General features: G+C 58.2%; 91 protein-coding genes, 4 tRNA genes, 5 pseudogenes and 1 riboswitch. Of the genes and pseudogenes, 40 read left to right on the plus strand and 60 right to left on the minus strand.

What is annotated here, in order from left to right:
- From GFER_RS18770 to GFER_RS15565, 13 genes and pseudogenes are all read right to left on the minus strand, one after another.
- A pseudogene (locus GFER_RS18770) lies at nucleotides 1–1,203 on the minus strand (GTP-binding protein); the annotation flags it as partial.
- A 135-nt stretch (nucleotides 1,204–1,338) separates the two neighbouring features.
- A tRNA-Thr gene (locus GFER_RS15510) sits at nucleotides 1,339–1,414 on the minus strand.
- A gap of 33 nt (nucleotides 1,415–1,447) precedes the next feature.
- Nucleotides 1,448–1,524, minus strand: a tRNA-Gly gene (locus tag GFER_RS15515).
- Nucleotides 1,525–1,648: 124 nt separating this feature from the next.
- A tRNA-Tyr gene (locus GFER_RS15520) sits at nucleotides 1,649–1,733 on the minus strand.
- Between the two features lie 53 nt (nucleotides 1,734–1,786).
- A tRNA-Thr gene (locus GFER_RS15525) sits at nucleotides 1,787–1,862 on the minus strand.
- A gap of 121 nt (nucleotides 1,863–1,983) precedes the next feature.
- Nucleotides 1,984–4,227, minus strand: coding sequence for a bifunctional 23S rRNA (guanine(2069)-N(7))-methyltransferase RlmK/23S rRNA (guanine(2445)-N(2))-methyltransferase RlmL (gene rlmKL, locus GFER_RS15530; RefSeq protein WP_074669453.1), 2,244 nt, complete (start codon nucleotides 4,225–4,227; stop codon nucleotides 1,984–1,986).
- Nucleotides 4,228–4,656: 429 nt separating this feature from the next.
- Nucleotides 4,657–6,855 (minus strand): cytochrome c3 family protein, encoded by a 2,199-nt coding sequence (locus GFER_RS15535; RefSeq protein WP_139171938.1) that lies wholly within the window; start codon nucleotides 6,853–6,855, stop codon nucleotides 4,657–4,659.
- A 696-nt stretch (nucleotides 6,856–7,551) separates the two neighbouring features.
- Entirely contained in the window at nucleotides 7,552–8,418 is an 867-nt protein-coding gene (locus GFER_RS15540) for a chemotaxis protein CheX (RefSeq protein WP_040100891.1), read from the minus strand.
- Nucleotides 8,419–8,477: 59 nt separating this feature from the next.
- Nucleotides 8,478–8,837, minus strand: coding sequence for a response regulator (locus GFER_RS15545; RefSeq protein WP_040100893.1), 360 nt, complete (start codon nucleotides 8,835–8,837; stop codon nucleotides 8,478–8,480).
- Between the two features lie 367 nt (nucleotides 8,838–9,204).
- A complete protein-coding gene (rlmB, locus tag GFER_RS15550; protein WP_040100894.1) occupies nucleotides 9,205–9,945 on the minus strand; it encodes a 23S rRNA (guanosine(2251)-2'-O)-methyltransferase RlmB in 741 nt (246 codons plus the stop codon).
- Between the two features lie 5 nt (nucleotides 9,946–9,950).
- A complete protein-coding gene (gene pyrF / locus GFER_RS15555; protein ID WP_161807421.1) occupies nucleotides 9,951–10,685 on the minus strand; it encodes an orotidine-5'-phosphate decarboxylase in 735 nt (244 codons plus the stop codon).
- Entirely contained in the window at nucleotides 10,682–11,908 is a 1,227-nt protein-coding gene (locus GFER_RS15560) for a DUF4388 domain-containing protein (protein ID WP_040100897.1), read from the minus strand. Before GFER_RS15560 ends, pyrF begins: the two co-directional genes overlap by 4 nt.
- A 45-nt stretch (nucleotides 11,909–11,953) precedes the next feature.
- Nucleotides 11,954–13,672 carry a proline--tRNA ligase gene (locus tag GFER_RS15565; RefSeq protein ID WP_040100898.1) on the minus strand — a complete coding sequence of 573 codons (1,719 nt, stop codon included), beginning with the start codon at nucleotides 13,670–13,672 and terminating at the stop codon, nucleotides 11,954–11,956.
- A 231-nt stretch (nucleotides 13,673–13,903) separates the two neighbouring features.
- Between GFER_RS15565 and GFER_RS15570 the strand changes: the two genes are divergently transcribed.
- A complete protein-coding gene (locus GFER_RS15570) occupies nucleotides 13,904–15,397 on the plus strand; it encodes an AAA family ATPase (protein ID WP_040100899.1) in 1,494 nt (497 codons plus the stop codon).
- 343 nt (nucleotides 15,398–15,740) lie between these two features.
- Nucleotides 15,741–17,423, plus strand: coding sequence for a biosynthetic-type acetolactate synthase large subunit (gene ilvB, locus GFER_RS15575; RefSeq protein WP_040100900.1), 1,683 nt, complete (start codon nucleotides 15,741–15,743; stop codon nucleotides 17,421–17,423).
- A gap of 79 nt (nucleotides 17,424–17,502) precedes the next feature.
- On the opposite strand, the gene ispG is transcribed toward ilvB, so the two are convergent.
- From ispG to GFER_RS15605, 6 genes are all read right to left on the minus strand, one after another.
- Nucleotides 17,503–18,603: a flavodoxin-dependent (E)-4-hydroxy-3-methylbut-2-enyl-diphosphate synthase gene (gene ispG, locus GFER_RS15580; RefSeq protein WP_040100901.1), complete on the minus strand. Its 1,101-nt coding sequence runs from the start codon at nucleotides 18,601–18,603 to the stop codon at nucleotides 17,503–17,505.
- A 98-nt stretch (nucleotides 18,604–18,701) separates the two neighbouring features.
- Nucleotides 18,702–19,289: an isochorismatase family protein gene (locus GFER_RS15585; protein WP_082048128.1), complete on the minus strand. Its 588-nt coding sequence runs from the start codon at nucleotides 19,287–19,289 to the stop codon at nucleotides 18,702–18,704.
- A gap of 60 nt (nucleotides 19,290–19,349) precedes the next feature.
- The gene (locus tag GFER_RS15590) at nucleotides 19,350–21,653 is read right to left on the minus strand and encodes an APC family permease (RefSeq protein WP_052446494.1); all 2,304 of its coding nucleotides are present in this window, start codon (nucleotides 21,651–21,653) and stop codon (nucleotides 19,350–19,352) included.
- A gap of 119 nt (nucleotides 21,654–21,772) precedes the next feature.
- Nucleotides 21,773–22,672 (minus strand): phosphate/phosphite/phosphonate ABC transporter substrate-binding protein, encoded by a 900-nt coding sequence (locus GFER_RS15595; protein WP_040100903.1) that lies wholly within the window; start codon nucleotides 22,670–22,672, stop codon nucleotides 21,773–21,775.
- Nucleotides 22,672–25,170, minus strand: coding sequence for an EAL domain-containing protein (locus tag GFER_RS15600; protein WP_052446495.1), 2,499 nt, complete (start codon nucleotides 25,168–25,170; stop codon nucleotides 22,672–22,674). The genes GFER_RS15595 and GFER_RS15600 overlap by 1 nt, the downstream gene beginning before the upstream one ends.
- A gap of 180 nt (nucleotides 25,171–25,350) precedes the next feature.
- Nucleotides 25,351–25,827 (minus strand): MaoC family dehydratase, encoded by a 477-nt coding sequence (locus GFER_RS15605; protein ID WP_040100904.1) that lies wholly within the window; start codon nucleotides 25,825–25,827, stop codon nucleotides 25,351–25,353.
- 213 nt (nucleotides 25,828–26,040) lie between these two features.
- Here GFER_RS15605 and GFER_RS15610 point away from each other — a divergent pair, with 213 nt between their 5' ends.
- The 3 genes from GFER_RS15610 to GFER_RS15620 all read left to right on the plus strand — a co-directional run bounded on the left by GFER_RS15610 (nucleotide 26,041) and on the right by GFER_RS15620 (nucleotide 30,499).
- Nucleotides 26,041–28,842 carry a hybrid sensor histidine kinase/response regulator gene (locus tag GFER_RS15610; RefSeq protein WP_052446496.1) on the plus strand — a complete coding sequence of 934 codons (2,802 nt, stop codon included), beginning with the start codon at nucleotides 26,041–26,043 and terminating at the stop codon, nucleotides 28,840–28,842.
- Nucleotides 28,843–28,885: 43 nt separating this feature from the next.
- Nucleotides 28,886–29,239, plus strand: coding sequence for a PilZ domain-containing protein (locus GFER_RS15615; RefSeq protein WP_052446497.1), 354 nt, complete (start codon nucleotides 28,886–28,888; stop codon nucleotides 29,237–29,239).
- Nucleotides 29,240–29,428: 189 nt separating this feature from the next.
- The gene (locus GFER_RS15620) at nucleotides 29,429–30,499 is read left to right on the plus strand and encodes a 3-deoxy-7-phosphoheptulonate synthase (protein WP_040100905.1); all 1,071 of its coding nucleotides are present in this window, start codon (nucleotides 29,429–29,431) and stop codon (nucleotides 30,497–30,499) included.
- A 66-nt stretch (nucleotides 30,500–30,565) separates the two neighbouring features.
- Here GFER_RS15620 and lhgO read toward each other — a convergent pair whose 3' ends face one another.
- Nucleotides 30,566–31,771, minus strand: a complete 1,206-nt coding sequence (lhgO, locus tag GFER_RS15625) for an L-2-hydroxyglutarate oxidase (protein ID WP_040100906.1) — start codon at nucleotides 31,769–31,771, stop codon at nucleotides 30,566–30,568.
- 255 nt (nucleotides 31,772–32,026) lie between these two features.
- On the opposite strand from lhgO, the gene GFER_RS15630 reads away from it, so the two are divergent.
- Nucleotides 32,027–32,950, plus strand: coding sequence for a diguanylate cyclase (locus GFER_RS15630; RefSeq protein WP_040100907.1), 924 nt, complete (start codon nucleotides 32,027–32,029; stop codon nucleotides 32,948–32,950).
- A gap of 8 nt (nucleotides 32,951–32,958) precedes the next feature.
- On the opposite strand, the gene GFER_RS15635 is transcribed toward GFER_RS15630, so the two are convergent.
- From GFER_RS15635 to GFER_RS15695, 13 genes are all read right to left on the minus strand, one after another.
- Entirely contained in the window at nucleotides 32,959–33,618 is a 660-nt protein-coding gene (locus GFER_RS15635; RefSeq protein WP_074669447.1) for a DUF3047 domain-containing protein, read from the minus strand.
- A gap of 8 nt (nucleotides 33,619–33,626) precedes the next feature.
- Nucleotides 33,627–33,917 carry a sll1863 family stress response protein gene (locus tag GFER_RS15640; protein WP_040100910.1) on the minus strand — a complete coding sequence of 97 codons (291 nt, stop codon included), beginning with the start codon at nucleotides 33,915–33,917 and terminating at the stop codon, nucleotides 33,627–33,629.
- Nucleotides 33,918–33,945: 28 nt separating this feature from the next.
- Nucleotides 33,946–34,104: a YqaE/Pmp3 family membrane protein gene (locus tag GFER_RS18375; protein WP_040100911.1), complete on the minus strand. Its 159-nt coding sequence runs from the start codon at nucleotides 34,102–34,104 to the stop codon at nucleotides 33,946–33,948.
- A gap of 75 nt (nucleotides 34,105–34,179) precedes the next feature.
- Complete coding sequence (locus tag GFER_RS15650) at nucleotides 34,180–35,718, minus strand: 4Fe-4S binding protein (RefSeq protein ID WP_040100913.1); 1,539 nt, start codon at nucleotides 35,716–35,718, stop codon at nucleotides 34,180–34,182.
- Entirely contained in the window at nucleotides 35,715–36,638 is a 924-nt protein-coding gene (locus GFER_RS15655) for a DUF362 domain-containing protein (RefSeq protein WP_139171936.1), read from the minus strand. Before GFER_RS15655 ends, GFER_RS15650 begins: the two co-directional genes overlap by 4 nt.
- 14 nt (nucleotides 36,639–36,652) lie before the next feature.
- Nucleotides 36,653–37,258 carry a glycine betaine ABC transporter substrate-binding protein gene (locus GFER_RS15660; RefSeq protein WP_040100915.1) on the minus strand — a complete coding sequence of 202 codons (606 nt, stop codon included), beginning with the start codon at nucleotides 37,256–37,258 and terminating at the stop codon, nucleotides 36,653–36,655.
- Between the two features lie 67 nt (nucleotides 37,259–37,325).
- Nucleotides 37,326–38,678 (minus strand): right-handed parallel beta-helix repeat-containing protein, encoded by a 1,353-nt coding sequence (locus GFER_RS15665; protein WP_040100917.1) that lies wholly within the window; start codon nucleotides 38,676–38,678, stop codon nucleotides 37,326–37,328.
- A gap of 35 nt (nucleotides 38,679–38,713) precedes the next feature.
- Entirely contained in the window at nucleotides 38,714–40,552 is a 1,839-nt protein-coding gene (locus GFER_RS15670; protein WP_040100918.1) for an outer membrane protein assembly factor BamB family protein, read from the minus strand.
- Nucleotides 40,549–41,592, minus strand: a complete 1,044-nt coding sequence (locus GFER_RS15675; protein WP_139171934.1) for a carboxypeptidase-like regulatory domain-containing protein — start codon at nucleotides 41,590–41,592, stop codon at nucleotides 40,549–40,551. The genes GFER_RS15670 and GFER_RS15675 overlap by 4 nt, the downstream gene beginning before the upstream one ends.
- Nucleotides 41,593–41,659: 67 nt before the next feature.
- A complete protein-coding gene (locus GFER_RS15680) occupies nucleotides 41,660–42,616 on the minus strand; it encodes a permease (RefSeq protein ID WP_040100921.1) in 957 nt (318 codons plus the stop codon).
- The gene (locus GFER_RS15685; protein ID WP_040100922.1) at nucleotides 42,609–43,118 is read right to left on the minus strand and encodes an FmdE family protein; all 510 of its coding nucleotides are present in this window, start codon (nucleotides 43,116–43,118) and stop codon (nucleotides 42,609–42,611) included. The genes GFER_RS15680 and GFER_RS15685 overlap by 8 nt, the downstream gene beginning before the upstream one ends.
- 11 nt (nucleotides 43,119–43,129) lie before the next feature.
- Nucleotides 43,130–44,011: an AAA family ATPase gene (locus GFER_RS15690; RefSeq protein WP_040100923.1), complete on the minus strand. Its 882-nt coding sequence runs from the start codon at nucleotides 44,009–44,011 to the stop codon at nucleotides 43,130–43,132.
- A gap of 93 nt (nucleotides 44,012–44,104) precedes the next feature.
- Complete coding sequence (locus GFER_RS15695; RefSeq protein ID WP_040100924.1) at nucleotides 44,105–44,428, minus strand: hypothetical protein; 324 nt, start codon at nucleotides 44,426–44,428, stop codon at nucleotides 44,105–44,107.
- Between the two features lie 226 nt (nucleotides 44,429–44,654).
- Nucleotides 44,655–44,766, plus strand: a riboswitch (TPP riboswitch).
- Between the two features lie 61 nt (nucleotides 44,767–44,827).
- On the opposite strand from GFER_RS15695, the gene thiF reads away from it, so the two are divergent.
- The 9 genes from thiF (at nucleotide 44,828) to GFER_RS15740 (ending at nucleotide 53,300) form a co-directional block, all read left to right on the plus strand.
- Nucleotides 44,828–45,634 carry a sulfur carrier protein ThiS adenylyltransferase ThiF gene (thiF, locus tag GFER_RS15700; RefSeq protein ID WP_040100925.1) on the plus strand — a complete coding sequence of 269 codons (807 nt, stop codon included), beginning with the start codon at nucleotides 44,828–44,830 and terminating at the stop codon, nucleotides 45,632–45,634.
- A gap of 34 nt (nucleotides 45,635–45,668) precedes the next feature.
- Nucleotides 45,669–45,869, plus strand: a complete 201-nt coding sequence (gene thiS / locus GFER_RS15705) for a sulfur carrier protein ThiS (protein WP_040100926.1) — start codon at nucleotides 45,669–45,671, stop codon at nucleotides 45,867–45,869.
- A gap of 28 nt (nucleotides 45,870–45,897) precedes the next feature.
- Nucleotides 45,898–46,671 (plus strand): thiazole synthase, encoded by a 774-nt coding sequence (locus GFER_RS15710; RefSeq protein WP_040100927.1) that lies wholly within the window; start codon nucleotides 45,898–45,900, stop codon nucleotides 46,669–46,671.
- A 111-nt stretch (nucleotides 46,672–46,782) separates the two neighbouring features.
- On the plus strand, nucleotides 46,783–47,910 hold the full coding sequence (gene thiH / locus GFER_RS15715) for a 2-iminoacetate synthase ThiH (protein WP_040100928.1): 1,128 nt from the start codon (nucleotides 46,783–46,785) through the stop codon (nucleotides 47,908–47,910).
- Nucleotides 47,911–47,914: 4 nt separating this feature from the next.
- Nucleotides 47,915–48,541: a thiamine phosphate synthase gene (gene thiE, locus GFER_RS15720; protein ID WP_040100930.1), complete on the plus strand. Its 627-nt coding sequence runs from the start codon at nucleotides 47,915–47,917 to the stop codon at nucleotides 48,539–48,541.
- Nucleotides 48,542–48,639: 98 nt separating this feature from the next.
- Entirely contained in the window at nucleotides 48,640–49,188 is a 549-nt protein-coding gene (locus GFER_RS15725; RefSeq protein WP_052446498.1) for a hypothetical protein, read from the plus strand.
- Nucleotides 49,189–49,679: 491 nt separating this feature from the next.
- On the plus strand, nucleotides 49,680–50,069 hold the full coding sequence (locus tag GFER_RS15730) for a hypothetical protein (protein ID WP_139171932.1): 390 nt from the start codon (nucleotides 49,680–49,682) through the stop codon (nucleotides 50,067–50,069).
- 106 nt (nucleotides 50,070–50,175) lie between these two features.
- Nucleotides 50,176–51,942, plus strand: coding sequence for an SLC13 family permease (locus GFER_RS15735; protein ID WP_040100934.1), 1,767 nt, complete (start codon nucleotides 50,176–50,178; stop codon nucleotides 51,940–51,942).
- Between the two features lie 482 nt (nucleotides 51,943–52,424).
- Complete coding sequence (locus tag GFER_RS15740; RefSeq protein ID WP_040100988.1) at nucleotides 52,425–53,300, plus strand: YihY/virulence factor BrkB family protein; 876 nt, start codon at nucleotides 52,425–52,427, stop codon at nucleotides 53,298–53,300.
- Between the two features lie 362 nt (nucleotides 53,301–53,662).
- Here the strand turns inward: GFER_RS15740 and GFER_RS19810 are convergent.
- A pseudogene (locus tag GFER_RS19810) lies at nucleotides 53,663–54,389 on the minus strand (transposase).
- Between the two features lie 203 nt (nucleotides 54,390–54,592).
- Between GFER_RS19810 and GFER_RS15750 the strand changes: the two are divergent.
- The 4 genes from GFER_RS15750 (at nucleotide 54,593) to GFER_RS15760 (ending at nucleotide 55,929) form a co-directional block, all read left to right on the plus strand.
- Nucleotides 54,593–54,868 carry a type II toxin-antitoxin system Phd/YefM family antitoxin gene (locus GFER_RS15750; protein ID WP_040100936.1) on the plus strand — a complete coding sequence of 92 codons (276 nt, stop codon included), beginning with the start codon at nucleotides 54,593–54,595 and terminating at the stop codon, nucleotides 54,866–54,868.
- Nucleotides 54,868–55,194, plus strand: coding sequence for a type II toxin-antitoxin system RelE/ParE family toxin (locus tag GFER_RS15755; protein WP_040100938.1), 327 nt, complete (start codon nucleotides 54,868–54,870; stop codon nucleotides 55,192–55,194). Before GFER_RS15750 ends, GFER_RS15755 begins: the two co-directional genes overlap by 1 nt.
- Before the next feature lie 175 nt (nucleotides 55,195–55,369).
- On the plus strand, nucleotides 55,370–55,654 hold the full coding sequence (locus tag GFER_RS18380) for a type II toxin-antitoxin system TacA family antitoxin (RefSeq protein ID WP_074669445.1): 285 nt from the start codon (nucleotides 55,370–55,372) through the stop codon (nucleotides 55,652–55,654).
- Entirely contained in the window at nucleotides 55,651–55,929 is a 279-nt protein-coding gene (locus tag GFER_RS15760; RefSeq protein ID WP_040100940.1) for a type II toxin-antitoxin system RelE/ParE family toxin, read from the plus strand. Before GFER_RS18380 ends, GFER_RS15760 begins: the two co-directional genes overlap by 4 nt.
- Before the next feature lie 166 nt (nucleotides 55,930–56,095).
- Here GFER_RS15760 and GFER_RS19815 read toward each other — a convergent pair whose 3' ends face one another.
- The 8 genes and pseudogenes from GFER_RS19815 to GFER_RS15795 all read right to left on the minus strand — a co-directional run bounded on the left by GFER_RS19815 (nucleotide 56,096) and on the right by GFER_RS15795 (nucleotide 63,198).
- The gene (locus tag GFER_RS19815; RefSeq protein WP_040100990.1) at nucleotides 56,096–56,800 is read right to left on the minus strand and encodes a hypothetical protein; all 705 of its coding nucleotides are present in this window, start codon (nucleotides 56,798–56,800) and stop codon (nucleotides 56,096–56,098) included.
- Nucleotides 56,801–57,208: 408 nt separating this feature from the next.
- Nucleotides 57,209–57,820 (minus strand): hypothetical protein, encoded by a 612-nt coding sequence (locus GFER_RS15770; protein ID WP_040100941.1) that lies wholly within the window; start codon nucleotides 57,818–57,820, stop codon nucleotides 57,209–57,211.
- Nucleotides 57,821–58,226: 406 nt separating this feature from the next.
- Nucleotides 58,227–59,073 (minus strand): annotated as a pseudogene (locus GFER_RS19420) (transposase).
- Nucleotides 59,074–59,323: 250 nt separating this feature from the next.
- Nucleotides 59,324–59,428, minus strand: a pseudogene (locus GFER_RS19885) (transposase); the annotation flags it as partial.
- A 246-nt stretch (nucleotides 59,429–59,674) separates the two neighbouring features.
- Nucleotides 59,675–61,558: a tetratricopeptide repeat protein gene (locus GFER_RS15780; protein ID WP_040100943.1), complete on the minus strand. Its 1,884-nt coding sequence runs from the start codon at nucleotides 61,556–61,558 to the stop codon at nucleotides 59,675–59,677.
- Nucleotides 61,549–62,367 (minus strand): hypothetical protein, encoded by an 819-nt coding sequence (locus GFER_RS15785; RefSeq protein ID WP_040100944.1) that lies wholly within the window; start codon nucleotides 62,365–62,367, stop codon nucleotides 61,549–61,551. Before GFER_RS15785 ends, GFER_RS15780 begins: the two co-directional genes overlap by 10 nt.
- Nucleotides 62,367–62,732 (minus strand): MerC domain-containing protein, encoded by a 366-nt coding sequence (locus GFER_RS15790; RefSeq protein ID WP_040100945.1) that lies wholly within the window; start codon nucleotides 62,730–62,732, stop codon nucleotides 62,367–62,369. Before GFER_RS15790 ends, GFER_RS15785 begins: the two co-directional genes overlap by 1 nt.
- A gap of 136 nt (nucleotides 62,733–62,868) precedes the next feature.
- Nucleotides 62,869–63,198 carry a hypothetical protein gene (locus GFER_RS15795; protein WP_040100946.1) on the minus strand — a complete coding sequence of 110 codons (330 nt, stop codon included), beginning with the start codon at nucleotides 63,196–63,198 and terminating at the stop codon, nucleotides 62,869–62,871.
- A 199-nt stretch (nucleotides 63,199–63,397) separates the two neighbouring features.
- On the opposite strand from GFER_RS15795, the gene GFER_RS15800 reads away from it, so the two are divergent.
- Both GFER_RS15800 and GFER_RS15805 read left to right on the plus strand, forming a co-directional pair.
- Complete coding sequence (locus GFER_RS15800) at nucleotides 63,398–64,627, plus strand: integron integrase (RefSeq protein WP_082048132.1); 1,230 nt, start codon at nucleotides 63,398–63,400, stop codon at nucleotides 64,625–64,627.
- Nucleotides 64,628–64,953: 326 nt separating this feature from the next.
- Entirely contained in the window at nucleotides 64,954–66,399 is a 1,446-nt protein-coding gene (locus GFER_RS15805) for a glyceraldehyde-3-phosphate dehydrogenase (protein ID WP_040100947.1), read from the plus strand.
- Between the two features lie 153 nt (nucleotides 66,400–66,552).
- Here GFER_RS15805 and rpsU read toward each other — a convergent pair.
- Together rpsU and GFER_RS15815 are read right to left on the minus strand one after the other, a co-directional pair.
- Nucleotides 66,553–66,729 (minus strand): annotated as a pseudogene (gene rpsU / locus GFER_RS15810) (30S ribosomal protein S21); the annotation flags it as partial.
- 114 nt (nucleotides 66,730–66,843) lie between these two features.
- Nucleotides 66,844–67,971 carry a THUMP domain-containing class I SAM-dependent RNA methyltransferase gene (locus GFER_RS15815; protein WP_040100950.1) on the minus strand — a complete coding sequence of 376 codons (1,128 nt, stop codon included), beginning with the start codon at nucleotides 67,969–67,971 and terminating at the stop codon, nucleotides 66,844–66,846.
- A 106-nt stretch (nucleotides 67,972–68,077) separates the two neighbouring features.
- Here GFER_RS15815 and GFER_RS15820 point away from each other — a divergent pair, with 106 nt between their 5' ends.
- The 6 genes from GFER_RS15820 to rdgC all read left to right on the plus strand — a co-directional run bounded on the left by GFER_RS15820 (nucleotide 68,078) and on the right by rdgC (nucleotide 73,156).
- On the plus strand, nucleotides 68,078–68,968 hold the full coding sequence (locus GFER_RS15820) for an ATP-binding protein (protein WP_235264111.1): 891 nt from the start codon (nucleotides 68,078–68,080) through the stop codon (nucleotides 68,966–68,968).
- Between the two features lie 70 nt (nucleotides 68,969–69,038).
- Nucleotides 69,039–69,578, plus strand: coding sequence for a cytochrome c3 family protein (locus GFER_RS15825; RefSeq protein ID WP_052446499.1), 540 nt, complete (start codon nucleotides 69,039–69,041; stop codon nucleotides 69,576–69,578).
- Between the two features lie 211 nt (nucleotides 69,579–69,789).
- Nucleotides 69,790–70,524, plus strand: coding sequence for a PilZ domain-containing protein (locus GFER_RS15830; RefSeq protein ID WP_040100952.1), 735 nt, complete (start codon nucleotides 69,790–69,792; stop codon nucleotides 70,522–70,524).
- 113 nt (nucleotides 70,525–70,637) lie between these two features.
- Nucleotides 70,638–71,396, plus strand: coding sequence for a J domain-containing protein (locus GFER_RS15835; protein WP_052446500.1), 759 nt, complete (start codon nucleotides 70,638–70,640; stop codon nucleotides 71,394–71,396).
- A 24-nt stretch (nucleotides 71,397–71,420) separates the two neighbouring features.
- A complete protein-coding gene (locus GFER_RS15840) occupies nucleotides 71,421–71,888 on the plus strand; it encodes a YqaA family protein (protein ID WP_040100954.1) in 468 nt (155 codons plus the stop codon).
- Between the two features lie 92 nt (nucleotides 71,889–71,980).
- Nucleotides 71,981–73,156: a recombination-associated protein RdgC gene (gene rdgC, locus GFER_RS15845; RefSeq protein WP_040100955.1), complete on the plus strand. Its 1,176-nt coding sequence runs from the start codon at nucleotides 71,981–71,983 to the stop codon at nucleotides 73,154–73,156.
- A 254-nt stretch (nucleotides 73,157–73,410) separates the two neighbouring features.
- Here rdgC and aat read toward each other — a convergent pair whose 3' ends face one another.
- The 3 genes from aat to GFER_RS15860 form a co-directional block, all read right to left on the minus strand.
- Nucleotides 73,411–74,094 (minus strand): leucyl/phenylalanyl-tRNA--protein transferase, encoded by a 684-nt coding sequence (gene aat / locus GFER_RS15850; RefSeq protein ID WP_040100957.1) that lies wholly within the window; start codon nucleotides 74,092–74,094, stop codon nucleotides 73,411–73,413.
- Between the two features lie 72 nt (nucleotides 74,095–74,166).
- Nucleotides 74,167–76,395, minus strand: a complete 2,229-nt coding sequence (clpA, locus tag GFER_RS15855) for an ATP-dependent Clp protease ATP-binding subunit ClpA (RefSeq protein WP_040100959.1) — start codon at nucleotides 76,393–76,395, stop codon at nucleotides 74,167–74,169.
- Between the two features lie 27 nt (nucleotides 76,396–76,422).
- Nucleotides 76,423–76,665 (minus strand): ATP-dependent Clp protease adaptor ClpS, encoded by a 243-nt coding sequence (locus GFER_RS15860; RefSeq protein WP_052446508.1) that lies wholly within the window; start codon nucleotides 76,663–76,665, stop codon nucleotides 76,423–76,425.
- Between the two features lie 303 nt (nucleotides 76,666–76,968).
- Here GFER_RS15860 and GFER_RS15865 point away from each other — a divergent pair, with 303 nt between their 5' ends.
- Complete coding sequence (locus GFER_RS15865; protein WP_040100961.1) at nucleotides 76,969–78,456, plus strand: OmpA family protein; 1,488 nt, start codon at nucleotides 76,969–76,971, stop codon at nucleotides 78,454–78,456.
- A gap of 237 nt (nucleotides 78,457–78,693) precedes the next feature.
- Here GFER_RS15865 and GFER_RS15870 read toward each other — a convergent pair whose 3' ends face one another.
- Nucleotides 78,694–79,968: a tRNA(Met) cytidine acetate ligase gene (locus GFER_RS15870; RefSeq protein ID WP_235264112.1), complete on the minus strand. Its 1,275-nt coding sequence runs from the start codon at nucleotides 79,966–79,968 to the stop codon at nucleotides 78,694–78,696.
- Nucleotides 79,969–79,985: 17 nt separating this feature from the next.
- Nucleotides 79,986–80,105 carry a desulfoferrodoxin FeS4 iron-binding domain-containing protein gene (locus GFER_RS18385; protein WP_074669443.1) on the minus strand — a complete coding sequence of 40 codons (120 nt, stop codon included), beginning with the start codon at nucleotides 80,103–80,105 and terminating at the stop codon, nucleotides 79,986–79,988.
- 230 nt (nucleotides 80,106–80,335) lie between these two features.
- On the opposite strand from GFER_RS18385, the gene GFER_RS15875 reads away from it, so the two are divergent.
- Both GFER_RS15875 and GFER_RS15880 read left to right on the plus strand, forming a co-directional pair.
- Nucleotides 80,336–80,722 carry a ferritin family protein gene (locus tag GFER_RS15875; protein WP_040100962.1) on the plus strand — a complete coding sequence of 129 codons (387 nt, stop codon included), beginning with the start codon at nucleotides 80,336–80,338 and terminating at the stop codon, nucleotides 80,720–80,722.
- A gap of 164 nt (nucleotides 80,723–80,886) precedes the next feature.
- Complete coding sequence (locus tag GFER_RS15880) at nucleotides 80,887–81,702, plus strand: family 1 encapsulin nanocompartment shell protein (protein ID WP_040100963.1); 816 nt, start codon at nucleotides 80,887–80,889, stop codon at nucleotides 81,700–81,702.
- 78 nt (nucleotides 81,703–81,780) lie between these two features.
- On the opposite strand, the gene sfsA is transcribed toward GFER_RS15880, so the two are convergent.
- From sfsA to zupT, 6 genes are all read right to left on the minus strand, one after another.
- Nucleotides 81,781–82,473, minus strand: a complete 693-nt coding sequence (gene sfsA / locus GFER_RS15885; protein ID WP_040100964.1) for a DNA/RNA nuclease SfsA — start codon at nucleotides 82,471–82,473, stop codon at nucleotides 81,781–81,783.
- Nucleotides 82,470–83,666, minus strand: a complete 1,197-nt coding sequence (gene serB / locus GFER_RS15890) for a phosphoserine phosphatase SerB (RefSeq protein WP_040100965.1) — start codon at nucleotides 83,664–83,666, stop codon at nucleotides 82,470–82,472. Before serB ends, sfsA begins: the two co-directional genes overlap by 4 nt.
- Before the next feature lie 155 nt (nucleotides 83,667–83,821).
- Nucleotides 83,822–84,319: a ferritin family protein gene (locus GFER_RS15895; protein WP_040100966.1), complete on the minus strand. Its 498-nt coding sequence runs from the start codon at nucleotides 84,317–84,319 to the stop codon at nucleotides 83,822–83,824.
- 184 nt (nucleotides 84,320–84,503) lie between these two features.
- Nucleotides 84,504–85,310: a nucleoside phosphorylase gene (locus GFER_RS15900; RefSeq protein ID WP_052446501.1), complete on the minus strand. Its 807-nt coding sequence runs from the start codon at nucleotides 85,308–85,310 to the stop codon at nucleotides 84,504–84,506.
- Nucleotides 85,307–85,732, minus strand: a complete 426-nt coding sequence (cdd, locus tag GFER_RS15905) for a cytidine deaminase (RefSeq protein WP_040100967.1) — start codon at nucleotides 85,730–85,732, stop codon at nucleotides 85,307–85,309. The genes GFER_RS15900 and cdd overlap by 4 nt, the downstream gene beginning before the upstream one ends.
- 45 nt (nucleotides 85,733–85,777) lie before the next feature.
- Nucleotides 85,778–86,578 carry a zinc transporter ZupT gene (gene zupT / locus GFER_RS15910; RefSeq protein WP_139171928.1) on the minus strand — a complete coding sequence of 267 codons (801 nt, stop codon included), beginning with the start codon at nucleotides 86,576–86,578 and terminating at the stop codon, nucleotides 85,778–85,780.
- 173 nt (nucleotides 86,579–86,751) lie between these two features.
- Between zupT and GFER_RS15915 the strand changes: the two genes are divergently transcribed.
- The 3 genes from GFER_RS15915 (at nucleotide 86,752) to GFER_RS15935 (ending at nucleotide 87,886) form a co-directional block, all read left to right on the plus strand.
- Nucleotides 86,752–86,955 carry a hypothetical protein gene (locus GFER_RS15915; protein ID WP_040100969.1) on the plus strand — a complete coding sequence of 68 codons (204 nt, stop codon included), beginning with the start codon at nucleotides 86,752–86,754 and terminating at the stop codon, nucleotides 86,953–86,955.
- Between the two features lie 111 nt (nucleotides 86,956–87,066).
- Nucleotides 87,067–87,675 (plus strand): cytochrome c3 family protein, encoded by a 609-nt coding sequence (locus tag GFER_RS17950; protein WP_052446502.1) that lies wholly within the window; start codon nucleotides 87,067–87,069, stop codon nucleotides 87,673–87,675.
- Between the two features lie 31 nt (nucleotides 87,676–87,706).
- Nucleotides 87,707–87,886: a hypothetical protein gene (locus tag GFER_RS15935; protein ID WP_040100970.1), complete on the plus strand. Its 180-nt coding sequence runs from the start codon at nucleotides 87,707–87,709 to the stop codon at nucleotides 87,884–87,886.
- 159 nt (nucleotides 87,887–88,045) lie between these two features.
- Here GFER_RS15935 and GFER_RS15940 read toward each other — a convergent pair whose 3' ends face one another.
- Nucleotides 88,046–88,444 carry a DUF2721 domain-containing protein gene (locus GFER_RS15940; protein ID WP_040101008.1) on the minus strand — a complete coding sequence of 133 codons (399 nt, stop codon included), beginning with the start codon at nucleotides 88,442–88,444 and terminating at the stop codon, nucleotides 88,046–88,048.
- Between the two features lie 87 nt (nucleotides 88,445–88,531).
- On the opposite strand from GFER_RS15940, the gene GFER_RS19425 reads away from it, so the two are divergent.
- On the plus strand, nucleotides 88,532–89,581 hold the full coding sequence (locus tag GFER_RS19425) for a M28 family peptidase (protein ID WP_161807423.1): 1,050 nt from the start codon (nucleotides 88,532–88,534) through the stop codon (nucleotides 89,579–89,581).
- Nucleotides 89,582–89,747: 166 nt separating this feature from the next.
- Nucleotides 89,748–91,367, plus strand: a complete 1,620-nt coding sequence (locus tag GFER_RS15950) for a cation:proton antiporter family protein (RefSeq protein ID WP_040100971.1) — start codon at nucleotides 89,748–89,750, stop codon at nucleotides 91,365–91,367.
- A 24-nt stretch (nucleotides 91,368–91,391) separates the two neighbouring features.
- On the opposite strand, the gene GFER_RS15955 is transcribed toward GFER_RS15950, so the two are convergent.
- Nucleotides 91,392–92,765, minus strand: a complete 1,374-nt coding sequence (locus tag GFER_RS15955) for a peptidoglycan DD-metalloendopeptidase family protein (protein WP_052446503.1) — start codon at nucleotides 92,763–92,765, stop codon at nucleotides 91,392–91,394.
- A gap of 121 nt (nucleotides 92,766–92,886) precedes the next feature.
- Nucleotides 92,887–93,348: a PaaI family thioesterase gene (locus GFER_RS15960; protein ID WP_040100972.1), complete on the minus strand. Its 462-nt coding sequence runs from the start codon at nucleotides 93,346–93,348 to the stop codon at nucleotides 92,887–92,889.
- Nucleotides 93,349–93,555: 207 nt separating this feature from the next.
- On the opposite strand from GFER_RS15960, the gene GFER_RS15965 reads away from it, so the two are divergent.
- Nucleotides 93,556–94,326, plus strand: coding sequence for a small multi-drug export protein (locus GFER_RS15965; RefSeq protein WP_052446504.1), 771 nt, complete (start codon nucleotides 93,556–93,558; stop codon nucleotides 94,324–94,326).
- 6 nt (nucleotides 94,327–94,332) lie between these two features.
- Here the strand turns inward: GFER_RS15965 and GFER_RS15970 are convergent, their stop codons facing one another.
- Complete coding sequence (locus GFER_RS15970; RefSeq protein WP_040100973.1) at nucleotides 94,333–94,878, minus strand: HD domain-containing protein; 546 nt, start codon at nucleotides 94,876–94,878, stop codon at nucleotides 94,333–94,335.
- 41 nt (nucleotides 94,879–94,919) lie between these two features.
- Between GFER_RS15970 and GFER_RS15975 the strand changes: the two genes are divergently transcribed.
- Together GFER_RS15975 and GFER_RS17955 are read left to right on the plus strand one after the other, a co-directional pair.
- Entirely contained in the window at nucleotides 94,920–95,183 is a 264-nt protein-coding gene (locus GFER_RS15975) for a hypothetical protein (RefSeq protein WP_040100975.1), read from the plus strand.
- 187 nt (nucleotides 95,184–95,370) lie between these two features.
- Entirely contained in the window at nucleotides 95,371–96,192 is an 822-nt protein-coding gene (locus GFER_RS17955) for a hypothetical protein (protein WP_052446505.1), read from the plus strand.
- Nucleotides 96,193–96,278: 86 nt separating this feature from the next.
- On the opposite strand, the gene uvrC is transcribed toward GFER_RS17955, so the two are convergent.
- Complete coding sequence (uvrC, locus tag GFER_RS15985; RefSeq protein ID WP_040100976.1) at nucleotides 96,279–98,129, minus strand: excinuclease ABC subunit UvrC; 1,851 nt, start codon at nucleotides 98,127–98,129, stop codon at nucleotides 96,279–96,281.
- Nucleotides 98,130–98,458: 329 nt separating this feature from the next.
- Between uvrC and GFER_RS15990 the strand changes: the two genes are divergently transcribed.
- Nucleotides 98,459–99,040 (plus strand): acetate uptake transporter, encoded by a 582-nt coding sequence (locus tag GFER_RS15990; protein ID WP_052446506.1) that lies wholly within the window; start codon nucleotides 98,459–98,461, stop codon nucleotides 99,038–99,040.
- A 288-nt stretch (nucleotides 99,041–99,328) separates the two neighbouring features.
- A complete protein-coding gene (locus tag GFER_RS18945) occupies nucleotides 99,329–99,724 on the plus strand; it encodes a hypothetical protein (RefSeq protein WP_040100977.1) in 396 nt (131 codons plus the stop codon).
- Nucleotides 99,725–99,978: the final 254 nt, after the last annotated feature.

A 99,978-nucleotide genomic window follows, 5' to 3' on the forward strand; every position in this document is an offset into this window, starting at 1 on the left:
TGATCGAACCGGGCTTGGCCAAAACCTGCCCACGCTCGACGTCCTCGCGCTTGACGCCGCGCAGCAGAATCCCCACATTGTCGCCGGCCTGACCCTGATCGAGCAATTTGCGGAACATCTCGACACCGGTAACCACGGTCTTGACCGTAGGCTTCATGCCGACAATCTCGACCTCCTCGCCGACCTTGACGATACCGCGCTCAACACGTCCGGTCACCACGGTGCCGCGACCAGAGATGGAAAAGACGNGGCTTCATGCCGACAATCTCGACCTCCTCGCCGACCTTGACGATACCGCGCTCAACACGTCCGGTCACCACGGTGCCGCGACCAGAGATGGAAAAGACGTCCTCGATGGGGCACAAAAAGGGACGATCAATGGCGCGCTCGGGCTCGGGAATATAACTGTCGACGGCAGCCATCAGCTCGAGAATGGCACTCTTGCCGATCTCGTCGTCGCGACCTTCAAGAGCCGCCAGCGCCGAACCCTTGACGATGGGAATGTCGTCGCCGGGGAAATCGTAGACGCTCAGAAGCTCGCGAATCTCGAGCTCGACCAGCTCCAGCAATTCCTCGTCGTCGACCATGTCGACCTTGTTGAGAAACACCACCATGGCGGGCACGCCGACCTGACGGGCGAGCAGAATGTGCTCGCGGGTCTGGGGCATGGGACCATCGGCGGCTGAAACCACCAGGATCGCGCCGTCCATCTGCGCCGCTCCGGTAATCATGTTCTTGACGTAGTCGGCATGGCCGGGACAGTCAACGTGGGCATAGTGACGGTTCTCGGTCTGATATTCGACGTGGGCGGTGGCGATGGTGATGNATCATGTTCTTGACGTAGTCGGCATGGCCGGGACAGTCAACGTGGGCATAGTGACGGTTCTCGGTCTGATATTCGACGTGGGCGGTGGCGATGGTGATGCCGCGCTCGCGCTCCTCAGGAGCGTTGTCGATCATGTCAAACGCCCGGAATTCAGCGCCGCCGGACTCCGCCAGCACCTTGGTGATGGCCGCGGTCAGGGTGGTCTTCCCATGGTCGACGTGGCCGATGGTGCCGATATTCACATGCGGTTTGTTTCTTTCGAATTTTGCTTTTGCCATGNTGATGGCCGCGGTCAGGGTGGTCTTCCCATGGTCGACGTGGCCGATGGTGCCGATATTCACATGCGGTTTGTTTCTTTCGAATTTTGCTTTTGCCATGATGTAAACCTCCCGTTACTTTTCGCGCATTCTTGGAGAATTGCTTATTGCCGGCACCAACGTCCGGACTCAAACTCAATAGTTACTCGTCAGCCAGAAATAAAAAAAGAGAAAAGCATCCAAGACCCCCAAAAGTGGAGCCCACAACCGGACTTGAACCGGTGACCTCTTCCTTACCAAGGAAGTGCTCTACCGACTGAGCTATGTGGGCTCATCTCACCAAACGATGGAGATCTTGATAAATTGGAGCGGGAAACGGGACTCGAACCCGCGACCCTCAGCTTGGAAGGCTGACGCTCTAGCCAACTGAGCTATTCCCGCCAAGATCCTAGCATACCTGCCTGAAGCGTTTTGGACTCCGCCCCGGCCATCGCCCCAGTTTACACGGCCCCAAAGGAACCTCCTGAAAAAACGCCGACCGAACTTCATCCGGAATGCAAATTAGTGGTGGAGGGGGGAGGATTCGAACCTCCGAAGTCTACGACGGCAGATTTACAGTCTGCTCCCTTTGGCCACTCGGGAACCCCTCCAGAAGAAGTCTCTCTATATTTAATTGTTCAGGACTTTCGCCCCAACCGCCCTGTGGAGCTGGCGACAGGAATCGAACCCGCAACCTGCTGATTACAAGTCAGCTGCTCTACCAGTTGAGCTACGCCAGCATGGGCAGGGATATATACATCAGCGACACACATAATGCAAGGAATAAATTCCTGCCAGGCGCCCGCATACTCAGCCCCTTGCGGCATGAGTGTGGACATTTACTCCATTTCCAGGGCCGTGTCAAGACCTTTGAGGTTTTTCCGGTCTCTTTCTTTGTCCGGCAGTACCAAGGCGGATGGACGTTTCGGACGGGCCGGACATCTTAAGCAGCCAACATTTATGGATACCGGGCCTGCGACGGAAGTCCCAAGGAATTGTACTTTCGGTGACATCCTCCAGCTCAAGGTCGGCAAGAGCCTCCTTGTCCAGACGAAATCGACGCAGATTTGTGGAGAAAATAAGCACTCCACCCGGTGCCAGCCGTCGCAGGGCCTGACGAATGAGCGTTACGTGGTCGCGTTGCACATCAAAAGTTGCCTCGCGATCCTTTGAATTTGAAAACGTCGGCGGATCGAGAAAAATCAGATCGAAGGACTCTTTGGCGCTTCCCAGCCAGGCAAGCACATCACAACGCTCCAAGCGGTGGGGACCTGCGCCGAAACCATTGATTCGTAAATTTTTCTGCGCCCAGTCGAGATAGGTGCGGGAGGCGTCAACGGTCACCGTGGCAAGCGCCCCGCCCCGTGCGGCAAACACCGTGGCGGTGCCGGTGTAGCCGAAGAGGTTGAGAAAACGGCGCCCCTTTGCCATCTCCAGAATGCGCCTACGAATCGGCCGGTGATCAAGAAACAGGCCCGTGTCGAGATAATCGCTGAGATTGACGAGGAATCGGCAGGGGCCCTCTTCAACCTCGAAAAAATGCCCACTTTGTGCTGTTCGGCCGTATTGGTCAGCCCCCCTCTGCCGCCGGCGCTGCTTGAGAAACACCTGGTCGGCAGCCACGCCCAGGGCCTCGGGCACGACCCGCAGAACATCCTGCAGCCGGCGGCGGGCCTTGCCTGAGTCGACAGTGGCCGGCGCTTGGTACTCCTGCACATGAACTCGTCCCTGATAAAGATCGATAGCCACTGCATATTCGGGAAGGTCGGCATCGTAAACACGGTAACACCGGATACCTTCGCGCTCGGCCCAGCGCTGCGCAGCCTTGAAATTCTTGCGCAGACGATTGGCAAACATCTCGGCGGCCGCATCGCGGGGAGATTGCACAGGAGCCGACGCTGCGTGATCCTGTGTCTCGTGTTTCTGGGCCACAGGCGCACCAGGGTGCAGTTGGTAGTGAAGCAGTTTGGCACGGATGGGACCATTGCGCAGAGAGTGTGTCCGCGTCGCTCGCAAACCAAGGTGACCGGCAAGCTCAGGATTTCCGCTCAACACCGAGAGCCGCCAGTTGCCGTAATAGCGCCGGCAGCAATCTCCCAGGCTGGCATAGACCGCCGCAAGACGGGTGGCATCATCAAGCCGCTCTCCGTAGGGAGGGTTGGTCAGGATCAACCCCCGCTCACCGCACTCGCCGCGCACGGCAGGAAGCCAGTTTGCAAACTCGGCCTGCTCAACGCGCAACTTTCCCGCCAGACCGGCGCCGGCCGCATTGGCCACAGCCGCGGCCACCACGCTCGGATCACGATCACAGCCCAGGATCAGGGGCAGACCCGCCTGCCCGGCACTGCGCCGCTGCGAAGCTTCATCCAGCAAGTTCCCCCAGGCTGCGGCGTCGTGACCTGCCCAATTAAGAAAGCCGAAATGCTCGCGAAAAATACCGGGCGCCACATCCGCGGCCATCAGTGCGCCCTCGATGAGCAGTGTACCCGATCCGCACAGAGGATCGAGTAGCGCCTGCCCTTCACGTGCCGCCGCGGGCCATCCGGCGCGCAGCAGAATGGCGGCGGCGAGATTTTCCTTGAGGGGCGCTTGGCCGCCCTGCGTCCGGTAGCCGCGACGATAGAGTCCCTCTCCGGACAGATCGAGACACAAGGTCACGGCTTCGCCGTCAACCAGAGCGAATATGCGAATCCCCGGCAGATTCACCTCCACCGAGGGACGCTGCCCGCAGCGGTCGCGGAAACGGTCGGCAACGCCATCCTTGACCCTGAGGGCTGCGAAACGCGAATGACTGATTTGCGAACGGTGCAGTGAGCAATCTACGGCAAAGGTGTCGCTGGGCGACATGTGATTTTCCCAGGCAAAATCGCGCGCGCCTGCGTAGAGTTGATCCGCACTGGTTGCCTGGAAACGCACCAGAGGCAGAAAAACACGGCTGGCGACACGCGACCAGAGGCAAATGCGATAGGCGGTCGCCAGGGATCCGAAAAAGGCGGCGCCCGAGCGGATTGAGCTGATGCGCTTTGCGCCCAGAGCATCGATTTCGGCCATCAGCAGATCTTCGGTGCCATGCGGTGCGGTAACAAAAAATTCAAGATCGGTCATGATGCCCCTTCAGCAGCGCAGAGAAGCAAATCTCTGAGAGATACGCAGATTTATTGAAAAACGTGACTTTTCAGCATGGACCGCAGAGTGCGGCGGCACCGTTGAACGTTGCAGCTGAATGGTTACAAAAAAAACAGGATCTCTTTCTACTCCAACTGGAAACCCGGCGTCAACATAGCCGCCCCTGGCTCCTCAACTCCCCTTAAGCACCAAGAGCATCAGTAGCCGAAACGGCAGATGAACTGGGAGGTGAAACGGGGCCACCTACAGGAGTTTTGTTGTTTTTTTCTCTTAGTTTGCAGAAGAAAAAAAGGCCCGCCGACAAGGGCGGGCCTCACATAGGACACACAGCATAAACGACCGGGGCCGACTATGACAGTGCAATACGTGCTCTAAACACTCTCGCTTTGAAATCTCAAGCTGCGCTCCTTAACGACGGGAACCGTGGCGGGAGTCGCCGCCTGAATCGTCGCTATCCTTCGGCTCTTCAGCGCCAAGATCGGGAAAGGCGGGCACCGAGTAATTCTTGCCGTTATGCTCGATAGTGACCATGCTGAAATCCAAGTTTGTCCTTTGCGATCCGCCCCTGCGGCCGCTGAACTGGGAACTGAAAAGGTTGAACAAGCCGCGCCCGGCTCCACCGCCGCTGCGATCACCCCAGCCCCTGGAACGCCCGCTGGAACTACCCGAGGGCATTGCGTGGAAGGGCGTGGTGATATGGCAAGCAGCGCAGGCACCGTAATTCTGAATCGGGCCGCCCTTGTCATGCATGTAACGGCCATGGCACTCGCGACAGGCCGCCTGCTGAGGACGGTCCATGGCCCACTCCGGCACCTGATGACAATAAGCACAATCGCCGGCCTGGGACTGAGCGGAATCATGGTGAGGATTGTCGCTGTGGCAGGACGCACAGGATGTCGCGGAACTAGCGCTCTGGTGGCAAACGGTGCAGTCGCCCGCGACGCCCAGCAAGGGCTCACCATGGTGTATTTCAGGAATAGCTGCGGTATGGCAATCCTGACAACTGTCTCCCGAGGTCACAATTGTGCTATGGCAGGCCGTGCAATCGCCGCTTACCGCCGCGGGCTGCCCATGGTGATCCGGGCTGCCGTGACAAGCCGCGCAACCAATGTTGATCGGCTCAGCGCCGGTGTGACAGAAGACACATTGGCCCAGTTCAAAGAGATTGGTCGCATGATGGCGCTCACCGGCCATAGGCGAGCCCGATTCGAAATGACAGGCAGAACACTCAAGCCCGCCCATGTCGGCACCAACATGGCAGGAAGCACAATCCCCCATCTGGGCCGGGATGGTCATGTGGTGCAGATCGTTGATGGCGGGCTGACCGCCGCCGGTGTGACAACCCTGACAATCCAGAAGGGTATAGTCGGCACCGACGTGACACACCGTGCACTGGCCCTGCAACGCCAAATCGAAGGCATGGTGGCGATCCCCCACACTGCCGTCGCCTGAATCGTGGCAGGCGCTACAGGTCTGCGTGTCCAGAGCGGCCCCGACATGACACAGGGTACAGTTGTCGCTGAAGAAAGCCTCGGTGGTATGATGCGCTTCCACGATGGAGCCACTGTCCACCACCGTCGTGTGACAATGAACGCAGGCCTCAGGAGTGGGCATGCCCAACCTGAAAACCGGTGTGAATTCGTACTGATGGCAGTCGAAGCAATCCAGGCCGTAACCTGTGAGAATCACGCCCTCGTGGTGGCGGTTGCTCTCGAAAGTCGGGAAACTGTGGCAACTGGCGCAACCGCTGGCGGAGGTCATCTGCGTATGGCAACTGGTGCAATCAAAGCCACCGGCGGCGGCGATCTGATGATGCTGGTCACGCGTTGAATCACCGCCGTGGCAGCTCTGGCAGCCCGTCTCAGGTTGCAACAGGGTATGACAACTGGTGCAATCAAGGTTCTGGCCGGCTGCATAAGAGTGGTGAGCGTCTTGCGCCGAGCCCGCTTGATGGCAGCTCTGACAACTGGCGGTGACGACGATATCGCTATGGCAGGAAGAGCAGGACATGCCATCCGTCTCAACCAGGTCATGATGGCGCTCGCGCACCGAACCGGCATGACAGCTCTGACAACTGGTGTCGGCGGACATGGTGGTATGGCAGGCGACACAGGATACGCCGGCTGAGGCGATTTCATGATGGCGGTTCTGGGTTTTTCCCTGATGACAGCTCAGACAATCCCCCAGATCACCAACCCCGGTGTGACAGGCGGCGCAGTTGCCGACCAGGGCATCGGGCACCTCATGATGAACATTTTCCAAGCCGAAGCCGTGGCAGCTCGAGCAGTCTCCCTCGGTGGTAAAGCCATCGTGGCAGCGGAAACACTCTCCTTGAAAATACCAGGGCGTTTCATGGTGGCGCGCGGCCACATCACCGCCATGGCATTCAGAACAATTGATGATAGGCGCAGTACCTCCCGAGCCGCCGCTGCCGCCGGACCCTGAGCCACTATCCCAGGAGCTGTCGTCGCCGCTGGAACTACGGTCGCGGGAACCGCCCCAGGCCCAGCCTCCCGATGCGCTGGACAGCACCAGCATTGCGGCGAACAGGCCACAGACGAGCCAACCTGTGCGCCGCAGAAAAGCTAACCTCCCAAACCTCTCCATATCCCTCATACTCCCGTCTCCTTTCTGCGCAATCCGGCAGAACTGTCCCAAAAACCCCTTACAACATATAAACCTGAAGAATAGCTATGTGCCCGGCGCACCAAGAAAAATTACTCAAATGGCTATTCGGAAGGCATTGAATCCGGGAGGATCTGCGTTATTTCATGGGCAGGCACAGACCGACCGGAAAGAAAAAGACAAAGCACAAGCTACTGAACTTCAACCCGGCAAGTCAACGCAAAACCTCTAATGAACGAGGCTCGCGTGGGGGACAAAAGTCGCCCTGACAGATGATTTCAAGCACAGAAAAAAATGACCCAATGATAAAAAGCAAAACTTCCCTTTAGGCCCTTTTGCTGCGCGCACCGCGACTCCCTGCAGACTATCCGCCCAAATCCCTGGCTCAACCCAAATGAGCAATAAACAGTCCTGTTCAGAAGTAGGCATTTGGCGCTTCCTTATTTTCCAGGAAACAACCTAATCAATACCGACAAAACCTAAGGGATAAACAGCAGTACGCATAAAATTATTTTTTATTTATTTTTCGCCAGTGGTATGGTGGCCTGGCTTTCATTTCGCCGGAGGACGGCGCTTCCGCCATAAATTTCCGGTGAAGGCTGGCGCCCCCCAACACAAAAAGGCCCGCCGGTAAAGGCGGGCCTGGCATGGTGCATAATCATCTAGGAGGGCCTCAGGCTAGGCGGGAATCCACAATGAGAGCTCCGCTTCTTCACCATCGGCCAAATACAAGGGGAAGCACAGAGCACAAAATTCAGCGGGGACGGAATTGTGTTGACGACTTTCCGCAAAGATTACCGGGGGGTTGATCTCGAGGGTGTGTCCGAGTTGGGCGCCCTTAGCGACGATATTGCCGCAGACGATGTTGATGAATTCCATCAGGGTATCCTCGAGTACCTCCTTGGGCTCAGCGGACACGTCAGCTTCCTTGAGAATGGCCCGCGCGATGGCCTGTTGCACCCCGGACGTTACTGAGAGCAGGTAGCGGCCCTGCAGGCTTCCGGAAAAATCCATGGCCGCCGCCACATGCTTGGCATCAAAGCTTTGCGCCAGGACACAGGGCCCGGGCCGGAAAGAAAGATTGGCGACCCGGGTGAGCATTTTGTAGGTCAGATCGGCCGCCATTTCCCAGAATTGCGGATTGCTCACCCCCTCGGGGATCACCAGGCGCGTGGCCAGATAGGGGGCCTGATCGACTTTGAACTCATCCAACAGGGTCGTGACCCGCTCGGCATCCAGGGCACCGATCTTGACCAGTGCCTCGCCGATATAGAGGTGGTTGTTTTTCTGCCGAGTGAGAATCTGCTGCATCTGCTCGGAGGAAAGAATTCCAAGCTTGACCGCCATGTCGCCAAAGCGCAGATCCTCTCCGCGCTGGGCATCATGCACACGCTCCACGTCAGCCTCGTTGATCAATCCCATGTCAAGCGCCATCTCGCCGAACTTGAGATTGGTGCGTTCCTGCAAATCGATAGCCTCCAGAAGCTTCTGGGGGTTGACCACACCCCGTTCCACAAGAAACTGCCCAAAAAATTTAACCGCCATAGATCCACCTCTGGATAAAAAATTCGACTCAGGATCCGCACTGCCCCAAAATGCCGGCGTCAGACCTCACTCAAAATCTGCAGCACGTTATCAGCCTCGAAGGGCTTGGAGATTACATTGAGCGCGCCGAGACGCAGAGCTTCGGTGAACTTGTCGCCGACGCCGCCCAGGGATGTCACCATGACCACCTTGACGTTGCGATTCATGGCGACCAGATTGCGCAATGCGGTCAGGCCGTCCATGACCGGCATATTCATGTCCATGCATACCAGATCGGGGCGATGCACCTGATACATCTTGAGCGCTTCGGCACCGTTTTTGGCATGCCCGACCACTTCGAACCGGCCGCTGCCGGTTACGATCTTTTCAAGCTGCCGGGCGACGGAAATACTGTCGTCCACAATCAGCAAACGCTTCATAACGGGCCTCCTACCTGTACGAGCCGGGAGATTCGCAGGGAACCCTTCCCTGCCATGCACCGGATCATTAAAACACCTACCAGCTTGGATAATTACACGCTATTAATATCCCAAGAAATCACAACTGTCAATAAATTTTTTTAATGACTTAGGCCGGAATCCTTGAGATCCGACCGGCCAAGCACTTAAACTCTTGCCCAGCCGGATCTCAAGGATCCAGGTTAGAGGATGATAGGTGAAAGAGAATTTCGCTTCACACGCCGGCTGCTCAGAACGCCGGCGTCAAGGGCCGGACGAATTCATCACCGGCGTGGCCGGGGTGTGCCGGACGCCGGATAGCCGGATGCACAGTTACGAGCGGGAAAGGTCAGGGAGAAAGGCGGCGCTGCCGCAAAACTTCGAAGAGAGCGATGCCGGTTGCCACGGAGACGTTGAGCGAACCCACGCCACCGCCCATGGGAATGGAGAGCAGCACATCGCAGTGCCGCCGGACATTGGGACGCAGGCCGCTGCCTTCGCTGCCGGCGACCAGTACCAGGGGGCCGCTCAGGTCGGCGCAAAACAGGTCTTGATCACCTTCCCCGGCCAGCCCGTGAACCCAGAATCCCGCCTGTTTGAGCTCATCGAGCGTGCGGGCCAGATTGACCACCCGGCACAGGGGTATATGTTCGAGAGATCCGGCAGCGGCCCGATCGACCACGGCCGTGACGGGACAGGAATTGTCCTTGGGCAGGATCACCCCCTGACACCCGGCAGCGGCAGCCGAGCGGACCAGCGCGCCAAGATTGTGCGGATCGGTGATGCCATCCAGAGCGAGCAAAAAGCCCGGTTTTTCGTCCTTCCGACTGGCTGCAAGCAGGTCTGCGAGTTCCACGTAGGCAAAGGGCTCAAGGCGCAGCGCGGCACCCTGATGCCGAGCACCGCCGGTCAGCCGCTCCAACTCCGCGCGCACGCAGCGTCGCACCGGAACCTCGGCCTGTTCAGCGGCCGCGGCCAACTCCTGCAGACGCGTATTGCCTTCACGCGCCAGAAACAGCTCCAAGGGCCTTCGACGGCGCCCGCTGAGCGCCTCGCGCACCGGATTGATGCCGAAAATCCAGTCAGACATGGCGCTCAGGACTCAAGCGCCGCAGCCATCTCGGCCACAATCGCCGCAGCCGCAGCCACCGGGTCGGAAGCCCGCGCAATGGGTCGCCCAATAACCAGGAAATCGGCGCCCGCGGTGATGGCCGCGCCAGGGGTCATGATCCGCTTCTGGTCATCGAGGGAGGCATCGGCAGGCCGCACACCGGGGGTGACGATGGCGAATTCAGGGCCGCAGGCCGCGCGGATCAAGGCTATCTCCTGAGGCGAGGCGACGACGCCGCCCATGCCTGCATCACGCGCCAGGCGCGCCAGGCGCGGCACCATGTCACTCACCGGGCGCTCGATGCCGATTTCACGCAGGGTTTCGTCGGTGGACGAAGTCAATATGGTCACCGCCAGCAGAAGCGGAAGCGGTGCCCCCGCGGCCGCAGCTTCTTCGCGCACCTTTGTTGCTGCGGCAACCATCATTTCGCGCCCCCCCAGGGCATGCACGTTGCACATCCGTACTCCCAGCCGCAGAGCCTCGGCCGAAGCCATGGCAACGGTGTTGGGGATGTCGTGGTATTTCAGATCAAGGAACACCTCGCCGCCCTCGGCGCGAATCATGTGCACCACATCGGGGCCGCAGCGGGTAAAAAGCTGCTTGCCGACCTTGAACAGGCCGACCTGGTCGTGCAGCAGCCGGACCCAGCGTTGCGCCTCTTCGAAACAATCCACATCCAGTGCGAAAATCAGTTTTTTGCGGGCGATATCCAGCATCAATTTCTCCCTAGAATTGCTTTGGCGCGGCCCGTCGCCGCCTTGACCGCAGCAATGGCTTCGGCGGACTTCTTCTCGCCCAAAACCTGCCGCGCCGTGTGACATTCCATGTAGAGCAGCTCACCAAGGGCGTCGGCGAGCAGCCGCATCTTGTCTCCCTCTTCGAGGCCGGCGAGGTTGGCTAGAATGCGCCGGCTGTCCAAGGTGCCGTCCTCGCGCAGGCGGGCATCGCGCAGAATGTAAGAATAGGGTTGCGGAAGCTCGCGCAGCAGATCCTGAATCTCCTGACGAAAATCAGCTTTAATCCGGCTGACTTCGCGAAAGAGGATGGCCAGGCCGTCATTGAAAGCGTCCAGAATCAGGCCCAGCTCTCCCGGAGAGACCCCTGAAGCAGCCTCTTCGATGACCACCTGGCCGCGTTCAACCAGATGATACAGCACCCGCAGCCCGTCAAATTCGCCAAACCCGCTACGCCGGATGACTTCGCGCACGGACAGATCCCCACTTTGGATCTGTTTGCAAATCTGCGCTTCGCTCTGACTCAGTCCGTCCGTGGCTTGCCCGACGATCCGCGGGAAGGCTTCCAGCGAGGGAACCAGGCGCAAAAAGAGTTGGCGCTCGTCAAGCCGGCGCAATCCTTCCATGAGCAGATTCTGGGTACTCATGGAGAGTTGAAAGGGATCTTTCTGACTGAGGCTTTTTTGCTGAAAGGAGAAGCTACCCTGCTGAAAGGTGAGCAGATCGTAGACGATGATTTCGGCCTGGTGGCGCACCGCCTGCCAGATATCACTGGCGGAGACCAGGTTCTTTTCCAGCAGGAACTTAACCAGGGCATTCTGGTTGTCGGCCCGGCGCCCCAAGCGCTCCAAGACTTCGCGTTCGATGCGTCCGAGACTAAAAAGAATCTCACCGAGATTTTCAGAAGGGAAAGAACTGAGAGCCGCGACGATTTCCCCATCTTGCAAGTACAGATCCTTGCGCCCGCCGGACAGGTCAAAACGCAGCACGCCGCTCTTGCGAAACATGTTGAAGAACGAGAGCAGATCGACCACGGAGATTTCACCCAAAACCCCGGTGACCAGCGTAGGGTGTTCGGCATCTTCGGCGGTCAGCAGCACATGGCCGGCCGAAACCGAAGTGATCTCCAGGCCGCGGGCGCCAAAAAGACGAGCAATAGGGGCCGGCAGGTAGAGCCGGCCCTGTTGATCAAGTGTCGCGGCCGGCATGAGGGTCCTGCCTCTTGAAAAAAACCTTCATAGAAGAAAAACCCTTTATTGCCCGGAGCGCTCAAGGTCAACGCGGCGCGCGACGTCGCCGGCCGCCGATGCCACGGGCAACATTGCGACCGCACCGCCGGCCCGCAATTTAACCTCGACCTGCCCTTCCTTAAGGCCGCGCGCGCCAACCGTCAGACGCACGGGAATACCGAGCAGATCGGCGTCCTTGAATTTTGCACCGGGACGCTCGTCGCGATCATCGAGCAGCACCTCGACGCCCCGTTCCCGCAACTCGCCGTAGAGTTTTTCCGCAGCGGCCTTGACCTCGGCGTCATTGGGGTTGAGCATGACCACCAGGACCTCAAAGGGGGCAATGGGCAAGGGCCAGATAATGCCGTCGGCGTCATGATTCTGCTCGATGGCCGAAGCCAGGGTGCGACCGATGCCGATCCCGTAGCAGCCCATGACCAGCAGCCGTTCGCGACCCTGGTCGTCGAGTACGACGGCACCCAGGGATTCGGAATACTTGGTGCCGAGCTTGAACACATGGCCGACCTCGATACCGCGCCAGACTTCGAGTTTGCCCGCGCAACGCGGGCAGGGATCACCGGCGACCGCCTTGCGCAGGTCGGCGAAGGTCTCCACCTCACAATCGCGGCCTAGATTGACACCGGTATAGTGGGCGTCTTTGTCGTTGGCGCCGGTGATGAAATCAGCCATGGCCTGAACTTCGCGGTCAGCGAAGATGCGCAACTTGAGTCCCACCGGCCCGGCAAAGCCGTTCGGCGCGCCTGTCGCTTTGAGCACCACGTCTTCTCCGGCCATTTCGATCCAGGCACAGTCGAGGAGACGGCAGAGCTTGATATCGTTCAATTCTCGGTCGCCGCGCAGCAGCACCGCCAGGGTTTCGCCCTTGTCGGTCTGAACGATGAGGGTTTTCACCAGGCGCTGGGGAGTGGTCTTGAGGAAGGCCGCGACGTCCTCGACGCTTTTGCGCGCCGGGGTCAATACCTTGGTCAAATCCTCGCTCGGCGCCGGCATCTGACTCTCGGGAACCCGCAACTCGGCCTTTTCCACGTTGGCCGCGTACTCGCAGCTGTCGCAGGAGACGATGGCATCCTCGCCCGATTCGGCGAGCACCATGAACTCGTGGGAACTCGATCCGCCGATGTTGCCGGTGTCGGCCTCCACCGCGCGGAAGTTGAGGCCGCAGCGCTTGAAGATGCGTCGGTAGGCCTGGTACATACGCTCGTAGGCGCCGTCGGCGCCGGCATCATCGAGATCGAAGGAATAAGCATCCTTCATGATGAATTCGCGCCCGCGCATCAGCCCGAAGCGCGGGCGGATTTCGTCGCGAAACTTGGTCTGGATTTGGTAGAGATTGAGCGGCAACTGGCGGTAGGAACGCACCTCGTTGCGCACGATATCGGTGATGACTTCTTCGTGGGTGGGTCCCAGGCAGAAATCGGCCTCCTTGCGATCCTTGAGGCGCAACAGCTCGCGGCCGTACTGCTGCCAGCGCCCCGACTCCTGCCAGAGTTCGGCGGGCACCACCATGGGCATGAGCAGCTCATGAGCACCGGCACGGTTCATTTCCTCGCGCACAATCTGCTCGACCTTGCGCAAGGAGCGCAGCCCCAGGGGCAGATAGTTGTAGATACCGGCGGCGACCTTGCGGATCATGCCGGCGCGCAACATCAGACGATGACTGGCGACTTCGGCATCGGCCGGGGTCTCTTTGAGGGTCGGCAACAGATACTCTGAATAGCGCATTTACCCACCTCGTGGAATCGAACATTAAAAGTGAAGAGGTAACTCTTCAGCACTCAATCGCCGCACCCTGCGGTCCTGTCGGACGTTGCCGCTGATTCGTTACGTGAAGAGAAACTAGCTTATTTGACTGGCGAATGCAAGACGCGCATGACCCCGCGTTGTAAATCCTTGAACAGAACACGCCCCTTACCTATGATACAAGACAGGCCGCAAACAACCCTCGAGGTGCCCATGGACGAGAATCTCAATGATGCCTTCTTCTGCCAGCTGGTTGCCGCACGAACCCCGTTGGTTTTCATCTGCACCGACAACGAAAGCCGTACCGAGGCGCTGGTGACGCGTGCCGCCCTGCAAGGCATCAAAGGCATGCCCGTGCCTCTGGAATGGGACTGCAACGAAGGCTTTGCCGGGCACCCGGAAACGCGCGACCCCCTGACCGCGCTGCGTTGGGCCCTCGCGCGCGAAGGCCACGGCATCTATCTGTTCAAGGATATGACCTGGTTCTGGGGAGACAACCCTTATGTGCAACGCACTCTCAAAGACTTTGCCGCCCTGCGCCGGCCCGAGATAAAAACCCTGGTGTTCATCGGCTCGCAGCCCGACATTCCTGAATCTCTGCGCGAAAATTTTCTGATTCTCGATCACGCCTTGCCCGATCGCGAGGAAATCTATGCCTACCTGCAAGTTCAGCGCGACAAGGATCCGTTTCTCTCCCAGCTTTTGCGTGACGACGAATCCCTGGCGGCCCTCACCCTAGCCGGACAGGGCCTCGATCTCGCGGAACTGGAGCGCGCCTTGCGCCTGGCGCGAGTCACGCGCGGCAAAAACATTCAGCGCGTGGTCGGCGCCCTGCACCAGGCCAAAAGACAACTGCTAAAAAAAAGCGGCATCATGGAGTTCGTCGAAAACGAGGTGCGCCCTGAACAGGTAGGGGGAATGAGTGCCTTGAAAAACTGGATGGAGAAACGCGAAAAAGCCTATGGCGTCGCCGGGTTGAAGAGCGGTCGCAACTTGCCCAAGGGCGTCCTGATGATGGGCATCAGCGGCTGCGGCAAGAGCCTGTTCGTCAAAGCCATCGCCTCCCGCTGGCAACTTCCCCTGATACGCCTCGACATGGCCACCGTCTACTCGCAGGCCTACGGCTCGCCGGAAACCAGCCTGCGGCGCGCGTGCAAGACCGCCGAGGCTCTGGCGCCCTGCGTTTTGTGGATCGACGAAATCGAGGCCGGCATCAGCACCCAGGGTTTCAAGGCCGAAGGGGGCGCTTCTTCGCGGGTCCTGGGTTACTTTCTCACCTGGATGCAGGAGAAACGCCACCCGGTGTTCGTCGCCGCCACCGCCAACGCCATCGAGATGCTTCCCGCCGAAATCCTGCGCAAGGGACGTTTCGATGAAATCTTCTACGTCGCCCTGCCGGGGTTGGCGGAGCGCGAAGAGATTTTCCGCATCCACCTGAACAAGCGCGAAATCGACCCGGGCACCTTTGACTGCCGCATGCTCGCTCATTCGAGCAAGGGCTTTTCCGGCGCCGAAATCGAGCAGGCGGTGATCAGCGCCTCCTTCGAGGCTTTGGCGCAAAACCACGCCCTTAATCAGCGCGACATCACCGAAGCCATCAGCCGCACCGTACCCCTGTCAGTGACCATGGCCGAACAGATCAAGAAAATCGAAGCCTGGGCCTTCAAGCGCGCGGTGCCTGCCAGCGGTACGACGGAGCGTGAGTGAACGCCCTCGCTCAGAGCGCATCCCGATTGCCGGCAACGGCCTTGGGCGAGACAATCCCTCATTTCCCATCTTGACAGCCGTTTTGCCCTCGGCTATAGTCACTTCCCAAAGGAGTTAAAACAGTGTTTCAGAATATCGCTCAACAGTTTCTGGTCGCGGTCCTCGTCGTCGTTTGACGGCCCGCCGCAACCCGGTCACTCCGCACAGGACATCCAGGTAGCGCGGGCGTTTCGTCCCGCGCTCCTTTTTTGCACCAGCTAAAAAGGCCGCGGGACAAGCTCCCCGCGGCCTTCGCTATTTCAGCAGCATCAAAAAAAAAGATACCGAGGAGGACTTAATTTCCATGAAAACCGGAGCCCAAATTCTCGTTGAGTGCCTGAAAAAAGAAGGGGTGGACGTCATCTTCGGCTACCCCGGCGCCCGCACCCTGCTACTGCACGACACCCTCATGGATGAGCCCGACATCGGCCACATTCTGGTGCGCCATGAACAGGGCGCGGCCCATGCCGCCGACGGTTACGCGCGCACCACGGGCAAGGTCGGGGTGTGTCTAACCACCTCGGGGCCCGGCGCCACCAACTTGGTCACCGGCATCGCCACCGCCTACATGGATTCGGTGCCCATGGTCGCCTTGACCTGCCAGGTCACCACCGCCGACATCGGCAACGACGCTTTTCAGGAAGCCGACATGACGGGCATTACGCGCCCCATCACCAAGCACAATTACGTGGTGACGGACGTCAAGGATCTTGCCCGCATCGTGCGCGAGGCTTTCCATGTGGCGCGTACGCGCCGCCCCGGCCCGGTGCTCATCGACCTCCCCAGCGACATCCTCGCGGCCCGTCATTCCGGTGAGATTCCCGAAACGGTCGGCCGCCGCGGCTACCAGGAAATGCCCACCCTCAACATCAAGCAGCTCAAGGCGGCCGCCGCCCTCATCAACAAGGCCAAGCGCCCCCTGATCTATGCCGGCGGCGGCATCGTGCTGTCCAACTCTCAGGACCAACTGCGCGCCTTGGCCGACAAGGGTCAATTGCCCGTCACCCACACCCTCATGGGCCTCGGCGTCATGGATGCCGCCTCGGCCCTGTCCGTGGGCATGCTGGGCATGTACGGCGCCTGGTACGCCAACAAGGCGGTGCATGAGTGCGACTGCCTGATCGCCATCGGCGCGCGCTTCGATGACCGCGTCACCGGACGCATCGACGGCTTTGCGCCCAACGCCCGCATCATCCAGGTCGACATCGATCCGGCCAGCATCCGCAAGACCGTTCAGGTGCATCTGCCCATCGTCGGCGATGCCGGCGAAGCCATGAGCAAGCTGCTTGATCTGGTGGAGAGCAAGGATCGCTCCGCGTGGCTGGAACAGATCGCAACCTGGAAAGTAGAAGCCCCCCTGCCCCGCCCACAGAGCGAATCGCTGATGCCCCACGAAATCATGGAAGCCCTGCGCGCCATTGCCGGTGACACCCCGGTTGTGGCCTCCGATGTGGGTCTGTCACAGATGTGGACGGCCAACTTCTTTCAGTTTCATGAACCCCGCCACTACATCACCAGCGGCGGCCTGGGCACCATGGGCTACGCTCTGCCCGCGGCCATGGGCGCGGCGGTGGGCAATCCCGGCCGCGCGGTGTTCGCCATCAACGGCGACGGCGCCTTTCAGATGAACGTGCAGGAGCTGGCGACCTGTTCCCAGTACAATATCCCCGTCAAAGTCATCATCCTCAACAACGGCAAGCTCGGGATGGTCCGTCAGTTTCAGCGCGTGTTCCTGAAAAAGCGCTACGCGGCGACCGATCTGGGCGGCCATGTGGATTTCTGCATGGTGGCGCGCGGCTTTCAGGTCGCCGCTTTCAAGGTGACACGCAGGGAAGAGTTGGTACACGCGCTGAACAAGGCCATGGAAATCGAGGGGCCGGTCGTCGTCGATATCGACATCGACCCCGACTGCTACAGCTTTCCCATGGTTCCGCCGGGCAAGAAGACGGTGGAGGCGCTGTTCGATCCCGATGAGTGGCAGGGGTGATAAGTGGCGGTGACGAGGGACGAGAGACGTGCAAGGGGCGCTTACACAACTGACAACTGACAACTGACGGCCGGCGGGATCAGTGATCCTGCCGGCCTTGTTCGTTGAGCAGGGCGTGAACTTCGGCAATGAGGGCTTCGACCATCTCGCTTTCGGCCACCTTGCGCACCACCTCGCCTTTGCGAAACAGCAGCGCCTGACCCTTGCCGCCGGCCAGGCCGACATCGGCCTCGCGCGCTTCGCCGGGGCCGTTGACCACGCAGCCCATGACCGCAACGGTGAGGGTCTGGGGCAAATCATGCAGGCGCCGCTCGACTTCTTCGGCAACGGCAATCAGATCGACCTGGCAGCGCCCACAGGTGGGGCAACTGACGAAAACCGGGCCGCGCTCGCGCAAGCCGAGGCTCTTGAGAATTTCCCAGCCGACCCGCACCTCCTCCACCGGATCGCCGGTGAGAGATACACGCAGGGTGTCGCCCAGCCCCTCATACAGCAATACACCCAACCCGACGGCGCTTTTGACGGTACCGCTCCAGGTGGTGCCGGCCTCAGTGATGCCGATGTGCAGGGGATAATCCACCTGCCTGGCGAGCAGGCGATAGGCCTCAACGGTCCGGCGGATGTCCGAAGCCTTAAGGCTGACCTTGATGGCGTCAAAGCCCAAATCCTCAAGCAGGCGGATATGCCCCAGGGCACTTTCCACCATGGCCGCAGGAGTGGGATGGCCGTAGCGCTCCAGGAGTTCCCTTTCCAGGGAGCCCCCATTGACCCCGATGCGAATGGGCACCGCGCGCTCGCGGCAGGCGCGCACCACTTCTTCGACTTTCCAGCGCGCGCCGATGTTGCCGGGGTTGAGCCGCAGACCATCGACTCCGGCGTCAAGAGCGCGAAGGGCCAGGCGATGATCGAAGTGGATGTCTGCGATCAGCGGCAGCGAACTGTTCGCGCAAATCGCCCCAAGTGCGGCCGCAGCTTCTTCATCGGGCACCGCGCAGCGCACAATTTCACACCCGGCGACCGCCAGGCGCTCGATCTGCGCCAGAGTCGCCGCGCTGTCGCGGGTGTCAGTTTTGGTCATGGACTGTACCGACACCGGAGCACCGCCACCTACCGCCACCCCGCCCACATGAATCCGGCGACTCGGGTGCCGTGCCTTTTGAGTGCCGAGCGGCTCGACCATGGATGCTCCTCCTGGCAAGGATTCAGCTGCAACATCCCATCACCGCGCGTGGCGCTTGAGTGCCGCGGTGCATGCTGAACAGCTGACTCCTGCGGTTGCTATTTGCCCGCCGCGCGCGCTTTGACCATGGCGGAAATCGCCTTGAATTGCGGGTCGTTAGAAACTTTGACCATTTGAAACACGGCCGTTTCGGCGGTGGTGACCACCGCGCCGGCAGCACGGGCCAATTCCAGGGCGTTGAGATAATCAACCTCGCCGCGCGACATGACGGCGTCGCGCACCAGATGCACCTCAAAGCCTTCCTGCAACAGTCCGAGTACCGTCTGATAAACGCACACATGGGCTTCCATGCCGACAACGATCACCTGGCGGCGTCCCAGGGATTTCATATGTTCCACAAATGAGGGTTCGCCGCAGCAGCCGAAGCTGAGCTTCTCGATGACCTTGTCGCGGCAGGCGTCGGCCAGTTCCGGCACCATGTGGCCAATGCCACGCGGGTACTGTTCGCTGCCGACCACCGGCAGTTCCAGCAGGCGAATGCTTTTGAGGAGGAAATCGATATTTTTCAAAACCTCGGCGTATTGATTCTGGTCCATGGCCGGCACCAGCCGCTCCTGCACATCGACCACCACCAGTACGGCCTGGTCGCGCTTCAACACGAATTTGCTCACTGCGTCGCTCATCATAAAAACTCCTTGTGGGTTGGTGTCCTGACAATTTGCCTTGGTGCGGTTCACACCGAACTCTCAATCGGGAGCGGTGTGCTCAGGTCGCGGCGCGGCCCCCCTGCCCCAGCCCGGGCCGCGCCGGGTCTGCGCGACCGGACGCGCCGAGGCGGCCCCTTCGGTGGTCGTAACGAGCTCACCGATGAAAAGACTGCCGTTGTTAACAAAAAAACACGTCGGCAAGCCCTCGGCCAATTCACCCAGGCGTTGCGCGTAGCGCTCCTCTTCTCCGGGGACCGGCGTACCCAAACCGAGAATCACGACGTCAGCCGTGGCGCTTTCGGCATGAATCGCCTCATGCACCTTGAAGCCCTCTTCCTTGATCTTAACATCGATATCGGCTTCGATCCGGATTTCCGGTATCAGGCCGCGCAGAATGCGCTCGGTCTGCTCTTTGGCCAGCTGGTTGGAGGCGAGGCTCATGATGCGGATGCGGGCCCCGCGCCACTCGGGATTACGCGTCAGCAGATAGGCCAGCAACAGCATCAGGTCACCGTTCTGCTGCAAACCTCCCCACCACACATGCACCGTGCGTCGACGCCCTTCGCGACCAGGGGGCAGGGGCTTGATCTTGCCGAGGATAAATGACTGATTGAGACGATGCAGCTTGCGGATGACCCGCAGAAAATACACCAGCCGCTGCGGATCGTCGGGCCAACCCAGCATCACCGTGTTGCTCTCGATGCCGGCGATGCCGTTGGCCTGAGCCACTGCCACGACGCCTTTCTCCACACTCTCTACCACACTCACCTGCCCGAAAGCTACCAGGCCTTCGCGACGCAGAACGGCGTCGATTTCTTTTTGCCGTCGCGGGGGGTCAAAATCGAGGTTAAGCAACTCCCCGGGCACCAATTCACACACCGTCAGGACCCCACGGTTCTCTCCGAACCAACTTCCGAATCGCACCAGATCAAGACGCTGCTCCACCCGACCGACGAACACCAGCAGATGCGGGCGCCAGTTGCGCGCCGTCATAGGGCGCCGGGAAAGCCGGATCAGCGCCCAGCGAATGAGCGCTTCGTAGACATCGCGCCGCACATCGCCCCAATCAGCTTTGCGCTCACGGCGCGCAAGAAAAATGTAAAGGATCAGCTCAATCAGCAGCGCAGCAATGCCCGCCGGAGCATGAATCAACAGCATGGCGGAAAAACAACCCAAGGCGCCCGTCAGCGGCACCGCCCAGTGAACCCGGAGCGTGGGTCGCCAGGACGGATTGCCCGAAAGCCCTTCGAGGGCCGCGACCAGATTGATGGTGCCGTACACGGTGAGAAAAAACATCGTAACGACCAGGGCGACGGTGTTGAGATCCCCCAACAGCACCGCCACCAAGGCGATGCTGATGGTCAGCACCAAGGCGCCACGGGGCTCCGTCCCCGACGCCAGCCAGCGTGGTGCCAGTCCGTCCATGGCCAACGCCTGAAGTGTCCGTGGGCCGGCCAGGGCCGAGCCGACCGCGGACGAAAAGATCGCCCCCCAAAGACCCGGCAGCACCAGCCAGGGACCAAGGGCGGCAATACGGGTCCAGACCAGGGAATCTTCACGCAGAGTCGCAGGATCGGCCCCCATGGAAAGCAGCACCGGCACCAGCAGATAGATGACAAGGCCGGTACAAACCGCCGCAAGGGCACCCAGAGGGATGGATTTTTTCGGATCGCGCAAGTCTCCGGAAAGACTCAAACCCGCCATGATGCCGGTCACCGCGGGGAAAAACACGGCGAAGACCGTCCAGAAAGGGACCTTCTCCGGAATGAAGGTCGCCTCGGGCACCTCTGCGCCGATCGCACCGCCGAAAACAACGCCCAGAAACAGGGCCAAAAGCGACAGTCCGATGAACGCCATCACCGGCAACTGGGCCTTGAGGGCAAAACTGACACCACGCGCAGCCAGTGCGCCCACGGCGAGAATCACCAGAAACGCAACGGCGGAAACCGGAATCCCGGGCCAGACGATCCGCAGAGATTCGGCAAAACCATAGGCATAAAGCGTGACGGAAACCACTTGGCAGAGAAACAGGGGCAGGCCGATGGCCGCGCCGATCTCCAGCCCCAGGCTGCGCGAAATGATGTAATAAGCGCCCCCCACGCCGACCCGGGTATTGGTCGCTACCGCCGAAAGCGAAAGGGTGGTGATCAGAGTGATGCCGTTGGCGAGAAAAACAATGAGAAGGGTTTTGGCCAGCCCGACGTTACCCACGACCCAGCCGAAGCGCAGGTACATGATGACGCCGAGAATTGTCAAAATGGTGGGCGTGAAGACTCCGAGAAAGGTTCCCACTTTACGCGCATCGGTGGCGGATCCGGCATTCACATGAGAAAACAGGTTCAAAGACGCTCCCTGGACGAAATTCGGATGCAATCGCAGAAAATCAGCAGATTAGCAGAAACAGGAAGCGACAACAAGAACGTTTCCGGCGCGAATCAAGGGCTCACTGGCTCACATACTGATCATTGGTTCACATACTGATAGTGTTTGAGATCGATCCCCGCCCGCTCGGCCCAGTGAAATACCGGCTGATAATCATCCACTGCGGTTTCAATGAAACGCAGCGCGTGAAATTTTTCCAGAACCTCGCGCCCCTCGGACGTCTCATGCAGATTCAGCAGCGCTTGCTTAAGGCGGTCCTTGACCTCTGTGTCCAGGTCCGCGCGAACGCACAAGCCGTTGGACGGCACTTTGCCTGAAAAGGCCAGAACCTCGATCTCTTCGGCGATGCGCGGATCCCTTGAACTCACCCAGTCAAACACCGAGTTTTTCGAGGCCCCCAGATCCGCCTTGCCCTCGAGCACCGCATAGATCGTGGCATCATGGCTTCCGGCAAAGAAATATTCCGCGAAATAGCTGCCAATGTCATCGACGCCACGTTCCTGGAGATAGGCCAGGGGGTAAACATAGCCTGCGGTCGTGGCTTTTTCGACAAAGGCAAATCTTTTGCCCCGCATGTCGGCGACGTCCCGAATACCACTGTCCTTGCGCGTGTAAATGAGACCGTGATAGGTCGATTCGCCGTCCAGGTTGACCGGCCGTGCCAGGGGCACCACGCCCAACTGCTCGATGGCCAGGGCCCCGGTAAAGGACCCGAAAAAGGCCCCATCCATAGCGTCGCGCTCAAATGACTCGACCAGATTGCCGTAGCGGCTGAGGATGGTGAAATGAATTGCGAGACCGGTCTCTTGCGTGAGATATTCACCCAACGGCCGAAACCGCGCCATTTGCCGGAAGACATTCATCTCGGGCAGCAGGCCGATGGTCAGTTCGCGCACCTCGCTCTGCGCGCCGACCGGCGACTGAAAGGCAAGAAACAAAAGCGTTGCCAGAATCATTTTCTTCCCTGTCGAAACGCGCATCAGTTGCTCCTTGAGATTTTGCCCTGGACGGCAAGGATCAGTGCTTCGGCCGCCGCGGCATCCAGGGCCGGATAATAGATTTTTCCCTGCACGAAACCGCAGTTCAGTTCCCTGAGGGTTTGCAGCTCTCCCTGGCTCTCGACCCCTTCGCCGACCACGCGCAGATCCAGGTTTTTGGCCAGGGCGATAATGGTGCGAACAATTTCAAAATTCTCCTTGTTGCCGTCGATCCCGGCGACAAAAGAGCGATCGATTTTCAGCGTATCAATAGGAAAGTGCGGCAGGTAGCCCAGGGACGAGTAGCCGGTGCCGAAATCATCGATCTGCAGGCCCACGCCCAGGTCCTTCAACTCGGCGAGCAAGGCGGCCGCCGACTCCGGATCGCCCATGATGGTGCGCTCGGTGATCTCGAGTCGCAGGGCATCCGCAGGCAAGTCGAACTCTTCAAGCAATCCACGGATATAAACAACGAGAGCAGGAGTAAACTCACAGCTTGCAAGATTGACGCTGACCGCCAGCGCCTGGTCACCATCGCCGAGCCGGCGCCAATGGGCAAAACTCCGGCAGGCTTCGCGCAACACCCAGCGCCCGATGGGGGGCAGCAGTCCGGTCTCTTCGGCCAGGGGAATAAATTGCGTGGGCAGGATCACCCCGCGGCTCGGATGGTGCCAACGGATCAGAGCCTCGAAGCCGGTCAGACGCTCGCCCGCCAGTTCGATAACGGGCTGATAGCAGAGACGGAACTCGCGCCGCTCGACGCCGCGCCGCAGATCATTTTCCAGCTGCAGATGCTCCAGGGCATGATCGTGCATGGAGGTGTCGAAAATCTCATAGCGCGCCTTGCCCCGTGACTTGGCATGGTACATGGCCAGGTCGGCATCGCGCAGCATCTGATCAGGCTGGGCATAACCTCGTGAACTCAAGGCGATGCCGATGCTGGCGCTGGTGAACACCTCGTGGCCACCGATCTCTATGGCTTGCGGCAGATCCTTCTGGATGCGGCGGGCGACGGCGACCGCCTCGTCGCCGTCGTGAATATCCTCAAGCAGAATGGCGAACTCGTCGCCGCCCAGGCGCGCCACCGTGTCGCTCGGGCGAAGGTACTCGCCCAGCCGTCGTCCTACGGCGATGAGCAGTTGGTCGCCCATGAAATGACCGAGGCTGTCATTGATAGATTTGAACCGGTCGAGATCCAGAAACAGCACGGCAAAAAGAAAGCCTTTGCGCCGCTCGGCAGCCTGAATGGCATGTTCGACGCGGTTGGCGAACAAGGCGCGGTTGGGCAGTTCGGTCAAGGCATCATGGAAGGCATCGTGCACCAGTTGCTCTTCAGTCTTTTTGCGCTCGGTAATGTCGGTCTGTGAACCGGCCATGCGGTAAGGCCGCCCCTCTTCGTCCCTGACCGCGATCCCGCGGGTCAGCATCCAGCGCCAGGTTCCGTCGCGGTGCCGCAGACGCTGCTCATTCTCGACATGCGGCAAGGTGCCGTCGAGGTGGAAAGCGATTTTGGCTTCCAGTCCCTGGCGATCGTCGGGATGCACCAGCGCAAACCAGGCCTGGGGATCACTGCCGAGACCCTGCTCCGCATAGCCGAGCATGGCATTCCAACGCGCGGAAAAATAAATGGTACCGGCAGCCAGATCCCAGTCCCATAACCCGTCGTTGGCCCCGCGCGCGGCCAGGGCGTAGCGCTCCTCGCTGTCCCGCAGGGCTTTTTCTGCCTGTCGGCGTTCGGCGATTTCGGCCTCCAGCTTGGCGTAGCTGTTTTTCAGCGACGTGCTCATGGCGTTGAATTGACCGGCCAGTTGGCCGAATTCTTCCCGATAGACGCGCGGGATAGTATAGCCGAATTCACCGTCGGTAATCCGCCGGGTGGCCGCGACCAGGTCGCGGGTCGGGCGCGTGATCGAGCGTGCCAGATGCACCGCGATCAGCAGCCCGAAAAGGCCGGCCGAAAAAACCAGGGCAAAAAGAGTGTTTTTTGAACGCTCGATATCGACAAAGGCCTTGGCCGAGATCCGCGCGACTCCGCGAGAAGCCTCCTGCGCCATAACCTGAGCCTGGGCAAGCAAGACATCGCCGACCTGGGAAGCCTCAAGCTTGAGCCGCTCCATCCGCTCGTGATCCGCCGAAGTGGTAATGTAAAAACTCAAGGCAGTTTTGAATTCGTCGATTAAGCCGACTATATAATTCAGATCCGCGACCGTGGCCGGGGCATGGTGACAGCTGTTGCAGTTGCGGGCCAGTTCATCGAGGCTCTCTACGTTGTCCACGATCCTGTCGAGCCCCGCGGAATAGGGGGTATGCACGGTGTACAGGTCGAAGTTGACACGCATGACGCGCTGTACCAGCGAACTGCGCAATTCTTCGACCTTATGCAGATTGAGCAGATGGTTCAAGGCGGCGGTGGTTTTGTTGGCATTGTTGATAGATACAAGAATGCCGAACATATAAACTAGAAAAAGCAGTGACAGGGAGATGATGATGCGAACCTTCATGAATTCATTTCTTTTCCAGAAACACCGATGGCCGACAAACAACCCGCGGTGCCGGGAAACCCTGGTCCTTGGCCCGATGATTACCGAAAAAAACAAGAACTTTCTTTATACCCATTTCCTTAAATTTCGTCAAACACATTGCTAATTTTCTTTAATTTCAACCCTCGTGCCCTGAGCCTCTCAGGGATAAAGACGAAAGATCTGTTCGGCGAGACACGCCGGTTTTTCCTGGCCTTCGACTTCGATGGTGAATAGATAGACCACCTCGACCCCCTCGCCGGCCTGGCGCGCCTGCTCAACCCGAGTGCGTGCGCGGATGCGGGCGCCGGAGCGAACCGGCGCGGGAAACCGCACACGGTTCAGGCCGTAATTGAGGCGGCGTCTCATCCCGGGATAGTGCTCGGCGAAATACTCGGGCCGGTTGCTGCCGGTGAGCAGGGGCAGCAGCGACAAGGTCAGAAAACCGTGGGCGATGGTCGCGCCGAGGGGCGACTCCTGCGCGGCGCGGCGCGGATCGACATGGATCCACTGCAGGTCGCCGGTGATCTCGGCAAAGCGGTCGATGCGCTCCTGATCAATGCGCAGCCAGGGTCCGACGCCGATTTCGGTACCGACCTTGTCTCGATAGATTTCCAACAAACGTTCGCTGTGGTTCATGCGTGCCTCCCTTGTAATTTGAACAGCAGCCATCTTCTGAGCTTTCACTATCCGCCAACTTGCTTCTGCTTGACAACCTGCGATTTCCCCGCTCTGTCGGTCTGAATTTTACTTGACGCCGGCCAGAAATCAGAATAAGGTTTTCCTAATTATTTTTCGCTATACTTAAGACTTTTGTTTTAGTTTGCTCAGGCAGAGAGAAGCCGACCCTCCATGGCCCAAAGTCACGAGGAAAATGTCCCGGCAACTACGGATGCCCACCCCGGAATTCTGGTCGTCGAAGATTCGCCGAGCGTCTCGCGCCTTATCGCCGAGCGCCTGCGTCAGGACGGTTACCGCGTTTATCAGGCTTTCTCAGGAAGCGAGGCCCTGAACGGGTGCCGCGCCCAGGCTCCGGAATTGCTGCTTCTTGATTTTCAACTCGGCGATATGTCCGCGGCCGAACTGGTCCGGGCCCTTGATCGCCAGGGACTGAAAATCCCCTTCGTCATCATGACCGGCCAGGGCGACGAACGCACCGCGGTCAAGATGATGAAGCTGGGCGCACGCGATTACCTGGTCAAAGATGAACAACTTCTTGCGCAGTTGCCGCGGGTGGTCAGGCGAACGGTCGGCCAGATCCTCGTCGAAAATCGACTCGCGGCGACGCAGAGGCTGCTGCGGGAACGTGAAGAACGGATCCAGGCCGTGATTCGGACATTGCCCGACTGCGTCTGGGTCATCGACGCCAAGGGCCTGTGCCTGGAAGTCATTTCTTCCGGAGCCGATCCCATCGCGCCCCTGCAGATGTTATCGGGCGGACGACATCTTGGCGACGTTTTCCCCCCGGACCTCATTACCGATTTCCTGGCAACCATCGCTGCGGTGCTTGCCTCCGGCGCCGTTCAGGTACTCGAGTACGCCGTGGAAAGCGGTGGGACAACCTGGTGGTTCGAAGGGCGCGCAACCCCTCTCGGCGGAGGCGAATCCCAGGCGGTGGTCTGGGTTGGGCGCGACATCACGCATCGCAAATGCAGCGAAGCGCAATTGCGCCAGGCCAAGGAGGTAGCGGATGCGGCCTCCTTGGCCAAGAGTGCGTTCCTGGCCAACATGAGCCATGAAATCCGCACGCCGCTCAATGCCGTCATCGGCATGAGCGGTCTGCTGCTCGATACGCCGCTGGATGACGAGCAGCGCGATTTCGCCGAAACCGTGCGCATCTCGAGCGAAGCACTGCTCACTGTCGTCAACGACATCCTTGATTTTTCCAAAATCGAGGCCGGAAAGCTTGAACTCGAAGCCAACAGGTTCAACCCGCGCCAGGCGGTCGAAGACGTCATGGACATGCTCTCCATGACAGCGGCCGAAAAGAGCCTGGGCTTTTCCAGCATGATTCATCATGATGTACCCCAGTGGCTGCTGGGCGACGCCGGGCGCCTGCGGCAGGTGCTCGCCAATCTTGTCGGCAACGCGCTTAAATTTACCGCCACGGGCGACGTGATGATTCGGGCCATCCCCCAGAGTGAATCCGCCGAACAGGTCAAAGTTCTTTTCACCGTGACCGACACGGGCCCCGGCATCAATGAGCAGGCCCGGGACAAGCTCTTTCAGGCATTCAGCCAAGTCGACCCCTCCACCACCCGCAGATATGGCGGCAGCGGCCTGGGCCTTGTCATATCGCGCCAGTTGGTTGCCCTGATGAAGGGTGAAATCGGCGTCGAGAGCACCCCCGGAGAGGGCTCCACGTTCTGGTTCACGGCCTCCTTTCAGAGAGTTCCGGATCAGGCGGATAACAACGCGGCCGCTTCCAGCACTTTGTCGCAGCGACGGGTGCTGGTATTGGATCGCAACCCCTTGACCCGCCAGGCGCTCAGGGATAGCATCCGCCAGTGTGGTTGCCGTTGCGGCGAGATCGGAGCGCCGGAGCTGGCCCAGGAGAAGCTTTTGCACGCCGCGGCGGCGGGCGACCCCTTTCATCTGTTACTCGCCGACCTTGACACTCTCGGAGACCAGGCTGAGCCCACGGCGCAAGCCATCCGCCTGCATCCTGAGCTGGTCAATACCTCATTGATCTTCGTGGTGGAAAGAGACGCTGCTGATTCAAGCCCGCCGCTTGTTGCGGCCGGGAGCGCGGCTTACCTGCGCAAGCCAGTGCGGCTCTCGCGCCTGCGTCAGTTGCTTGAGGGCGTGGATGGCCGACCTGCAGCCCTGAACACCGGCTCAGACCAAACGGCTTCAGGAGTCCCATCGACATCCGACGCCGAGCGCCCCTATCGCCTGCTGGTCGCCGAGGACAATCCCGTCAACCAGAAAGTGGCCGTAAAAATATTGCAAAACCTGGGGCTGCGGGCCGACACGGTCGCCAACGGACGCGAAGCACTCATCGCCTGGCAGAATTTGCCCTACGACCTGATCCTGATGGACGTGCAGATGCCCGAACTCGACGGCATCGCCGCCACCGTGCGGATTCGCGAAATCGAACAGGAGCGCGGCGGCCACACCCCCATCGTCGCCATGACCGCTCACGCCCTGACTGGTGACCGTGAAAACTGTCTGCGTGCAGGCATGGACGACTATCTCGCCAAACCCGTCGACCCGGGGGCACTGGCCCGCATCATTTTCCATCACCTGCGCGCCGACAGGCAAACCCCAGAGCCTGCGGAACAGCCCGTGGTTCCTTCACCGTCGGCCGCTTTTGATGCAGCGACCCTGCTGCAGCGCCTTGAGGGTGACAGGGATTTTTGCTGCGAACTGATCCAAACCTTTCGCGACAGCTTTCCCGGGCTGATCCGGGAGTTGCAAAACTGCCTCGCGCAAGGCAAAATGGAGCAATTGCGGCGCCAGGCTCACGCCATCAAGGGTGCATCTGCCAATGTGGAGGCGCTGGCAATCAAGCAACTCGCCACGGACATCGAAGCGGCGCTGAACGACGAGGACCGGATTGGCGTATCCCGTTTGTGCGAACAACTGCCCCCCGGGTTCGCGGCATTTGTCGCGCAAACCGATTTATTCATGGCGCAAAGCCAGATTGATTGACCACTCAGCCGGGGCATCCGGGCCCTGTCAGGAGACATTTCACATGGAAGAGAAAAGACGTTTCGGCCGCATTCCCTTCGGCAGCTCCGTTACTCTGGAAATCGAGGGACAGGAGGTCGCCGCGCACCTTCTCGACCTCTCCCTCAAAGGCGCCAAGGTCAGCCTGCCCCTCTCCAAAAGTCTCAACCGCGAGACCCCTTGCCGCTTTCTTCTGCGGCTCGCCGACCATCTCACCCTGGACTTTCGCGCCCTGATCGTTCACCAGGAAGGCGAAACCCTCGGCTTGAAATTCGTGGAAGCGGACCCGGAGAGCTTTGCGCACCTCCTGCGCCTGATGGAGCTCAACAGCGGCGACAGCGACAAGATCGAACGCGAGATGCAAAACCTCGGCAGCTAAGACCCTCCCCCCAACCCCACATTCCCCCTTTGGGCTTTGTCCACAGGGCGGGGAAGGATTCTCCCGCCGCAAATGCCAGTTTGACAGAGGCGCGATTCTTCGCGTAAAGTGCCCTATTCACCGTACTGCGGAGCTGGGAGCAACCCAGTCGGGGGTGCGCACCTACTGTCGAAAAGGGGGACGTTCACCATGTATCGCACCAACAATCTGAAAGTCAAAGCGCTCACACCCATCGTTTCACCCTCGGATCTCAAACAGGTTTTTCCCCTCTCGGAACGCGGCGCGCAATACGTCACCCAGTTTCGCAAGCAGGTGGTGGACATCATCAAGCACCGTGATCCACGCCTGATGGTGGTGGTTGGTCCCTGTTCCATTCACGATCCCCGCGCGGCTCTGGACTACGCCGAACGCCTCGCGCGCCTCCACCGTGAACTAGCCGACGATCTGTTTTTGGTCATGCGGGTCTATTTTGAAAAGCCGCGCACCACCATCGGCTGGAAGGGGCTGATCAATGATCCCGACCTCAACGGCACCCACCAGATTTCCAAGGGACTGGGCGTTGCCCGCGGGCTGCTGTGCACCATTACCGAACTGGGTCTGCCCATAGCGGGCGAAATGCTTGACCCCATCACACCTCACTATCTGGCCGACACGGTCAGTTGGGGCGCCATCGGCGCGCGCACCACAGAATCCCAGACCCATCGGGAAATGGCCAGCGGATTGTCCTTCCCGGTCGGTTTTAAAAACGGCACCGACGGCAATCTGCAAATCGCCATCGACGCCATCGGAGCGGCGCTGCATCCCCACAGCTTTCTCGGCATCAACAACGAGGGGCGCAGCGCCATCGTTCAGACGCTGGGCAATCCGGACGTGCATATCGTGTTGCGCGGTGGCAACGACAAACCCAACTATTTTCCGGAAGATATCGCCAAAACAGAAAAGATGCTGATTAAGGCAGGGCTTGAGAATTCGATCATGGTGGATTGCAGCCACGCCAACAGCTACAAAAACCACGAACGACAGGAAGAGGTGCTGATCAATGTCATCGGGCAGATCGCGGCAGGCAACCGCTCCATTTGCGCACTGATGGTCGAGAGCAACATCTGCTCCGGCAACCAGCCCATCGCCAAAACCCTGGCGGAACTCAAATATGGCCAATCCATCACCGACAAATGCGTCGACTGGGAAACCACCGAGCGCATGCTGCGCCATGCTGCCGCCGAATTCAAAAAGTGCGGCGGTCGTCGACTGAGCACCTGAGCCAAGTCGCGCGGCTCAGCTTTGCGAATCTCGAAGCCCGGCCGCGTGCCGGGCTTTTTTCGTGCGTCAGGAACCCTCTGCCCTGAGACGCGCCACGATACTCGCGCCGATAGCCAAAGAGGCAGTAGCCGCGGGCGAGGGCGCGTTGAGCACATGCATCATGCCCGGCGCGGCGAGGATGCGGAAATCGTCAATCAATTGCCCCGTCGGCGCGACGGCCTGGGCGCGCACCCCGGATCCGCGCGCACCGAGGTGCTCTAATTGCAGCGCAGGCACCAGCCGTTGCAGATCGGCAAGAAACAAACGGCGGCTGAATGAGCGGCGATATTCACGCAGGCCCAACCGCCAGAACTGCGGAACCAGCCGCCAGAACCCCTTAAATGCGAGGATTTCCAGTGCGTCCCGGAAGTTGAAACTGGTGCGCCCATAGCCTTCGCGCTTCCAGGCCAGAACAGCATTGGGTCCGGCTTCGACCCGCCCGTCCATCATGCGGGTCAGATGCACACCCAGAAAGGGCAGTGCCGGATCGGGCACCGGATAGATGAGATGGCGCACCAAACCGGCGGCCTTGGGCTTTAAGCAGAAATATTCCCCGCGAAAGGGAAGAATGGACAAATCTGGAGCGACCCCGCACTGCCGCGCCAGGCGATCACTGAACAGTCCCGCGCAGTTGATGAGATAGCCGCAGCGCAGACGCCCGGCCGGGCCGCTGAGTTCGTATTCCTTTCCTTGGGCCGCGATCTTTCGCACTTCCCACCCTGTGCGGACCTCGCCGCCGCGCCGGCGGATCAGTCTTGCCAGAGTTTGCGCGACCTGCACAAAGTCAACGATACCCGTTTGGGGCACGTGCAGTGCTCCGACTCCGCGAACCTGGGGCTCATAGGCGCCCAAATCCTCTTTCGCCAGCCGCTGGATGCCTTCCAGCCCATTGGCCGCAGCGCGGCGCTGCAATTCGTCCAGACGGGGCAACTCTTCCTCGCAGCCTGCCACCACCAGTTTGCCGCAGCGCTCATGGGGGACCTCATGCTCCGCGCAGAACCGGTAAAGTTCCTCGCGCCCGCGGGTGCAATTGAGGGCCTTGAGCGAGCCGGGGCGATAATACAGGCCGCTGTGAATCACGCCGCTGTTATGACCGGTCTGGTGCATCGCCAGGCGGGGTTCTTTTTCCAGGACCACGACCGAATCAGCCCCCTCCAGCAACAGACGCCAGGCCGTCGCCAGCCCGACGATCCCCCCGCCGACCACGGCATAGGCAAAGCTTTTGCTGCTCATGGCGACCTCGTCATGTTTTATTTTCCGTAAAATTTTCGGGAGGAAAAAGCAACCCTAGCGCCCTTTTTTTTAAAATGGTAAAAAACTTTCAAGCCATACAAGGCGTACACATCCTTGTTGTTTTTTCGTAGTGACTCAGCAACACTGCCTGATCGTGCCCTGGGGTACGGGCTGAACACTTACGTTTTTTCTTTACAAAAATTCACAACTCACTTAAAATTTAAACAAATTAATTTTAAGGTCTAAATATTAGGTATGGAAAGTACCCTACTTGTCATTGATGACTCGAAAGTCGGTCGTCAGCACATTCTGGAAATCCTCCAGCAGACCGCCCTGTTTCAAAAGTTTCATGAGGCGGGTGACGGCTTGGAGGGTTTCAAGAAAATCCTCGCCCAACCGGTGGATGTGGTGCTTTGCGATGTGGACATGCCTGGCATTGATGGCTTCAAATTTCTTGCCATGGTCAAAACTCGTGAGGAGTTACGCGACATTCCGGTCATCATGCTCACCGGCAAGGAAAACCGCGAGGACAAAATTCGCGGACTCGAACTGGGCGCCAGTGATTACGTGACCAAACCCTTTGATCCGGGCGAACTGGTGGCGCGTGTCAAGGTTCAGCTCAAGATCAAATCCCTGCAGGACAGCCTCAAGGAAAGCAACCAGTTGCTGTTGGAGCTTTCCAACACCGACCCCCTGACCCGTCTGTCCAACCGTCGCCACCTGATGGACACCCTGGCCCGCGAATTCAAGCGCAGCGACCGCGCGGGAACCCCCTTCGCTTTGGTCATGGTCGACATCGACCATTTTAAAAAAATCAACGATACCTACGGCCATCAGGTCGGCGACGAAATCCTGATAGACATGGCCGATCTGTTGCGCAGCCATTTGCGCGAGTACGATCTGGCCGCGCGCTATGGCGGGGAAGAGTTCGCCCTGGTGCTGCCCGAGACCGAACTGGACCGTGCTCTGCACGTTGCCGAGCGTCTGCGCGCCTCGGCCAGCGAGTTAAAATTCGCGGGCCCAATGGCCGGTGAAAAATTGACGGTCAGCCTGGGGGTGGCCTGCGCCCCCCATCCCGACATCAATTCAGTGGACGACTTGATCCGCATGGCCGACGATGCCCTTTACAAAGCCAAAAACGAGGGCCGTAATTGCATCAGAAACATGAACGAGCTGTAAACCATCCCCTACTGCGCGGATATGCGCAGATCGTCATAACAGGCGCTCGCCTCTTCGAGCGTATTATCGGTGTCGGTCATGATGGCAAGGGCACCGACCTTTGGCGGTTCCTCACCAAAAATCATCCGATAGTCCTCCAGCACGTTGCGTTTCTCGCTCTGCCACTTTCCGACATTTACTTCCCCGCTCTGCACGGCCAGCATCACCGCCCGTGAAAAAAAGGGATTAGGCACGAATTCGCCGCGCTCCAGCCGATTGGCCCAGATGTAATTGATGGAACGTGTGCGAAACGGCAGCCAGTGGGGAAAGACGACATAGACGCGCGCGGCGTAGTCATCGCCGTCCTTGCGGCGCGCATCGCCTCGGGTCAGGATATTGTTAACGCGCCAACGCCAGCTCAGATAGGGATAGTCATGGAGGGAATAGCTTTTGCGGTAAATCAGCCCGGAAGCAGCGGCCCGGCTTACAGCGCGCAGGCAGTGGCCGTCTCCCTCGGCCACCACCTGGTATTCGGTATGCCCGTGGAAGGATTTTTCTTCCCAGTGCGGACTCAGCCCATCCTCGAAATCATCGATGACAATCTCAGCGGGCCGTTCGGCGCGCGCCGCCTCGACCGGCGATAGCACAAGACACAGAAACAAGAGCAACCCAAGCTTCAGCATAGACATAAACGCTCTCAGAAGCGCTCTTTGGCTTTATCCCAGGCACTCTTGAGTTCTGCGACCGCCTTGTCGATGCCGTCGCGCATCTTGTGCCAGGCTTCATCGCTGCTTTTCTGCAGTTCTTTGAGGCGTTCCCGAACATTTTCGCGCCGTTTCTTGAGTTCTTCAATCTGCTGATCAAACTTCATCTGGCTTTCCGCGCCGGCCTTTTTCGCGCGGGCTTTGAGAACATCGAATTCGGCATTCCACTCCTCGAGCTGCGCTTCGATCTTCCTGCGATAAGCTTCTTTTTTTTCCTTGTCCATCTTGACCTCCCCAAGTTAGAGCTTCCGGTCATTTCTTGGCGATGATCCACACGGCATGCACCAGCCCGGGAACATACCCCAGCAGGGTCAGCACAATATTGAGCCAGAAATGCTTGCCGATCCCCACCTGCAGAAAGACCGCGAGGGGCGGCAATAACACGGCGATCAGAACGCGCACCAGATCCATGACAAATCCTCCGGGAAAAGATGAGAGAGCACTTTGTGAAGTTATCGCAATTTACTGGAAATGCAAGGGGAGGGCTCAGGCCCAGGGATCAAAGGGGCGACGGCTTTCGCCTTCGTTGGTGACGCGCACGGGACTGATGCCTTCTACGGGACAGCGGGTTTCGCAGATACCACAGCCGATGCAGAGTCTGCGCACCACGCGTGGTAATTTGACCAGACGTTCTTCATCCCCCACCTGTACCGGGCGCACGTCAAAGACAATGGCTTTTTCTCCGGTGGGACAATGTTCCTCGCACACCAGGCACTCTTCGCCGCGGGCAAAGGGAATACAGCGGTTTTTATCGAACACGGCGATGCCGATCACCGTTTTGTGTTTTTCTTCAAGGCTCAAGGGGCGGATGGCGCCGGTGGGACACACCTGCCCGCACAGCGTACAGTTATACTCGCAGTAGCCGATGCGCGGCACCAGCACCGGCGTCCACAGCCCGGTGGGTCCGGCATCGAGCAGCGCCGGATGCAGCGCGCCGCCGATACACACTTTCATACATTCGCCGCAGCGAATGCAGCGCTGCTGAAACTCTTTCTCGGCCACCGCTCCGGGCGGGCGCAGCAGATAAGAATGGCGCTGCCACACCGCCGGCGTCACCCCAGCCACCGGAGCCAGCACCATCCCGGCAGCCAGAGAGGTCAGCAGGCCGCGCCGCGAGAGATTCACCCCGCGCCCGGCGCGGGGGCGACCCCAGGCCCAGCGCACCCGACCCTGGGGACAAAACCCTTCGCAATCCAGACAGACTAGGCATTCTCCGCCCCGGTGTCCGGCATCGGTCACGGCGCCGCTGCGGCATTGCTGCAAACAGGCGCTGCAGTCGGCGCAGGGCGCAACAGGCTCGCGACGTAGCAGGGCATGGCGCGCGCACAGACCGAACAACGCCCCCAGGGGACAAAGATTTTTGCACCAGAAGCGGCGCTCGATTTTTTCCAGAGCGATGATGGCGAAAAAGACCAGCAGGGTCAGTACGGCCAGGGTGAAAGCCGGCGGATGAAAGGAGAGCAGATAAGTGTCGACAAAGGGATAAATCCGGTCGGCCAGGGGCGAAACGAAGGGCACCGGATTTTGATAGAGCCTGTCAAAGACACCGTTGGCGATCAGATTCCAGGCGGGGTACAGGCTCAGGGTCAGGGTGCGCAGAAAAATGGCGAGGGGATCAAACAGACCAAAGAGCTGCAGGCCGAAGAATCCGGCGGCCACCAGAAAGATGAGCAGATAATACTTGCAGCGGCGCCACCCTGCGGATACCGGCCCGCGACCACGCCCCACCACCCGGCCGAGACCGTCGAGGGTGGTGCCCAGGGGGCAGATCCAGCCGCAGAAAAAGCGCCCCAGCACGAAGGTCAGCAGCACCACCAGCAACGCCGGCCACAACAGGCTCCAACCGAAGGAACCGGGAGCCAGAGCATCGGCCAAAGCCGCCAGGGGGTCGATGCGAAACAGCAGACTTACGGGATAGGCCAGTTGGTCCTTGCCGCGATATTCGGTCAGAACAAACAGCAAAACAAAGCCGCCCAGACACAAGAGTTGGACGGCGATGCGCAGGTATCTCCAACTGACTTTCAAACCCGCTCGATCCTTTCAGGATCCATGGTTCCGAGACCGCGCCGGGCAGCCTCGACAATCATTTCAATGTCGGTCGGGTCATGACCGAAGAGACTGCAGGCCGCGGCATCCGCAGCGACGATATCCGCCGAGGCAATTAAGGTGTCGGTCACGCGCACATCTTCGAGCCGTCCGCCCTGCGGGCCATTGGCCACGAGAATCCGCACCGCATCGATAAGGGTCAAATCTGAATGCACCACGGTATTGATGTCGGCCAGCGACTCGGACAAGCGGCGATGCAGCACGCCGCGATTGCCGCCGATGACGCCCATGATGTTCTTGAGACCGAGAGTGAGGGTAGACAAGCCATGATGCTTGGCAATGGGGAGGTTGATGAAGCGATCAGCCTCAATGGCGGGCACATAAAAAGGCCAGTTGGTGAGTTCAACGCCCTTCTGGATGGCGATATCCCGATAAGCGCGGCGGTCCATGTGCTCGACGCGCACCCGGTCGGACCTAATGGCCGTCACCGCCTCTTCGATACCGCTGTTCACATAGCAGCGGCGCGCGTCGTTGGCGCTGCGGTCAAACACCTGCACGCTGCGCGCGCCGGCTTCCAGGCAGTGCTCGACCACCGCTTTGACGACCAGCGGATTGGTATTGGCCGCGGTTTCCGGGCTGCGATCCCAGCCGATATTGGGTTTGACGATGACGCTTTCGCCGCGCCCGACGAATTTTTCCATGCCGCCCAGGGCTGCCAGGGTTTCAGCCACCAGGGCCTCGATATCCTGTCCCTTGCGCACCGCCACAGCCACGCGGCCGGTGTCGGCGCGGGCGGGCAGCGCCAGCAGGTCGAGCACCGGAAAGCTGCCAAGGGTTGCGGCGGCAATCGCCCCGTGCAGGCTCCGGCGCACAAAACGTCGTCGGTCCAGTCGGGTCATAACCAACTCCTTGCTTAAATCAGGCGATTTTCCCGCAAAAAGGTGCGCGCCACATCCCGCGCCGCCTGATCCCGGGATTTTTGTTCCAGGGCGGCGAGAGTAGCCTCATCGATGGTGCCCCCGAGGCGCCCGATCAACCGTGCCAAGGCCGGAAATCTGCGCAGGGTATCCCGCCGGACCACCGGAGCGGCCTGATCGGAAACCAGAGCGGCGCTTTGCACCTGCCGGTCAAAACCAAAGGGCTCAAGCCAGATCAGGTTCATATCCTGGCTGAAACGGGATTTAACCGCCTGGAAAAGGTCTGCGGGATCTTCGATGGGATCGCCGCCGAGAATTTCAAGCTGCCCAAGGGCCGTGTAGCCGATTGTGATATCGACATTGGCCCGCATCTGCGCATCGTGGATCGCGGCCGGAGACTCGAACTGCTCGATAGTCACCGCAGTTCCTGTGCGCTCGCTGATCAGCAGGGCCACAATTTCCGCCAGCAGGGTCTGCTGTGGATCAGCCGTGGTGCCCAGGGTCAGAGTCTTGCCCACGCAGGCTGCGGCCTGACCGGCCAAACCGCCCAGCATCAGGAACACCATACCCAACACCAGAGTCCGTGCCACTATGTTTTTCATTGCATCCACTCCCTTCGAACAGATTGTTTCGCGGTCACCGGAGTCATGGAATCCGGGCCGATTATTCTTAACGCGGGCCAGCGTCGAGAACCGGCGCGCCCAGCCAGGGGCTGAAATGAACGACATCGAGCACACCGCCGCCCTCGGAATCACCTAACTCTACCTCAGGCTGGTCCTTACGGTCAAAAAAGATCGAAGGATTGCCCCCTGAGCCACCGGCGGCCAACTGGGCGGTATCTTCACCCCACCAGTTGCTTGAGGCATCGATAAAATCCTGTGTCGGGGCATCCGCCCCTGCCCGAGGCTGAGCCGGACCAGAGAATCCCGCCTCGCGCTGGGTGCCAGGCGGGCGAGCACCAGCGGCACTCTGAAAACTTCCCAACTTGACGGCCAGGGGATTGTCCAAAAAATTATTGTCGCGAATCCGCGGGTAAGAAGAAAAATCGCAGAAAACGGCGACTCCATTGGAAGAAAACACATTGTGCGACACCAGGGGATCGGCGCGCCGCGTGTTTTGCAAAGCGGTTCCATTTCCCTCGAATAGATTGTGTAGAAACTCGCCGGTGGCGAACTGGTCGCTCTTCACGGCCGTGCCGTTGCCCAGGAAACGGTTATCGGACAACAAAGGCTGCGAAAAGGTTCCGCTCTCCAAGGCGATGCGGTTTTGCTCAAAGAGATTGCCCCTGACCAGGAGGCCCTCGCCGATACGGCTGCAGTTCAGGCCGCGATCATTGTTGACAAAGCGGGTTTCACGGATTTCGCCGGAAATTTTCTGCAGCAGCACAATTCCCGCGCCATTGTCAGCAAAACGACTACTGAAAACATTGAGCCGGCAACCGTTGGTGACACGCACCCCGGCCTCGCCATGCATCGTAAAAACGCTGTCGCGCACATCGACCAAGGATTTGAGATCAGCATCCACGCCGACCTGGTTGCGCTCAAAGCGACTGCCCATAACCAGCAGATGTGCTTCGCGCAAGGCCTTGATTGCGGTCGTGCAGTCCCTGAACACCACCTGGTCGAGGTGCATTTCCGCGGCCTGGACACTCAGCGCCACCGCAGCCTTGGAAAAGCGTGCATGCCGAATGCGCGGTGGCTCCTGAGGGCGATCGACCAGGATGCCCTGCCAGCCGTGCGGAGTGAGAAATTCAACCGGCGCCTCGGCTTCGCCAGCCACCTGCAAAACACCCTGGATGCGCAATGTGCTATCCGCCGTCGCGGCTCGCACGCGTGTGCCCGGAGCGATATCCAGACGCGCACCCGCGGGCACCACCACCGGGCCGGTCAGCAGCACCTCGCCCGACCAGTGCACCGCGCCGTGAAGTTCGCCCGCGATTTCAACGGCCAGGGTGTGGCGCGCGGGCACGAGCGCGAACAGTGCGCACAGCATCAATCCGATCAAAAGTTGCGCGCGCTTCATTATCCTACCTTGCCCATTGCCCAGACCTTTTCGACTCAGGGTGCGGAGTTTTCAACCCGCAGAACATGGAGCGCTCCGTCGCGGGCACCGAACAGCACCTGTTGTCCCAGCGCCGCGGGCGCTCCCTGAATGGCTTCGCCCACCGGCCATCGCGCCAGGGATTCGCCGCTGTCGAGGTTGAAGACTTCGAGGTTTCCGTTGTTGTCGCCAACAAAAATTCGACCCTGGTGAACCAGGGGAGTGGCATACGAGGGCCCGCTCAATGTGCTGCGCCAGATCACCTGGCCATCGGCGGACAAGCGCCACAGACCACCTCCGGCAGTGGCGACCACCAGGGTGGCGTCGACAAAGACCGGAGCGGCATAAAAACAGGTTTCATCCAGAGCCCGCTGCCAGAGAATCTCCCCCGCGAAGGAGAGCGCCGTCAGCGTGCCCGCGCGACCCAGCACCACCAACCCCTGGGGAGTCAGCGCAGGCGCGCTCAGCAGGGGCTCTTCCAGACTCAATTGCCAGTGAAGGCGCCCGTCGCGATGCAGGGCACTTATCCGCCCTGCCGTATCGGCCAGGTAAATGTACCCGTCATGCACCGTCGGCGCGGCACGCAGGGCATCCCCGGCGTCAAAGGACCAACGCGGCGCACCACTCTTTTTGTCTAAAGCATGGAGCGTGCCATTCCAGGCCGGTACCAGCAGCAGATCATCCAACAGCACCACCCCGCCCTGGCGATGATCGTCCGCCGGCGAGGGCTCATAAACAAAACGCCAGAGCAGCCGCCCGTCGCGCAAACTCAAGGCGAACACTTCCCGCCCCCAGGTTTGTCCGAAGACCGCTTGGGCATCAGCAGCGAGAGGCGCGTCGATCACCTCGCCGAGTTGCCGACGCCAGACGCGGCGCCCCCGGTCGTCAAAGGCACTCAGGGTGCCGTCCCAGGACGCCGCCAGAACAGGCCCTCCGACCGGCAAAGGAGGGGCATCCACAAAGCCCTGGGAGACATGGCGGCGAACTTCTTCGAGTTGCACAGCGTCCCGCGGTCCACTCCCAGGGCGCCAGGAATCGGCGGGCGCGACCGTTACGGTACCGATTTCGGGGTCAATGCGACTGTCGTAGATGTGCTCGGCGATGGTCTTGGCATCGGTGCTTCCCCACCAGTTGTCATGCGGGGCGACATCCCCGACAAAGAAATCACCCAGGCGCAGATGAAATTCGTTGGCGTAGAAATTGTTCTGGTGAATGGGCGAGGAGCGATCCTTCTCGAAGAGAAAAATTCCGGCCGGGTTGTAGCGAAAGATATTGCGCGTAATTTCGATCTGCGAATCGCGGAAATTGATGCCCTTGCTGATGTTGTGCTCGACCAGGTTGTTGCGGATGGTAAAGCGGCTGTTGCCGAGCCGGGTACCGTCGATGTTGTTGCGGATCACGCAATCTTCGATGATGCCGCGCGTAAAATGTGCGTGCACGCCGTAGGCCGAATCGCGGAGTTCGCAGAACTGCAGGTGCACTTCGGGCGAGAAGTTGATATGGATTTCCAGCCAGTCCCCCGCCCGGGGTTCAGCCTCGGCGCTGCGAAACACGATGGGTGCAGAGCGCGTACCGCGCGCGATGAGACGTCCGTCGACCTCCAGGGTCGCATCGCCGAGGCCGTCCTGGCTGAGGTCGCGGCGCACGAAGGCGATGTCGGTGCCCGGAGCGATGGTCAGGGTGGCGCCGCGGGCCACCTTGACCGAGCCATCGATGAGAATGCTCCCTGACCAGTAGGTGTCTTCGTCAAGCACACTGTCGTGCAACACCAGGGGCTCTGCCGGAGGCTCGGCGTGGCGGGGCGCGGCACAGGCGGCGGTCGCCAGGGCGATCAGAACGACCAGCAGCGCCCTCACCACATTTCTCCGACGGTGATATCGATATCTTTAAGTTGCTCGCCGGCCTCGATCAGAATACTGCCGTCGGCGCTTCCGGCATAGGCACCGATGAATTCGTCGGGCTCGGGCGCGCCACCCAGGGAGCGCCGGGCGCTGACATAGAATTGTCCTTCGTGGGGAAAGGAGAGCACATAACGGCCCTCGGCATCCGTGGGCTGCGAGACGAAAAGAGGGCGATTGAGCATCTGCGGATCGTCGTACAGCAAGACCCGCATCCCCGCCACCGGTTGTCCCTGGCGATCACGCACCAGGCCGGAGATGCTGTTGCGCCCGAACAGACTGCCCTGCAACTCATCGACGCGCTGCGGCAGTTCCTGCAAAGAGATTCTGATCCGACTCAGCGCGCCAGGCAGAATCCGCAAAGGATTGCCGTGCCAGTAGCCAAAGTGGTCACCGGCCTGCAGCGGCCCCATGGCGGAGCTTTGCTGGCGCTTGCGCACCATGAAGTAATAACTGCCGGGCGGCAGGGGGTTGGCGAACAGCCCGTCAGGCCCGGTCGGTCCGAGGATGGCGTAGCCCATGCCCTTGAGCCGGGAGCTGGGATCAAGATAGACGTAAATCAGCGCATCTGCGACGGGCCGACCTTCGTAAACAACCTGGCCGAGCACCCCCTCGTCCAAATCCGCCGCAGCCTCGAAGTCCGCTTCCAGCGCGCGCACCAAACCGAGATTCACGCCGTGCAGTCCGTCCTGCGTCACTCTGACCGGATTGCGCCCATAGAAACAAAACCAGCCGTTGCCGCGGGCGACCAGATAGTATTCCCCCGCGGCGGGCAGGTTGAGGGTAAACAGGCCGTCCTCCCCGGTGGGGGCGGAAAGATGGGACGGCTCACCGTCCAGGGACAGGCTGTCAATGGGCCAGGCGCCCACGCGGATGCCGGCCTCCCCCTGGCGATCCGGACCGGCCGCCTTGCCGGACACGGCGACCGTGGCCGCGGCCTGGCCAAACCACAGAAATACTGAGAGGACCATCGAAAAAACGAAAAAAAAGAATCGCATGAAAAAAAACTCCGTCCGCAAAAGGCAGAAAATCGTCAAGCGACCCGGCGCAAGCGACAGAACTCCATCAGGACAAAACCTGGTAGATCAGGCCCAGCAGAATCGACCCGACGAGCCCCAGGGCCAGGAAAACCGCGACCACCCGCCCCCGGAACATGCCCCACAGGGCGGCAATGGCAGGCAGGCTGGTGACCGGCCCCGCCATGAGCAGGGTGAAGGCCGCGCCCTGATCGATGCCCCGGTCGAGCAGCCCGGCAAGAATGGGGATGAGGGGAATCTGGTTGGTCGGCAGGGGCAGACCGATGAGTGCCGCGTTCACCAGCGAGAGAAAGTTCGGCTGGCCGACCAGAACCAGGATCCAGGAGATGGGCACCAGCGCGACAATCAAGGCCTTGAGAAGGATGGCCAACAGCAGGTACTTGCCGGTGAACAGAGCGGCGTCCAGCGTCCGATCGACAATGAAACGCAGTCGACTGCGGCGGGGCGTGATACTCATGCTTTTCACCGCGATGCCGTGGGCCCGGCCGATTTCGGCGGCCGTGGCCAGAGTGCCATCCTCGCGATACATGGGTTTGAGCTTGAGCAGGTCACCGGCCAGGTAGCCTTGGCGCACCAGGGCCAGAGTAACGAGCCCGGCACTGATGCCGAGGACGCCTGAACCAACGACCTTGAGTACCGCCCACTCCATACCCAGACCCCGATAGGTCAGCAGCAGCGCATCGGGTCCCATGGTCGGCGAGGTCGCCAGCAACGCCAGCAAGGGCGGCAAAGGCGTGCCCATCATCGCCAGAGAAATGGCGATGGGCAGAATACCGCAGGCGCACAGGGGTGAAACCATGCCGACGATCACCGCCAGCAAAATACCCCAGATGCCGGCGCGATTAAGCAGGGTGCGGATCTTGAGGTCGAGCTTGTACCCCTTGATGACCCCGACCAGCACGCAGGCCAGCAGAAAAAACCACCACATGCGGGTGATTTCGTCGTAAATGACCAGCCACATCTGCTGCAGAACCGACTCAGGCATGGGTCTCCTTCGACCAGGCAATATCCGCTTCAGCCTCGCGAACGTCGAGCAGGTCCTCCTCGGGAAGGGTGCGCAAACGCTGTAGCAACTGGTCCAGAAACAGCGCCTTTGCACTGTGGCGGCGTTGCAGCACCGCGGCATCGAGGGTGGGGCGATCCCGTTCCAAAGCCTCGTCCAGGTGGCGGTATTCCCAGGCCAGATCCAGGGTGGCGCGACGCAGGACCACTTCCAGCCCGCGAACGCCGCCGCGGTGCCCTACAAGCAGAGCATGGCGCCCCTCGTCCCGGACGTGCAGGGAGCCGTCCGCTTCGCTGCAACCGGTAGCCACCGCAATTCCGTCAACGGCGCAGGTGCGCAGCAGGTATACGGCGCGCAGGGGTACCTCGCCCAGTCGCCGACGCGCGGCAAACCCCATGCGCCCGCCGAGAGTGCTCATCGGACAATAATGGCCGTGGCGCTGATGAATCCTGTCGAAAAGCTGCGCGGGGGGAAGCACCTGCATACACGGAATCCTTAGAATTCGTAGTGGTGCGGACAGTCCATGTCGCGGATCTGATGATACTTGGCCGTCATGTCGGGGGTGAGGAACTGGCGGATTTCCTTGAGGGCCTTTTCGAAATGCGCCAAGGTCACGACCGTCGCATCTTCCTTGATGGCATTGACCGTGGCGCGCTTGCACAGACTCTCGATGTCCCAGCCGACATAGCCCTCGGAGGCTTCGGCCAACCGCTGAGGGTCGATGTCGGCGGCAAGGTTGGGCATACGCGCCATATAGATATCGAGAATACCCCGGCGGTCGATGGCGGTGGGCGGATGCACGAACACCTTGCGGTTGAATCGCTTCTTTTCCTTGATGATGGCTTGATCTACCGTGTCGATGCGGTAGCAGGAGCCGAGCAGCATCAGCCCTTCGACACCATGGATGCGATCAATCTGTTCAATGAACAGGCGGGTCAGTTCCTTGTCGGCAAAGGTCGGCGGAATGGCGCGAAAATTTCCCGGTCCCCATTCGTAATCACAGCCGGCGCGCGGCGCCAGCCATTCACAATCGGAGATAAACAGCACGCAGGGCGCCTCATGAATGGCGCAGTCGAAGGCCTCCACCAACTCCTGACCCTTGCCGAGCATCTCCTGTCCGGAAATATAGACGAAGGACACCCCGGCCTCTTTCGCGCAAGCCTCGGCGAGCATGGTGATGCCGGTGCCCAGGGGTCCCCAGAGCATCACACCCGAAGGCAGGCCGAGATTATGGCGGCGGATCAGTTCGGGTTTTTTGAGGGGCAGGCAAACCATTTCCCGCAAAGTTTCCTTGACGTCGGCATAACCGCCGACATCGTCCCAGCCCAGCACGGGATCGCGTACTTCATAGAAGATGTTCTGCAATTTACGATGCATGTGAGGTCCATTTCCCTTTCAGTTCAAGCCGGCACGGCAGCCGACAAAACAGCAACTTGTGTGCCATCAAAAACAGCCAGAAGGAAGGTTTCTTTAAAGCTCGTTGAGCAGGCGATAGATTTTTTGCTCCAACTGCCACACTCCCGCAGCCAGATCGGCTGCCCCCTCTTCTTCCAGCAGCAACCGCGCCCGATCAAGCTGCGCATGACTTTTGAGCAGCACCGGGGTGAGTTTTGCTTCCAGCTTGATGCGCGGGATCTCTCCCACCAGCTCGCGATACTCATCGAGTGCCGCGGCGGCCTCTTGCACCTGGCGATGCGAGCGAGCAGGTTCGGCCTCCCCATTGCCCTGAAGCGAGCGTGCAAATCCCATCACCTCGTCAACCAACTCGCGATATCGTTCCGATACGTTCATCATGACAAAAAAAGCCTCTCCGGATTGCGTCTTCTCATCCGTTTTTGAATCATTTGAATGCCCGGCAGCTCGGCCAGATCCGAAACCGCGCTCTCTGCGCGGCACAATCTTTGATCATAATGAAAAAGCGTCCCCCCTGACAACCAAAAAACGCCGGAAAATCTATTGACTTGCAGCAACGCTCATGATAATTTTTCGGGGCTGGGAATGAAAAAGAAAACAACCAGAACGAACGCCCTAGGGGAGTGCAAACTGAGAGTTCCGCCGGCCGGCAGGCCGCTGGAAGACCCTTGGAACCTGATCCGGCTCACACCGGCGTAGGGAAGCGGCGTCACAGCAGATCGCACTGTCTGCCGAGGCCGCATTTTGCGGCCTTTTTTCGTTTGGGGACACTGTCAATTGATGAATATCCGGATTAACGAACAACACACCAGCCTGCCCCCCGGAACCACCTTGTTTGAGGCGCGCAGCCGCTGCAAGCCCGACGCCGACGTCCTGATCGTCAACGGGTTTCCGGCGGCGGACGATCTGCCCCTGCACGACGGTGATCGCGTTGTGCTCATCCGGCGCGGCGAGCAGCCGTCGGCCACCGAACTCGAAGCTCTGATGGCCGCGCGGCACACGCCGGGAGTTCACGAGCGGGTCAAACAGGCCTGCGTGGGCATCGCCGGCGCCGGCGGGCTCGGTTCGTCCGTGGCGGTGGCTCTGGCGCGCATCGGCATCGGGCGTCTGATCCTTGCCGACTTCGACGTGGTCGAACCTTCCAATCTCAACCGTCAGCAGTATTTCGTCGATCAGATCGGCCAACCCAAAGTCGAGGCGCTGCGCGACAACCTGGCGCGCATCAATCCCTATGTCGAGGTCGAAATTTTCAACGCGCGCCTGACCTCGGAAAACATCGCCGCGGTTTTCGCCGACGCGCAGATACTGGTCGAGGCTTTCGATGCCGCCGCGCAAAAGGCCATGCTGGCGGAAACCTTTCGCCACCATTATCCCGACCGACCTTTGGTCGTCGCCTCGGGACTGGCAGGCTACCAGCCATCCAACACGATAATGACCCGCTGGATCAGCCCGCAACTGGTGCTGGTGGGCGACGGCCACAGCGCCGCGCGTCCCGGCGAAGGCCTGATGGCGCCGCGTGTCGGCATCGCCGCCCATCACCAGGCCAATGCGGTGCTGCGCCTGCTGTTGGGCGAGACTCCCGAATAAAACCTTTCCGGAAGGCATTTTCAAGAGGGCAACCATGAAAGTTACAGTCAACGGAGAATCACGCGACCTGTCCGCTCCCATGAGCGTCGCTGACTACCTGAGCACCCTGGGTCTTGACGCCGAACGCGTGGTCGTCGAGCACAACCGCTCGATTCTGCCCCGCAGTGATTTCGCTGGAGCCGGCCTCGCCGAGGGCGACACCCTGGAAATCATTCAGTTCGTCGGCGGCGGATGAACCCACCAACGAAAAGAGGAACTTTCCCATGAACGACTTGATCATCGCCGGGCGACACTTTCACTCGCGGCTTCTGGTGGGCACCGGTAAATTCTCTTCCAATGCGGCAATGGTGGCTGCCATGGAGGGCTCGGGCAGCGAAATCGTCACCGTAGCGCTGCGCCGCGTCGACATCGACAATCCCGACGACAGCATGCTCTCGCATATCGACCGCGAGCGCTACCTGCTGCTGCCCAACACCAGCGGCGCCCGCGACGCCCAAGAGGCAGTGCGCCTGGCGCGCCTGGCGCGGGCGGCAGGCTGCGAGCCCTGGGTCAAACTCGAAGTCACCCCCGATCCCTACTACCTGCTGCCCGATCCCATCGAAACCCTGAAGGCTGCCGAAATTCTCGTCAAAGAGGGCTTTGTGGTGCTGCCTTACATCAACGCCGACCCGGTGCTCGCCAAGCATCTGCAGGAAGTCGGCACCGCCACGGTCATGCCGCTGGGCGCCCCCATCGGCACCAACCGCGGCCTGCGCACCCGCGACCAGATCGCTATCATCATTGAGCAGGCCATCGTACCGGTGGTGGTCGATGCGGGCCTCGGCGCGCCCTCGCACGCGGCTGAAGCCATGGAACTCGGCGCCGACGCGGTGCTCGTCAACACCGCCCTGGCCGTGGCACGCGACCCGGGCGCCATGGGCAAGGCCTTCAAAAAAGGTGTCGAGGCGGGCCGGGAGGCGTTCCTCGCCGGACTCGGCGAGCAACGCGAAAAGGCTGAGGCCTCCAGTCCCCTAACGGGATTTTTGCGGGACAAATAACAATCACTGAAAAACCTCTTTGGCGGGATTGACAGGATCGACAAGGCGACATTCTGAGTCACGAGCGTCCTTTTCATCTGATCAATCCGGTCATTTTCAAGGCGGATTCCCATGAGTTTTCTCCAGGTTCTCCAACAGTACGATCGGCCGCGGGTTGAAGCCCAAATCGCCGCTCAAACCGCCGCCGATGTCGAGCGCGCCCTGAACAGCGAACGCCTGCATGCCGAAGAGCTGCTGGCGCTGCTTTCACCGGCCGCGGAACCCTTCATCGAAACCATGGCGCAAAAGGCCCATCGCCAGACGGTGCAGCGCTTCGGCCGCAACATTCTGCTCTATGCGCCCCTGTACCTGTCCAACGAATGCGTCAACGGCTGTCTGTACTGCGGCTTCAGCGCCAACAACCAGGTGCCGCGCCGGACCCTGTCCCTCGACGAGATTGCAACCGAAGCGCAGATGTTGCACGACCAGGGATTTCGCCACATTCTGCTGGTTACCGGCGAATCACCCAAGGCGGTGGATAACGCGTTCATCGCCGCGGCGGCGCGTCGTATCCGCCACCTGTTCAGCTCCATCGCCATCGAAGTTTATCCCATGGAGACCGCGGGTTATCAGGAGATGATCGCGGCGGGCGTCGACGGCTTGACGATTTACCAGGAAACCTACGATTCCGATCTCTACCGGCAGATGCACCCCTTCGGTAAAAAGCGCGATTTCGCGTTTCGGCTTGCCACCCCCGAGCGCGGCGGTGCCGCCGGACTGCGTCGCATGGGCATCGGCTCGCTGCTGGGGCTGGGCGACTTTCGCTTCGAGGGGTTCTGCACCGGCCTGCACGCCCTCTACCTGAGCCGCCATTTCTGGCGCACCCAGTTGACGGTGTCCTTTCCGCGCATCCGCCCCGCCGACGGTGGTTTTCAACCCTTGCACCCGGTCTCCGACCGCCACTTCGTGCAGCTGATTTGCGCCCTGCGCCTGCTGCTGCCGGATGTGGGACTGGTCATGTCGACGCGCGAAAGCGCCAAACTGCGGGACAACCTGCTGCCCCTGGGCATCACCCAGATGAGTGCCGGCTCGTGCACCGCCCCCGGCGGCTATACCGACCAGGATCACAGCACCCGCCAGTTCGCCATCGATGACGACCGCAGTCCCGCCGAGGTCTGTCGCCTGATTCGCGCCCGTGGCTACGAAGCGGTGTGGAAGGACTGGGACGCGGCCTTTCTGGAGCGCGCCGCGGGCCAGTGACGCCATGCTCTCCCGCGCCCTGGATTTCTCTCTCTACCTGATCACCGACCGTCGCGCCCTGCCGAGCGGCCGCAGTCTCGACGATGCAGTAGGCGCCGCCTGCGCCGGGGGCGTCGGCGCGGTGCAGTTGCGGGAAAAAGATCTCGACACGCGCGCGCTCTATGCCCTGGCCTGCCGTCTGCGCGAGATCACCGCCGCCCACGGCGTGCGCCTGCTCATCAACGACCGCATCGATCTGGCCCTGGCCGTGGCGGCCGACGGCGTGCATCTCGGCGGCCGCTCCCTGCCCCTGGCCGTCGCGCGCCGCCTGCTCGGCCCGGACGGACTCATCGGCGTCTCGACTCATAATCCCCAAGAAATCCACGCCGCCCACCAAAACGGCGCGGACTTCGTCACCTTCGGCCCGGTCTACGCTACCCCTTCCAAGGCCGCTTTCGGCCCGCCCCAGGGGCTGCAAGCCCTGCACGCGGCCTGCGCCGGCGCCTCACTTCCTGTCTTTGCCCTCGGCGGCATCACCCCCGAACGCGCCGGCGAAGTGCGCGCCGCCGGCGCCCAGGGTCTGGCGGCCATTCGTGCGATTCTGGGCGCCGCCGACCCGACTTGCGCCGCGCGCCGATTTGCGAGAGAATAAGTCAAATTTTGTTTTCCCTTTCCCGGCCAAACCTTGCGGTCTCTTGTGGCGAGCGCAAAATAAGGCGGGAACAAGACTAGACGCGCGGAGGTCGTTGCATGCGATTTAAACGTCTCATCCTTTTGGTTGGCTTCTTGCTCTTGGTGTCCCCGGCTCAGGGCGCACAACTGTGCGAAGAACCCATGGAAGCGGTATTCGATCTGACGCCTGCCGCCACCGCAGCTCCCGATGACCGCGAGGCGCTACGCGGCGTGGATGTCGGGCGCATTTTCTGGGACGTGACCCTGTCCGATCCGACAGCTCTGGCGGGTCGCCTTGGCGTCATCCGGCAAACCTATGAGGATATGCTGCACCAGAACGTGCAGCCGAAAATGGTCCTGGCTTTCCGCGGCGGCGCGGTACGCCTGCTCGCCGAGGATCTCAACGCCGCCGGGGTGGAACAATACGCTGAGGCTCGGGTGCTGCAGGAACGTCTGACGGAATTTCTGGAACTGCCCGGCGTGCGCATGGAATCCTGCTACATCGCCATGCGCCGCGTACCCCTGGAGCCCGATCAGTTGCTGAGCGGCATTCACAGCGTCGGCAATACCTTCTTGTCGGCCATGGGCTATGGGCAAAAGGGTTTTGTTTCCATCGCCATCAATTAGTGCCCTGTGCGGTTAGTCCTGCCTTCTAATTCTGGCTCTTTTCGGCGCTGCCTGCGTTGCGCCAACTTGACTTAGCATACGGCTAGGCCTGCGTTGGCGACGCCTTGACAGCACCAAAAATANTCTAATTCTGGCTCTTTTCGGCGCTGCCTGCGTTGCGCCAACTTGACTTAGCATACGGCTAGGCCTGCGTTGGCGACGCCTTGACAGCACCAAAAATATCTCAGAATTCTTTGACACGACTAACCGCACGGGGCACGAGGCCATCAATTGGGACGCTCTCTTTTTTTGTTTTTCTTTGAGGTGTCATGACCAGGGACAAGAAATTTGTCTGGTGCCCTCTCCACCAGCAAAAAAAGCCCCTGGGAGGCTGCCCGCGCTGCGATCAATTCCCCTGCGCGATCATCTCGCCGCAGCATTTGCAGACGCTGGCGCAATTCGTGACCTTGCACCGGGCAGTGCGGGCGCTGTCCAAAAGGAGGATCAAAACCATGTACTTTCTCAAGGACAGGCAGGGGGTGCTCAGCCCCTACGAGGGCAAACTCGAGGATCTGGCGCCGGCGCACGCGGCCGAGATCGAGGAAGCCTTCGAGGTTTCCGCCTATTTCGTTCAGGAACTGACCTGGGTGCCTGCCGGAAAGAAATCCAAGCCCCCCTCCAAAGCCGCCGCCAGGGTACAGCCCTGCATCGTCGAACTGACCTCGGGCACCTTGAGCCTCGAGGAGATCAACCCCGGCGAACTGCGCGAGGATGCCGCCAAGATCTATCCCATCGACAAGCACCTGCTGCGCAAATTCGTCCCCATCAAGGTATCTCTGGGCAAGAGCGTGCCGGAGAAAAAATCCGGCGCGGCGCGCAAAGCAGCCACGGGGGCGTCCTGATCGTCATGAAAAAAAAGGATGCGGGCCTTGTGGCCGCATCCTTTTTTTTCGCCGTAAATCCGCTAAACTCATTATCCGACACCCATCTTTTTCAAGGGCGGCCTTCATGCTCGACATTCTCCTCGTGTTGGTGGTGCTGTTCGGCGCCGTCGCACTTTTTGTCAGCGAAAAATATCCCGTTGATCTAGTCGCCTTCATGGTTTTGGGCAGCCTGCTGCTGCTGGGCCTGATCACCCCCGAAGAGGGCATTTCCGGTTTCAGCAACCCGGCCACGGTCACCGTCGCCGCCATGTTCATCCTGAGCGCCGGCCTGCAAAAAACCGGCGCAGTGGCCACCATCGGCCATCTGCTCGTTCGCTTCGGGAAAAATCATTTCAGCGCTTTGATGGTCATCATGACGGCGGTGGGCATCATGTCGGCGTTCATCAACAACACCGCGGCCGTCGCGGTGTTTCTGCCCATCGTCATGGCCTTGGCGGCCAAACGCAAAATCGCCGCGTCCAAATTTCTCATCCCCCTCTCCTACGCTTCGCAGTTCGGCGGGGTGTGCACCCTCATCGGCACCTCGACCAACCTGCTGGTGTCGGCCATTTCCGAACAGGCCGGGTTCGGCGGCTTTTCCATGTTCGAATTCAGCCGCCTGGGCCTGATCATGTTCGGCGCCGGCTTCCTCTATTTTCTGCTGGTGGGGCGCTGGTTGCTGCCCGAACGCAAAGCGCAGGAGCTGACTGCGGCCTATGAGTTGGGCGAATACATCGCCGAAATGCGCGTCATGGAAAACTCCCATCTGATCGGCAAAACGGTCATGGAAAGCAACCTGGGCACCGAGCATGACGTTACCATTTTGCGCCTGCTCGACGATGACCGCCGGGTCTGGGCGCCCTACCGGCAGCGCATGCGCGAAGGCAGCGTGCTGCTGGTGCGCGGCAAATTGCAGGATCTAATGGAGGTGAAGAAAATCGAGCACCTGGAGCTTAACGCCGAATTCGAATTGGGCGACAAAGCGCTGCAGGACGAAGAGATGAAACTGGTCCAGGTGCTTGTGCCCCCCCACTCGGGCCTCATTGCGCGCACCCTCAAGGACACCTATTTTCGCCATCGCTACAACGCCCTGGTACTGGCCATCCAGCGGCGCGGTGCGCCCCTGCGTGAAAAACTCAACACCGTGCGCCTGCAGGTCGGCGATGCACTTTTGATCATGGCGGCGCAAAAAGATATCGACCAGTTGCGCGCTGATGACGATTTCATCGTCCTGGAAGAAGTCCCGGAACCCTCCTTGCGCAGCCACAGGGTGCCCTTTGCCCTGGGCATCGTGGCCTCGGTGGTGGCCCTGGCGGCCTTCAACATCATGCCGATCCTGGTCAGCGCTATTCTTGGCTGCATCGCCATGGTTCTCACGCGCTGCCTGAGCCTCGAAGAAGCGCAAAAATCCGTCGATTGGACGGTGATTTTTCTCCTCGGCGGAATTCTGCCCCTAGGCATCGCTATGGAAAAAACCGGCACCGCCCAATGGCTGGCGGACAGCGCCCTGGGCTTGGTGGGCGGATTCGGCCCCATCGCCGCCCTGGCAACCTTTTACCTGCTCACCGCCGTGTTGACCGAATCCATGAGCAACAACGCCTCGGCGGTCTTGATGGCACCCATCGCCATCGCCACCGCGCTCAGCCTGGGCATTGATCCCAAACCCCTGCTCATGGCCGTGACCTTCGCCGCCTCGACCAGCTTCGCAACGCCCGTCGGCTATCAGACCAACGCCATGGTCTATGGCCTGGGCGGTTACAAATACACCGACTACATCAAGGTCGGCGTTCCCCTCAACCTGATCTTCTGGCTTCTGGCGGTCATTTTCATTCCCATCTTCTGGCCCTTTTAATCCCGCGCGGAGGAAAATTTCATGACAGACCTGGAAGGAACACCCGCACCGGCCTCACATCTGTTGTGTTTTTCTGACCAAATCCGCACTCCCAACGGCGTTTTTGCCTAGTGCGCTGATTTCCCTCTCAAAAATCGCCCCATAGCCTGTTTTCAGGGGGTAATTTCAGGCGATTATCTTTAAGTTTTAGGCACTTGTCCTGGTCCGACCCCAAGGAGTACAGTAGGGTCTGTTCACCGTTACTCTTCAAGGCTCATATTATTTTTATTCTCCCAATTTCTTCATCTCCTTTTGGAATACCAAAGACTTACCACACCGAGACAGCTAATTAGGATTTTTTATTTTTGACAGAGAAAATGCGAATGATATCTATAATGAAAATAATTAAAAAGAATATGAAAAAAACGGTAGCAAAGAACAAAACATCAGCCGAGGCGCAAACTTAGGTTTCCCCAAATAATGTAAAAAAAAGAAGATCGACTATGAACCGAGAAGCGCAGAAATTGAGGCAGATTTCCAAATCCGGTTGGCGAGATATTCTGCTGGGCGTGAAGGCGGCTCATAAGAGGGACAATTTGTCGGTTATTTCCGCCGGAGTGGCTTTTTATGCCTTGCTCGCTATCTTTCCCGCAATCGCGTCGGCTGTCTCAATCTTTGGGCTGGTGGCCGATCCGACGCAACTGCCGCAGCAGCTATCCAACCTCAGCGGATTCCTTCCTCAGGAGGCGCACCAGCTTCTCGAACAGCAACTCAGCCGTATCGTGGAATCCTCAGCAGGCGCATTGAGCTTCGGGGTCTTCGGCGGTCTTATCTTCGCCTTGGGGAGTTCTGCCAAAGGAATGAAAGCGATGATCACCGCGCTCGACGTGACTTATGAAACAGAGGAAAAGCGCGGATTTTTCAAGCTCAACGCGCTGGCGATCCTGCTGACCCTCGGTAGCATTGGCTTCACTCTCGTAGCGCTTGGACTCATCCTGGCCCTGCCGGCAATGCTCGTGAACTTAGGGCTACCGGAATTGGTGCAGACGATTCTCAATATCGGCCGCTGGTTTTTGCTCGCTCTCATGATCATCTTCGCACTGGGTATTCTCTATTGCTATGGCCCGAACCGTGACAGTCCTCGCTGGCGATGGGTCAATACCGGGGCTGTCGTCGCGACGGTTTTGTGGATAGGCGCTTCCTTTCTGTTCTCCTACTTCGCATCGAACTTTGCCAATTACAACAAAATCTATGGTTCGGTGGGGGCCCTGATCATTCTGCTGATGTGGTTTTTTCTTACCGCCTATGCAGTCCTCATCGGTGCTGAATTAAATGCAGAGATAGAGCGCCAGACACGGCACGACACCACCTCGAAATGACAACCGAAAATTGACCACCTGTGATCACCGAGTCACGCTCGTGGCGTTTGGCCAGGATCTGGAAAGAGGGAGATGTGATGAGCAACTTTGAGAGAGTTTGATCAGGATAGGATCAGGCGGGGGCCCTGGTCGGCAGTAAATAATTTGACGTGTTCAGATGCAATTTTTCGAAATTGCGTGGATATCCGCACGTCCCGGGAAACCCTTTCCCAGAAAACCTTCGCCCATTGCTGCGCATCTTCCCACTCCTGCGCCAATGCCGAAGTCGGTGTCGGCATTTCGTCTGCATCTACGCTGGGTCGGACCTGCACAACCTACCGTGAATGCGGCAGTTTCACGCAGGAAAAGACGCCCAAGAAGCCTTAGAGGGCGCTTTTTGACGGTAAAATGCCCCATCTAAGCTCGTTTTCCCGCAAAATACACTCCCGCCCGGTATTTCGCACGTCCCGGTATCGGCCCCCGATCCCCAGACCGTCTTTTATCTCCTCAACAAACTCCGCACTGCCCACCGCCAGCCCTTCGGTCCAGCAAGTGTCACGGGTTAGCATCTTCTGCTCGAGAGATTTCTTGATCCAGCTCTGCCGCGCCAGCCGGACATCTCCCAGCGTTGACAGATCAAGCAGCGCAGCCAAGGTGCGATGGTCCACGAGCTGGTACCGCTGCCGGCCGTTCATTATTTCAGCATAGCCACTCTCGGACCAGAGGACTGGATCTTTTACGACGCCTGCGCGGACCATGTTCAGATCGATGTAAGTCAGGCAGCGGGCAAGGTGATGATCGGTGGAAACCGCTGTGGCATGATAGCGGTCCTCCCAANCTCTGATTGAATTCCTGAGCGACCCGTCCGGCAACCAGCTGCATGCTTTGGGCAATCTCGCCTCGTCCGCCATCCTGAACCAGTAAATGGACATGATTGGACGTGGCCACATAGTTGAGAATACAGAGGCCGTAGCGCTTTTTCGCCTCAAAAAGCCACCTGACCCACGCTCGACGATCACGCGCGAATTTGAGCAGAAATTCTTTTTTATGGCAGCGGTGTGTGATGTGCCAGACGTGTCCTGGCAAAAAGTAGCGACATGCGCGCGGCATTTTCCCCCTCCCCTTAGACACTTAATTTTATTGCCGAAATGAGCCGTTTAAGGGTTGAAACAACCCACAAAATCGATGCTTTTCACCCCATATTCAAGCACTTGAGAAGGTCCGACCCCGCACCAAGTAATTTAGTCTTCAATGTTGACAGTTGACCTGTTTAAGGACTATATTCAGTCATGCCTGAGAAAGGGGGGCACACCATGAAACTTTCCAGTCAGATCAAGCCAATCAGCTATCTGAAGGCTCATGCTGCCGAAATCGTGCGGAATTTGGGCGAGCAACGAGAACCGCTCATCATCACCCAGAACGGCGAAGCCAAGGTTGTCATGCAGGACATTGAAAGCTATGAACAGACCCAGGAGACTATGGCGCTTTTGAAAACCTTGGCGCTTGGTAACCGACAAATCGAGGAAGGCAAGGTTCAGCCTGCGACCGACGTGATCAAGCGTCTCCGCGAAGGACGGCAGGCCCGCTGATGCCGTTCAAAGTTCTTTTGACCAATGACGCAACACGTGACCTTGAGGAGCTTTACGAATATATCTCCCTGCACGACGCGCCAGAGAAAGCGAACGATGTCCTAGACAAGATAGAATCAATCTTCACCGGGCTTTCTGAATTTCCAGAGAGAGGTACCTTTCCTAAGGAGTTGTTGGCACTTGGGATCCGCGATTACCGTGAGATTTTCTTCAAACCCTACCGCATCATCTACAGAGTTTTGAGCAAGAACGTCTATGTTTTTTTGATTGTCGATGGCCGCCCCGACATGCAATCCATTTTGCAACGGCGGTTGTTGGAAGCGTAAATTCTTCCTCTATGCCGCTGGCCCGACTCAAATTTAAACAATGAATTTAGGTTCGGATTAATTTCAGCTAATGCAAAGTTAACGGGCCGAGCGTAGCTCTGTCCCGTTTTACGACTTGTTAGTTGCTTTGTATTGTGCTAACGTTTGTGAACACATTAATTTAAGGAGTGCGCTTATGGACACCAGAATACAATTTCGCGTTGATGAAGAGACAAAACGTTTAGCTCAAAAAATGGCTGAAAGCCAAGGTCGTACCCTAAGTGATGCCTGCCGTGAACTTACCGAACAATTAGCCGATCAACAACGAAAGCTATCATGTCACGATGTATGGTTAACTGAGCAAATAAACCTCGCATTTGGGAATCTTGACTCGGGAAAAACCTCTTTTGTTGATCACAATAGTGCTAAAAATCGAATGGTTGAGCACAAAACAAAAATCCGAAATCGGCACCATCAATGATTTTTTGGGAAGAAAAATCTCTAAATGACCGAGAAAAGATCTTTGAGTTTCTTTATGACTTCAATCCTGCCGTAGCAGAAAAAACTGATGCAATCATTGAAGCTAAGGTCGAAAACTTACTCGAACGACCATTGATGGGCGTCCAGCGAGATGGTATCCGGGGCAGGATGCTTATTATTCCTGAGATCTCTATGATCATATCCTATTTTGTTGATAGCTCGACAATTCGTATCATGCGGGTACTTCATCAAAAGCAAAGATTTCCAATTGACTAACAGTGAACCACTTCGCAACTAACGATTTAAAATAAGCGGCGACTTCGTGCAGGCACGATTTTATAGAGGCCTATTCGGGAAACACTGCTGTATTAATAAAAAGCTATGCGGGGTCGGACCTGCACAACCTAGGCAGTTTCACGCAGAAAAAGCCGCCCAAGAAGCCTTAGAGAGCGCTTTTCGACGGTAAAATGCCCCATCTAAGCTCGTTTTCCCGCAAAATACACTCCCGCCCGGTATTTCGCACGTCACGGTAACGGCCCCTGTTCCCTAGACCGTCTTTTATCTCCTCAACAAACTCAGCACTGCCCACCGCCAGCCCTTCGGTCCAGCAAGTGTCACGGGTCAGCATCTTCTGCTCGAGAGATGCCTTGATCCAGTTCTGCCGCGCCAGCCGGACATCTCCCAGCGTTGACAGATCAAGCAGCGTAACCAAGGTGCGATGGTCCACGAGCTGGTATCGCTGCCGGCCGCTCATTATTTCAGCATAACCACTCTCAGACCAGAGAGCAGGATCTTTTACGACGCCTGCGCGGACCATGTTCAGATCGATGTAAGTCAGGCAGCGGGCAAGGTGATGATCGGTGGAAACCGCTGTGGCATGATAGCGGTCCTCCCAANCGACCCGTCCGGCAACCAGCTGCATGCTTTGGGCAATCTCGCCTCGTCCGCCATCCTGAACCAGTAAATGGACATGATTGGACGTGGCAACATCGTTGAGGATACAGAGTCCATAGCGTTTTTTCGCCTCAAACAGCCACCTGACCCACGCCCGACGATCACGAGCGAATTTGAGCAGAAATTCTTTTTTATGGCAGCGGTGTGTGATGTGCCAGACGTGTCCCGGCAAAAAGTAGCGNGCCTCAAACAGCCACCTGACCCACGCCCGACGATCACGAGCGAATTTGAGCAGAAATTCTTTTTTATGGCAGCGGTGTGTGATGTGCCAGACGTGTCCTGGCAAAAAGTAGCGACATGCGCGCGGCATCCTACCCTCCCCCTCCTCTTAAACACTTCATTTGATAGCAAAAATGGGCCGTTTAAGGGCCAAAACAGCCCATCAGATCGATGTTTTTCGACCTATAGTCAAATGCTTGGGCAGGTCCGACCCCGCAAGAGCTGTTCATTTTATAGCAAAAATGGGCCGTTTAAGGGCCAAAACAGCCTATTAAATCGATGCTTTTCGACTGATATTCAAACACTTGGGAAGGTCCGACCCCGCAAGAGAAATGGTTCAACATCTCATCACTTGAAAACTTAAATGTGCCAGACACACTTCCTATTTTGCACAAGAGAGTGCGATTCCTGCGAGTTGATTTTTAGTTCCAAAGTAGCTAACAAAGCATTCCTTATTTTGATCGCCAATATTTACCTTTTCTCCAATATTAATCATTCTTCTTTTATCGTTTATATAGGCCCAAATGTAATTGGTGTATATATGCTGGACACCAAATGTATTATTTCTGTCAAAAATATAAGTACCCTCCCCTTCGGAAAGCCAAATATCAGATCCAGACTTTGGGCTGCCAGAGCTTTCCATTACTGCAATTGAGAATCTGGTAAGTTTATTTGTTTTATTATTAAGTTCTATTACAAGCTCCTCAACGATCTTAGCTCTTTCATTAATTTCCTTCAGATTATCTATGGAGATTGACGAAGACATTCCACCCCCTTGAACTGCAGAATACCCAACAAGCTTGTTGCTATTTTCCACTATTTCTCTAGAGAGGTTGTCAATACTCTCACTAAGAGTAAATATATGCTTATTTTTTGGAAAAAACCTTTCCCTTATTTCCTCAAAAACCACTGTAGATAAAGAACCCAAAATCGCACCCAACATAACAAGAAAAATAGGTACCCATAACTTTCTCTCACCACCTAGCGTTTGCATTTTCCCACCCCTTTTTTTGGAATTTGCTTATAGTAAACAGGAAACCGCAAAGCACAACCAGTGAATCATATCAAAATTCTGCGTGTGAATCCGTTCAACAAAATGTCATCGATTCATTTTTGGCATCAAAGTAAATGGCAGGAAAGGGGCAGGAGAGGTGACGCTCATAAGTTTATAAGATTTTTCAGCATCAATTGCCACGACGCTGAAAACCTCCCCCCACTATATAGCCTTACTTACCACCTCAATCACACTATGCAGGCGTTGCGGGGAGCAGGTGGTGTGCAGCCCACTCGATCGGGCCTGATGCCGAGATTTTCTGTCAAAGAACAGGCGAAACAACAAATAGGGCGGCAAGCCGGCAAGCCGGGTCGGACCTGCGCAACATAGCGTTAATGCGGCAGTTTCACGCAGAAAATGCAGCCCAAGAAGCCTTAGAGAGCGTTTTTGACGGTAAAATGCCCCATCTAAGCTCGTTTTCCCGCAAAATACACTCCCGCCCGGTATTTCGCACGTCACGGTAACGGGCCCTGATCCCCAGACCATCTTTTATCTCCTCAACAAACTCAGCACTGCCCACCGCCAGCCCTTCGGTCCAGCAAGTGTCACGGGTCAGCATCTTTTGCTCGATAGATGCCTTGATCCAGTTCTGCCGCGCCAGCCGAAGATCTTCCAGCGTTGACAGATCAAGCAGCGCAGCCAAGGTGCGATGGTCCGCGAGCTGGTACCGCTGCCGGCCGTTCATTATTTCAGCATAACCACTCTCGGACCAGAGGGCTGGATCTTTTACGATGCCTGCGCGGACCATGTTCAGATCGATGTAAGTCAGGCACCGAGCAAGGTGATGATCGGTGGAAACCGCTGTGGCATGATAGCGGTCCTCCCAAAAGGCCCCCTTGCGCGATTTTCTCTGATTGAATTCCTGAGCGACCCGTCCGGCAACCAGCTGCATGCTTTGGGCAATCTCGCCTCGTCCGCCATCCTGAACCAGTAAATGGACATGATTGGACGTGGCAACATNCGACCCGTCCGGCAACCAGCTGCATGCTTTGGGCAATCTCGCCTCGTCCGCCATCCTGAACCAGTAAATGGACATGATTGGACGTGGCAACATAGTTGAGGACACAGAGTCCATAGCGTTTTTTTGCCTCAAACAGCCACCTGACCCACGCCCGACGATCACGAGCGAATTTGAGCAGAAATTCTTTTTTATGGCAGCGGTGTGTGATGTGCCAGACGTGTCCTNGCCTCAAACAGCCACCTGACCCACGCCCGACGATCACGAGCGAATTTGAGCAGAAATTCTTTTTTATGGCAGCGGTGTGTGATGTGCCAGACGTGTCCTGGCAAAAAGTAGCGACATGCGCGCGGCATCCTACCCCCCTCCTCTTAAACACTTCATTTTATAGCAAAAATGGGCCGTTTAAAGCCGAGAACAGCCATCAAATCGATGTTTTTCGACCTATATTCAAATATTTAAGCAGGTCCGACCCCGCAAAAGGCAACCCGACGATCACGAGCGAATTTGAGCAGAAATTCTTTTTTATGGCAGCGGTGTGTGATGTGCCAGACGTGTCCCGGCAAAAAGTAGCGACATGCGCGTGGCATCCTCCCCCCCCTCCTCTTAAACACTTCATTTTATAGCAAAAATGGGCCGTTTAAGGGCCAAAACAGCCTAGAAGATCGATGTTTTCCGACTGATATTCAAACACTTGGGAAGGTCCGACCCCGCAAGAGACACTCATAACGGTTCATGATAACCGGCGGCGACGCGAAGTTGCGTGACCCACCGCAATTTTGGTTTTGCTTTTATAATTAAGCACAGACGTATTTTCCGTCCGGTTGATTAAATGGTTAGCCTTTTTTGCTTTTTAGTCTTTTATTTAGTTCACGTTGAACCATATCGCGAGCCCAGGGTACATTACGATTAAGCTCAATGCTTCGCTCTAGCATCTTGCGAGCGTCGGGTTGATTCTTTTCCCAAATTAGCTTCCCTAACGAAAACAGCACCTGTGCTTGATGGTTTTTATTTCTTAAGTCTTCCCCGATTTTCAGGCTCTTCCTGAGTAGTCCCTCTGCTTCAGACGCCCGATTGCGGTCTTTGCCGATAAGTTGACCAAGGGTGTGGAGACGTTGGGCTATATCATGTTTATTGCCAAGATCTTCCCCGATTTTCAGGCTCTTTCTGAGTAGTTCCTCTGCTTCAGACGCCCGATTGGGGTTTTTCCCGATGAGTTGGCCTAGCGTGTGGAGGGCTTGGGCCTGATGGTGCTTANTATTGCCGAGATCTTCCCCGATTTTCAGGCTCTTTCTGAGTAGTTCCTCTGCTTCAGACGCCCGATTGGGGTTTTTCCCGATGAGTTGGCCTAGCGTGTGGAGGGCTTGGGCCTGATGGTGCTTATGGTTAATGTCTTCACCTATTAACAAACTCCGGCGAAGCAGTTTCTCGGCTTCATCGGACCTGTTTCGGTTTTTTCCGATGAGTTGGCCAAGGGTGTGGAGACGTTGGGCTATACTATGTTTATTGCCGAGATCTTCCCCGATTTTCAGGCTCTTTCTGAGTAGTTCCTCTGCTTCAGACGCCCGATTGGGGTTTTTCCCGATGAGTTGGCCTAGCGTNAGATCTTCCCCGATTTTCAGGCTCTTTCTGAGTAGTTCCTCTGCTTCAGACGCCCGATTGGGGTTTTTCCCGATGAGTTGGCCTAGCGTGTGGAGGGCTTGGGCCTGTCCATGTTTATCTTTAAGTTTTTCCAGTAAATCTAAACTCCGGCGAAGCAGTTTCTCGGCTTCATCGGACCTGTTTCGGTTTTTCCCGATGAGTTGGCCTAGCGTGTGGAGGGCTTGGGCCTGGCCATGTTTATCTTTAAGTTTTTTCAGTAAATCTAAACTCCGGCGAAGTAGCTTCTCGGCTTCATCGGACCTGTTTCGGTTTTCCCCAATGAGTTGGCCTAGCGTGTGGAGAACTTGGGCCTGATGGTGCTTATGGTTAATGTCTTCACCTATTAACAAACTCCGGCGAAGCAGTTTCTCGGCTTCATCTCGCTTCCCCCTTTTCCTGGCTAATAGTCGGCCAACGATATGACATGCGATTGCCACCTCCACTCGTATTTCAGTGCTTTCTACGACTCTCCCCAAGAAATATTCTGCTTCTTTTTGTTGCCCTTCACGATAATAGGTCATGCCGCGAATGTAAGATGGTTCAATAGCTTCTGGCGGGAGGATCCCTTTGTTTTGCTGGGCTATTGCCAGCTTCCCGAGAAGCCACTGTGAACCTGAAATTTTTTTGTCAGCAGCACTGGCGTATATCTTGAGCCCTTCTTCTGGTGAAAGTGGTGATTTGTGATATGCGCGGCCAATGTCAGAGAGCAAATATCGAGGAATAGTATTCCCAGCACATTTAATGTCTCCTGTCATGGCGATTTCAAGCAGAAGTGAATGAGCTTTATGGACTAGTTCATCTTGACAAGCCATTTCGGCGTTGAGGCATTCAATAACTTGAGATGAAAAATGCCATTCACTATTTCTTTCAACCACGAAGTCACAAAAGTGAAGTGATTTTACAAGGCCATTCGCTTCGCGCTTAGATAGGCCTGAGAGTACTGCTAGCTGAGTCGCAACTTCATCGGTTAGCGATTCTGCAACGCCTAGCGCTATAAGAGGCCGCATAAAGGCTTCACCTGCACCCGAAAGGAAGCTTTTCAGTTCACTGGGGCAGGTATTGGAGTTATCTACTGCCATGCTGAAAACCTTGCTAGTATGCCTGCGAAATTTGCATGTAAATCTTTGGGGTATGGGTGGCTTGCGACTATACCCATCGCTTTTCCTGCGGCCTCTTCTTTTGTTTTTGCCCAGCCGTGTGATAGCAAGAAGTTGGCAATATCCTCCTTCGCATTAATTTCCGATTCGTGGTCATAGCTGGAGGGCAGATCAATTACAATATCTGGGTCAGGTAGCCATCTAGAGGTGTCGCTGCATCGATGTGAAAACCCGATCAATAAGACCCCCTCATGAGTTAAATTCGACAAGCCATTGTCCCATAAAAAGTTTTTAAATTTATTTAGTTCGTTTTTGTTTGTATCTTCTGAGTCTGTATTAAAAAGAATAACTGCCAATCTTTTTTTGCCAGCGTCATGCTTTACATAATTAACAATTCTTTCAATTCTTCCCCTGTAATTATTATTACGAGCATCAATATTGATGCTAATGTCATTGATCTCAACATTTCCGTCAGCTGATATGTCGTTACCAACGCTAACGTTTACACTGGTATCGTCAGTTTTTGACTCTAAGTTGAGTGTAATCTCTAGCTGATCGAGCATATCACTGAAATAATGGGTGGAAGAATTGTCACCATCAATTTGTACTGTTACCCACTGCTTATCCCAGAGTTCATTTTCCATTATGCTGCGAATTGCTTTACAAAAAGCAGATGAAGGGGAGTCTTTTGTCGTTCTGACAAGGACTACGCCACCAGAGCAGTTAATGTAGCTGTCAAGAACTCTTAGTTCTTTTTTCCAGTTAATAGTAGGAACTTTTGGTCTGGCCATCACTCTTCCTTATCCGTGTCAATTTCGATACCCTTTATTTTTACGTCTTTTTTTGCGGATATATCCGTTCCTACTTTAATATTATTGGCTGTACTCTTTTTTACACTCACATCCTCTATTTCAACACTACTTCCAGAATCAATATATCTCCCAACCTCTGTTGTGTCGGGACTGTTCAAGTCCTTTTCTTGGTTATTTCTCCCGGTTAAAAAAGCCACGAAAAAAGCAAGAATTGCAACAACAATAATTATCGCTACCCTCCAAGGCTGGCTCCAATCATTTTCTGCAAAATCCAGTAAAAAGTATGTGCTGACTCCAGCTGCAATGGAGCTAGCAATACTATGCCAAGCCTGATTCTTATTCATGGTCTTCCTATCTTTTTAAGGCTAACGGTTCATGATAACCGGCGGCGACGCGAGCTTGCGTGACCCACCGCAATTTGGTTTTGTTTTTCAATTTAGCACAGACATATTTTCCGTCCGGTTGATTAAGTTGTTAGGTTCATTTCTTTTTTGATTCTATTGCAGTAATGCTTTTTGTTTTTTTAAGAATTTCTTCAAGCTCTTCTTTGGAGATATTTTCCGCATGAATTATTTGATTGTCTTTTGTTGTGATAATAACTTTTCTAGTATTTCTGCCGAGAAATGCCACAATCACTGCGGCCAAACCTTGCCAAAAACCGTCTGTTGTTAATATTTCAAGTAATTCTGAGCAGGCCATTGGTTCGGCTGAACGAGCTGACCGCATTTTGTATTGAACTTTTTCTTCGTTCAGGAGGGTGAGAAACGGACCAAAGCTGTCTTTGAATAAATGGACTTGGATCGATTCCATTTTGCCCCTCCTTTTTTTGAACCTAACCATCTGATTATGCGACATGCAGCTTTTTTCCAAAAGGTGCGATGTCATCCAAAAATTTTGTTGGAATATGCTCAAGTTTGTAGCAAAATTCCCCACGGTAAACTCTATTATGCAATCATAATCCGCATGCGGTGTGCTTATGTCGCATGCAACATAAGCACGGAGGGGCATTATGTTGAGTGATTTCCAAAGGGCGCTTGACGCCGATAAGTCGTTGAATCCAAAGCATGTTCCATATCTTGTTCGCTGGGTGCGGGATTGTTACAAATTCTTTCGCAAGGCCCCTGCCGAACGACTGTCACTCGAACAAATCCAGATTTACTTATCCCATCTGAAATCAACCCGCGAAGATTGGCAGATCAAGCAGGCGGAACAGGCTCTCAGGCGCTTTGATTTTTTTCTGTCCGCGAAATCGGCGCCGCTTCCCGTGGTGGCCGACTGCAACGCCTGGGACCAGATCCTTGCGCAAACGCGCGATGTCCTGCGCGTCAAGCAACTGGCTCTTAATACCGAGAAATCCTACCTCGCCTGGATTCGCCAATTCCAGCGTTTCCTGGGGGCCAAGTCACCCCAGGGGATTTGCTTTGACGACATGCGGCGTTTTTTGTCTTACCTGGCCGTGGAGCGCGAGGTTTCGGCCTCGACCCAGAATCAGGCATTAAATGCGATTCTCTTTCTCTTTCGGAATGTGCTCGACATCGATACCGACGAAACAATCGACGCGGTTCGGGCACCAAAGCGGCGGCGCCTGCCAGTTGTACTGTCTTCCAAAGAGATTCAGCAGGTCTTTGCGGCCATGGACGGAACGCCACTGCTGATGGCCATGCTGACCTACGGCTGCGGTCTGCGACTGAACGAATGCCTCAATCTCAGGGTCAAGGATCTCGACATGGAAAGAGGCTTGGTCATTGTGCGTTCGGGCAAGGGCGACAAGGATCGCCGCACGGTTTTTCCGGCCCGTCTTCGTGATGACCTGGCGGCTCATTTGCTCGAGGTGCGCACCCTGTTCGACAATGACCGTAATCAGGACATGAATGGCGTTTTTCTTCCCAAAGCTCTGGAACGAAAATACGTCAATGCCGGCAAGGAGTGGGGATGGTTCTGGGTTTTTCCGGCACGCGGCGTTTCAACAGACCCGCGCAGCGGGATCATTCGCCGCCATCACCAGCATCCCAGTCTTTTGCAGCGGGCTTTTCGCGATGCAATTCGCTCCGCGGCGATCGCCAAGCCGGCTACCATTCACACCCTGCGTCATTCCTTTGCCACCCACCTGCTTGAGGGTGGCACCGATATTCGCACGATTCAAGATCTGCTCGGGCATGCCGATTTGCGCACGACGATGATTTACACCCACGTCGCGGAAAAAAACACCTTGGGAGCCATCAGCCCGCTGGATCGTTGAAACATTTGCGCGAAAACAACAAAAGCCGCCCACGGACGTTCCCGTCCGCGGCGGCTTTTGTGATTTATTCTTCGGCCATGACTTCGTTGATCATGCCTGCCCTCTTGGTTCCGCACTGCACAGCAAAAGATTGCATCCAATACAGGCGACATTAGCGCAAAGTGCCACGACGGGCAAGGGCAAATCACCGAACGGGCGGCGAAGTCCTTGTCGGAGCGTTAAATTTCGCCGCATGGGAGGTTGAAAAATCTTCGCTCATCATTTACCATGCGGAACGTTTAGCCGCCGGGCGAACGATTTTTTCCTGAAGGAGCACAGGCGCAATCATGAGCATTTCCAAAAGCGAGGCGTATTTTAAAGACTACAAGGAGCGCGAGGCCCTGGCCGAGCGCATGCTGCCGTTGATCGGCGCTCTCTATCGCGACCACGGGGTGGTGATCAGCGTGTACGGGCGCTCCATCACGCGCGGCACGGCCATCGACATTCTCAAGGCGCACCGCTTCGCCCGCCAGATTCTCGAAAACGAGCTCTCGGTGCGCGAGACCTATCCGGTGCTTGAGGCCATGACCAAGCTGGAGTTGGCTTCGGCGCGTGTCGATTTGGGCAAGCTCACTGTGCGCTATCTGTCTCAGGGCATGGACATCTCGGTGGAGCAGTTCGTGCGCCAGGAACTAGGTGGGATCAACACCGGTAAGGCGTCCGTCCTCAGTGAACCCCAGGACGTGGTGCTGTACGGCTTCGGCCGCATCGGCCGGCTGCTGGCGCGCATTCTCATCGACAAAACCGGGGGCGGCGACAAGCTGCGCCTGCGCGCGGCAGTGGTGCGCAAAGGCGGGCCTGACGATCTGATCAAGCGCGCCAGCCTGTTGCGCCGTGATTCGGTGCATGGGCATTTTCACGGCACCATCATGGTGGACGAGGAAGAAAACGCCATTATCGCCAACGGCAACCTGATTCGGCTGATCTATGCCGACAGCCCGGAGGATATCGACTACATCCAGTATGGCATCAAGGACGCTCTGCTCATCGACAACACCGGCAAGTGGCGCGACCGCGAAGGGCTTTCGCGCCATCTCAAGTCCAAGGGCGTCGCCAAGGTGATTTTGACGGCTCCGGGCAAGGGCGATCTGCCTAACGTGGTGTTCGGCGTCAACAACGAGTTGATCACCGCCGACGAGCGGATTTTCACCGCCGCCAGTTGCACCACCAACGCCATCGTGCCGGTGCTCAAGGCGGTCAACGACCGTTTCGGCATCACTCAGGGGCATGTGGAAACCTGCCACAGCTACACCAACGACCAGAACCTTATCGACAACTACCACGCCGGCAATCGTCGCGGCCGCAGCGCACCCCTCAACATGGTCATTACGGAAACCGGCGCAGCCAAGGCTGTGGCCAAAGCCGTGCCTGAACTGGCCGGAAAGCTCACCGGCAATGCGATTCGTGTGCCGACGCCCAACGTCTCCCTGGCGATCCTTAATCTTGAACTGGAGCAGGAAACCAGCGTTGAGGAGCTTAACCTCTACCTGCGCGACACCTCTCTCGATTCGCCCCTGCAGAACCAGATCGACTACACCAACTCGCCGGAGGTCGTATCCAGCGACTTCGTCGGCTCGCCTTTCGCGGGCATCGTCGACTCTCTGGCCACCATCGTCAACGGCAAACGCTGCGTTCTCTACGTCTGGTATGACAATGAATTCGGCTACAGCTGTCAGGTGGTGCGCATGGCGGAGAAGCTGGCCGGACTGGATTTTCCCATCTATCCGCATTAAACAGGGCCCCGGGAGGCGATCAAACAATCGCTTCTGAACGGCGGCTTTACCGCCTCCCGGAATCAAACCAAAAAAGGCTGCCCCCTGGGGGACAGCCTTTTTTGGTTTGATTCAATCCGATAAAAAGCGAGATCAGTCGGAACGCCGCACCATGCGCAGTTTCTTGCGCAATCGACGCTGGGCTTCCTTTTCCTTGCGCTTGCGCTTGACGCTGGGCTTCTCGTAGAACTTGCGCTGCTTCATTTCCCGAAACAGGCCCTCCTGCTGCAACTTGCGCTTGAGCACTTTGATCGCCTTATCGACATTGTTGTCGATAACCGTGATTTCCACCGAATCACCTCGCTTTCCCTGCGTTTTTCAACTTCTGCCAATTTTTTCGGCAGAAATAGGGCGTCAGTATAACGGGGACATCGGAGGATTGCAACGGAATTTTCCGGAGAAAAGTCAAGATATAGAAAAAAGATAGAGAGGAACCGACAACCCCCCGTGGGCAAAAACCGGCCCGGCGCGCAAATTCAGCCCCGTGGCGCGCGCCAAACCAGAATCGGGAAGCAGAAAGCCGCCCCGCCAGCCAACCGCGCGGGTGCGCAAAAAGCGGCCGAACTCGGCAAAAAACGCAGCAAGGTTGTGGCTCTCACCGATCCGTTGGCCATAAGGAGGGTTACACAACAGGATGCCGGGGCCGGTCGGCACCGACAGGTGGCGAAAATCTCCCGCGCGCAAAGCGAGATACTCCGCCACACCTGCCCGCTCGGCGTTACGTCCGGCAACGGCGAGCAAGTCCGGATCAAGTTCGCTGCCGTGCAGGAGCAAGGCAGAAGGATGGGTCATGGCAGCCATCGCCTGTTGCCGCAGCACCTGCCAGCGTCCCGCGCGAAAGCGCGGCCAGTGCTCGAAGGCAAAGGTGCGCTGCAAGCCTGGAGCGCGCCGGCAGGCCAGGTGAGCCGCTTCAATCAACAGGGTGCCCGAACCGCACATCGGATCCCAGAGCGGCAGGTGGGGCTGCCAGCCGACCTCACCCAGCAGGGCGGCGGCCAGAGTTTCGCGCAGGGGCGCCGCCCCTTGCTCCAGTCGATAGCCGCGCCGGTGCAGCAATTCACCGGAACTGTCGATGGAAATCAGGGCGCGATCATCCTCGAAACGCACCAGCACCCGTTGCGCAGGCCCTTGCGCGCCCGCTGGCTCCCGGTTACCCCCGAGCGCCCGGCTGATGGCGGCCGTCAAGGTTTCGGCGATGCGGCCGGTATGCATCAATCGTGAGCGGCGGCACACCGCGCGGATCTCCAGGGGCGTCTGTGACCGAAGAAAACGCCCCCAGGGCAGCCGCACGGATTTCTGGAACAACTCGGGGAAGCTGCAGGCGCGGATTTCGGCAAAACGCACCAGAATGCGACTCGCGCTGCGCAACCAGAGATTGGCGCGGTAGATGTCGGCCAATTCGCCGCGAAAGGCGACTCCGCCGTGCTCCGCCACGGCCGGCAGGCCCAGGGCGTCGAGTTCAGCCACACAGCTCGTTTCGCAGCCCGGGGCCGTCACCGCAAAAAGATCAAACAGGGGTTGCGCCACACACACCTCGCAAGACTCTCCGACACCAGCGCCGAAACGAAGGCGCAGACTTTACCACAGGTCACACAATGCTGTAAATTGCAGGGATTCCCAAACCAAGGAGCCTTACCCCATGATGAATTACCCCCCGGTGAATATTGACTGGGCCTACCTGGCCGAAAAAATCGAGCGTCTGCTGGATCTCTCCGACGAGTTTCTCAGCCGCAAACTGGCCGACGAGGTGGATGTGGATCCCCAGATGTTCCGCGACCACGTCGCCTTTCGCTGGACCCATGAAGGCCTGCTCGAAGCCGTGGCCTATCCCGACATTCCCGACAGCGCAGAGCTGCTCGGCATCGATGATATTCTGCTGCGCCTGCGGCAGAATACCCGCCAGTTCGTCGCCGGCTTTCCGGCCAACAATGTCTTGTTGTGGGGTGAGCGGGGTACGGGCAAATCCTCGGCGGTCAAGAGCCTGCTGCGCGAGTTTGCCGAACAGGGCCTGCGCCTCGTCGAACTGCACAAGGACGACCTCTACCACCTGCCGATCATCACCCGCGCCCTGCGCAGCCAGCCGTTTCGCTTCATTTTATTCTGCGACGAGCTGTCTTTCGACGAATCGGAAACCGGCTTTCGCGAACTCAAGGCGCTGCTCCAGGGCGGCATCGAGGCCCCGCCGCCCAATGTCCTGATCTATGCCACGGCCAACCGTCGGCACCTGATGCCGGAGCGTTTTGCGGAGCGCGACGCGGAGGCCGAAATCCACCCCGAAGAAGCCGTTTCGGAAAAACTCTCCCTATCGGATCGCTTCGGCATTACCCTGGGCTTTTATCCCATCAACCAGGCGCTCTACCTGGACATCGTCAGCCATCTGGCCGCGCGCCGCCAACTTGACATTTCCCCTGCGGACCTTGAGCGCGAAGCTCTGCAATGGGCCCTGTTGCGCGGCGCCCGCTCAGGACGAGTCGCCCGACAATTCATCGACGATCTCAGTGGACGCCTGGCCTTGGAACAATCTGCCTGAGTCAAACTCTTCCCTGGCAAAAACCAGAAATTTCTGATAAAATTGGCGAAGTCTTATTTTTGGAGATTTCATGAAATACTTTTACTTCGCCCTGCTGGTGCTTCTGGGGTTCCCCCTATTTGTCGAGGCCGGGCGCATCGTCGATATCGCCACCATTGAGGTGGATGCCACCGGCCCGGTCCAGTTCAGCCACTACCGCCACCTGGAAAAGCTGGGAACCAATTGCAAGCAGTGCCACAACAGTCTCTTTCATATCCGCAGCTCTGAAAACCCCCGCGTCACCATGGAAGACATGGCCGCGGGCCTAAGTTGCGGGGCCTGCCACAATGGGCGCCAGGCTTTCAGCGCCACGCGTAACTGCTACCGCTGCCACCCCACCCGCGAGGTCAACTACTCGGTGCCCGATATCGGGGATGTGCTGTTCAGCCACCAATCCCACTTGTCGATGTTCGGCTGCACCGACTGCCATCCCGAGCTGTTCCGCGCCGGCAGTGGCAACCCGACCGTCAGCATGGCGCAAATGGAGCAGGGGCTTTCCTGCGGTGCCTGTCATGACGGCGCCGGCGCCTTCGATGTCGCAGATAATTGCGCAGCCTGTCATGCCATGTGAGGTCGCGATGTCGCTGACAAAACGCGGCACAGCGGCCGCGACCTGACGGCGGCCTCGGGGCTTCTCTGTTGTCCGGGCTTCCTCGCGGCGCAATGCGCGCCCAGGGCTTGGACATCCGGATATTTTTTCCCTCAGTACCTGATCCTGGAACATAATTTGCCCTGGTTGATCAATTCCGCTCCGGCCGAACACCCCGCAAGGAGGACCATCGTTGCTCAGCAAATATTTCAAACCGGGACAGAAGGTCCAGATCTATCCGCAAACAGGCGCGGCCTCGCCGGATCAGCTCGAATCACTCACGGCCCATGTCGTCAATTGCGGCGGCGAGGGTCTGGAATTGTCGCTCCCTTACCAGACACACGCCGGCGAAGAATATCCTTTTCAAAGGGATATGGTCCTCGATCTCGTTTCCCAGTCCTTCGGCCTCGGGGTTCGGGCTCGCGGCCGCATCGCCGGGCTGCGCGACAAGAGTCTCATTCAGGTGAGCTGCTCGACCCCCCTGGAGGCTTTTCAGCGCCGCACCCAGCCCCGCATCGAGGTCTCCGTGGGCCTGCGTTATGCGCGTGGGCGCGGAAACCTGCGCTCCATGCTCGACAAGTGGCGAAAAAATGTCGCCTTGCTGCAACAGTCCTGCGCTGCTGAGCGGCGCCAGAACTTCACCTACCGCCCCGCCAATCTGAGCGGCGGCGGAATTCGTTTTGACTGCCCGGAGCAGATCGAGCCTCCCGAACTCTGCATGCTGCTGCTGGAACTCACCCCCGACACCCCACCGGTATGCGCCTTGGCCGAGATTGCCTGGGCACGGCCTGCCGAAAAGCCCGGCTGGAACACCCTGGGCATGCAATTTACCCACATCAGCAAGGCCGATCAGAAAAGAATCTTCGATTTTGTCGCCCAGACCCGGCACCGCCAAGAGCAAGCGGCAAACGAACCGGATGATTCCTGAATTCGACCGGTTCTTGTCGGTTGCGCCGCTTGTCCTTTGTCCGCCTCTGGTGTATAACAGATTCTCATCCGGTCCACAGATTCAGCTGCTATTCCATGCCGGGGAGATTCGGATTGAGTACCGCCATCCAAGAAACTGAAATCCTCAAGGCGTGTCGCACCCTCTTCGGAGCCGATGTCTGGTTGGATCGTCGTTTCCTGCTCTATCTGCAACACGACGGGGCCAAGGCCGCCTTCCGCAAGCGCGCCAAGGAAACTCATCCCGACCGCTTTCCCGGCGAGCCCCAGGTCCAGCAGCGACAATCCGAGCAATTTCAGGCTGTAACCCACGCCTACGATCTAATCAACGGCTTTCTCAGCACCCGTGACCGCGGCCAGTGGCAACCACGGCCACCCATGCACGGCGCGGCAGCCGCGCCGCGGCCCTCCGAAAAATATCGCCGAGCATCTTCCGAAGCAACGGCGCCGTTGCTCTCGCGGCACTATCAGATAGGCCTCTTTCTTTACGCGCGCGGATTCATCCCCTACCGCTCTCTGATCGAAGCTCTGGTCTGGCAGCGCCGCCAGCGTCCCGCCATCGGTGAAACCGCACGCCGTTGGGGCTGGCTCAACGAGACGGCTGTCCGCACGGTTCTCAACCACCGCGCCAGCGCCCGCCGCTTTGGCGAAAAAGCGGTTGAGCTGGGCTTGCTGACGCCCTTTCAGGTGCGCACACTGCTTTTTTATCAGCGCAGCAAACATCCGCGTCTCGGGCAGTACTTCGTGGAAAAGGGCCTATTGTCCGAATCCGAACTCGAACAGTTGGTGCTTGAGCTCAGAGACCACAACCAGCGGGTGCGCAATGGGCGCCCATCGACGCAAACCACCTTCTGACAGCCGCTAACGACACCCATTCCCATGGAAACCCTGCTTGCCGCTCTGGCCTCGGAACATGCGCTCATCGCCCTGTTTCTCACCGCCTTTCTCGCCGCCACCCTGCTGCCCCTGGGTTCGGAATGGCTGCTGGTGGTGCTCTTGCTGCAAGGGCACCCCATCGTCGTGACGGTGCTGGTGGCGACTCTCGGCAATACCCTCGGCGGGGCGACCAATTATGTCATCGGCTGGGGGGGGGAGCGCTGGTGGCGGGGCCGCCCGCCCCCCCTGCGCCAGAACCTTCGCTTGAGCCGCGCGCAGGCGCTGATGCGCCGCTATGGCGGCCTGGCCTTGTTGTTTTCCTGGCTGCCGATAATCGGCGATCCGCTGTGTCTGGTGGCCGGGATTTTGCGTTTTCCTCTCATCGGTTTCTTTATCCTGGTCGGCCTGGGCAAGCTCGGTCGCTACGCCGTTCTCGCCTGGGCGACTCAGCAAGCCGCCGGCTTGGCGTGAGAATCCCTGCGTAGCGCAAACAGGCCTTGCCTTTGCCGGCCCAACGCGGTATCCCCTTATTCCCCAATTTTTTTACCGGAGGTTTTATTACTATGGGCATCCTTTCAAATACCGTCAGTTTCCTGCAGTACCAGGTTGTGGGAGAGCTTCCTCCCGGCGAGCCCGCCGAGTGGGCCGCGCCGCTGCTGGCGAAAAACGCCTTTGTCGCCATTGACAACAGCAGCGAGGAGAGCTCCTCGGGATGGGCGAGCCTCGATGACCCGCAGCGGGTGGATTTTTCCGAGAACCGTGACTTTTTCCGCCCGCCGTACCTTAGCTTCTCTCTGCGCCGCGACCAGCGTCGGGTTCCCGCCGCGGTTCTGCGCCAGCACCTTGAGCGGGCCGAAGAAGAGTTTCTCGCCGCCCACCCCGGCTTGCAACGAGCTCCCAAAGACAAGCGCGAAGAATTGCGAGAGAATGTCAAGGGCGCGCTTCTCGCACGTACCCTGCCGACCCCGAGTCTTTACGATGCCGTCTGGGATATCGAACGAGGGATTCTGACCTTCACCGGCACCAATGGGAAAATCGCTGAAATTTTCGAGGGACATTTCCGTCAGACCTTCGATGGGCTTCGGCTTGTGGCCCTGCATCCTGTCGCCCGCGCTCGCGAGGTTATTCCCGAGGCACTGCGACCCGTCCTGGACAAGGAAAACAAAGCGACCACGGATGCTGTCCTTGAGCAGATTCAGGAAAACACCTGGCTCGGGGCTGATTTTCTGCGCTGGCTGCTGGCCCGTACAGTCAGCGGCCGCAGCAACTTCCAGGTGCGCCGCGACGGACCGGCAGCCCAGAAGGAAAATTTCATCGCTTTTCTTGACAATCGACTGCTGCTGGCCGCCGGTCCCCAACGGGTCGCGGTCGCCGGCCCCCAGGACCACTATCGCGAACCCCGCATTGCGCTGGAAACCGGCAAGGAGATCGCTGAAGCCACTATTTTCATGGAAAAAGGAGAAGACGCCTGGAAAACCACCCTCAAAGGTGAGCAGTTTCTGTTCCGCTCCTTCAAGGCGCCGAGCGTCAAACTTGAAAAAGACGACATCACCGATGAGCAGAGCGAGCGCGAAGCGATTTTTTATGAGCGCATGCACGTACTTGCCGAAGGCCTGCAGCTCTTCGACAGCCTTTTGGCGGACTTTCTCGAAGAACGTCTGGCCGACGACTGGCCGCGGCGCAATCAGGAAATGCAAGAAGTTCTGGGGTTGGATCGGGAAGATGAACCGAATGAATAACGACAGGAAAACGTAACTGTTCAGCATGCACCGCAGGGTGCGGCGGCATCGCGTGCGGCAAAAACTCACCTGCGGCTCAAACATTTGCCGCAGCACTCAACCGCCGCACCCTGCGGTNCCGCAGGGTGCGGCGGCATCGCGTGCGGCAAAAACTCACCTGCGGCTCAAACATTTGCCGCAGCACTCAACCGCCGCACCCTGCGGTCCTGTTTTGGACGTTGCTGCTGAATAGTTACTGGAAAACAACAAGAGGCTCAGGAAAAATCCCCCGTCTGGGGATGCGCTGAGGGCATGACTCCGCCGCGGCGCAGGCGCTGAAGAAACGCATTGCGGGGGATGGCCCGCGCCCCCAGGGAACTCAGGTGGGCACTGGCCATCTGGCAGTCGAGCAGCTCGAAATCCCTGGCCTTGAGACGTTCGACCAGGGCCACCAAGGCGACCTTGGAAGCGTCGGTTACGCGGTGGAACATGGACTCGCCGAAGAAACAACGCCCCAGGCAGACTCCGTAAAGACCGCCGACCAAATCCCCGTCTCGCCAGATCTCGGCCGAGTGGGCATGGCCCATCTCATGCAGCCGCAGGTAGCTCGCTTTCATCTCCGGGGTGATCCAGGTGCCTTCGGCTTGGGCGCGCACCCCTGCGCAAGCGTCGATGACCTGCTCAAAAGCCTGGTCAAAAGTGACGGTGAACAGTTTGCGGCGCAGGATTTTAGCCAGGCTGCGCGAAATGCGCAGTTCGTTCAGTTCGAGAATAAAACGCGGATCGGGTGACCACCACAAGATCGGGTCGCCTTCGTTGAACCAGGGAAAAATCCCCATGGAATACGCCAGCAACAACCGCTGCGGATTCAGATCGCCGCCAACGGCCAGGAGGCCGCCCTCTTCGGCGAGTTCGACAGGTGGAAAAACCGGATCGGCGATAAGCTGATAAACAGGCACAGGCGTTGGTCACGAAAGGCAGGACGCCGGAGCAAGGCAAACCTTGCTCCGGCGCCGGGGTTTATTACAGGCTCAGGAATAGCTGAAAGTCAGCCGCTCGTTTTTAAGACCAACGCTCAACCGTCCGCCCTTGCTCAGGCGGCCGAAAAGAATTTCATCGGCGATAATATCGCTGATCTCGGCCTGAATCAGGCGTCCCAAGGGTCGCGCGCCGAACACCGGATCATAGCCGCGACGCGCCAGATGGGTACGCGCCTTGGGCGACAGAGTCAACCTCACATTGCGTTCCTTGAGGCGATCCTGCAACTCGCCGACAAACTTGTCCACCACCTTTTCGATGATCGGCAGATCCAGGCTGTGAAAGGAAATGACCGCGTCGAGGCGATTGCGGAATTCCGGCGAAAAATGTTTCTCCACCGCCTGGCGCGGAGCGCCCATGGCGCGCTCGCCAAAGCCGATGGGGTTGGCGCTCATCTCGCGGGCGCCGACGTTGCTGGTCATGATCAGCGCCACATTGCGAAAATCGGCCTTTTTGCCGTTGTTATCGGTGAGACTGCCGTGATCCATGACCTGCAACAGGATATTGAACAAATCCGGATGCGCCTTCTCGATCTCATCGAGGAGCAGCACCGCGTAGGGGTTTTTCACCACGGCATCAGTCAACAGCCCGCCCTGATCAAACCCAACGTAGCCGGGCGGTGCACCGATCAGGCGCGACACCGAATGCTTCTCCATGTACTCGCTCATGTCGAAGCGCAGAAATTCAACGCCGAGCTGCGCCGCCAACTGCTTGGCGACCTCAGTCTTGCCCACTCCGGTAGGCCCGGTGAAGAGAAAGGAACCGACGGGCTTTTCCGGATGACCGAGACCGGCCCGGGCACGGCGGATGGCCCGACTCAGAGTATCAATGGCATCGTCCTGCCCGAAAACCACCCGCTTGAGATCGCGCTCCAGAGTTTTGAGCCGCCGTCGGTCGGAAGTTGATACATTGCGCGCGGGAATGCGCGCAATCTTGGCCACCGTCGCCTCGACCTCGGCGACCGTCACGGTCTGCTTGAGCTGAGGTTGCAGCTTGAGCGCCGCGCCCACCTCGTCGATAACATCGATGGCTTTGTCGGGCAGGTGACGATAGTTGATGTGCTTGGCCGCCAATCGCGCCGCTGCCTCAACAGCCTCATCCGTGTAAGTCACGCCGTGGTAGTCTTCGTAATAGCGTTTAAGCCCCTGAATAATCTCGATGGTTTCGTCCACCGAAGGCTCAAGAATATCGATCTTCTGAAAGCGCCGCGAGAGCGCGCGGTCCTTATCGAACAGATTCTTGTATTCCTCAAAAGTGGTCGAGCCGATGCAGCGCAGGTCGCCCGAAGCCAACACCGGCTTGAGGATGTTGGACGCATCCATGGAGCTGCCGCTGGTCGCGCCGGCGCCGACGATGGTATGAATCTCGTCGATGAACAGGGCCGCCTTGGGCACCTTGGCCAGGGCGTTGATCACCGCCTTGAGCCGCTCCTCAAAATCACCGCGGAACTTGGTTCCCGCCAGCAGGGACCCCATATCCAAGGCGTAAATCTTGAATTCTTTAAGCATCTCCGGCACCGAATCTTCGAAGATGCGCCGCGCCAGACCTTCGGCGATGGCCGTTTTGCCGACCCCTGAATCACCGACGTAGATGGGGTTGTTCTTGCGCCGTCGGCATAACACCTGAATGGTGCGCTCCAATTCCAGAGCCCGACCGATGAGGGGGTCGATCTTGCCCTGGCGAGCCCGTTCGACCAGATCGACGGTAAAGGCGCTCAGGGGATCACGATTAGGCGCGGCCTTGGCCGGGGACTCTTCGCGAGTCGGCGGCGGGCTCTTTTCCGGTTCGGGATATTTGGCCACGCCGTGCGAGACAAAATTGAGTAGATCGAGGCGCGACACGCCCTGGGCTTCAAGGTAAGCAGCGGCATGAGAATTCTTCTCCTCGAGAATCGCGGCGAGCACATCGCCCAGACCGATCTCTTTCTTCCCTGAAGAGTGCATGTGCACCACGGTGCGCTGCAGCAACCGCTGCAGGCCGATGGTCTGCTCAGGAATGAAATCCTCCTCGCTGGGCAGGGTCTCGAGTTGATGGGCAAAAAAATCCTCGAGCATGTTTTTGAGCTCGGCCACGTCGCCGCCGCAGGCGTGAATCATCCTCTGGCCTTCTTCTTCGAACAGAATCGCGAAAAGGATGTGCTCGGTGGTCAGATATTCGTGATGACGGCGCTGCGCTTCGCGCACCGCCAGACTGAAAGCGATTTGTACATCCTGATTAAACATGCCTGCACCTATATTTTGCGTTGACGCTCAGCTTTCTTCCAGACTGCATCTGAGCGGATGTCCTGCTTCCCGGGCCTGGGCATGCACCTTGTTCACCTTGGTTTCGGCGATATCGAAGGGATAGTAGCCACAGAGTCCGACGCCGCGATAATGAATGTTGAGCATGATGCGATTAGCCTCGGCCGGCGATTTGCGAAAAACCGTCTCCAGCATGGTGACCACAAACTCCATGGTGGTGTAGTCGTCGTTGTGCATCAGAACCTTGAACAGAGGCGGCTGCGTCGCCTTGGCACGGACCTGGGAAGCAACGCCGGTCTGCTCCCCTGTTGACTTTCTCCCCACTGTTGACTCTCCTCCAAATCCACGGACAAAATAGTTTCACTCAAAGTAATTTTACCCGCACACGGTTACAAATCTATCATAGATCGCGCTAAAGAGCCAAGGTCATAAGCGGGGATCGCCGCCACGACGCCGATTGACACCCATTGCCGCCTGACATAAAGTATTGTCCAACCTTCGGGCACTTGCAATTCCCGACAAACATTTCCACTTAGACAAGGTATGAGTGTATCCATGAGCTATAATTCCCTTCGGTATTTCCTTTTGGTGACCTTTTTCTGCCTGCTTGTGCTTGCGGGCTGCGGAAAGGCACCGCCGCGGATCGAGCCGATCCCGCTGAGCAAAAACCCCAGCGAGCAGATCGAGTTGCTCGACGCCGACCTGGTCACCGCGCGCCTCAAGGAAATTCACATCCTGGCGCCGGATTCCTTTGCCGCTGCCGGGGCGGCGCTGAACGATGCCCGCCGAGGTCTGGAGCAAGGCACCGGAGTCGCTGAAATCCTGCAACGGGTCGCTCTCGGACGCGCCCACCTCGAACGGGCGCAAGAACGGGCCAAGGTGGTGCAATCCATTCTCGCCGCGCCCCTGGAAGCACGCAAGCTCGCTCTGCAAGTCGGAGCGGTCAATTTTGGCGAGGACTACCTGGGGGCGGAAACACGGCTCATTCAACTCAACCGCGCCGTAGAGAACGAGCGTATTGATTGGGCCCTGAAGCGCAGCCGTGCGGCAACCGAAGAATTTCTCGCCCTGGAATTGCGCGCCATCAAGCATAACGCCCTGAGTGACGCGCGCGAACTGATCCAAGAAGCGCAGGCACTACGTGCGGCCAACGTCGCCCCGGAAAGCCTGGCCCGTGCCGAACAGGCACTCAGCGAGGCGGAAACCTACATCAGCGACAACCGCTACGAGGCGCAACAGATTGGTGAAAAAGCGGCTCGGGCCGGCTTCGAAGCACGCCGCCTGCTGCATATCACCCAACACAGCCGCAGCGTTCGTGAAATGCCCTCCGAGCAGGTCGTATTATGGATCGAGGCATTGCTGCGCCTGCCCGCCCGGCAACTCAGCGATGAAGACTGGCGCGACCTGCCCTTCCCCGAGCAGTCCAAGGCACTGGTTGCGGGCATCGAAAGCCTGCAGAAGGGTCAGGAGGCCCAGCGCTTCCAGATCGAGGCAGCGCGCCGCCAGATCGTTTCCCTTGAAGACCAGACCCGGGAAGAGCAGGCGGCCAAGGAACTCTATATTTGGGAACAACGAGCAGCCAAGGAAAAGCTTGAGAGAGAAAGGCGCTTGCAGCAGGTTTTCCAAGAGGTGCAAGCCTCCTTCACCAGCGAGGAAGCCGAGGTTTACAAACAGGGCAACCATATCGTGCTGCGCCTGCGCAGCATTGATTTTCCGGTGGGCCAAGCCATTATTGAGCCCGCCAATTATCCCCTGCTCGGCAAGGTGCGGCGAGCCATTCAGCGCTTCGGCGAGCCTGCGGTGACCATTGAAGGACATACCGACAGCACCGGATCAGATGAGATCAATGCCCGACTGTCGCAACAGCGTGCCGAGGCGGTGCGCCAGTTCTTTGTCGCCAACGATGCCCTGGCATCCGAAAAGGTTCTGGCGGTCGGCTACGGTTCACGGCGTCCCCTGGCCCTCAATACCACTGCGGAGGGGCGCGCCATCAACCGCCGGATCGACGTTATCATCAGCCCGCAGATGCAAAACGGACTGTAGGAAAAACGCGCTTCGCCCCCGTGGATTTGCAGAGGCCAAAAATTCAGTGGAATATACGGATCGCCGCCGGCATAGGACAACGGACAAAAAAAAGCGCGCCGGCCAGGAGGGATATCCGGCGCGCGAAAGAGCGAGTCGTGAGTAAGCGGTTTTCTCGCTTATGAATATACTACCGCACCAGTCATCTTTTCGCAAGCACCTCGCGGACCCCACTCCGGGCTCTGGGTAATTCACGCCCTATGGGCTTTTGAGGGTCTCGAAAAAATCGCGATTTCGGTTGCCACCGTTCCAACGATGCATGAGCAACGTGAAAGTCCGGGTCGTGCGCAGTTCCAGATCAAGCTGAATCAAGGCAAGGCGGTAATTTTCGCTATTTTCTCCATAGTGACGTTTGAGGATGGCGTAGATACGCGAAAAATTGCTGACCAGGGGCAGCTTTAGATGCCGGCGGCAGGCCCCAAGAAACACACGTCCCCGTTCGCTTGCGCCCAACAGATGCAGATAACGGGGACCGGCCGGCATCAAGGTCCGCACCTGTTCGGCGTGAACGTCGTTGAGAATGTAAGCGAGCATGCGCTGAATACGGGTTCGAGTGAATTGACGCGCCTTGACCGTCGAGACCAGATCCTCATAGTCAGCGGCCTTGTCGGCGGCGCTCAGCAGACGGCTTTCAATGCCATCGGCGACCAGAAAAACCTGACGCAAAGCTGCGGCACCATGAAAAATCCGCCCCAGCAGCAAGCGCGTGTGATGCTCGGCGTCGACGCCTCGCCCCAGAGCCAGAGCCTCAAACAGCGGGCCTGAGGCGGGCTGGGGCAGATAAGAAGCAATTTCGCGACCCTCAGCCAGACCACGACGAATCCCTGTGGCGCTGGCGATTTCCCCCTCAGCCACGTCAACCTCGTGAAATCCGGCACCAATACGCTGCACGGTAAAAGGCTTCAGGGTGCTTTGCTGCAAACGCAAAGCCCGCAGATATTCAATGCCGAGAATATTGTTGGGCTGGGCCAGAGCCGCGGCACTCAACTGAAGTCCGGACTCAGCCGCAAGCAACCGGCCCCGCGCCTCAGGATAACTGACCCCGCTGCGCAACAGTTTTTCCGTGGCCGCCCCCACCATCTGTTCATGCTCACAGAGCAGATCGGCGCAGGCTTGCAGGGCGTCCAAATTGCCTGTTTCGCTGCCAAAGCACAGACAATCCACCCGCCCCAGGGCGTCAAGGGCCCGTACCGCACCCTGCGCAAAATCGGGGGCACTGCTGCACGCCCAGGGGAAAGGCAGCTCCACCACGACATCGACGCCGGCGCGCAACGCCATTTCGGTGCGCACCCACTTGTCGACCAGAGCCGGTTCGCCCCGCTGCAGAAAATGTCCACTCATCACCGCCACGGCCACTTCGGCACCCGACACCCGGCGGCTTTCCTGCAAATGGTGCAGATGGCCGTTATGGAATGGGTTATATTCGGTGATCAGGCCGACGGCGCGGTCGGGGCGAGCAGACATTTTCAGCATAGGGGTTTTATCCTGAGCTATTCGGCCATCTCCTCCATCGGCTCCCCACAGCAGACCAGCTCACCGCCACCGTCGACCAGCAATTGCACAACGTTGCCACAGATTTCGCACTTGAACTTTTTGCCTTCGTTACCCATGCCGTTCTCCTTCCGATACGCTTAAAGATCGATTAGCGTGCCGCCCGGTTCATGGCGGCACGCCGCAAACATTTTCTGAGTATAACAGCCCCGTGCCGAGGTGCCAGCGGCATGGTGGATTTGACAAGCGGAAAAAATAAGGCACATTTTATGCGGTGAGCCGGCTGCGAAAACGCGGCAAAGCCATACATAGCCCAACGGACCGCATTCTATTTCAGGAGGACGTAACAATGCCGGATTTTGGTCATCCTTTCAGTGGCTTGAAAAACGACCGCATGGTCACCCACGCAGAACTGGTGCGCGCCATCCGCTTCATGGTGGCGGCAGAATACGAGGCAATTCAGCTTTACATGCAATTGGCCGAATCGACAGACAACACCCTGGCGCAACAGGTGCTGGTAGACATCGCCAACGAGGAGCGGGTTCACGCCGGGGAGTTTCTGCGCCTGCTCAAAGAGCTCGACCCTGAGGAAGAGATTTTTTACCAGCAAGGAGCCGCGGAAGTCGAAGAGGAATTTCTCGGCGGCGCAACCGACGAGCCCCAGGCTGTTGCGGGAAAAGCGCCTACCGGTTCGGCAACGGCCATCGGTCTAAATATCGGCAGCCTCAAAAGATAATGCTTCCACTCAGTTGCAACGTCCGCCAGTGCCGCAGGGTGCGGCGGTTGAGTGCTGCGGCAAATGTTTGATCCGCAGGCGAGTTTTTGCCGCACGCGATGCCGCCGCACCCTGCGGTACCTGCTGAACAGTTATAAAACAATCGGATAAAGGAGCTTGACAACATGGATCTGCTCAGACGTGAACTGGCCCCCATCACCCCCAAAGCTTGGGCGGAAATCGATACCATGGCGCGCGAAGCCTTGGCCGCCAATCTCTCGGCACGCAAATTCGTCGATGTCGACGGCCCCCACGGCATCGATCATCCCTGCGTCAACCTCGGACGACTGACCGTGCCGTCTGGACAAAAAGCCGAGGGGGTCCGTTTCGGCGTACACCAGGTGTTGCCCCTGGTGGAGGCGCGGGTGAGCTTTGTGCTCAAGCAGTGGGAACTCGACAATATCGAGCGCGGCGCGAAAGATATCCAGCTTGACGCCCTGGTGAAGGCCGCGCGCACAATCGCCGCGTTTGAAGAAGAAGCGGTGTTCAAGGGCTTTGATGAGGCCTGCATCAAGGGTCTGCACAGCGAGGTACAAGCCCCGCAGGTGCCCCTGGAACTGGACATGGATGCGCTGGTCGACGCGATTTCCGAAGGACAGGCGCGCCTGCTGCGCGAAGGCGTCGAAGGCCCCGCCGATCTGGTGGTCAACCCGGAGGTTTGGAAGTTTCTCGCCCGCAGTACCCCCGGCGGCACCCTGCGCAGCCTGCTGGAAAAACAGCTCGGCGGCGCCGTCATTTATTCCAACGCGGTGCAGGGCGTGCTGCTGGCAGCGGCGCGCGGCGGCGATTTCGAGCTGACTCTCGGCCAGGATTTCGCCATCGGCTACCACCACCACACGGCTGAAGAGATTCACCTCTTCATGACCGAATCCTTCACCTTCCGCGTCATCACCCCCGAGGCGCTGGTTGGATTTGAGGTGAAGAAGAAGGCGAAGAAATAGATAGGACAAAATCCCGAAACCGCATAAAAAAGGCCGGGGCCAAGTGCCCGGGCTTTTTTTATGCGCAGCGGCCCCCTCTCAAAGCACCACAGGCAGCTTCCCCCCAATGCGATTGTCGCAGGTCGTCACCTGCGTGCGATAGGCGAGCGCCTCGACGCCCGCAGCACACACCTCGCGCAACAGACGACCGTAGACGGGGTCAATTTCATCGGCTGGGGTAAAGGCCGTGGCTTCACCACGCTGCACCAGAAAAAAGATCACGGCCCGGTAGCCTTGTTCCAGAGAGGTGTGCAATTCCTGCAGATGCCTTTGCCCGCGCAGGGTCACGGCATCAGGGAAACAGGCCACCCCAGGCCGACAGCAAAGGGTAACGTTTTTGACTTCGAGCAGAACCTTCTCGCTCTCATTTTCCAGCAGAAAATCCATGCGGCTGGCGCCGAAGCGCACTTCGCGCCGCACCTCGAAACCCTGCAACTCGGCAATAACACCGCTTTTGAGCGCCTCTTCCACCACCCGATTGCTGCGCTGGGTGTGGGTATCCACCCAATAGCCGCCGACCTCGATGAGTTCCAGCGTATAAGCGAGTTTGCGCACGGGATTGTCGCTGCGTGAGAGAAGCACGCGGTGGCCGGGCACCGCGCACTGTTTCATGCTCCCGGTGTTGGGGGTGTGAGCGGTAACCAGGCTGCCGTCGGACAGGCGCACGTCGGCAAGAAAGCGCTGATAACGGCGCACCAGTACCCCCTCAAGCAGCGGTCTTGGCAGTTTCATGCGTCGAGCTCGGCCATCTCCCACTCGGAGAGGCCAAGCAGGTAGAGGATGGAATCGAGACTTTGCTGATTGATGTGGGTGTCGGCTTCTTCACGCACCCGCGCCTTGGCGTTGAACGCGATGCCCAACCCGGCGCGGCCGAGCATGGGCAGGTCGTTGGCTCCGTCGCCGATGGCGATGGTCTGATCCAGGGCGATGCCCTCGCGCCGGGCGATTTCTTCCAGCAGCTGCGCCTTGCGCGCACCATCCACCACCGCCCCGGTGATCCGCCCGCTGACCTTGCCGTCGGCAATCTCCAGCCCGTTGGCAAAGGCATAATCAAGGCCGAGTTCCTCTTTCAGCCGATCGGTGAAAAAAGTAAAGCCGCCGGAAATGACCGCGGTACGAAAACCCAGGCGCTTGAGAATCCGCACCAGGGTTTTGGCCCCGGGAGTAAAGGGGATTGTGCGATACACCTCTTCCAGGGCGGTGGCCGGCAGGCCCACAAGCAGCGCGACGCGCTCGCGCAATGCGCTCTGGAAGTCGAGTTCGCCGTTCATTGCCCGGTGAGTGATTTCCGCAACCTGCGCGCCGACGCCGGCCAGGCGCGCCAGCTCGTCGATCACTTCGATCTGGATCAGTGTAGAATCCATATCCATGACCACCAGGCGCTTGGCGCGGCGGTTGAGACTTTCTTTCTGCACCGCGATATCAACACCAAGTTCGGCTCCTGCAGACAGCAACTTGCGGCTCAGCCCCTTGACATCCAAACCCAGGGGAACATTGATGAGCAGCTCGACGCAACGCAGTTGGCCTTGAGTCAGCTTTGAGATGCGCTCGATGTTCACCTGATCGGCGGCCAGAAGAGCCGAAATCCCCGCCAGGGCCAGAGCATTGACCTCGCCGCCCAGGATAGTGACCACATAGGAATTGCGCCCCGTGCGCCGTCGATAATCCTGTTCGTCAAGCACCTGGAAATCGAGATCCAGCCCCCATTCCTTGGCGAGAAACAGCAAGTCCTTGATGAGCGGCTTCTGGTTGCTGTCACCGGGCGGAAAATCGATGACCACCGACAGGGAGAGCAGCGTGTGAGTCACGGTCTGCTCGATGTCGCGAATGCGCGCGCCGGCCGCGGCGATCTGTCCGGTCATAGCGGCAATAATGCCGGGCCGATCGGCTCCGGTCATGGTAATCAGAATCATTGGCTGGTTCATGGCGGTTCAATTCCTCGTCTGAAATAAGGGCGGATTTTAGTCCGGTTTGAACACCCTCTGCAAGCCTCAAAGAGGCGCGAGCCGCGTGACTCAAAAAAAAACCTGCACCCTTGTAAAAGGCGCAGGCAATTGAAGAGGCCGTGCAAAGACTGAGGCTATTCGCGCACGTAGGTATCAATATCGGTTTCATGCACCATGGCCATGGTGCGCGCGTATTCCGATTCGATGACCTCAAAATGATTGCGGGCATCGCGAGCGACCTCAGTGAAAACGGCCCGCACTTGCGGATCGACGATGTGCGATGCAGCCAGCAGGAACGTCTTCTCCATGTCTTCCTGCTCCCTGAGCGCCAATTCACGGGCCTTGCGTTCGTGCACATTTTTGTCGAGGGCTTTTTTCAACTCCATGAGCATGACCGAATCCGACTTGGGCGGAGCTGCCATCAGGCTCTCAAAGCTGTCGAGATCGTCCCATTTGTAATGGCTGTAAAATTTTTGGGCGTTCTCCTGCACCTCGTCGGCGAGACGCGTCAAAACTTTTTTGCCGTTTTCGTTTTCCGTCACGGCTGCCGCCTGCCGGTAAAAATCCATGAGGTTCTTTTTGGCAAAAATCGCCATTTTCAGGGCGTCCTTCATCTTGTATTCCTGTGGCATAGCATCCTCCTCCCCATCCGTGCTGATCGCACTTTTCCCCTGAGCCCCCGTCAACCCGCCATTGCGCTTCAGGGGAAACGCCGGCGGTGCGGCCGGATCGTCCGGCTGCGGCTGAACCAGCCTGCTGTCTCCTAATGTTTACCAGCAAAAATCAACAATTCCAGTGTGGTCGACGATTTCTCTCTCATTTTTGGTCTACCAGATACGCCGCAGGCAAGCCTGCGGCGCGCAATGCCAGGCGGATGGCATCGGCTTCGGCCTGCGCCTTGAGGTCGAGGGCCACCTCTTCGCCCGCGGCACGATTCGCCAGAACGGCGCAGACACAGGCCGCAGCGAATCCATACACCCCGGCCATCTTGAACAGGGTTCCGGCCTCCATCTCATAGTTGAGAATGCCGAGGCGACGATACTCCTCGTTGATACCGCGTAGGTGGCGCAGCAGATGGGGATTGCTTGACGAAAGAGTGCGCTCCTGCCCCTCGTAGAAGGTGTCCACCGAGGCGGTTACGCCGAGATGCCAGGGAATGTCGAGTTCACGCGCGGCCTCGACCAGTCGCAGAGTGAGAAAAGGATCGGCGGCGGCCGGGTATTCCGGTGGAGCGATGTCGTCGGCGGCCCCCTGGCGACAGAGAGCGGCGCGCGAAATGACCACGCTGCCGACCTTGACGTCGTCCTGCAGGGAACCGCAAGTGCCCACCCGGATGATTTCCCGGATGCCCACGGCAAAGAGCTCATTGACGACGATGGACAGCGAGGGTGCCCCCATGCCGCTGGTTGCCGAAAGGATGCGGCGGCCGTCAGGCAAGACGAGGAGATAACTTGACAAGCCACGTCGGGCGGAGAGTTTTTTCTCCAGAACGATCTCCGGTGCCGCCGTGGCGATGCGGTAGGCACGCTCCGGATCGCCGCACAGCAGAGCCAGGGTCGGTGGCTGCGGGCCGAGATCGGAAAGTCCGAAGCCGATGTGGTATTTGCTGGACCCGTCACTCATGGTGTCTGCTCCCGAAGATGAAGCGCCGAGGGCTCGAAAGCATGCGGCAGGAGAATATCGAGGGTCAAGTCTAGCCGCTCCGGTCCGTCACAAAGACAGATCACCCGGACATCCTGAACGAACTCCCGCAATACCTGACGACAAGCGCCGCAGGGTAGACAGGGCCTTGGCGTCGGCGTATAGAGCAGCAATATCTTGAAGTGTCGCAAGCCCGCCGCCACCGCGCTGAAAAGGGCAACGCGCTCCGCGCACAGAGTCAGGCCGAAGGAGGCGTTTTCAACATTACAGCCGGAAAAGATCTTGCCATCTTCAGTCAGGACCGCCGCCCCGACAGGAAAAGAGCTATAGGGCGAATAACTGTGCTGTGCCGCGGCACGCGCGGCGGCTTCCAATTTTTGCAGTGATGCGCTGATGTCCGCCATGGATCGCCCTTTCTTTGTGCCATGCCCGCCCGCAACTGGCGCCTTTCAGATCAACAGAATCAGACTGACCGCCATCACCAGCATGCCGGCCACCAGGCCATAGATGGAGAGATGGTGCTCGCCGTACTCACGCGCTGCCGGCAGCAGTTCGTCGAGGGAAATAAAGACCATGATCCCCGCCACCCCGGCCAGCAGCAACATCGTCAGTGTCTCGGAATAAAAAGGCATCAGCAGAAAAAATCCGACGAGGGCGCCGATGGGCTCGGCCAGTCCCGACAGGAACGAATAGAGAAAAGCCTTGCGGCGGCTGCCTGTGGCATAATAAATCGGTATGGAAACGGCGATGCCCTCGGGAATATTGTGCAGGGCGATGGCCACGGCGATGGGAATACCCAGGCTCGGCTCGTGCAGGGCGACGAAAAAAGTGGCCAGCCCCTCGGGAAAGTTATGGATGCCGATGGCCAGCGCCGCCATGACCCCCATGCGCATCAGGCGCGGATCGTTGGGTCGCTGGAGAGCTTCCTCCACCAGGTGAATTTCGTGGGGATTCTCCCGCTCGGGAACCAGGCGGTCGATGATGGCGATGATCAGGATGCCGACAAAAAAGGCCGCCGCGGCCGCCCAGGCGCCGGGCCGCGCACCCAGCTCGGCGGCCAGACCGTCCTGGGCACCCACCAGAATTTCGGCGAGAGAGATATACACCATGACCCCGGCGGAAAAGCCCAGAGCGATGGACAAAAAACGGGTATTGGTGTGACGGGAAAAAAAGGCGATGGTGCTGCCGATGCCCGTGGACAGACCGGCAAGCAGGGTCAAACTGAAGGCAAACCAGAAATTTTCAGGCATATCGAAACACATCCAAAGGTTTAAAAATTTGCCGTTACCCAGAAGCGGTGCAGGCTGAACGGTTACAAAAATTTTATGGTCACGAATATGACCAGAACTTTACCAGCCGCGCGCATGAACGCAACACAATTCTGGATCGACTCGAAGTCTATTCCCGTTTATGGAGAAACTCAATGAATGAAGGAACCTATCATTTTTTCAGCCTGATCATGGGCATCAACCTGATTCTCATCGGCGCGGCTGCGCTGGCCGCGGCGATTATCGGCATCGCGCGCAAAAAAATGGCGATATCCAGCACTTTCGCGTTGCTCTCCCTGACCTGCGGGCCGATTTTTGTCTATGTGGGAATCTCCTTGCTGAGATCGGCCTTCAACTAAGCAGCGCCAACGGCAGTTGCGTGGCAGTCGGACAAATCTCTGGTAAAATATGATCCTTAACTATCGCCGCGACCAAAGAACGGCGGCAAACTTTCATCGGGGAGGAACGATATGCACAGCAAATTCATGAAACTGACCGTCGCGGTGGCACTGCTTGCACTGCTTGGCGCCTGCAAGGGGGAAGAAAAGCACGAAGCAGCCCCGGAGCCGGAGCGGGAGCAAACTCGGATTGAACAAGCCAGAGATGAGGTGGTCGAGACAACGGAAAGTGCTCAGGAAAAAGCTGCCGAGGAGGCTGAGGTTGTCGCTGAAAAATCCAGGGAGGGCTATGAACAGGTCAAGGAATCCAGCGCAGAGACTTACGATAAAGTCAAGGAAACTACCGCGGATACTTACGAGAAAGCCAAGGAAACCGGCGCCGCGGCGGTAGAGAAGACCGAGGAAATGGCAGAGAAAGCGGTGGAGAAGGGCTCCGAGGTCGTTGATAAAGCAACCACCGCCGCCGGACCCGCCGTGGTCATTTATGAGGCGCGTAACGGCAACGTGACCTTCGACCATAAAATGCATGCCGAAGCCCTGGCATGTAACTTGTGCCACACAGAAATGCCGGCGCAAATGACCATCACCCTTGATCAGGCCAGCGCCCACGAACTGTGTATCGGATGCCACCGGGATCAGGGCGCGGGACCAACCGCCTGCAACGCCTGTCACATCCGCTAGCCGGGCGACTTCATAAAAAGGAGAAATCTTCATGGCTGACAAAGATTGCATCAACCCCGAAGAGCATTGCGCTCTGCACGCCTGCCAGTTGACCTACAAAGAGCGGAATCCCGAAATCGAAAAGCTCTTTGAAGACCCGCGCTATGTCTGCGCCAACTGTGGGGCGCGCACACACCTGGACGAGAATCTGTGCAACCCACGCCCTTTGTAAACCAGGGGCTCCAAATCATAGCTCGAAGACAAACGGAGCATCCCGCCATCAGGGAAGGCTCCGTTTGTCTTTATGCCGCGTCCGGCCCTTAATCGTTGCTGTCACTGCTTCAGCATGCACCGCAGACTGCGGCACAATTGGCTATTGTCGCCCTAATCGTTACAAGTCCTTCTGTTTTTTCTCCAGGTCCTCCAATTCAATTTTAATGGCATCGGTGCTTATGGCGATCTCATAAAGGGAGTAACCCAGGGACAAAACCAGCACGAAAAGGCTCAAACCAAAAGAAATTTCCGCAATACGCCCCTGATTCGTAAAGATAAAGAACATGGATAGGGCGCAAAGGATAAAGCTGGTCACACCATAGGCCTGCATGGCCTTGATCAAGCCGATGCGCTTGCGCAGATTGGCAATCTGCCGAGCGGTCACATCCTGCACGTCACTCCGCCGCCGCTCATGCAATTGTCGAATCAGTTGAGCCAGCACCAGAAAGCGGTTGGTGTAGGCCAACAGCAACAGAGAAATCGCTGGGAACAGCAGCGCGGGTGTCGTCAAGTCAATCGATTCCATAAAACTCTCCTGGGGAAAATGAGGTTTGCCTCCCGCACCCCGTCCTGGAACTCTGGAACAGAAAGCCAGACAAGGGGCGTGGCCGACGCCATTCCCATCGGTTACAATGAACGCATGATCGCCGAAAAAACAACATTAACTTTGCGCCTGACCGGCTTGTTGATACTCATCACCCTGGGGTTTGGCGCTTCGGGATTTGCCCAATCCGGTGAAAAGCCCGAGAAAGCCGCCGCGCGGGAGGAGATTTCGTTGCCCGAGAACGCTGAAATGAGACAACGCCTGCACGCCCATGTCGAACACCTGGGCGGCACCATCGGCGAGCGCAACCTGTGGCGATTCGCCGACCTGGAAGCTGCGGCGGCCTATATTGAAAATCAACTCGCTGCGGCAGGCTGCACTCCGGCCGCCCAGACCTACGAGGTCCACGGCAAGCAGGTGCGCAACATCATCGCAGAAATCAAAGGCCGCGACCAGCCCGATGAGATTGTCGTCATCGGCGCCCACTACGATTCGGTGCGCGGCTCGCCCGGGGCCAACGACAACGCCAGCGGCGTTGCCGCCTTGCTGGAAATGGCGCGTCTGTTTTGCGACCGGCCGCAGTCCCGCACTCTGCGCCTGGCTGCCTTCGTCAACGAAGAACCGCCTTTCTTCAAGACCGAAAAAATGGGTAGCCGCGTCTACGCCGAGGCAGTCCGCGAAAAGGGTGAACAGATCACGGCCATGGTCAGCCTGGAAACCATCGGCTACTACAGCGATGAAGAAAGCAGTCAGCGCTTCCCCTTCCCACCTCTGCGTTTTTTCTATCCCACGCGCGGCAATTTCCTGGCCTTCGTCGGCAACCTCGGCTCACGCGCTCTGCTCAACCAGGCGCTGGAAGCATTTCGTGGCGCCGAGACCTTTCCCGCCGAGGGCCTGGTCGCTCCCGGCTGGCTGATCGGCGTCGACTGGTCTGATCACTGGGCCTTCTGGCGCGCCGGCTACCCGGCGATCATGGTCACCGACACGGCCCTGTTTCGCTATCCCCACTATCACAGCCCGAGCGATACGCCCGACAAGGTCGATTATCCCGCCCTGGCGCAAGTAACCCAGGGCCTGACAAGCGTGATTGAGGCTTTGTGCAACGATTGAAATTTCCCTAAAACAGAAGAAAAGCGGCTTGCCACCGAGGCTGAATCAGGGCAAAATCCCCCCTGCGTTTCCCAAGTTTCGAAAAAACAAGCTGAATCCATTAAGCGTGACTCTAAAAATTTCATTGCCTGCTGAAACCTGCTGAAAAAAAAGGAAACAAATTTCCATGGATCCTCTCTGGTTGACCGTTGCATTCCTCTGTGGCTTTCTGGTCCGCCAAGTCGGGCTCCCGCCTCTGGTCGGCTTTCTTGTGGCAGGCTTCGTCCTCAATGCCATGGGAATCGAGGGCGGCGCAACCCTGCAAACGGCCGCCGATCTCGGCGTCATCCTGCTGCTGTTCACCATCGGGCTCAAACTCAAGGTTCAGAGCCTGTTCAAGCCTGAGATTTGGGCAGGCACCAGCCTGCACATGTTGATCACCGTCGGCTTCATGAGCCTGACCTTCTGGGGGCTGACCCATGTCGGCCTGCGTCTCTTTACCGACCTGGATCTCGCGGCGATTCTGCTGGTGGGCTTCGCCCTGAGCTTTTCCAGCACCGTCTTCGCCGTCAAGGTGCTGGAGGAAAAGGGCGAAATGTCCTCCAAGCACGGCAGCGCCGCCATCGGCATTCTCATCATGCAGGACGTGCTTGCGGTGGTGTTTCTGACGGCGTCCACCGGGAAGTTCCCATCGCCTTGGGCGCTGGCCGTTTTAATCGGTTTGTTTCTTGCGCGACCCTACATCTACCGCATCATGGACCGCTGCGATCACGGCGAACTGACCATCCTTTTCGGATTTTTCCTAGCCCTGGTGGTCGGCGCGGCGAGCTTTGAAGCCGTCGCGATGAAGGCCGATCTCGGTGCCCTCATCATCGGCATGCTGGTTGCGAACCACCCCAAGGCCAAGGAACTCGCCAAAAGTCTGCTCGGCTTCAAGGAAGTGTTTCTGGTGGGATTTTTTCTCAGCATCGGCCTGGCCGGCATGCCCACCTGGGAAACCTTGGGCATCGCCTTGCTGCTCACCCTGCTGGTTCCCTTAAAGGTGGCTTTGTTTTTTCTGCTGCTGTGTCGTTTTAAATTGCGTGCGCGCACCTCGCTGCTGGCCTCTTTCAGTTTGGCCAACTACAGCGAATTCGGCTTGATCGTGGGTGCGGTGGGGGTCGCCAACGGCTGGATCGGGCCAGAGTGGCTCACCGTCATCGCCATCGCCCTCTCCTTGACCTTCTTGCTGGCCGCGCCTCTCAACAGCCTGGGCAATCGCATTTATCAGCGATACCAGCAGCCGTTGCTGCGTTTTGAAATCGGCGACCGCCATCCCGACGACCTCATCGAACCCTGGCCCGCCAATATCGTGATTTTCGGCATGGGACGCATCGGTTTGGGCGCCTACGAGTTCATGGTTGAGCGCTGCGGAGCCTCGGTTATCGGTGTCGATATCAACGAAGTTGTTGCTGAAGAGCATTGCAATCGCGGACGCAATGTCATCCTCGGCGATGCCACGGACCCGGATTTTTGGGATTTGGTGAAGAACAGAGGGGGATTCGGGAAACTGGAACTGGTGATGCTGGCCATGCCCAAGCATCGCGCCAATCTCTCGGCCATCGACCAGTTGCACAAGGCCGGCTTCACCGGCAACATTTCAGCCATCGCCATGTATGACGACCAGATCGCAGAGTTGCGCGACAAAGGGGTACACGCGGCCTTCAATTTCTACGCTGAAGCCGGCACAGGCTTCGCCGAACACGTCTATGAGGAGGCGCTGCGCAGGGGGGTTCTGCCCAGCGTCTGCGCAGTGGCGCAGGACTGAGCCGAGTCGGACACAATTGAAGGTTTAAAGCTCCGCCCCACTTTCGCCGCCTGCGGCCTCGGGGCGCAAGGCGATATGCTGCTCGGGTTGCTCCATGACCTTGACCAGTGCGGCCACCCGCTGATCGAACTGGCCGCGCTTGCTCTGGGGCACGGAGGCCGCCATGGGGATGTTGGCACGCATCGGATCGACGGGGCGGCCTTTGACGTGCAATTCGAAATGCAGATGGGGACCGGTGGAGCGTCCGGTGTTGCCGGACAGAGCGATGCGCTCGCCGCGCGCCACGCTCTGGCCGCGCCGCACCAGAATGCGGTCCAGGTGCAGATAGCGCGTCACGTAGTTGCCGCCGTGCTGAATCTCGACATATTTTCCCGCGAAGGGGTGGTTCTTGACGCGCGTCACCACTCCATCGCCGGTGCTGAGGACCGGGGTGCCGATGGGCATGGCAAAATCAACCCCGTTGTGGGGTGCCACGCGACCGGTGACGGGATGGCGGCGGGCCGGGTTGAAAGAGGAACTGACCCGGTAGTTGCCGTTCATGGGATGACGCCGAAAGGCGCGCGCCAGGCTCTCGCCCTTGTGGTCGTAGTAGTTGCCGTCTTCAAACAAAAAGGCCGAGTGCAAGCGGTTGCGCCGCAGAATACGTACGCCTTCAATACGGCTCTGCCCGGTGAGATCGCCCTCCACCCACTGCCGACTACGTACAATCTGAAAGCGGTCGCCGGCACGAATCTCCCGGGCGAAATTCAACTGATCTTTGAACAGATCGGTCACAATGGCCGTTTCGCGTTCGCTCAGCCCGGCGTTGCGTGCCGATAGATAAAAACTGCCGTTGATCTCTCCCGCCAGCACCTGCTGTTCCCAGTCTCCGGGAATGACAATCTCTTCATACTCGAAATTGCCGTTGTCGGCGCGCCGGTAAACAACCCGATTGCCGGGATGGATGAACAACTCCATCTCTTGGAGGCTGCGCGACTCTTCATCCAGGTAAAAACTCAGAAGGTTGCCGGGGCGCAGGATATCCAGGGCCAGCAACGACTCGTCGGCCGAAAGCACCTGGTACATGGTCTGCTGACCGAGATCGAAACGATCGAAGATGGAACTCAGGGTGTCACCCTGGGCGATGGCGTAGGTGAGGATATTGTCGGGTTCTTCCGGAGCAGGAGGCTCCTGAAGAACCTCAATTGGGATATCCTCTGCCAGGTCGTAGAGTTCATAGGCTTTGGCTGTTTGACTCAATTGGGCGGAAGCAGGGGCATGAAACTCCAGATCCGGCGGCCCTTCAGTGCGCAGGACAAGGACTGCGAGGGCCAGAAACAAGGGCACCAGCCCCCAACGAATCAAGCGCAGCCTTTTTTTCCATTTTTGTCTGACCACAGAAGTGCGAATGGCATTCATAAAAGAGAACACCCTTTTTTGGAATTGGAGGATTAAAGGATTTGTACGCCCTTATATGTGCGGCAAAAAGGCTACTTTGTCAAGGTCTGCTAATATCGCACCGTTAATATTTTCGGAAAAATCAGAGAATCCGGATACACAGACAATCAGCTTCGGCGTAGAGGCCATCATGACCATCGGTCAAGCGACCGCGCACCAGGACTTTGCGCCCCTTGACCGAGACGATCTCCGTTTCGACCTGCGTCACCACTTCCAGCGGCAACAGCTTGCGAAAGTGAATATTGAGGTTGCCTACCACGATGGGGTGCCCGGCCGCCCAGGCCGCCAGGCCCAGCACCTCGTCGAGGACGGCCGCCATGCTGCCGCCGTGGGCATGGCCAGGTGGCCCTTCGGTCTCTTCGCCGAACCAGGCCAGGGCCACCAGGTCATTCTTGCCGTCGCGAAAATAGCGCAGGCGAAAGCGCTTGCCATGCGGATCGCCGCTGACGAAACGCAGGGACTTGCCCACCAGCGCGGGCGCGTCGAAAGGCGACCAATCGGGCTTTTGTCGCGTATCGAAATCAGGGGTTGGGTTTGAGTCCATGGGTAGCTCCTGTCCAAATGCAATCGTTTGGCCTGAGCAAATTAGTCGATCCCTTAAACAAGATCAAGAAGAGGATCAAACCGCGAAATCCGATCTCGCTTGAATCCGCAAATCGGCTTGAGGTAAAGTTCAGGAAAAAACCGGATCGGCACAAGATTTAAGCACAGCGAAAAACAAAAGAAATTCGCGACACGAGGAGAAGTACCCTTGTCTGAAAACAAATCCAAACAACCCTCTCACGAAAACGAAGAGTCTTATCCCGAGTTCGACGACCAGCGGCAGCCGCAATTGACCTTTCTGTGGTTTCTAACCCTGGTGGGCCCTTTCGTCCTGTCAGCCGGCCTGCTGGTCACCCTCTACTTCATCCATGGCTGGAATTATGTACAGGCCCTGCTGCTCGCGGCCATGGCGGTGTTTTTTTTCTTCGGCCGCTTCGTCATTTTGGGTGGCAGTGCCGGAGGCATGGAGGAAGCGACGCGCTTTTTCACCTCGGGCGAACTGGCGCTGCTGGTTTTCTACATGGACTCCATGGTCGCCTGCCTGCTGGCGTTTCACATCGGCTTTCTGTTTCGCCTGCCCTATCTCGGCACCAAGCTACGCATTCTCATGGATGACGGAAAATTCATCCTGCAGTCCCATCCCTGGATGAAACGCGCCACCTTCGCCGGTATCGTGACCTTCTGCGTTTTTCCCCTGGCCGCCACCGGCAGCGTCGGCGGCTCGATTTTCGGTCGACTGCTGGGCATGTCGCGCCTGGGCACCTTTTTCGGTGTCGTCACCGGCAGCGCCCTGGGCTGCTCGCTGATGTATTTCGGCGCCTCGCTGATCAACCGCTACCTTGATCGCGACAATCCCTGGCTGGTCATCGGCGGCATCGTTTTCGTGGTCCTGGCAATCCTGCTGCTCAACCACCGCTACCGCAAAATGAAGGCCCAGTGGTATGCCACGCAGGTTAAAGCTCCAGAGTGCCAACCCTGAAGGTGCTTAGCCGCCGAAACGTGTGTGCCAACCATCGAAGATCGCAACCTTGTCCGGGCCATGGCGCAGCAGGGCTTTGCGGACCTGCTCCACTGTTTTGACGCCGGGCACTTGACGAGGGTTTTTGCTGAAAAACAGGTCGGCATAGGTTATGATCTGCTCTTCAAGAGACAACGGCAGCATGTCGCGCACAGGCAGAGGCAGGCCCTGGTCGCGGATCTCTGCGGCACTCAGGCCCACGCCGATATGCCGCTCGCAGACCAGGGCATGGCAAGGCAGACCTTCTTTTTCAAGCAGCTTGCGCCCCTCAAGGCCATGACAGATATAGGGCAGAGTGCCCCGGCAACCGATTTGCGGGGCATGGGTTGCGCAAATCCCGATGTCGTGCAGCAGCGCCGCCTCTTCGACAAAAACGGCATCGACTTCGCTTCCCAATCGGCGGGCAATACGCACTGCCATTGCGGCCACCGCCCGACTGTGGCCGAGAAGAATGGAATAAGCAGACGATTCCGGCGCATAATATGTCTCCAGCAAACGTACGGCATCAATCATCAGGAACCTCGTAAAAATCGACCTGGAAGGTGATTCCAACCATGATCATCAAACGCGAAACCAAACCCCTGCTGCATCGGCAGAAATGTTCAGCTTGCGATTATTATACTCTCTATCGCGTTATCCCCGCAGGCGAAAAAGCCACGGACACCTGCACCCATTGCGGCCATCAGGTGACTCTGGCATGGGACAATGAGATCAGGGCCACCATCAAGAACACCGAAAAAATACTCACGGACCTTGAAGAGATCTACCCCGAAATCAAAGACCTCAAAGAGCCTGGCGATCACATCCGGCTGGATTGAATCCGCAGACCGCCCCTTCACTTTGATGAAAATGGGCAACGGCCTGCCGTTAAGAAAATGATCGACCCTAGAGAAAATCTGACCTCGAAGGTCTTGAGTTCAAAAAGCGCCTTGTGCTAATATCAAGCTTCGGTTGCGGGACCATCCGCAAAGACGAAATTTCTGGACATTTTTGGAGGAAAGACCCGTGAAAAAGTTTCTGATTCTGATGCTTGCCGGCGCCATCGCCGCTTCCCTGTTGACCGCCTGCAAAGACGAGGCGCCGAAGCCGGCCACCGCCCCTCAGGGCATGCCTGCCGCAAGCATGCCCGCCGGTCACCCCACCGCCGTGAAAGACATCAACGGCACCGTGCTGGAAACCATGGACAGCGCGGGATACACCTACGTCCATGTCGACACCGGCAAATCCAAGGTATGGGCCGCTGGTCCCCAAACCGAGGTCAAAGTCGGCGAGACCGTCGCTTTGGCGCCCGGCCAGGAAATGCACAACTTTCACGCCAACAGCCTCAACCGCACCTTTGACATGATTTTGTTCGTCCCCGCCATCCTCGTCGGTGGGGAAAGCGTCACACCCGGGCCAATGGGCGGCATGCCGAGCATGCCTGGAATGCCCGGCATGAACGGCATGAACGGCATGGGAATGCCGGGCGGCCACCCGGAAATGGGCGGCGCCCAGCCTGTGGAAATCGACTTTGCAGACCTCGTCCCCGTGGATGGCGGTCAAACCGTCGGCCAGATCTACGCTCAGAAGGACGCTTTGGCCGGACAGGAAATTCAGGTACGCGGCAAAGTGGTTCGCTTCAGCCCGCAGATCATGGGAAAAAACTGGATTCACCTGCAGGACGGCACGGATAATCAGGGCAAAGGCGACATCACCGTGACCACCAACTCCACGGCTCAGGTCGGCGACACGATTCTGGTAAGCGGCATCCTGCAAACCAACCAGGAGATTGCCCATGGCCAGGTTTATGAAGTGATCGTGCAGGACGCTCAAGTGGTTGTTGAATAAAATTCGCAACGGCTTAACGGCAACCCCCTGCAAGCCATAGAAAAACACCAAAGGCTCCCTTTTTCCATGGGGAGCCTTTGGTGTTTTCAGTCTCCGTCACTGTCCTTCAGGTACTGATACAAGTCTTCCGCCACGGAGCGCGGCAGGCCGGGCATGGCCGCGATGTCCTCCAAACCGGCCTGCCGCAACTTACGCACGCTGCCGAAATGACTGAGCAGGGCTTTGCGCCGCTCAGGGCCAATGCCCGGAACATTTTCCAGCGCCGAGCGGATAGTGGCACGACTGCGCAACTTGCGGTGATAGCCGATGGCGAAGCGATGCGCCTCGTCACGCAGTCGCTCCAGCAGAAACAGCGTCGGTGATCCGCCACGCAGCAACACCGGATTTTTTCGCCCGGGCACAAACAGCCGCTCTTCGCTGCGTTCCACCATCTTTCCCTGCATGTTGGCCACCACCCGGCTCTTGGCAATGCCGGCTGCGTCGATGCGTCCTTCCAATCCCAACTCTTCAAGAACCGCCGTCAATACCCCGAGTTGCCCCCGACCACCATCGATGAGAATAAAGTCAGGCAGTTCGTCCTCCTCCAAGCCACGCCGCAGCCGACGCAGCAGCACCTCGCGCAGCGAGGCGTAGTCGTCGGCTCCTTCAACCGTGCGAATCCGAAAGCGCCGATAAGCCGCGGGAGCCGGCTCTCCCTCCATGAGCACCGCCATGCTGCCCACGCTGTGACTGCCCTGCACGTTGGAAATATCGAAACACTCCATACGTTGCGGCAAACGCTGCAAATGCAGGCGCTCCTGAATGTCGGCCAATACCTCGCGCCGTGCCGTGCGGCGCGAGCCTCGCTCACGGAAAGACTCGGCGGCATTGCGCGCGGCCAGGTCCACCAGGTGCAGCTTGTCGCCGCGCTGCGGAGTGATAATCTGCACCTTTCGACCGCGCCGCTCGCTGAGCCATTCTTCCAAGGTCGCAGCATCGCTCAAAGCCAAAGGCACCAGGACCTGTCCGGGAATGACCACGTCACGGGCATAGTATTCGCGCAGAAATGAGGACAGAAGCTCATCATCCTCCAGACACCAGGGCTGGAGATAGCTGCGCCGACCGATCAGTTTGCCCTCGCGGATAAACAGCAAAGCGATTTCGATTTCCCCGCCTTCGCGATGCAAACCAATGACGTCCTGATCCCCGCCGCCCTCACCTACAACCTTCTGCCGCTCGACAGTGGCTTCAATGGCGCGGATCTGATCGCGCAGACGCGCCGCCTCTTCATAACGCAACTCGTTGGCCGCGGTTGCCATGCGTTCGCGCAGCACCCCAACCACTTCGGTTTCGCGCCCTGCGAGCAGAGCAATCACCCCCTGCACCAATTGCCGGTAATCCTCGCGGCTGATGCGTCCATGACAGGGCGCGCTGCATTGTCCAATCTGGTAAAACAAGCAAGGCCGCCCGCGGCGACGGCAGGTCTCCACAGGATAATGGCGCAAAGGAAAGATGCGATAGATTTCCTTGAGGGTTTCACGCACCGCCGAGCCCGAGGCATAGGGTCCGAAATAGAGCGCGCCGTCCCGACGAACCTTACGCACCGTCTGCAGTAAAGGAAACTCCTCACGCAGGTCCAGGCGGAGCGACAGATAGGTTTTGTCGTCGCGCAGGTTGATGTTGTAGCGCGGACGATGTTTCTTGATCAGGGTGTTTTCAAGAATCAGTGCCTCTTTTTCCGTGTCGGTGACAATGGTTTCAATGCGGCGGACCTTATTCATGAGAAAAGGGATCTGGCCGCGCCCATCACCGGCTGCGGAAAAATAGCTGCGCAAACGGGCACGAAGATTTTTGGCTTTGCCCACGTAGAGAATCACATCCTGGTCACCAAACATCAGGTAGACCCCGGGGGTTGTGGGAAAGCGTTTCAAATCGATGTTCTGATCAAGTAGGGTCATGATCCTCTTAAGTGTTCGGCGGCCTGTCTGGGCAAGTTTTCGCGATACTCAGACTCGCAATCCTGCGAAAAATATCCTACCCGATTTTGCGCTTCTGCAAAACAGCTCAGGCACAGTAAACGCCTTATTTTCTCGAAAACCCAAGAGACACTGTCATTACAACTACTTACCCGAATACCAATAATATGTTTCTGTATGGTATACGTTTTGCTTTGTTTAACACTGAGCGTTGTTTCCTCTCTCGGTACGCCGGTGCAGGGTCATGCGTTGAGGGACGCTCAGCTCCGCACCGGCGTACACCCATCAAGTTCTTTCCAGGAGGCTCTGACATGAAATCGCAGCCGACCCCTGTTTCGACCAAAGATCAAGCTCTGTGCCAGACCCACAGCCCTTCGGGGTTTCTCACCCTGGGTCTGTGCTCCCTACTGTTGGGCCTCTATCAAGCCGGCCTGATCGCTCATCCGGCGCTGGTCGCCGTGGGCTTCGTTTACGGCGGCCTGAGTCAGGCGGTTACGGGCGTCCACGAATGGCGTCACGGCAACGCCTTCGGCGCCGCGGCGTTCGTTTCCTGCGGGCTGTTCTGGCTTTCGTTGCTGCCGATCCTGGTTCTGCCCGGTGCAGGAATCGGGCAACCTTTCGAGACCTTTGCCAGCGTCCCCTACCTCATCATGTGGAGCCTGTTCATCGGCATATTGGCCCACGGTGCTGGACAGGTGCAGAAATTCACCGGACTGCTTTTTGGTGCGTTGGCTCTGCTGCTGGCCTTCGTTGCCGCAGCGCTGGTGTGGGAACCTTTCGCCCTGCGCCAAGCGGCTTGCCTGATTGGGGTCGGCACCGGTTTGCTGGCCACCTACAAAGGGCTGTCCTTGCAGACGCTGCGCTTCACGCGCAGGGGCTCTCTGGCTGCTTAACTCTTCAGCCGCGACGCCCGACAGTGCCGCAGGGTGCCTGCTGAACAGTTACCTGGCCGCATAGAGACATCAGAAATCAGGCTTGTTCCAACCATATTCGTAGCTCTTGAGTATGCGCCGGAAGACAATTGCGGCCTGCGTTTGCCGTCCTTCTTTAGTTGACAATCAGGCAGGCGACAGATATTGTTAAAACATGTTTTTAGCAATATCTGCCCCAGGATCCCCTTCTTTCATGCCGTCGACGCAAGTCAGTCGGCGAAATGAAGGGACAGGGCAAGGAGATTCTCCATGAACGCCAAACTCAGTCAACACATGACGTTGCTCGGGCTTTGCTCCGTCGCCTTTTATGGGGTTATGCTTGCCTCGGGAAAGCTCTCCATTGAGGTCATGCCTCAGTTTCTCATTTCAGCGGCGATTTTTCTGATGTCGGGCCATGTGATGCGCAAAGCCGTCCGCATCAAGAGCAAGGATCACGAAGAGGATCGGGCTCAGACAAAACCGGAGAAAGCAGAGCGAGAAGAGACGGACTGGCCCTTCATGACCAATCTGCTCAATTGGACGGCGGCTCTCCTGGTGGTCGGCATCATGGCCATCTTCATCATGAAACCCGCCGGCATCACCTTCACCCAAGCCTTTTCCGAAACAGCCGCCCACGAGAACTTTTTCGCCGGGCATGTGCCTTGAAAAAAACCCGCGCAAGCGGGTTTTTTTTTGTTCTTTGTTCTTTGTCCTTGGTCCTTTGTTATAGGTGACGCTCTGATCTAGCCGTCTCACGCCAACGGAACCATCGGTTCCAGACGCCACGCCCTGTGTGACCTTTGTTGAGCATATGCACTGGATGCCGACCTGATTCTGGACCATGGGCTTCTGATTCCACTCCTTACCCTTACCCTTACCCTTACCCTTACCCTTACCCTTACCCTTACCCTTACCCTTAC

It is taken from the genome of Geoalkalibacter ferrihydriticus DSM 17813 (assembly GCF_000820505.1).
Classification (GTDB): Bacteria; Desulfobacterota; Desulfuromonadia; order Desulfuromonadales; family Geoalkalibacteraceae; genus Geoalkalibacter; species Geoalkalibacter ferrihydriticus.

Excerpts from the sequence above, each read along its gene's own strand:
- rlmKL (WP_074669453.1), bottom strand. The coding sequence starts at position 4,227 with ATGACCGATCTTGAATTTTTTGTTACCGCACCGCATGGCACCGAAGAT.
- GFER_RS15535 (WP_139171938.1), bottom strand. The coding sequence starts at position 6,855 with ATGGAGAGGTTTGGGAGGTTAGCTTTTCTGCGGCGCACAGGTTGGCTC.
- GFER_RS15540 (WP_040100891.1), bottom strand. The coding sequence starts at position 8,418 with ATGGCGGTTAAATTTTTTGGGCAGTTTCTTGTGGAACGGGGTGTGGTC.
- GFER_RS15545 (WP_040100893.1), bottom strand. The coding sequence starts at position 8,837 with ATGAAGCGTTTGCTGATTGTGGACGACAGTATTTCCGTCGCCCGGCAG.
- rlmB (WP_040100894.1), bottom strand. The coding sequence starts at position 9,945 with ATGTCTGACTGGATTTTCGGCATCAATCCGGTGCGCGAGGCGCTCAGC.
- GFER_RS15560 (WP_040100897.1), bottom strand. The coding sequence starts at position 11,908 with ATGCCGGCCGCGACACTTGATCAACAGGGCCGGCTCTACCTGCCGGCC.
- GFER_RS15565 (WP_040100898.1), bottom strand. The coding sequence starts at position 13,672 with ATGCGCTATTCAGAGTATCTGTTGCCGACCCTCAAAGAGACCCCGGCC.
- GFER_RS15570 (WP_040100899.1), top strand. The coding sequence starts at position 13,904 with ATGGACGAGAATCTCAATGATGCCTTCTTCTGCCAGCTGGTTGCCGCA.
- ilvB (WP_040100900.1), top strand. The coding sequence starts at position 15,741 with ATGAAAACCGGAGCCCAAATTCTCGTTGAGTGCCTGAAAAAAGAAGGG.
- ispG (WP_040100901.1), bottom strand. The coding sequence starts at position 18,603 with ATGGTCGAGCCGCTCGGCACTCAAAAGGCACGGCACCCGAGTCGCCGG.
- GFER_RS15585 (WP_082048128.1), bottom strand. The coding sequence starts at position 19,289 with ATGATGAGCGACGCAGTGAGCAAATTCGTGTTGAAGCGCGACCAGGCC.
- GFER_RS15595 (WP_040100903.1), bottom strand. The coding sequence starts at position 22,672 with ATGCGCGTTTCGACAGGGAAGAAAATGATTCTGGCAACGCTTTTGTTT.
- GFER_RS15600 (WP_052446495.1), bottom strand. The coding sequence starts at position 25,170 with ATGAAGGTTCGCATCATCATCTCCCTGTCACTGCTTTTTCTAGTTTAT.
- GFER_RS15605 (WP_040100904.1), bottom strand. The coding sequence starts at position 25,827 with ATGAACCACAGCGAACGTTTGTTGGAAATCTATCGAGACAAGGTCGGT.
- GFER_RS15610 (WP_052446496.1), top strand. The coding sequence starts at position 26,041 with ATGGCCCAAAGTCACGAGGAAAATGTCCCGGCAACTACGGATGCCCAC.
- GFER_RS15615 (WP_052446497.1), top strand. The coding sequence starts at position 28,886 with ATGGAAGAGAAAAGACGTTTCGGCCGCATTCCCTTCGGCAGCTCCGTT.
- GFER_RS15620 (WP_040100905.1), top strand. The coding sequence starts at position 29,429 with ATGTATCGCACCAACAATCTGAAAGTCAAAGCGCTCACACCCATCGTT.
- lhgO (WP_040100906.1), bottom strand. The coding sequence starts at position 31,771 with ATGAGCAGCAAAAGCTTTGCCTATGCCGTGGTCGGCGGGGGGATCGTC.
- GFER_RS15630 (WP_040100907.1), top strand. The coding sequence starts at position 32,027 with ATGGAAAGTACCCTACTTGTCATTGATGACTCGAAAGTCGGTCGTCAG.
- GFER_RS15635 (WP_074669447.1), bottom strand. The coding sequence starts at position 33,618 with ATGTCTATGCTGAAGCTTGGGTTGCTCTTGTTTCTGTGTCTTGTGCTA.
- GFER_RS15640 (WP_040100910.1), bottom strand. The coding sequence starts at position 33,917 with ATGGACAAGGAAAAAAAAGAAGCTTATCGCAGGAAGATCGAAGCGCAG.
- GFER_RS18375 (WP_040100911.1), bottom strand. The coding sequence starts at position 34,104 with ATGGATCTGGTGCGCGTTCTGATCGCCGTGTTATTGCCGCCCCTCGCG.
- GFER_RS15655 (WP_139171936.1), bottom strand. The coding sequence starts at position 36,638 with ATGACCCGACTGGACCGACGACGTTTTGTGCGCCGGAGCCTGCACGGG.
- GFER_RS15660 (WP_040100915.1), bottom strand. The coding sequence starts at position 37,258 with ATGAAAAACATAGTGGCACGGACTCTGGTGTTGGGTATGGTGTTCCTG.
- GFER_RS15665 (WP_040100917.1), bottom strand. The coding sequence starts at position 38,678 with ATGAAGCGCGCGCAACTTTTGATCGGATTGATGCTGTGCGCACTGTTC.
- GFER_RS15675 (WP_139171934.1), bottom strand. The coding sequence starts at position 41,592 with ATGCGATTCTTTTTTTTCGTTTTTTCGATGGTCCTCTCAGTATTTCTG.
- GFER_RS15680 (WP_040100921.1), bottom strand. The coding sequence starts at position 42,616 with ATGCCTGAGTCGGTTCTGCAGCAGATGTGGCTGGTCATTTACGACGAA.
- GFER_RS15685 (WP_040100922.1), bottom strand. The coding sequence starts at position 43,118 with ATGCAGGTGCTTCCCCCCGCGCAGCTTTTCGACAGGATTCATCAGCGC.
- GFER_RS15690 (WP_040100923.1), bottom strand. The coding sequence starts at position 44,011 with ATGCATCGTAAATTGCAGAACATCTTCTATGAAGTACGCGATCCCGTG.
- GFER_RS15695 (WP_040100924.1), bottom strand. The coding sequence starts at position 44,428 with ATGATGAACGTATCGGAACGATATCGCGAGTTGGTTGACGAGGTGATG.
- thiF (WP_040100925.1), top strand. The coding sequence starts at position 44,828 with ATGAATATCCGGATTAACGAACAACACACCAGCCTGCCCCCCGGAACC.
- thiS (WP_040100926.1), top strand. The coding sequence starts at position 45,669 with ATGAAAGTTACAGTCAACGGAGAATCACGCGACCTGTCCGCTCCCATG.
- GFER_RS15710 (WP_040100927.1), top strand. The coding sequence starts at position 45,898 with ATGAACGACTTGATCATCGCCGGGCGACACTTTCACTCGCGGCTTCTG.
- thiH (WP_040100928.1), top strand. The coding sequence starts at position 46,783 with ATGAGTTTTCTCCAGGTTCTCCAACAGTACGATCGGCCGCGGGTTGAA.
- thiE (WP_040100930.1), top strand. The coding sequence starts at position 47,915 with ATGCTCTCCCGCGCCCTGGATTTCTCTCTCTACCTGATCACCGACCGT.
- GFER_RS15725 (WP_052446498.1), top strand. The coding sequence starts at position 48,640 with ATGCGATTTAAACGTCTCATCCTTTTGGTTGGCTTCTTGCTCTTGGTG.
- GFER_RS15730 (WP_139171932.1), top strand. The coding sequence starts at position 49,680 with ATGTACTTTCTCAAGGACAGGCAGGGGGTGCTCAGCCCCTACGAGGGC.
- GFER_RS15735 (WP_040100934.1), top strand. The coding sequence starts at position 50,176 with ATGCTCGACATTCTCCTCGTGTTGGTGGTGCTGTTCGGCGCCGTCGCA.
- GFER_RS15740 (WP_040100988.1), top strand. The coding sequence starts at position 52,425 with ATGAACCGAGAAGCGCAGAAATTGAGGCAGATTTCCAAATCCGGTTGG.
- GFER_RS15750 (WP_040100936.1), top strand. The coding sequence starts at position 54,593 with ATGAAACTTTCCAGTCAGATCAAGCCAATCAGCTATCTGAAGGCTCAT.
- GFER_RS15755 (WP_040100938.1), top strand. The coding sequence starts at position 54,868 with ATGCCGTTCAAAGTTCTTTTGACCAATGACGCAACACGTGACCTTGAG.
- GFER_RS18380 (WP_074669445.1), top strand. The coding sequence starts at position 55,370 with ATGGACACCAGAATACAATTTCGCGTTGATGAAGAGACAAAACGTTTA.
- GFER_RS15760 (WP_040100940.1), top strand. The coding sequence starts at position 55,651 with ATGATTTTTTGGGAAGAAAAATCTCTAAATGACCGAGAAAAGATCTTT.
- GFER_RS15770 (WP_040100941.1), bottom strand. The coding sequence starts at position 57,820 with ATGCAAACGCTAGGTGGTGAGAGAAAGTTATGGGTACCTATTTTTCTT.
- GFER_RS15785 (WP_040100944.1), bottom strand. The coding sequence starts at position 62,367 with ATGGCCAGACCAAAAGTTCCTACTATTAACTGGAAAAAAGAACTAAGA.
- GFER_RS15790 (WP_040100945.1), bottom strand. The coding sequence starts at position 62,732 with ATGAATAAGAATCAGGCTTGGCATAGTATTGCTAGCTCCATTGCAGCT.
- GFER_RS15795 (WP_040100946.1), bottom strand. The coding sequence starts at position 63,198 with ATGGAATCGATCCAAGTCCATTTATTCAAAGACAGCTTTGGTCCGTTT.
- GFER_RS15800 (WP_082048132.1), top strand. The coding sequence starts at position 63,398 with ATGTTGAGTGATTTCCAAAGGGCGCTTGACGCCGATAAGTCGTTGAAT.
- GFER_RS15805 (WP_040100947.1), top strand. The coding sequence starts at position 64,954 with ATGAGCATTTCCAAAAGCGAGGCGTATTTTAAAGACTACAAGGAGCGC.
- GFER_RS15820 (WP_235264111.1), top strand. The coding sequence starts at position 68,078 with ATGATGAATTACCCCCCGGTGAATATTGACTGGGCCTACCTGGCCGAA.
- GFER_RS15825 (WP_052446499.1), top strand. The coding sequence starts at position 69,039 with ATGAAATACTTTTACTTCGCCCTGCTGGTGCTTCTGGGGTTCCCCCTA.
- GFER_RS15840 (WP_040100954.1), top strand. The coding sequence starts at position 71,421 with ATGGAAACCCTGCTTGCCGCTCTGGCCTCGGAACATGCGCTCATCGCC.
- rdgC (WP_040100955.1), top strand. The coding sequence starts at position 71,981 with ATGGGCATCCTTTCAAATACCGTCAGTTTCCTGCAGTACCAGGTTGTG.
- clpA (WP_040100959.1), bottom strand. The coding sequence starts at position 76,395 with ATGTTTAATCAGGATGTACAAATCGCTTTCAGTCTGGCGGTGCGCGAA.
- GFER_RS15865 (WP_040100961.1), top strand. The coding sequence starts at position 76,969 with ATGAGCTATAATTCCCTTCGGTATTTCCTTTTGGTGACCTTTTTCTGC.
- GFER_RS15870 (WP_235264112.1), bottom strand. The coding sequence starts at position 79,968 with ATGCTGAAAATGTCTGCTCGCCCCGACCGCGCCGTCGGCCTGATCACC.
- GFER_RS18385 (WP_074669443.1), bottom strand. The coding sequence starts at position 80,105 with ATGGGTAACGAAGGCAAAAAGTTCAAGTGCGAAATCTGTGGCAACGTT.
- GFER_RS15875 (WP_040100962.1), top strand. The coding sequence starts at position 80,336 with ATGCCGGATTTTGGTCATCCTTTCAGTGGCTTGAAAAACGACCGCATG.
- GFER_RS15880 (WP_040100963.1), top strand. The coding sequence starts at position 80,887 with ATGGATCTGCTCAGACGTGAACTGGCCCCCATCACCCCCAAAGCTTGG.
- sfsA (WP_040100964.1), bottom strand. The coding sequence starts at position 82,473 with ATGAAACTGCCAAGACCGCTGCTTGAGGGGGTACTGGTGCGCCGTTAT.
- serB (WP_040100965.1), bottom strand. The coding sequence starts at position 83,666 with ATGAACCAGCCAATGATTCTGATTACCATGACCGGAGCCGATCGGCCC.
- GFER_RS15895 (WP_040100966.1), bottom strand. The coding sequence starts at position 84,319 with ATGCCACAGGAATACAAGATGAAGGACGCCCTGAAAATGGCGATTTTT.
- GFER_RS15900 (WP_052446501.1), bottom strand. The coding sequence starts at position 85,310 with ATGAGTGACGGGTCCAGCAAATACCACATCGGCTTCGGACTTTCCGAT.
- cdd (WP_040100967.1), bottom strand. The coding sequence starts at position 85,732 with ATGGCGGACATCAGCGCATCACTGCAAAAATTGGAAGCCGCCGCGCGT.
- zupT (WP_139171928.1), bottom strand. The coding sequence starts at position 86,578 with ATGCCTGAAAATTTCTGGTTTGCCTTCAGTTTGACCCTGCTTGCCGGT.
- GFER_RS15915 (WP_040100969.1), top strand. The coding sequence starts at position 86,752 with ATGAATGAAGGAACCTATCATTTTTTCAGCCTGATCATGGGCATCAAC.
- GFER_RS17950 (WP_052446502.1), top strand. The coding sequence starts at position 87,067 with ATGCACAGCAAATTCATGAAACTGACCGTCGCGGTGGCACTGCTTGCA.
- GFER_RS15935 (WP_040100970.1), top strand. The coding sequence starts at position 87,707 with ATGGCTGACAAAGATTGCATCAACCCCGAAGAGCATTGCGCTCTGCAC.
- GFER_RS15950 (WP_040100971.1), top strand. The coding sequence starts at position 89,748 with ATGGATCCTCTCTGGTTGACCGTTGCATTCCTCTGTGGCTTTCTGGTC.
- GFER_RS15955 (WP_052446503.1), bottom strand. The coding sequence starts at position 92,765 with ATGAATGCCATTCGCACTTCTGTGGTCAGACAAAAATGGAAAAAAAGG.
- GFER_RS15960 (WP_040100972.1), bottom strand. The coding sequence starts at position 93,348 with ATGGACTCAAACCCAACCCCTGATTTCGATACGCGACAAAAGCCCGAT.
- GFER_RS15970 (WP_040100973.1), bottom strand. The coding sequence starts at position 94,878 with ATGATTGATGCCGTACGTTTGCTGGAGACATATTATGCGCCGGAATCG.
- GFER_RS15975 (WP_040100975.1), top strand. The coding sequence starts at position 94,920 with ATGATCATCAAACGCGAAACCAAACCCCTGCTGCATCGGCAGAAATGT.
- uvrC (WP_040100976.1), bottom strand. The coding sequence starts at position 98,129 with ATGACCCTACTTGATCAGAACATCGATTTGAAACGCTTTCCCACAACC.
- GFER_RS15990 (WP_052446506.1), top strand. The coding sequence starts at position 98,459 with ATGAAATCGCAGCCGACCCCTGTTTCGACCAAAGATCAAGCTCTGTGC.
- GFER_RS18945 (WP_040100977.1), top strand. The coding sequence starts at position 99,329 with ATGAACGCCAAACTCAGTCAACACATGACGTTGCTCGGGCTTTGCTCC.